This is a genomic window from Streptomyces sp. NPDC002680, from assembly GCF_042889145.1.
Classification (GTDB): Bacteria; Actinomycetota; Actinomycetes; order Streptomycetales; family Streptomycetaceae; genus Streptomyces; species Streptomyces adonidis.
Window position 1 is genome coordinate 400617 of the sequence record NZ_JBIAQP010000003.1, and the last position, 113007, is coordinate 513623.

100 protein-coding genes and 4 pseudogenes (1 of these 104 cut by a window edge) are annotated in these 113007 nt (G+C 70.1%); 53 read left to right on the forward strand and 51 right to left on the reverse strand.

The annotated features are described in order from the left end of the window. The first annotated feature begins 222 nt into the window (after nt 1-222). The 13 genes and pseudogenes from lanL (at nt 223) to ACFYXF_RS11525 (ending at nt 11778) form a co-directional block, all read left to right on the forward strand. Nucleotides 223-3111: a class IV lanthionine synthetase LanL gene (gene lanL / locus ACFYXF_RS11465; RefSeq protein ID WP_389349305.1), complete on the forward strand. Its 2889-nt coding sequence runs from the start codon at nt 223-225 to the stop codon at nt 3109-3111. Then, the gene (locus tag ACFYXF_RS11470) at nt 3108-4901 is read left to right on the forward strand and encodes an alpha/beta hydrolase family protein (RefSeq protein WP_389349306.1); all 1794 of its coding nucleotides are present in this window, start codon (nt 3108-3110) and stop codon (nt 4899-4901) included. The genes lanL and ACFYXF_RS11470 overlap by 4 nt, the downstream gene beginning before the upstream one ends. 30 nt (nt 4902-4931) lie before the next feature. Then, the gene (locus ACFYXF_RS11475; protein ID WP_389349307.1) at nt 4932-5090 is read left to right on the forward strand and encodes a hypothetical protein; all 159 of its coding nucleotides are present in this window, start codon (nt 4932-4934) and stop codon (nt 5088-5090) included. A gap of 62 nt (nt 5091-5152) precedes the next feature. Further along, nucleotides 5153-5320 (forward strand): hypothetical protein, encoded by a 168-nt coding sequence (locus tag ACFYXF_RS11480; protein ID WP_389349308.1) that lies wholly within the window; start codon nt 5153-5155, stop codon nt 5318-5320. Nucleotides 5321-5396: 76 nt separating this feature from the next. Continuing rightward, on the forward strand, nt 5397-5534 hold the full coding sequence (locus ACFYXF_RS11485) for a hypothetical protein (protein WP_389349309.1): 138 nt from the start codon (nt 5397-5399) through the stop codon (nt 5532-5534). Continuing rightward, nucleotides 5531-5725, forward strand: coding sequence for a hypothetical protein (locus ACFYXF_RS11490; protein ID WP_389349310.1), 195 nt, complete (start codon nt 5531-5533; stop codon nt 5723-5725). Before ACFYXF_RS11485 ends, ACFYXF_RS11490 begins: the two co-directional genes overlap by 4 nt. 76 nt (nt 5726-5801) lie before the next feature. Then, nucleotides 5802-5930 carry a hypothetical protein gene (locus ACFYXF_RS11495; RefSeq protein ID WP_389349311.1) on the forward strand — a complete coding sequence of 43 codons (129 nt, stop codon included), beginning with the start codon at nt 5802-5804 and terminating at the stop codon, nt 5928-5930. Nucleotides 5931-5974: 44 nt separating this feature from the next. Continuing rightward, nucleotides 5975-6103: a hypothetical protein gene (locus tag ACFYXF_RS11500; protein WP_389349312.1), complete on the forward strand. Its 129-nt coding sequence runs from the start codon at nt 5975-5977 to the stop codon at nt 6101-6103. A gap of 63 nt (nt 6104-6166) precedes the next feature. Further along, nucleotides 6167-7990 carry an ABC transporter ATP-binding protein gene (locus ACFYXF_RS11505; protein ID WP_389349313.1) on the forward strand — a complete coding sequence of 608 codons (1824 nt, stop codon included), beginning with the start codon at nt 6167-6169 and terminating at the stop codon, nt 7988-7990. Beyond that, on the forward strand, nt 7983-9719 hold the full coding sequence (locus ACFYXF_RS11510; RefSeq protein ID WP_389349314.1) for an ABC transporter ATP-binding protein: 1737 nt from the start codon (nt 7983-7985) through the stop codon (nt 9717-9719). The genes ACFYXF_RS11505 and ACFYXF_RS11510 overlap by 8 nt, the downstream gene beginning before the upstream one ends. A gap of 494 nt (nt 9720-10213) precedes the next feature. Next, complete coding sequence (locus ACFYXF_RS11515; RefSeq protein WP_389349315.1) at nt 10214-10645, forward strand: hypothetical protein; 432 nt, start codon at nt 10214-10216, stop codon at nt 10643-10645. A gap of 155 nt (nt 10646-10800) precedes the next feature. Next, a pseudogene (locus ACFYXF_RS11520) lies at nt 10801-10920 on the forward strand (IS5/IS1182 family transposase); the annotation flags it as partial. Between the two features lie 54 nt (nt 10921-10974). Beyond that, on the forward strand, nt 10975-11778 hold the full coding sequence (locus ACFYXF_RS11525; protein WP_389349316.1) for a hypothetical protein: 804 nt from the start codon (nt 10975-10977) through the stop codon (nt 11776-11778). A gap of 228 nt (nt 11779-12006) precedes the next feature. On the opposite strand, the gene ACFYXF_RS11530 is transcribed toward ACFYXF_RS11525, so the two are convergent. The 15 genes and pseudogenes from ACFYXF_RS11530 to ACFYXF_RS11600 all read right to left on the reverse strand — a co-directional run bounded on the left by ACFYXF_RS11530 (nt 12007) and on the right by ACFYXF_RS11600 (nt 26799). Next, nucleotides 12007-13194, reverse strand: a complete 1188-nt coding sequence (locus ACFYXF_RS11530) for a sensor histidine kinase (protein ID WP_389349317.1) — start codon at nt 13192-13194, stop codon at nt 12007-12009. A gap of 228 nt (nt 13195-13422) precedes the next feature. Further along, nucleotides 13423-14190, reverse strand: a complete 768-nt coding sequence (locus ACFYXF_RS11535) for an SDR family NAD(P)-dependent oxidoreductase (protein ID WP_389349318.1) — start codon at nt 14188-14190, stop codon at nt 13423-13425. A 253-nt stretch (nt 14191-14443) separates the two neighbouring features. After that, nucleotides 14444-15385 carry an SGNH/GDSL hydrolase family protein gene (locus ACFYXF_RS11540; RefSeq protein ID WP_389349319.1) on the reverse strand — a complete coding sequence of 314 codons (942 nt, stop codon included), beginning with the start codon at nt 15383-15385 and terminating at the stop codon, nt 14444-14446. Then, nucleotides 15385-15753 (reverse strand): annotated as a pseudogene (locus ACFYXF_RS11545) (MMPL family transporter); the annotation flags it as partial. The gene ACFYXF_RS11540 and the pseudogene ACFYXF_RS11545, both read right to left, overlap by 1 nt. A gap of 233 nt (nt 15754-15986) precedes the next feature. Beyond that, nucleotides 15987-17180, reverse strand: a complete 1194-nt coding sequence (locus ACFYXF_RS11550) for a pyridoxal phosphate-dependent aminotransferase (protein WP_389349320.1) — start codon at nt 17178-17180, stop codon at nt 15987-15989. 79 nt (nt 17181-17259) lie between these two features. Then, a complete protein-coding gene (locus ACFYXF_RS11555; protein WP_389349321.1) occupies nt 17260-18021 on the reverse strand; it encodes an amino acid ABC transporter ATP-binding protein in 762 nt (253 codons plus the stop codon). Further along, a complete protein-coding gene (locus ACFYXF_RS11560) occupies nt 18021-18938 on the reverse strand; it encodes an amino acid ABC transporter permease (protein ID WP_389349322.1) in 918 nt (305 codons plus the stop codon). Before ACFYXF_RS11560 ends, ACFYXF_RS11555 begins: the two co-directional genes overlap by 1 nt. Next, nucleotides 18935-19807, reverse strand: a complete 873-nt coding sequence (locus ACFYXF_RS11565; RefSeq protein ID WP_389349323.1) for an ABC transporter substrate-binding protein — start codon at nt 19805-19807, stop codon at nt 18935-18937. Before ACFYXF_RS11565 ends, ACFYXF_RS11560 begins: the two co-directional genes overlap by 4 nt. Before the next feature lie 89 nt (nt 19808-19896). Next, nucleotides 19897-20679 (reverse strand): SDR family oxidoreductase, encoded by a 783-nt coding sequence (locus tag ACFYXF_RS11570; RefSeq protein WP_389349324.1) that lies wholly within the window; start codon nt 20677-20679, stop codon nt 19897-19899. A 48-nt stretch (nt 20680-20727) separates the two neighbouring features. Then, nucleotides 20728-21594 (reverse strand): fumarylacetoacetate hydrolase family protein, encoded by an 867-nt coding sequence (locus ACFYXF_RS11575; RefSeq protein ID WP_389349325.1) that lies wholly within the window; start codon nt 21592-21594, stop codon nt 20728-20730. 341 nt (nt 21595-21935) lie between these two features. Further along, the gene (locus ACFYXF_RS11580; protein ID WP_389349326.1) at nt 21936-22640 is read right to left on the reverse strand and encodes a GntR family transcriptional regulator; all 705 of its coding nucleotides are present in this window, start codon (nt 22638-22640) and stop codon (nt 21936-21938) included. A gap of 465 nt (nt 22641-23105) precedes the next feature. Continuing rightward, complete coding sequence (locus tag ACFYXF_RS11585; RefSeq protein WP_389349327.1) at nt 23106-23933, reverse strand: pentapeptide repeat-containing protein; 828 nt, start codon at nt 23931-23933, stop codon at nt 23106-23108. A gap of 300 nt (nt 23934-24233) precedes the next feature. Continuing rightward, nucleotides 24234-25031, reverse strand: coding sequence for an SDR family NAD(P)-dependent oxidoreductase (locus ACFYXF_RS11590; RefSeq protein ID WP_389349328.1), 798 nt, complete (start codon nt 25029-25031; stop codon nt 24234-24236). Nucleotides 25032-25200: 169 nt separating this feature from the next. Continuing rightward, nucleotides 25201-25725, reverse strand: a complete 525-nt coding sequence (locus ACFYXF_RS11595) for a nuclear transport factor 2 family protein (protein ID WP_389349329.1) — start codon at nt 25723-25725, stop codon at nt 25201-25203. Nucleotides 25726-25728: 3 nt separating this feature from the next. Then, nucleotides 25729-26799, reverse strand: a complete 1071-nt coding sequence (locus ACFYXF_RS11600) for a zinc-binding dehydrogenase (protein ID WP_389349330.1) — start codon at nt 26797-26799, stop codon at nt 25729-25731. Between the two features lie 96 nt (nt 26800-26895). On the opposite strand from ACFYXF_RS11600, the gene ACFYXF_RS11605 reads away from it, so the two are divergent. Further along, nucleotides 26896-27489: a TetR/AcrR family transcriptional regulator gene (locus ACFYXF_RS11605; RefSeq protein ID WP_389349331.1), complete on the forward strand. Its 594-nt coding sequence runs from the start codon at nt 26896-26898 to the stop codon at nt 27487-27489. Nucleotides 27490-27699: 210 nt separating this feature from the next. Here the strand turns inward: ACFYXF_RS11605 and ACFYXF_RS11610 are convergent, their stop codons facing one another. Together ACFYXF_RS11610 and ACFYXF_RS11615 are read right to left on the reverse strand one after the other, a co-directional pair. Then, nucleotides 27700-28539: an enoyl-CoA hydratase/isomerase family protein gene (locus tag ACFYXF_RS11610; protein ID WP_389349332.1), complete on the reverse strand. Its 840-nt coding sequence runs from the start codon at nt 28537-28539 to the stop codon at nt 27700-27702. 399 nt (nt 28540-28938) lie between these two features. Continuing rightward, a complete protein-coding gene (locus tag ACFYXF_RS11615) occupies nt 28939-30747 on the reverse strand; it encodes a flavin-containing monooxygenase (RefSeq protein ID WP_389349333.1) in 1809 nt (602 codons plus the stop codon). A gap of 218 nt (nt 30748-30965) precedes the next feature. Here ACFYXF_RS11615 and ACFYXF_RS11620 point away from each other — a divergent pair, with 218 nt between their 5' ends. After that, complete coding sequence (locus tag ACFYXF_RS11620) at nt 30966-31985, forward strand: SMP-30/gluconolactonase/LRE family protein (protein ID WP_389349334.1); 1020 nt, start codon at nt 30966-30968, stop codon at nt 31983-31985. Nucleotides 31986-31999: 14 nt separating this feature from the next. Here ACFYXF_RS11620 and ACFYXF_RS11625 read toward each other — a convergent pair whose 3' ends face one another. The 4 genes from ACFYXF_RS11625 to ACFYXF_RS11640 all read right to left on the reverse strand — a co-directional run bounded on the left by ACFYXF_RS11625 (nt 32000) and on the right by ACFYXF_RS11640 (nt 34336). Further along, a complete protein-coding gene (locus ACFYXF_RS11625; RefSeq protein WP_389349335.1) occupies nt 32000-32590 on the reverse strand; it encodes a TetR/AcrR family transcriptional regulator in 591 nt (196 codons plus the stop codon). A gap of 288 nt (nt 32591-32878) precedes the next feature. Further along, the gene (locus ACFYXF_RS11630) at nt 32879-33271 is read right to left on the reverse strand and encodes a hypothetical protein (RefSeq protein WP_389349336.1); all 393 of its coding nucleotides are present in this window, start codon (nt 33269-33271) and stop codon (nt 32879-32881) included. Nucleotides 33272-33300: 29 nt separating this feature from the next. Further along, nucleotides 33301-34065, reverse strand: coding sequence for an IS5 family transposase (locus ACFYXF_RS11635; protein ID WP_389349337.1), 765 nt, complete (start codon nt 34063-34065; stop codon nt 33301-33303). A 55-nt stretch (nt 34066-34120) separates the two neighbouring features. Beyond that, nucleotides 34121-34336, reverse strand: coding sequence for a hypothetical protein (locus tag ACFYXF_RS11640; protein WP_389349338.1), 216 nt, complete (start codon nt 34334-34336; stop codon nt 34121-34123). Between the two features lie 194 nt (nt 34337-34530). On the opposite strand from ACFYXF_RS11640, the gene ACFYXF_RS11645 reads away from it, so the two are divergent. The 6 genes from ACFYXF_RS11645 (at nt 34531) to ACFYXF_RS11670 (ending at nt 39658) form a co-directional block, all read left to right on the forward strand. Next, the gene (locus ACFYXF_RS11645) at nt 34531-34671 is read left to right on the forward strand and encodes a hypothetical protein (RefSeq protein ID WP_389349339.1); all 141 of its coding nucleotides are present in this window, start codon (nt 34531-34533) and stop codon (nt 34669-34671) included. A 226-nt stretch (nt 34672-34897) separates the two neighbouring features. Next, complete coding sequence (locus ACFYXF_RS11650; protein ID WP_389349340.1) at nt 34898-35647, forward strand: SAVMC3_10250 family protein; 750 nt, start codon at nt 34898-34900, stop codon at nt 35645-35647. Nucleotides 35648-36138: 491 nt separating this feature from the next. Continuing rightward, nucleotides 36139-36339 (forward strand): hypothetical protein, encoded by a 201-nt coding sequence (locus ACFYXF_RS11655; RefSeq protein WP_389349341.1) that lies wholly within the window; start codon nt 36139-36141, stop codon nt 36337-36339. 502 nt (nt 36340-36841) lie between these two features. Further along, entirely contained in the window at nt 36842-38296 is a 1455-nt protein-coding gene (locus tag ACFYXF_RS11660) for a DUF2252 domain-containing protein (protein WP_389349465.1), read from the forward strand. 86 nt (nt 38297-38382) lie between these two features. Next, entirely contained in the window at nt 38383-39291 is a 909-nt protein-coding gene (locus ACFYXF_RS11665; protein WP_389349342.1) for a J domain-containing protein, read from the forward strand. Between the two features lie 37 nt (nt 39292-39328). Then, complete coding sequence (locus tag ACFYXF_RS11670) at nt 39329-39658, forward strand: rhodanese-like domain-containing protein (protein ID WP_389349466.1); 330 nt, start codon at nt 39329-39331, stop codon at nt 39656-39658. Nucleotides 39659-39695: 37 nt separating this feature from the next. Here the strand turns inward: ACFYXF_RS11670 and ACFYXF_RS11675 are convergent, their stop codons facing one another. Next, nucleotides 39696-40829 (reverse strand): acyl-CoA dehydrogenase family protein, encoded by a 1134-nt coding sequence (locus ACFYXF_RS11675; protein WP_389349343.1) that lies wholly within the window; start codon nt 40827-40829, stop codon nt 39696-39698. Between the two features lie 263 nt (nt 40830-41092). Between ACFYXF_RS11675 and ACFYXF_RS11680 the strand changes: the two genes are divergently transcribed. Genes ACFYXF_RS11680 through ACFYXF_RS11690 form a run of 3 tightly spaced genes read left to right on the forward strand, consistent with a single transcriptional unit; the run spans nt 41093 to nt 43979 of the window. Then, nucleotides 41093-41956, forward strand: a complete 864-nt coding sequence (locus ACFYXF_RS11680; RefSeq protein ID WP_389349344.1) for a DUF5819 family protein — start codon at nt 41093-41095, stop codon at nt 41954-41956. Beyond that, a complete protein-coding gene (locus ACFYXF_RS11685) occupies nt 41953-43218 on the forward strand; it encodes an HTTM domain-containing protein (protein ID WP_389349345.1) in 1266 nt (421 codons plus the stop codon). The genes ACFYXF_RS11680 and ACFYXF_RS11685 overlap by 4 nt, the downstream gene beginning before the upstream one ends. Then, nucleotides 43215-43979 (forward strand): TrmH family RNA methyltransferase, encoded by a 765-nt coding sequence (locus tag ACFYXF_RS11690; RefSeq protein ID WP_389349346.1) that lies wholly within the window; start codon nt 43215-43217, stop codon nt 43977-43979. The genes ACFYXF_RS11685 and ACFYXF_RS11690 overlap by 4 nt, the downstream gene beginning before the upstream one ends. 94 nt (nt 43980-44073) lie before the next feature. On the opposite strand, the gene paaN is transcribed toward ACFYXF_RS11690, so the two are convergent. Continuing rightward, on the reverse strand, nt 44074-45765 hold the full coding sequence (paaN, locus tag ACFYXF_RS11695; RefSeq protein WP_389349347.1) for a phenylacetic acid degradation protein PaaN: 1692 nt from the start codon (nt 45763-45765) through the stop codon (nt 44074-44076). Between the two features lie 172 nt (nt 45766-45937). Between paaN and ACFYXF_RS11700 the strand changes: the two genes are divergently transcribed. Then, nucleotides 45938-47452, forward strand: coding sequence for a 3-hydroxyacyl-CoA dehydrogenase (locus ACFYXF_RS11700; protein WP_389349348.1), 1515 nt, complete (start codon nt 45938-45940; stop codon nt 47450-47452). Continuing rightward, nucleotides 47449-48039 (forward strand): TetR/AcrR family transcriptional regulator, encoded by a 591-nt coding sequence (locus tag ACFYXF_RS11705; protein WP_389349349.1) that lies wholly within the window; start codon nt 47449-47451, stop codon nt 48037-48039. The genes ACFYXF_RS11700 and ACFYXF_RS11705 overlap by 4 nt, the downstream gene beginning before the upstream one ends. Nucleotides 48040-48059: 20 nt before the next feature. On the opposite strand, the gene ACFYXF_RS11710 is transcribed toward ACFYXF_RS11705, so the two are convergent. Continuing rightward, on the reverse strand, nt 48060-48545 hold the full coding sequence (locus tag ACFYXF_RS11710; RefSeq protein WP_235480016.1) for an Lrp/AsnC family transcriptional regulator: 486 nt from the start codon (nt 48543-48545) through the stop codon (nt 48060-48062). Nucleotides 48546-48735: 190 nt separating this feature from the next. Here ACFYXF_RS11710 and pdhA (ACFYXF_RS11715) point away from each other — a divergent pair, with 190 nt between their 5' ends. The 6 genes from pdhA (ACFYXF_RS11715) to ACFYXF_RS11740 are packed head-to-tail and all read left to right on the forward strand — an operon-like array spanning nt 48736 to nt 55733. After that, on the forward strand, nt 48736-49869 hold the full coding sequence (gene pdhA / locus ACFYXF_RS11715) for a pyruvate dehydrogenase (acetyl-transferring) E1 component subunit alpha (RefSeq protein ID WP_389349350.1): 1134 nt from the start codon (nt 48736-48738) through the stop codon (nt 49867-49869). Then, nucleotides 49869-50873 (forward strand): alpha-ketoacid dehydrogenase subunit beta, encoded by a 1005-nt coding sequence (locus tag ACFYXF_RS11720; RefSeq protein WP_389349351.1) that lies wholly within the window; start codon nt 49869-49871, stop codon nt 50871-50873. Before pdhA (ACFYXF_RS11715) ends, ACFYXF_RS11720 begins: the two co-directional genes overlap by 1 nt. Further along, a complete protein-coding gene (locus ACFYXF_RS11725) occupies nt 50873-52174 on the forward strand; it encodes a dihydrolipoamide acetyltransferase family protein (protein ID WP_389349352.1) in 1302 nt (433 codons plus the stop codon). Before ACFYXF_RS11720 ends, ACFYXF_RS11725 begins: the two co-directional genes overlap by 1 nt. A 55-nt stretch (nt 52175-52229) precedes the next feature. Continuing rightward, nucleotides 52230-53168 (forward strand): NTP transferase domain-containing protein, encoded by a 939-nt coding sequence (locus tag ACFYXF_RS11730; RefSeq protein ID WP_389349353.1) that lies wholly within the window; start codon nt 52230-52232, stop codon nt 53166-53168. Then, the gene (locus tag ACFYXF_RS11735) at nt 53165-54595 is read left to right on the forward strand and encodes a molybdopterin molybdotransferase MoeA (protein WP_389349354.1); all 1431 of its coding nucleotides are present in this window, start codon (nt 53165-53167) and stop codon (nt 54593-54595) included. The genes ACFYXF_RS11730 and ACFYXF_RS11735 overlap by 4 nt, the downstream gene beginning before the upstream one ends. Nucleotides 54596-54635: 40 nt before the next feature. After that, nucleotides 54636-55733, forward strand: a complete 1098-nt coding sequence (locus ACFYXF_RS11740; RefSeq protein ID WP_389349355.1) for a potassium channel family protein — start codon at nt 54636-54638, stop codon at nt 55731-55733. A gap of 14 nt (nt 55734-55747) precedes the next feature. On the opposite strand, the gene ACFYXF_RS11745 is transcribed toward ACFYXF_RS11740, so the two are convergent. After that, nucleotides 55748-56596, reverse strand: a complete 849-nt coding sequence (locus tag ACFYXF_RS11745) for an ABC transporter permease (RefSeq protein WP_389349356.1) — start codon at nt 56594-56596, stop codon at nt 55748-55750. Further along, nucleotides 56593-57645 (reverse strand): ATP-binding cassette domain-containing protein, encoded by a 1053-nt coding sequence (locus ACFYXF_RS11750; protein ID WP_389349357.1) that lies wholly within the window; start codon nt 57643-57645, stop codon nt 56593-56595. Before ACFYXF_RS11750 ends, ACFYXF_RS11745 begins: the two co-directional genes overlap by 4 nt. A gap of 165 nt (nt 57646-57810) precedes the next feature. On the opposite strand from ACFYXF_RS11750, the gene ACFYXF_RS11755 reads away from it, so the two are divergent. Next, a complete protein-coding gene (locus ACFYXF_RS11755) occupies nt 57811-58791 on the forward strand; it encodes an NAD(P)H-quinone oxidoreductase (protein ID WP_389349358.1) in 981 nt (326 codons plus the stop codon). A 17-nt stretch (nt 58792-58808) separates the two neighbouring features. Here the strand turns inward: ACFYXF_RS11755 and ACFYXF_RS11760 are convergent, their stop codons facing one another. Next, nucleotides 58809-59219, reverse strand: a complete 411-nt coding sequence (locus ACFYXF_RS11760; protein WP_389349359.1) for a hypothetical protein — start codon at nt 59217-59219, stop codon at nt 58809-58811. 148 nt (nt 59220-59367) lie between these two features. Between ACFYXF_RS11760 and ACFYXF_RS11765 the strand changes: the two genes are divergently transcribed. Beyond that, the gene (locus ACFYXF_RS11765) at nt 59368-59910 is read left to right on the forward strand and encodes a bacterial proteasome activator family protein (RefSeq protein ID WP_389349360.1); all 543 of its coding nucleotides are present in this window, start codon (nt 59368-59370) and stop codon (nt 59908-59910) included. A 66-nt stretch (nt 59911-59976) separates the two neighbouring features. Here ACFYXF_RS11765 and ACFYXF_RS11770 read toward each other — a convergent pair whose 3' ends face one another. After that, the gene (locus ACFYXF_RS11770; protein ID WP_389349361.1) at nt 59977-61572 is read right to left on the reverse strand and encodes a protein kinase; all 1596 of its coding nucleotides are present in this window, start codon (nt 61570-61572) and stop codon (nt 59977-59979) included. 348 nt (nt 61573-61920) lie between these two features. On the opposite strand from ACFYXF_RS11770, the gene ACFYXF_RS11775 reads away from it, so the two are divergent. After that, complete coding sequence (locus tag ACFYXF_RS11775) at nt 61921-63519, forward strand: protein kinase (RefSeq protein ID WP_389349467.1); 1599 nt, start codon at nt 61921-61923, stop codon at nt 63517-63519. Between the two features lie 72 nt (nt 63520-63591). Here ACFYXF_RS11775 and ACFYXF_RS11780 read toward each other — a convergent pair. From ACFYXF_RS11780 to ACFYXF_RS11795, 4 genes and pseudogenes are all read right to left on the reverse strand, one after another. Then, nucleotides 63592-64161: pseudogene (locus ACFYXF_RS11780) on the reverse strand (phosphotransferase); the annotation flags it as partial. A gap of 471 nt (nt 64162-64632) precedes the next feature. Continuing rightward, nucleotides 64633-65241 (reverse strand): annotated as a pseudogene (locus tag ACFYXF_RS11785) (phosphotransferase); the annotation flags it as partial. A gap of 16 nt (nt 65242-65257) precedes the next feature. Beyond that, nucleotides 65258-65674, reverse strand: coding sequence for a pyridoxamine 5'-phosphate oxidase family protein (locus tag ACFYXF_RS11790; RefSeq protein ID WP_389349362.1), 417 nt, complete (start codon nt 65672-65674; stop codon nt 65258-65260). 119 nt (nt 65675-65793) lie between these two features. Next, nucleotides 65794-66483, reverse strand: coding sequence for a response regulator (locus ACFYXF_RS11795; RefSeq protein WP_389349363.1), 690 nt, complete (start codon nt 66481-66483; stop codon nt 65794-65796). 320 nt (nt 66484-66803) lie between these two features. Between ACFYXF_RS11795 and pdhA (ACFYXF_RS11800) the strand changes: the two genes are divergently transcribed. The 3 genes from pdhA (ACFYXF_RS11800) to ACFYXF_RS11810 are packed head-to-tail and all read left to right on the forward strand — an operon-like array spanning nt 66804 to nt 70562. Continuing rightward, nucleotides 66804-68126 carry a pyruvate dehydrogenase (acetyl-transferring) E1 component subunit alpha gene (gene pdhA / locus ACFYXF_RS11800; RefSeq protein WP_389349364.1) on the forward strand — a complete coding sequence of 441 codons (1323 nt, stop codon included), beginning with the start codon at nt 66804-66806 and terminating at the stop codon, nt 68124-68126. 2 nt (nt 68127-68128) lie between these two features. After that, nucleotides 68129-69154: an alpha-ketoacid dehydrogenase subunit beta gene (locus ACFYXF_RS11805; RefSeq protein WP_389349365.1), complete on the forward strand. Its 1026-nt coding sequence runs from the start codon at nt 68129-68131 to the stop codon at nt 69152-69154. Nucleotides 69155-69164: 10 nt separating this feature from the next. After that, nucleotides 69165-70562, forward strand: coding sequence for a dihydrolipoamide acetyltransferase family protein (locus ACFYXF_RS11810; RefSeq protein WP_389349366.1), 1398 nt, complete (start codon nt 69165-69167; stop codon nt 70560-70562). Between the two features lie 68 nt (nt 70563-70630). Here the strand turns inward: ACFYXF_RS11810 and ACFYXF_RS11815 are convergent, their stop codons facing one another. After that, the gene (locus tag ACFYXF_RS11815) at nt 70631-71536 is read right to left on the reverse strand and encodes a D-alanyl-D-alanine carboxypeptidase family protein (protein WP_389349468.1); all 906 of its coding nucleotides are present in this window, start codon (nt 71534-71536) and stop codon (nt 70631-70633) included. A gap of 315 nt (nt 71537-71851) precedes the next feature. Here ACFYXF_RS11815 and ACFYXF_RS11820 point away from each other — a divergent pair, with 315 nt between their 5' ends. Together ACFYXF_RS11820 and ACFYXF_RS11825 are read left to right on the forward strand one after the other, a co-directional pair. Next, complete coding sequence (locus ACFYXF_RS11820; RefSeq protein ID WP_389349367.1) at nt 71852-72514, forward strand: GntR family transcriptional regulator; 663 nt, start codon at nt 71852-71854, stop codon at nt 72512-72514. Further along, nucleotides 72511-73848 carry a nitrate/nitrite transporter gene (locus ACFYXF_RS11825; protein WP_389349368.1) on the forward strand — a complete coding sequence of 446 codons (1338 nt, stop codon included), beginning with the start codon at nt 72511-72513 and terminating at the stop codon, nt 73846-73848. The genes ACFYXF_RS11820 and ACFYXF_RS11825 overlap by 4 nt, the downstream gene beginning before the upstream one ends. A 198-nt stretch (nt 73849-74046) precedes the next feature. Here the strand turns inward: ACFYXF_RS11825 and ACFYXF_RS11830 are convergent, their stop codons facing one another. After that, entirely contained in the window at nt 74047-74871 is an 825-nt protein-coding gene (locus ACFYXF_RS11830) for a maleylpyruvate isomerase family mycothiol-dependent enzyme (protein WP_369029198.1), read from the reverse strand. A gap of 144 nt (nt 74872-75015) precedes the next feature. On the opposite strand from ACFYXF_RS11830, the gene ACFYXF_RS11835 reads away from it, so the two are divergent. After that, nucleotides 75016-75813, forward strand: coding sequence for a carbon-nitrogen family hydrolase (locus ACFYXF_RS11835; RefSeq protein ID WP_389349369.1), 798 nt, complete (start codon nt 75016-75018; stop codon nt 75811-75813). A 162-nt stretch (nt 75814-75975) separates the two neighbouring features. Here the strand turns inward: ACFYXF_RS11835 and ACFYXF_RS11840 are convergent, their stop codons facing one another. Together ACFYXF_RS11840 and ACFYXF_RS11845 are read right to left on the reverse strand one after the other, a co-directional pair. Further along, entirely contained in the window at nt 75976-76470 is a 495-nt protein-coding gene (locus ACFYXF_RS11840; RefSeq protein WP_389349370.1) for an LURP-one-related/scramblase family protein, read from the reverse strand. Continuing rightward, entirely contained in the window at nt 76467-77480 is a 1014-nt protein-coding gene (locus ACFYXF_RS11845; RefSeq protein WP_389349371.1) for a helix-turn-helix domain-containing protein, read from the reverse strand. Before ACFYXF_RS11845 ends, ACFYXF_RS11840 begins: the two co-directional genes overlap by 4 nt. Before the next feature lie 51 nt (nt 77481-77531). On the opposite strand from ACFYXF_RS11845, the gene ACFYXF_RS11850 reads away from it, so the two are divergent. Beyond that, nucleotides 77532-77936 (forward strand): cupin domain-containing protein, encoded by a 405-nt coding sequence (locus ACFYXF_RS11850; protein ID WP_389349372.1) that lies wholly within the window; start codon nt 77532-77534, stop codon nt 77934-77936. Nucleotides 77937-77942: 6 nt separating this feature from the next. Here the strand turns inward: ACFYXF_RS11850 and ACFYXF_RS11855 are convergent, their stop codons facing one another. The 4 genes from ACFYXF_RS11855 to ACFYXF_RS11870 all read right to left on the reverse strand — a co-directional run bounded on the left by ACFYXF_RS11855 (nt 77943) and on the right by ACFYXF_RS11870 (nt 82631). Continuing rightward, entirely contained in the window at nt 77943-78158 is a 216-nt protein-coding gene (locus ACFYXF_RS11855; protein ID WP_369029203.1) for a DUF6458 family protein, read from the reverse strand. Nucleotides 78159-78241: 83 nt separating this feature from the next. Continuing rightward, entirely contained in the window at nt 78242-79564 is a 1323-nt protein-coding gene (locus tag ACFYXF_RS11860) for a M18 family aminopeptidase (protein ID WP_389349373.1), read from the reverse strand. Nucleotides 79565-79789: 225 nt separating this feature from the next. Then, on the reverse strand, nt 79790-81616 hold the full coding sequence (locus ACFYXF_RS11865; RefSeq protein ID WP_389349374.1) for an acyl-CoA dehydrogenase: 1827 nt from the start codon (nt 81614-81616) through the stop codon (nt 79790-79792). A 163-nt stretch (nt 81617-81779) separates the two neighbouring features. Beyond that, nucleotides 81780-82631 carry an intradiol ring-cleavage dioxygenase gene (locus ACFYXF_RS11870; RefSeq protein ID WP_389349375.1) on the reverse strand — a complete coding sequence of 284 codons (852 nt, stop codon included), beginning with the start codon at nt 82629-82631 and terminating at the stop codon, nt 81780-81782. 227 nt (nt 82632-82858) lie between these two features. Between ACFYXF_RS11870 and ACFYXF_RS11875 the strand changes: the two genes are divergently transcribed. The 3 genes from ACFYXF_RS11875 to ACFYXF_RS11885 all read left to right on the forward strand — a co-directional run bounded on the left by ACFYXF_RS11875 (nt 82859) and on the right by ACFYXF_RS11885 (nt 86810). Continuing rightward, entirely contained in the window at nt 82859-83323 is a 465-nt protein-coding gene (locus ACFYXF_RS11875; protein ID WP_235476750.1) for an SseB family protein, read from the forward strand. Between the two features lie 186 nt (nt 83324-83509). Continuing rightward, complete coding sequence (locus tag ACFYXF_RS11880; protein ID WP_389349376.1) at nt 83510-85726, forward strand: Ig-like domain repeat protein; 2217 nt, start codon at nt 83510-83512, stop codon at nt 85724-85726. 112 nt (nt 85727-85838) lie between these two features. Beyond that, entirely contained in the window at nt 85839-86810 is a 972-nt protein-coding gene (locus ACFYXF_RS11885) for a pirin family protein (RefSeq protein ID WP_389349377.1), read from the forward strand. An 85-nt stretch (nt 86811-86895) separates the two neighbouring features. On the opposite strand, the gene ACFYXF_RS11890 is transcribed toward ACFYXF_RS11885, so the two are convergent. Together ACFYXF_RS11890 and ACFYXF_RS11895 are read right to left on the reverse strand one after the other, a co-directional pair. Further along, a complete protein-coding gene (locus ACFYXF_RS11890; protein WP_389349378.1) occupies nt 86896-87834 on the reverse strand; it encodes a Bro-N domain-containing protein in 939 nt (312 codons plus the stop codon). A 73-nt stretch (nt 87835-87907) separates the two neighbouring features. Further along, on the reverse strand, nt 87908-90046 hold the full coding sequence (locus ACFYXF_RS11895; protein WP_389349379.1) for a SpoIIE family protein phosphatase: 2139 nt from the start codon (nt 90044-90046) through the stop codon (nt 87908-87910). A gap of 306 nt (nt 90047-90352) precedes the next feature. Between ACFYXF_RS11895 and aspS the strand changes: the two genes are divergently transcribed. From aspS to ACFYXF_RS11910, 3 genes are all read left to right on the forward strand, one after another. Beyond that, nucleotides 90353-92116: an aspartate--tRNA ligase gene (gene aspS, locus ACFYXF_RS11900; protein WP_389349380.1), complete on the forward strand. Its 1764-nt coding sequence runs from the start codon at nt 90353-90355 to the stop codon at nt 92114-92116. Nucleotides 92117-92236: 120 nt separating this feature from the next. Further along, the gene (locus ACFYXF_RS11905; RefSeq protein WP_389349381.1) at nt 92237-93151 is read left to right on the forward strand and encodes an intradiol ring-cleavage dioxygenase; all 915 of its coding nucleotides are present in this window, start codon (nt 92237-92239) and stop codon (nt 93149-93151) included. A gap of 165 nt (nt 93152-93316) precedes the next feature. Then, nucleotides 93317-94306, forward strand: a complete 990-nt coding sequence (locus ACFYXF_RS11910; protein ID WP_389349382.1) for an intradiol ring-cleavage dioxygenase — start codon at nt 93317-93319, stop codon at nt 94304-94306. Nucleotides 94307-94418: 112 nt separating this feature from the next. Here ACFYXF_RS11910 and ACFYXF_RS11915 read toward each other — a convergent pair whose 3' ends face one another. The 3 genes from ACFYXF_RS11915 to ACFYXF_RS11925 all read right to left on the reverse strand — a co-directional run bounded on the left by ACFYXF_RS11915 (nt 94419) and on the right by ACFYXF_RS11925 (nt 98315). Further along, a complete protein-coding gene (locus tag ACFYXF_RS11915; RefSeq protein ID WP_389349383.1) occupies nt 94419-94649 on the reverse strand; it encodes a hypothetical protein in 231 nt (76 codons plus the stop codon). A 62-nt stretch (nt 94650-94711) separates the two neighbouring features. Next, complete coding sequence (locus tag ACFYXF_RS11920; RefSeq protein WP_389349384.1) at nt 94712-97807, reverse strand: FG-GAP repeat domain-containing protein; 3096 nt, start codon at nt 97805-97807, stop codon at nt 94712-94714. Between the two features lie 142 nt (nt 97808-97949). After that, the gene (locus tag ACFYXF_RS11925; protein ID WP_389349385.1) at nt 97950-98315 is read right to left on the reverse strand and encodes a PH domain-containing protein; all 366 of its coding nucleotides are present in this window, start codon (nt 98313-98315) and stop codon (nt 97950-97952) included. A gap of 259 nt (nt 98316-98574) precedes the next feature. Between ACFYXF_RS11925 and ACFYXF_RS11930 the strand changes: the two genes are divergently transcribed. Beyond that, nucleotides 98575-99012 carry a hypothetical protein gene (locus ACFYXF_RS11930; RefSeq protein WP_389349386.1) on the forward strand — a complete coding sequence of 146 codons (438 nt, stop codon included), beginning with the start codon at nt 98575-98577 and terminating at the stop codon, nt 99010-99012. 9 nt (nt 99013-99021) lie between these two features. Here the strand turns inward: ACFYXF_RS11930 and metG are convergent, their stop codons facing one another. After that, nucleotides 99022-100746, reverse strand: coding sequence for a methionine--tRNA ligase (metG, locus tag ACFYXF_RS11935; RefSeq protein ID WP_389349387.1), 1725 nt, complete (start codon nt 100744-100746; stop codon nt 99022-99024). A gap of 365 nt (nt 100747-101111) precedes the next feature. On the opposite strand from metG, the gene ACFYXF_RS11940 reads away from it, so the two are divergent. Together ACFYXF_RS11940 and ACFYXF_RS11945 are read left to right on the forward strand one after the other, a co-directional pair. Beyond that, nucleotides 101112-102812, forward strand: a complete 1701-nt coding sequence (locus tag ACFYXF_RS11940; protein WP_389349388.1) for a hypothetical protein — start codon at nt 101112-101114, stop codon at nt 102810-102812. Next, the gene (locus ACFYXF_RS11945; RefSeq protein ID WP_389349389.1) at nt 102809-103216 is read left to right on the forward strand and encodes a hypothetical protein; all 408 of its coding nucleotides are present in this window, start codon (nt 102809-102811) and stop codon (nt 103214-103216) included. Before ACFYXF_RS11940 ends, ACFYXF_RS11945 begins: the two co-directional genes overlap by 4 nt. Before the next feature lie 62 nt (nt 103217-103278). Here ACFYXF_RS11945 and ACFYXF_RS11950 read toward each other — a convergent pair whose 3' ends face one another. Then, complete coding sequence (locus ACFYXF_RS11950) at nt 103279-104874, reverse strand: VWA domain-containing protein (protein ID WP_389349391.1); 1596 nt, start codon at nt 104872-104874, stop codon at nt 103279-103281. Nucleotides 104875-105196: 322 nt separating this feature from the next. Between ACFYXF_RS11950 and ACFYXF_RS11955 the strand changes: the two genes are divergently transcribed. After that, entirely contained in the window at nt 105197-107260 is a 2064-nt protein-coding gene (locus ACFYXF_RS11955; RefSeq protein ID WP_389349392.1) for a PhoX family protein, read from the forward strand. Between the two features lie 9 nt (nt 107261-107269). Here ACFYXF_RS11955 and ACFYXF_RS11960 read toward each other — a convergent pair whose 3' ends face one another. Next, on the reverse strand, nt 107270-108211 hold the full coding sequence (locus ACFYXF_RS11960) for a LysR family transcriptional regulator (protein ID WP_389349393.1): 942 nt from the start codon (nt 108209-108211) through the stop codon (nt 107270-107272). A 240-nt stretch (nt 108212-108451) separates the two neighbouring features. Between ACFYXF_RS11960 and snpA the strand changes: the two genes are divergently transcribed. After that, a complete protein-coding gene (gene snpA, locus ACFYXF_RS11965; RefSeq protein WP_389349394.1) occupies nt 108452-109096 on the forward strand; it encodes a snapalysin in 645 nt (214 codons plus the stop codon). A 91-nt stretch (nt 109097-109187) separates the two neighbouring features. On the opposite strand, the gene ACFYXF_RS11970 is transcribed toward snpA, so the two are convergent. The 3 genes from ACFYXF_RS11970 to ACFYXF_RS11980 all read right to left on the reverse strand — a co-directional run. Next, nucleotides 109188-111134, reverse strand: a complete 1947-nt coding sequence (locus ACFYXF_RS11970; protein ID WP_389349395.1) for an FUSC family protein — start codon at nt 111132-111134, stop codon at nt 109188-109190. A 30-nt stretch (nt 111135-111164) separates the two neighbouring features. Further along, complete coding sequence (locus ACFYXF_RS11975) at nt 111165-112100, reverse strand: endonuclease/exonuclease/phosphatase family protein (protein WP_389349396.1); 936 nt, start codon at nt 112098-112100, stop codon at nt 111165-111167. A 179-nt stretch (nt 112101-112279) separates the two neighbouring features. Next, a protein-coding gene (locus tag ACFYXF_RS11980) for an alpha/beta fold hydrolase (RefSeq protein WP_389349397.1) crosses the window boundary here: on the reverse strand, nt 112280-113007 show its 3' portion. The gene runs 55 nt beyond the window's last position; only the last 728 of its 783 coding nucleotides appear in the window; its start codon lies beyond the right edge, outside the window; the stop codon is at nt 112280-112282.

The following is a 113007-nucleotide window of genomic DNA, read 5'->3' on the forward strand; positions in this document are numbered from 1 at the left end:
CACCGTCCACCATGACTTGGCCCGGCCGTTCGGTCACGTCCGTCCGGCGGGCAGCAGGAGCAGCCACCCCAGCCGGGCGTCCCCGATCGGGGATAGGGATCTCCCCAATGCTGCGGGAGGCGCCAGTGCGAAGAATCGACCGTGTTCGCAGGAAGGGACGCCAGGGACGCATCCCCCGCCATTCCTGCGGCTTTCCCCGCACGCTCGATCTTGGAGTTCCTTGTGGCACTGGGCAACCCTGGGGCCGGCGACGCCGGTTTTCCTCTGCAGGCACTGGTGCGCTTCGTGCTCGACGACGAAGCGGGTACCCCGGACTGGGAGACGGCCGAGCGAGGCTTCTGGTGCCGGGTCGGGCCGGTGGAGCAGGAGCGCCGGGTGCAGGGCTGGAAGCTGCACGTGTCCGCGACCCCGCTCTCGGCGCCCGAGGTGCTGGTCCGGGCCGCGCGGGTGCTGGTACGTCACGGGTGCCCGTTCAAGTTCGCCGCGCGGGCCGCGTACGTCGAGGAACTGACGGGCATCCGGTACGACCGCGCCCAGTGCGGCAAGTTCATCACCGCCTACCCCAGCGACGACGACCAGTTCCGGGCCCTGGCCGAGGAACTGGACCGGGCCACCGCCGGACTGCCGGGCCCCCACATCCTGTCCGACCGCCCCTACCGCCCGGGCAGTCTGGTCCACTACCGCTACGGCGCGTTCCGCGGTGTCCCCCACCTGACCCACGAAGGCGTCCACCAGGCCAGGCTCCAGGCCCCCGACGGCAGTGCGGTCGAGGATCTGCGCACCCCCTGGTTCGCACCGCCGGCCTGGGCGGAGCTGCCGTTCCCCGGCCCGCCCGGCAGACCCGGAAAGGCGCCGAGCGCACCCCGGCAGGTGCTGCTGCGGGACCGTTACGCCGTCCACGACGCGATCCGGCACTCCGCGCGCGGCGGTGTCTACCGCGCGGTGGACCGGCAGACCGGCGACGAGGTCATCGTCAAGGAGGCCCGGGCGCACGTCGGAAGCTGGTACACGGGACTCGACGCACGGGACGCACTGCGCGCGGAGGCGACGGCGCTGACCGGACTGGCCGGGCTCGGACCCGACCTCGTCGAACTCTTCGACCACGAGGACCGCACGTTCCTCGTGGAGGCCGTGGTCCCCGGGACGACTCTGACGCGCTGGGTCGGCGAACGGTTCGACGCCCTGCCGGACCCCGTCACCGGGCCGCCCCTCGACGACATCCGCGACATCGCCCTCCGGCTCACCCGTCTGCTCGGCGAGATCCACGACCGGGGCCTGGTCTACCGGGACTTCACCCCCAACAACGTGATGGTGACCCCGGACGGGGAACTCCGGCTCATCGACCCCGAGTTCGTGGCCCGCCCGGGCGAGTGGGGGACCCGCGCGTACACCCCGGGCTACGGCGCACCCGAGTACGCCGACGGACCCCGGTACGGACCCGCCCCCGGGTTCACCGTGGACCTCTTCTCCCTGGGCGCCACCCTCTTCTTCATGGCCACCGGCGTCGGCCCGGCCTTCGCGGGCGACGAGCCCGCCGACCGCCGTACCGTCGTGGAACGACTCGACGCCGTCCTGGCACTCACCGTCGAGCACAACACGGCGGCCCGGACCCTGGCGCCGGCCGTGCGCGGCCTGTGCGCGCAAGATCCGGCGGACCGCTGGTCGCCGGAACGGCTCGTCGACTTCCTGGAGGACCAGGCGGGGGACCAGACGGAGGCGCACGCTGAGGATCCGCGTCCCGTCGGCTCCGGACCTCTGCCGCGCTCTGGCGATTCCGGCGGGGATCCGGTGGATCGGCCGGTCGGCTTCCTGGAGGGAGATGTGGAGCAGCCGCGTCCTGTCGGCTCCGGATCTCTGCCGCGCCCCCGCGACCCCGTCGACGACCCGGTGGACCGGCTCGTCGACGACGGTCTGGCCCACGTACTGGCGACCACGGCCGACGACGGCGCCGAACGACTCTGGCAGAGCACACCCTTCGGTGACACTACGGACCCGTGCAACGTGCAGCACGGTGCCGCCGGAGTCCTCGTCACGCTGGCTCAGGCCGACGCGGCGCTCGCACGCCCCGACCTCCGGGCCGCCATGGCCCGGACCGCCTCCTGGCTCACCGCCCGCCTCGACACGCCCGGCGCCCGACCGCCGCTGCCCGGTCTCTACTTCGGCCGCGCGGGCACCGCCTGGGCGCTCCACGACACGGCTCGCCGTCTCGACGACGCCGGTCTCGCCGAGCGCGCGGAACGGCTGGCGCTGGCACTGCCCCTGCGATGGGAGAACCCGGACCTGTTCCACGGCGCGGCCGGAGCCGGCCTTACACAGCTGCGGCTGTGGCGGGCGACCGGACGCGAGGAGTTCCTGGACCGCGCGGCGGTCTGTGCCGACGGCCTCGCGGAAGTGGCCGTGCGCGGTGACGACGGGGTGTTCTGGCCCATCCCGGCGGACTTCGACTCCGCGCTCGCCGGTATCACCCACCTCGGATACGCCCACGGGGTGGCGGGCGTGGGCGCCTTCCTCCTGGAGGCGGCGCTGGCCACCGGCCGCGAGGACCTCCTCGACCTGGCCCGGGAAGCGGGCGACACTCTGACGCGCTCCGCCGAACGCGGTGTCTGGGGGGCACGCTGGCGCACCGACCGCACGGCGGAGAACGGCACCGGCATGCTCTACCACCTGTGCAGCGGCGCCTCCGGGGTCGGCACCTTCCTGCTCCGGCTGTGGCGTGCCACCGGCGAGGACACCCTGAGGGAACTGGCCGAGGAAGCGGCGACCGCCGTCCATCGCGCCCGTACGCGTACCGGAACCGCCGTCTGCCACGGGCTGGCCGGCAACGGGGACTTCCTGCTCGACATGGACCAGTCCCTCGGCGGTCCGTACCGGGCCATGGCCGAGGATCTCGCCGCCACCCTCCACACCCGGCACGCCCTGCGCGACGGCCGTGCGCTGCTGCCCGACGAGAGCGGTACGCGCATCACCGTCGACTACGGTGTCGGCCTCGCCGGGACTGTCTCCTTCCTGCTGCGTCTGCGGCACGGCGGTCCGCGCCCCCTGCTCGACGACGCGGGGTGGCCCGGGCAGCGCGTCGTACGGGCCACCGCGTTCGATGAGGTGCCGGCATGACGCCCCGGACCCTCCACCGCGGCAGCAGGGCGTTCTCCCCGAGCGGGTTGCGGGCGGTCTGCGTCGCCGGCGACGAGGCCGGCGCCCGCCACCTGGAGACATGGGAACTCACCGAGGCCGGCCCGCGCAGAAGGCTGCGGATCACCCTCGACCAGGACCTGCCCCTGACCCAGTGCGTGGCGCTCGACGACGGCCGGGCCCTGCTCTCCTGGCACGAGCCGGGCGGTGTCCAGCACATCGACCTGTTCGACCTGACCGGCGGACGCCGATCGCTCGGCCCCTGTCCGACACCACTGCGCCTGCTGCCCGGCCTGGACCTGCCCGGCTGGATCGCCACGGCCGTCGCGTACGGAGCCGACGACCATTCCACGGTGTTCCGGGTAGGGGACGACGAGCCCTGGCTCACGCCCGTCGTCCGGCTGCCCGGACGACTGGGCGGCGCCGCGGCCGTCGGCCCCTGTCTGGCGGTCACCGCGGTCGTCGACGGGACACCGACCCCGCTCCGCATCGACCCCGCCGCCCTCGAGAGCGACCGGGTCACCCGGCTCACCGGCGACGGCAGCGGGGCCGGCGTCGGCCATGTCCTGCTGTCCCGCGCGGGCCGGGTGCTGCTGGCCCTGGACACCGGCGCCGGACTGCGCCTCGGGGTGACGACCGGTACGGTCGTACGTCTCCTGGACGGGCTGGGGACTCCGGACTCGACCGTCACCCCGCTGACACTGGACCCGACGGGAGGTCTCCTGGCCGCGTCGGTCAACAGGGGCGCGCGCTCCGAACTCGCCCTGTACGACGTGGAATCCGGCGCCATCCGCCAGGTGGCGACGCCCCCCGGTGTCGTCGGGCCCGAGGCCGCCTGGACCCACCGGGGGCTGTGGCTGGCGTACACAGGCCCGACCAGGCCCACCGTCTTCGGCTGGGTACGGCCCGGCGAGAGCGAACTGCGGTCGGCGCCCGCTCAGGCCGGCCGGCATCCCGCGCGGCTGGAGCGGCTGCCCGGCGCGAAGGGCTCCCTCGAAGCCGTGGTCTACGGGCCCGACTGGCGTGCCGGCGCCCCGGTGGTGATCGTGCTGCACGGCGGACCCGACCGGCACTGGACGCTCGCCTTCGACAGCCTGTTCCAGCTGTTCGCCGACGCCGGCCTCGCCGTGATCGCCCCCAACCAGCGCGGCAGCACGGGCTACGGCCGTGAACACGCGGACGCCATCCGGGGCGCGTGGGGCGGGCCCGACCTCGCGGACATCCGTGCTCTGCGCGCCTACGTCGACGAGACGCGCGGACCGGACGCACCCCGGCCGGCGGTGTACGGCAGCAGCTACGGCGCCTTCCTGGCCCTGCTGGCGGCTGCCGCCGACCCCGACGGATGGTCGGGCTGCGTGGCCGTGGCGCCGTTCAGCTCGGTACCGGCGCTGTACGCGGACGCGTACCGGCCGACCCGCAACCTCATCGACCGGCTGGTGGGCCACGGCGACGTGGACGACGTACTGGGACCGCGCGATCTGCTGCGGCTGGCGGGGCTCATCCGCACGAGGGTGTTCCTCCTCCACGGACGACTCGACGAGACCATCCCGGTCGCCCACGCACGGGCGTTGGCGCACCGGCTGATCGACGCGGGACACGGCCATGTCACCTACCGGGAGCCCGCCGACCGGGGCCACACGGCCCTCACCGCTCTCGCGGGCGCTCCGCAGCCGCGCGAGATCACCGACTTCCTGACCCGGCCGGATGCCCGTCGCGGGGCATCCGTGGGCCAGGAAAACCGGCCGCCTCTGGCGGCCATGGCACACAACTGAACGCAAGACATGAGGAAAGGAGGTGAATTCATGGACATGGAACTCGAAATCGAGGCGCTCCAGCTGCTCGGCCCCGCCGACGCGTCGCTGTACGACGGCGGCGGCCTGGACCCGGCGACGTGCGGCATCACCTGCGACGGCCCCACCTGCAAGGCCACCTGCGGCGCCACCTGCACCGTCACCGGCTGATCCGGTGACCGGGCAGGACAGGCACAACCGTAACGACACCCGAGAGGAGGTGACTTACGGACATGGACACCACCATCGACCTAGGCCTCGACGCTCTCCAGCTGATGACCAGCGAGGAGGCGCGGCTCTACACCGGTGACCGCGACAAGGACGAATGCGGCACGTTCACCTGCGCGGTGAGCTGCAACTACAGCTGCGACATCACCTGCAACCTCACCAGCGCTCTCTGACGAACCGGCCGGGCGCGCAACGCACGCGCGCCCGGCCGGTCACCCACCCTACCCAGAGAAGAAATGGAGACACAGCGTGATGGAGATCGAGACGGACGCCCTCCAGCTCCTCCTCGCCGAGGAGAGCCAGCTGTACGACGGCGACCTGGACCCGGATGCCTGTGGCGTCACCTGCATGTGCACACGTCCCTGCGAAAACAGCGTCTGCGTATGACGAGCCGGCTGATGCGGCCTCTGGAGATGCAGACCATCGAGCTGGGCCTGGACGTCCTCCAGCTGATGACCAGCGAGGAGGCGCGGCTCTACACCGGTGACCGCGACAAGGACGAATGCGGCACGTTCACCTGCGCGGTGAGCTGCAACTACAGCTGCGACATCACCTGCAACCTCACCAGCGCTCTCTGACGAACCGGCCGGGCGCGCAACGCACGCGCGCCCGGCCGGTCACCCACCCTACCCAGAGAAGAAATGGAGACACAGCGTGATGGAGATCGAGACGGACGCCCTCCAGCTCCTCCTCGCCGAGGAGAGCCGGCTGTACGACGGCGAACTGGACCCGGAACCCTGCGGCAGCACCTGCAAGATCACCTGCTGGTTCTCGGTCCAGTAGCCGGACGCGTTCCCACAGCCGGAGGAAAAGGAGAGGCCCGGAGCATGGCGGACACCGACACCGACATCGACGCCCTGCAACTGCTGAACGGTGAGGAGACGCACGTCCAAGCCGTCGACTGCGGCATCACCCTCGACGACATCGCCACCCGCACCTGCGCCACCACCTGGTAACGCGCGGGACAGCACGACACGGACAATTCGGCACAGGCGGTACGACACGAAGGAGAGAGCGACATGGCCCCGGACGGAAGCCGTGCACTGCTGCTGAGCACGGCGGCGCGTGTCCGCGGCCCGCTGACCGCCCTGGTGGCCCTCATGGTCACCAGGGCACTGCTCGGCCTGGCCACCCCCACACTGCTCGCGGCCTCGGTCAAGGCCGCGCTGGACGGCGGCAACGCCGTGCGCCCGGTGGCCCTGCTCGGCGCGGCGGTCGCGCTGTCCGGTCTGCTGGACGCCACGACCGCCCCGCTGGGCGCCTCGGTCGTGGGACGGGCGGGCGCCTGGCTCCAGACGCACACCGTGGGACATCTGCTGACGTTCGGTCACCGCTCGACACTGGCACCGGGCGATGCCACGGCCCGGGTGGTTCAGGCCGCGCCGGGCACGGCGGGGCTCATGGTGACGGTCGCCGGTTCGGTGATCTCCCTGGCCAGTTCCGTGGTCGCGCTCGGTCTGCTGTGGTGGATCGACCCGTGGGCGGGACTGGTCTTCACCCTCGCCGTGCCGGCGGTCGTGCTGGTCTCCCGGCGCTTCATCGGCGGCGCGACCACCGCGCAGGCCGGCTACCTGGAGGCCCAGTCCGCCATCTCCGCCCGCCTGATGTCGGCGCTCGCGGGCGCCCGTACCATCAGGGCCGCCGGCACGGTCGGCGCCGAGACCGACCGGGTGCTCGCCCCGCTGCCCGGGCTGTCGGCGGCCGGACAGGCCCTGTGGAACCTTCAGCGCGGCACCGTATGGCAGCTGAAGCTGCTGATCCCGCTGACCCAGGTCGTCGTCCTGGCGGTCGCGGGCCTCGGCGTGGCGTCGGGCCGGACCGGCCCGGCCGAACTCCTCGCGGTGACCGGGTACTTGGGCATGGCCTCCGGCGCGCTCGCCCAGATCGACGTACTGCTGGAGATAGCCCAGGTCCGCGCCGGCACCACCCGCCTCGCCGAGATCCTCGCCCGCCCTGGCCCCGTGGACGGCACCCGGCAGGGCCTCCCGGCCGGTCCGGGCGAGGTGGAGCTGCGCGAGGTGACGGTCACCAGGGACGGCGTGCCCGTACTGGACCGGCTGGACCTGCGACTGCCGGCCGGGCGCTCGATCGCGCTGGTGGGCCGCTCCGGCACCGGCAAGAGCGTGGTCGCCGGACTGATCGGCCGGCTGTCCGACCCCGACGGCGGCCAGGTGCTCCTGGACGGCGTGCCGGTCGACGAACTGCCCCTCACGGAACTGGGCCGCCAGGTCAGCTATGCCTTCGACCGTCCGGCGCTCACCGGCGCCACCGTCCACGAGGCCATCGCGTACGGCGGGCCGGGTCTGGACCACGCCGACGTCGTCGAGGCCGCCCGGACAGCGCACGCCGACGCATTCGTCCGCCGGCTGCCGCACGGGTACTACACCGCACTGGCGGACGCCCCCATGTCCGGCGGCGAACGCCAGAGGATCGGCCTGGCCCGCGCTCTGGTCCGCCCCGCGCGCGTGTACGTCCTCGACGACGCGACCTCCGGACTGGACACAGTCACCGAGGCCGAGGTGACCGAGGCGCTCACCACCCGGCTGCACGGCCGCACCCGCCTGATCGTGGCCCACCGGGCGGCCACCGCGGCCCGCTGCGACCTGGTGGCATGGCTGGACGGCGGACGGATCGCGGCCCTCGCCCCGCACGCGGAACTGTGGCGTGACGACGGATACCGCGCGGTCTTCGCGGAGACGGAGACGGGGATGGCGATGGGAACAGGGATGGAGACGGCGCCGGAGACGGAGACCGGCACCCCGATTCCGGCCCCGGCCCAGACTCCGAGTTTGACCTCGCCACCGACTCCGGCGCACGACGAACAGGAGACAGCCGATGTCTAGTGTGGTGAGCGGCGACGGCCTGCGGCTGCTGCGCTCGGGACTGCGTGGGAGCCGCCGCCCGCTGACCGGGCTGGCGGCCTGGTCGCTGGTCGAGGCGTCCCCCGCCCTCGCCTCCGGCTGGGTGACGGCCGCCGCGATCGACCGGGGCTTCCTCGCGGACCGCCCCCTCACGGGTCTGGCCTGGCTGGGCCTGCTGGCCGTCCTCTACGGGGCGCGGGCCGGCGCGGAGCGGGCGATGTTCCCGTACTTCGCCGCCGTCGTCGAACCGCTGCGGGACCATCTCGTACGCGTCCTGGTCCGCGCCACCGTGGAACAGGCCGCCCGACAGGGCCGGGCCGACTCCGCCGCGGTGGCCCGGCTGACCCGCCAGGTGGAGCTGGTGCGCAACCTGGTCGCCACCCTGCTGCGCACGGCCCGTCCGCTCGCGCTCACCCTGGTCGCGGCGGTGATCGGACTGCTGCTGCTCGACCCCGTCGCGGCGGCCGTCGTGGTGCCCCCCTTGCTGTCCGTCCTTCTGGTGTTCCCGCTGACGCTGCGCGCCATGATGCGCCGGCGCCGCGCGGTGGTCCTCGCCGAGGAGCAGGTGGCCGTACGGACCGGGGAGGTACTGGGCGCAGCCCGTGACATCTTCGCCCTCGGCGCGCGGGAGCACGCCCTCGGCCAGGTCGAGGCGGCGACGAACGCGTATGTCCGGGCGGGCGTGGCCGCGGCCCGGTTCGGGGCGGTGCGGGTGCTGCTCGTCTTCCTCGGTGGCCATCTGCCGCTGCTGGCGCTGCTGCTCACCGGACCCTGGCTGGTGAGCACGGGCCGGATCAGCCCCGGCGAACTGGTCGGCGCGATCACCTATGTGACGGGTTCCCTCATCGGCGCGCTCGCGTCCGTCACCGGATCCGTCGGCGGCTACTGGACCCAGCTGGGCAGCACGTTGACACGGCTGGCGGAAACGGCGTACATCGAGCCGGAGACGGCGCCGGGCACGGCCTCCGTCTCCGCACCGGACGGCTTCCGGCTGACCGCCGAACGCCTCACCTTCGGCTACGGCCCGCACGCCGAGCCCGTCCTGCGCGACCTCTCCCTCGACGTGCCCGAAGGCGGGCATCTGGCGATCGTCGGCGCCAGCGGCATCGGGAAGTCCACTCTGGCGGGCCTCCTGGCGGGCCTCGAAACGCCCAGCTCGGGCACGGTTCGGCTCGGAGGGAGCGACCTCGCACGGCTCGACCCGGGCAGCAGCGCCCGTACGGTCGCCCTGGTCCCGCAGGAGGCGTACGTCTACCACGGCAGCGTCCGCGAGAACCTCCGGTATCTGGCGAGTACCGCGACCGACGCCGAACTCGCCCGTGCGGCCGTGGAGGTGGGCGCCGACGCCGTGATCGAACGACTCGGCGGCCTGGACGCCGAACTCGTCGACCCGGCCACCCAGTTGTCCACCGGGGAGCGGCAACTGCTGGTCCTCGCACGGGCCTTCGTGTCACCGGCCCGCGTCGTCGTCCTTGACGAGGCCACCTGCCACCTCGACCCGGCGGCCGAGGCCCGCGCGGAGAGCGCCTTCGCCGCCAGACCGGGCACGCTGATCGTCATCGCCCACCGCATAGCCTCCGCCCGGCGCGCCCGGCACGTCCTGCTGCTCGACGGCGAGCACGCCTACCTGGGCACCCACAAGGATCTTCTCGCCGTCTCCGCCGGCTACGCGGACCTCGCCGGCCACTGGGCCGCCGAGGTGGCTCGGTGAAGCCCGCCCCTGCGGGGGCAAGTGGCTACCGGCGCCGACACCGACGATGGCGCGGTATACCCACTCCGGTCGAGTGCAGACGACGAAAGCGGGGACGCTCGAACCCCTCTGGGGAAGAGGTTCGGCGCGGAGACGCCGTCGAACCAATCGCCTCGAGCCGCGGCGGGTGGGACGCCGCCCGGTCCAATGCCCGCGACGGCCGGGTGGTTCGCCTGCCTTGACAGCGTCTGACCGCAGAGCGCGGGCGGCACCGGTCCCACACGGCCGGACCCCGAGCAACAGGAAAAGCAGGGAAGGCAGGACCAGATGATCCGCATCTCCTTCAACGCCGAACGCCGGCCGGCAGATGCGGACACGGGTGAGCTCGTTCGCCGAACTTCCGGGTCCCAAGGTCTCGTTCCGCCCGGTACTCCTGCTGTAGATCGTGATCATGTTGGCCAGCAGCCAGCTCGGTTGTAGTGGTTTGCTCGGGAGCGGTCCTGGTGGGAGTGGCTGTGCCGCTGCTTGTCAAGGCAGCCGGAGTCTGTTCGGAGGGGTGCAGGGTGACGGGGTCGGTTTCGAGGCCGTCGGCGGCAACGCCGGCCGATGTGAGGCGGGCGTGGGCCGAGACGGAGGTGAACCTGCCGGCTCCGCTGGTGGCACTGTGGAGCGTGAGGGACGGCCTTCTCACCGAGTCCGGTGTCGCCGTGTACTCGGCAGGGGACATCGGTGAACGCAATGCCACGTACGAAGTCGCGCAGTATGCACCGGGTTTCCTCCTCGTCGGTGATGACAGCGGTGGCCGCGGATTCCTCCTGCGTGCCGATGACCCGGACTCCGCCGTGTTCTCCTCCGGGCTGGGCGATCTGGATCCTGCGGACTTCGACGTCGTGTCCGCGGACTTCGTGTCCTGGATCGAATCGCTTGGTCCTGCTCCTTGCTGTTGACGAAGGGCACTCCCGGGTTCGCTTACCGCGGGGGTTGGACGGGGCCGATCGGACTGCGGGTCACGGCGTAGACCCTGCCTGTGGGCAGGAGGCGTTCGAGGTCCTGATGGGCCGGTTCGCGCGGGTTGAGCCCCGGCGCCGCATCGTCTCGGCTGCGGCCAACGGACTTCCGCCCCTACCTGTCCGCTGCGATCGTCACACTGCGTATGCTCATCCGCCGTGCGACCCCGCGCTACCGCTGGGACGGCCGCCCCACCAGCAGGCGACTGGAGTGATGCCTACCGCAGGGCGCTCTAAAAATCGATCGGCTGTGTGGCTACCCTGCGGGAATGCCGTACGAGCTCAACGCCGTCATTGGAAGCTTCGACCTGCTCAGGAGCCGGACTGCCGGGATTCGGGAAGCGGCTGTCGCCCCGCTCCGACAGCGCATGGGGCTGGTGCCAGTCACCAAACAGCTCCTCGAGGAGGCAACTGGTCTGCTTACCGGTCAGGATGGCGCCGGGCCTGGTCAACCATTCACGGTAATGTCCCCGGCCTTCGGGCAGACCTTGGGCTACTGGTCCCGGGGCGGGCCGATCGCCTACGTGCAGGCAGACTTCCACGGAGGAGACGGATACCAGACCGCTGCCGTGTGGCGAACCGGCGCGAAGGTGTGGGGCCCGGCCCATACCTGGGACTTCACCGGTCCACGGGAAGACTGGCCGATCAACGCCGCGCTCGCCCTGCTCGATGTCGTTCCGCGCAGCTCCGAAGAAGCGAACTACCACGACCTGTTCCGGGAGGTGGGGCTTGGCCGGGAACAGGACATGGACGGCTGGCAGTTGGCCGGCCGGACCGCTCGATGGGCGGCAACCTACGACGAGTGGCATCAGGAGCAGCTGGCGGAGCATGAGAGAACAGCGCGTGCCGCTGCGAAGGTCGAGAAATACAGAAGGCTCCCAAACGTTGCGGTGGCTCTGGACGGCAAGGCCATCATGGAGCTCCTCGGCATACCTCCAGGCCCACTGATCGGCGCGGCCACTCGCCATCTACAAGAGCTGCATCTCGAACGCGGCCCGCTGTCACGGGAAGAGGCCGTGACCCGGCTGCGGACCTGGGCCGCGGAGCAGGACACGGGATACCGAGGCCGGTGAGCGGTCAGGTATTCGTTTCATGAGGACTTCAATCATGCCGCCACCCGAACCGCGGGTCGGCGCGTTCCGAACAGAGATGACGCAACACGGGTAAGAGGTCCTTTGCGATCACAGAACGTCAACCCTCCCGTGATCATGTGAGCCTTTGCCCGCTTCGTCGCGACCAACTCGGTTTCCCAACAGTGCACGGCCTACTGCCGGTCGCTCCATGCCTTCGAACCTGACTTCTCACAAGGAGAGGGGGCACAGCGGCAGTTCGACGAAGACTTCGAAGCCGCCCTGAGGGCGATGGCCCACGCGCAGGCGGCCGCCGGCCGAGGCGGCGCGCTCGCGCATGCCGATGAGGCCGTATCCGCTGTCCGGCGCAGGAGGTGAAGGCGGTTTGCTGCCTCCCTCGTTGGTGACGGTGATGCCCAGCAGGCCATTGGCGTAGACGAGCCGCACGTCGGCCGAACCGGTGACGGCGTGCTTGGTGACGTTGGTGAGTGCCTCCTGCACGATGCGGTACGCCGTGAGTTCCGCTCCTGCGGAGAGCGGCCGGGGGTCCCCGTCGGTGGTGACGGTGACGATGAGTCCCGTGCTCTGGAACGAGGCGGTCAGTTCCGGGAGCTGAGCGAGCCCGGGAACGGGTTGCAGGGGCTCGTCCGTGTCGTCGGCGCGGCGCAACAGGCCGACGGTGGCCTTGAGTTCACGCAGGGCTGCGGAGGTTGTTCCGGCGAGTTCGGCGACAATTTTCGCGGCCTCGTCCGGTCGGCTGCGCATGAGGTGGGCGACGGTGCTGGCCTGCGCGTTGGCCAGGGCGAGGTGGTGGGCGGCGACGTCGTGCAGTTCGCGGGCGATGCGCACGCGCTCTTCGATGACGCGATGCCGCGCTTCGTCCTCCCGGGTTCGTTCCGCGTGCTCGGCGCGGGTCTGTACGGCTTCCAGGTAGGCCGCGCGCAGCCGGTGGGTGGTGCCGAGGACGGTGGACATGATCAGCCAGGCGGCGGGGCTGATGGTCCTGAGGGCCAGCGGTTCGTCGGTCGGGCCGTCGAAGACTGCCGTCCCCACCAGCATGGCGATGCAGGTGAAGGTAACGGCGTACGCGGTTCTTCGGTCGGTGCGGACGGCCAGTGAGTAGAGAGCGGCCATGAGCGGTCCCAGCATCAGGGCGGTGACCAGGTAGCCGAGCGCGGCGATGGCCATGGTGGAGACGGTGATTACTGCCACTGCGGTGCGGGGGTGACTGCGGCGCCACAGCAGGGCGGTGCAGGAGACGCCTGACAGCAGCACGCCGGGCCACCACGTGACCGGCAGCGCTGCGCCGGGGAGCGTGACGATACTGCCGAGGGACGAACAGGCGAAGGGCACGACGGCCACCGTCACATTGACGGCGCGCGGGTGATCGAGCACGAGTCGCCGCAAGCTTTTGATCATGGGGGGAGTTCCTGGCGGGAGCGGTACTGAGGAACGACGGTTCAACGGCGCCGAAAGGGACGCTGTGTTCGTTTGGGCGCCGCTTGGTCGGGTCGAACCGGACGGCCTGGCGATCGCGGCGGCCCGGGGGGTCCTTCGTGCCTGAGTGGGATTGCTGCTGTGGTTCCTGCGGCCGACCCTGGTCAGCCGCAGGAACCACCGAGCCTCAGACGTGGCGAGGGGTCCTCGTCAGATGGCGGACCAGCCGTTGTCGACGGGCAGGACGGCGCCGTTGATGTTGCTGGCGGCGTCGGAGGCGAGGAAGAGGATGGCGGCGGCCTGTTCGTCGGCGGCGGCCGGCCGTCCGGAGAGGCCGAGGTAGGGACGGAGCGTGGCCGGCCCATGGGCATCCGCCCGGGCGTCGACCTGGATGCTGGTCGCGGTCGCCCCGGGAACGATGGCGTTCGCCCGGATCCCCACCCCGCGGTACATGACGGAGAGGGACTTGACCAGCCCGACGATGCCGTGTTTGGAAGCGGTGTACGCGGCGCCGGCGGCGCTGCCCCGCAGGCTCGCCTCGGAGGCGGTGAAGACGATCGCGCCGCCGTCGGTGTTGGCCAGCATGTGCGGCAGGACCGCCCGGGCCAGCAGGAAGGGGGCGGTGAGATTGACCCGGATGACGCGCTCCCACTCGGCGTCGTCGGTCTCACCGAGAGCCGACATGCGGTCCATGATCCCGGCGTTGTTGACCAGGACGTTCACGCCGCCGAAGGTATCCACGGCGGTGGCGACGACCTCGTCCACGACGCTCTGGTCGCTCAGGTCGCCGACGACCGCGCGGGCGATGCCACCCTCGTTCTCGATGGCCTTGACGGTCTCCCCGGCGCCTTCCGGGTTCAGGTCGGCGACCAGGACCCGCGCTCCCTCAGCGGCGAACTTGAAGGCGGCGGCGCGGCCGATGCCCGATCCCGCTCCGGTGACGACGACGCTGCGTCCTTCAAAACCGTTACTGCTCATGGTGTGCTCTCTTTCATCGGTGTGCTGGGCGAACGGGCAGGTCTGTTCTTGCTCTGTTCGTCCTGCTCGGGCTTCAAAGAGGGGCTCCCGGACCTGGGGGGAATATCGGGTCCGGGAGCCCCGTGCCGTACCCCGTCCCCACGGGGTACGGCGTGGCGGGACCCCCTCCGCTCAAGGCGGTCCCGGTCGGTGAGGGCCATGGCGCGCGGTGCCGTGGCCCTGTGCGGGGAATGGACAATCGGCTCAATGGTGATCATTTCGAAGCGCTGGCGGCGCGCAACACGGCGTCGGCCATGCCACGGGCGCCGCGCTCGTTGGGGTGCATGGGCGCGGCGGGGGCGCTGGGCAGAAGCGGCTCGACCCAGCGGGTGTCCCTGTCCGAGCAGGCGTCGCGGCCGACGGAGGGCTGGTACGTGTCGACGTATCCCGCTCCGGCGTCCTGCGCCCGTTGGCGCAGCATGCTGTTGAGCTGCTGTTCCTTGGCGTTGAGGTACGTCGCGTCGCCGGGGGCGATGGTCATGTCGTCGCGGCAGCCGTCGCCTTTGGCCGGCAGGATCGCCGGGTATCCCACGACGTACACCCGGGCCTGCGGCGCACGGCGCTTCACCTCGGTCAGTGTCTCCGACAGCCGTTCACCCGCCGTACTGATCTTCTGCTGTACGTCGTCGGTGTCGCCGGAGACGTACTTTCCCCGGCACGGTGCGTCGTTCCCGGTGTACTTGCCGCGGCCGGTCGCGTCGTAGACCACGCCCGCCTTGACGCAGGTGGTGATCAGCGAGCTGAAGCCGATGTCGTTGCCGCCGATGCCGAGGGTGACCAGCCGTGTGTCGGCGGACAGCGCCGACAACTGGGCCGGATTGGTCCCGCCATCGGTGGACTGCGGCGCGGTCATGTCGGCGGTGGTGGCCCCGCTGCAGCTCACATCGCGGAAGTCGGCAGCCTTCAGCCCCAGCTCTTCGGCGACCAGCGCCGGGTAGTTGCGGTCGGAGCGGTCGCACCCGGCCGGGGATCCGGTCTGGTTGGGTATCTTCGGCCCGGCGGTGTAGGAGTCGCCGAGTGCCACATACGGGCCCCGCGGGGCCGTGGAACCGGCCGGGTCGGCGTCGTCGTCGTGCCGTGCGATGCCGAGCGCGGTGACCAGGGTGCCGCACGCGAGGAAGACCCCGACCAGCATCGTGCGTACGTGAGTCGTCATCAAAGCGTCCTGTCTTTTCCGGCGATGCCGGACCGGGGGGTGGAGGCGCGGCGGCTGAGGGCTTCTCCCTCTGTGCCGGCGGGGACGAGGGCCATGCGGACGACGAAGGCGTCGAAGAGGACGGCGACGGCCAGTCCGAAGCCGATCAGCTTGATGGCGGATTCGCCGGAGCCGATGAGTCCCGAGAACACGGCCGTCATGATCAGCGCGGCCGCCGCCACGACGCGGGCGGTGTACCGGAACCCGCTGATCATGGCCTGGGCCGGGCTGTCGCCGTGGACGTATGCCTCCCGCCGCATGCCGAAGATCGGCATCATGCTCATGATCGGTCGGGTCGGTTCGACGCTCGGGAGGCCGGCACCACCACCCACAGCGCGGCGACGGACCAGCGCCGCCGGAAGGCGGGCCGGCCCGGTCGATGAAGGAAAGCAGCCATGGCAGAGGACTCCACATCCTGGCCTCGGGGACCTTGCCAGGCTCCCGGAACGGGACTGCGTAGTCGTCGTGCGGCTGCCGACAATCTGTAGTGGTTCTTATGTATTACAAAGGTGGCTCACATACGACTGGCGTAGTAGCTCTCCGCCGTGAGCCGCCTGAGTGTTCAGCTGCTGTGCACGGTGGCGACGAGACGGCCCAGTCCTTCGCGGAGGTCGTCGATGCCGCAGGCGTAGGAGATGCGCAGGGCGTGCTTGCCGCCGTCGGCGTCGAAGGCGGTGCCGGGTACGACGGCGACGTGCTGTTCCTCCAGCAGGCGCCAGGCCAACTCGTCGGAGGGGCCCAGGCGTTCGGGGTAGCTCAGGTACATGTAGAACGCTCCGCCCGGCTCACCGAGCGACAGGACGTTCTGCTGGGCCAGCACTTCCAGTGCCGCGTTGCGGCGCCGTTCGAACTCCTGGCGCATCGCCTCCCGTTCGGCGCCGGCCTCGTCGAGCGCGGCCGCGCCGCCGAGTTGCGCGAACGTCGTCGGGCAGATGGTGGTGAACTGCCGGATCCGCAGTGCGGGCCGTACGAGTTCCTTGGGCCCGGCGAGCCAGCCCAGCCGCCAGCCGTCCATCGCGTACGCCTTGGCGAAGCCGCCGACGACCAGTGTCCGGTGGCGCAGGTCGGCGACCGAGGCGGGCGAGATGTGCCGGCGTCCGCCGTAGACCAGCTCGGCGTAGATCTCGTCGGACAGCACCAGCGCCCGGGTGTCCCGGACGACATCGGCGACCCCGGCCAGCCGCTTGGGGTCGGTCACCGCGCCGGTCGGATTGTGCGGAGTGCACAGGACCACCATGCGGGTGCGCTCGGTCATCACGGCCGCCAGGGCGTCGGGGTCGACCTGGTAACCGTCGTCGGCGCTGAGCGGCAGGATCACCGGGGTCGCGCCGGCCAGCCGTACGCAGGCCACGTACGCCGACCAGGCCGGCACCGGTATGACGACCTCGTCGCCCGGGCCGCAGAACGCCATGATGGCGAGGAATACCGCCTCGTTGGCGCCGATGGTCACGAGGACCTCGTCGTCCGGGCTGTATGTGAGGTTGTGCCGCCGGTCCAGGTAGCGCGAGATGGCGGCACGCAGTTCCGGCTGGCCGGCGTTGGGTCCGTAGTGCACCTTGCCGTCCGCGATCGCCTGGGTCGCGCGCTGCTTGGCCACTTCGGGGGTGTCGAAGTCCGGGCGTCCGATCTCCAGGTGGATGACACGCTCTCCGGCGCGTTCCAGCTCGCTCGCGCGGTCGAAGATGGCGCGGATCGGGGAGGGCTTGATGTCGGCCAGCCGGGCGGCGGGCTGGGCGAGGTCGAATGTGGAATTCACCGTGTTCAGTCTCCTCAGAGGGGGCCGAGGCGTGGTCGGTAGGGCCGGGAGCGGCCTGCGGGTGCCGGGAAGGGGGGTGTCAGCGCACGCGTGCCAGGAAGCTGCGGGTGCGTTCGGCCCGGGGATTGTCGAGCACGTCGCTCGGAGGGCCCTGTTCGACGATCACTCCGCCGTCCATGAAGATGACGCGGTCGGCGACGTCGCGGGCGAAGCCCATCTCGTGCGTGACGACGATCATGGTCATGCCGTCGCGGGCGAGGTCCTTCATGACGGCGAGTACCTCGCCGACCAGTTCCGGGTCGAGCGCGGAGGTGGGCTCGTCGAAGAGCATCAGCTTCGGCCGGAGCGCGAGGGCGCGGGCGATGGCGACGCGCTGCTGCTGGCCCCCGGAGAGGTGGTTGGGGTAGGCGTCGACCTTGCTCGCGAGGCCGACTCGGTCGAGGAGTTGGAGGGCGTGGGCGCGGGCCTGCTCGCGCGGTTCCTTCTTGACCACGCACGCACCCTCGATGACGTTGTCGAGGATCGTGCGGTGCGGGAAGAGGTTGAACCGCTGGAAGACCATGCCGATATGGCTTCGCTGGCGGGCCAGTTCCTTGCCGCGCAGTTCGCGGAGGTGGTCCCCGGACGCGCGGTAGCCGATGATCTCGCCGTCGACGCTGATCACTCCGGCGTCGGGACGCTCCAGATGGTTCACGCACCGCAGCAGGGTGGACTTGCCGGACCCGGACGGGCCGAGCATGCACACGACTTCGCCGCGTTCGACGTCGAAGTCGAGCCCGTCGAGGACGGTCAGCATGCCGTACGACTTCTTCAGGCCGCGGGCCTGCACCATGGCCGCCATCACTTGGCTCCCTTCACGGTCTTGGTGGCCTTGGCGGTCGCGTGCGCGTGGCCCTGGCCGAGCCGCTTCTCCAGGACGTGCTGGCCGAAGGTGGCCAGCGACACCAGGACCAGGTACCAGATGCTGGCCACGATCAGCAGCGGGATGACCTGGTAGTTGGTGGCGTAGATGTGGGTGACGGAGGAGAGCAGGTCCTGGCCGGAGATGAAGGCGACCAGGGAGGTGGCCTTGAACAGGTTGACGAACTGGTTGACCGACGGGGGCACGATGACCCGCAGGGCCTGCGGGAGCAGCACGCGCCGCAGGGTCTGGCCGCCGGTCATGCCGAGCGACTCGGCCGCCTCGGTCTGGCCCCGGTCGATGGCCAGGAAACCGCCGCGTACGACCTCGGACATATACGCGGCCTCGTGCAGGCCGAAGCCGAGCAGCGCCGCCATGAACCAGTTGATCGCCTGGTTGGTGTCGATGCCGCCCGCGCTCTCGCCGAAGAAGACGGCGGGGCCGAGCAGCGGGAACACCAGGGCCAGGTTGAACCAGAAGATCAGCTGCACCAGCAGCGGCGTACCGCGGAAGAACCACAGGTAGAGGGAGGCCGCCGCGGACAGGACCCGGTTGTCCGAGGTGCGCAGGACCGCGATGACGACGCCGAGGACGGTGGCCAGCACCATGCACAGGACGGTGAGCAGCACGGTCCAGCCGACCCCGCGCAGTATCTCGGCCTTGAACAGGTAGTCGCCGACGACCGACCAGCCCATGTTCTCGTTCGTCGCAACCGACGCGACCATCAGCCCGAACAGGACGACGAGGACCGCGGTCGCCGCCCACTGCCAGGGCTTGCGATTCGGGGCAATCCGCAGACCGACGAGCCGGTCCACGTCCAGGGCGCTGTCGGACGTCATCGCAGTGCCCGTGGTCATGACGTCGCCGCGTTCACGCTCGGGGCCGGCATGGCCAGGTCCTTCATGCCCCACTTCTCGAGGATCTTGCCGTAACTGCCGTTCTGGATGATCTCCTTGAAGCCGGCCTCCAGCGCGTCCCGCAGCTCGGTGTTGTCCTTGCGGACGGCCGCACCGTGGAACTGCGGGTAGAACGGCTCGCCGACCACCTCGCCGTACTGGCCGGTCTCGGCGACATGACGGCCGATGACGACGTCGATGAGCATGGCGTCGGCGCGCTTGGTCTTCACCTGCATCATCGCCGCGGATATGTCCTCCAGCTGCAGGACCTTCACGGCTTTCTTGCCCGCGTCCTTGCACGCGGCGCTCTGCTCCTCGGCGAGCCGGGCGGAGATGCTGCCGGTCGCGGCGGCCACCGAGGCGCCGCACAGGTCGTCCTTGCCGGTCAGCTTCTTCGGGTTCCCCTTCTGCACGAACAGCGACTGGTACGACTTCGTGTAGTCGACGAAGTCCACCGCCTGCTGGCGTTCCTTGGTGTCGGTGAAGTCGCCCATGGCGACGTCGAACTTCTTCGACTGCAGTCCGGGGACGAGCGCGGGGAAACCGGCGTCGGAGAACTGGACCTTGACGCCCAGCGCCGAGCCGAGGGCGTCCATCAGCTCCCGCTCGAAACCGGCGGCCTTGGAACCGTCCTTGTAGAGGTAGGGAGCGACCGTGGTGCTGCCCGCGATCTTCAGCGTGCCGGAGTCCCTGATGCTGTCGGGGAGCTTGGCGTTCAGGGGATTCGAGGAAGCAGCGGCGTTCTGCGACGACGACTCACCGGAGCCGCAGGCCGTGAGCGTGAGGGCGGCGACCGTACAGGACGCGGCGAGGAACAACGTTCTCTTCATGGTGTCCTCCACTGAAGTGGTGAGGAGGGAAAGGGAGATGAAGGAGATGAAGTTGTGCTGCCGGCGGCAGGGGATCCGCCGGCACGGACTCACACGGACGCGATCAGTCCGCCGTCGATCCGGATGGTGCTGCCGGTGATGTAGCCGGCCCGCGGGCTGGCGAGGAACGCGATCATGTCCGCGTACTCGGCGGGCCTTCCGTAGCGCCCGACCGGGATGGAGGCGACGCTCTCCGCGGAGACGTCGGCGACCGGCCGTCCCTCGCGCGCGGCCTTGGCCTCGTCGAGCTGGGTGATCCGCCCGGTCGCGATCCGGCCGGGGACGACAAGGTTGCTGGTGATGCCGTACGCGCCGACCTCGCGCGCCAGTGTCTTGTTCCAGCCGACGAGGCTGGAGCGCAGCGCGTTGGACAGGCCGAGGTTGGGGATGGGCGCGATGACGCCGCTGGAGGTGCTGGTGATGACGCGGCCCCAGCCGCGCTCGCGCATGCCGGGCAGTACGGCGTCGGTGATGCCGATGACGGAGAGCACCATCGAGTCGAAGTACCGCGACCAGGTCGTACGGTCCTGGCCGGCGACCGGGGTGGGCGGCGGGCCACCGGTCACGTTCACCAGGACATCCACCGGGCCCAACTGCTCCCCGATCGCGGCCACATGACCGGAGATCGAGTCGAGGTCGCCGAGGTCCCACTGGACAGCGGCCGTCGCCGTCCGGGCACCCACGCGCTCCTGGACCGCGTCCAGTGCCTCCTTGTTGATGTCGGCGAGGGCCACCTTGGCCCCTTCGGCGGCCAGCGCGTCGGCGATCGCACCGCCGAGACCGCCTCCGGCGCCGAGGACCAGCGCCACTTTGTCCTGCAGGTTGAGATCCACGAAACAACTCCTGATGACTCTTGGGAGACGGCGAAGCCGGAAACGGCGTCAGTCGGCCTGGGGGTGGCGGGACTCCGCCCGCACCGTCGACTTCAGGTGCCCGATCCCGGGGATGACGGCCTCGACCAGGTCGCCGTCGGCGACCACGATCGCCCCCGGGGTGCCGGTCGAGATGATGTCGCCGGGGTACAGCGGCATCATCTGGCTGTGGAAGCTGATCAGTGAGGCCGGCCGGTGGGTCATGTTGGCCACGGTGTTGGTCCGGCGCTGGTCACCGTTCACGACCGTGGAGACCTCGATGTCCTCCACCGCTCCGAACCGCTCCAGGACCTCGGCCAGCGGGACGAGTTCGGGGCCGAAGCAGAAGAACGTGGGGAAGTTCTTGGCCCGGGTCAGGAAGCGGGGGTTCTGCCGGAGGATGTCCTCGGCGGTCTGGTCCAGGATCGTCGTGACGCCCCAGACGTAGTCGAGGGCGTCCGCCTCGGAGACGTTGCGGCAGTACCGCCCGATCACGATCCCCAGTTCGGCCTCGACCGTCGTGCGCTCGCTCTGCCACGGAATCACGATCGGCTCGTCGGGGCCGACGATGGTGTGGTCGCCCTTGATGAACGACGCCGGCTGGTCCGGCGCGGTCTCGCTCAGATCGGCGGCGTGGTCGCGGTAGTTGAGCCCGATGCCCCAGATCTTGTGGGGCCGCCGGTACGGGGCGGTGAACACCACGTCGTCCGCCGGGGCGAAGACCTCCGCAGGAGCCGTCTCCGCTGACGCCGTCACCTCGCGCCAGGTCTTCTCGTCCAGCAACGCCATCGCGTCCGATGGCAGGTGAGGCCAGAAGTCCTCCACCGCCGCCACGCCGCGATCGCCGACGACAACGGGAACCGGGCGCCCGTCCCGGACAATGCTCGCCAGTCGCATACGGATCGATCCTCTCTACACCGAGATACGGTATCTCGTATCCTGCTCTGGCGAGATACGGTATCTCGTATCTGGTTCCTGTCAACGGATGAGAGAGCACCGTGGCGCGGGCGGAAAATGAGTCACGAAGGCATGGGCCCTACACGGGCACGAAAAGTTCCTGAGGGCGGCACCGTCAGCGCTGTGTCAGTGAAGCCGCTGGTCAGGGCCCTGTCGCCGCGAGGGAGGCAGATCTTTCACGCGTCAGGTGACTGTGCTGAGTGACCAGCGGGACGCCGGGGAACTCCGGGCATGCCGATGACCCGTCCCAGCGAGGCCGGGACGGGCTGGCGTTCGTACAGTCAGGCGCCCTGTGCGCCCTGCTGTCCCGCGAGGGCGGAGAGAACCTTCTCCATCACATAGTTGATGTGGGTGTACATCTCCCGGGACGCGGTCTCGGCATCACCCGAGTTGATCGCTTCGGCGACGGCGACGTGGGCCTGTCCGCACAGCTGTGAGTCCCAGCCGGTGAGCACGTCACGTCGACGCAGGGTCTGGCACAGCACCAGTGTTTCGTCGATGCGCTGCTGCGCCGTCGCGTTGTTCGACGCCAGTGCCACCGCGTGATGAAACTGCTGGTCGAGAGTGCGGAAGCGCTCGGCGTCGTTGGCCTGGGCGGCCTGCAGGGACTCCTCGGCCAGTGGCAGCAGCTGTGCCCGCCGGGCGGTGTCGGCCCGCTCGGCGGCGAGCCGCGCCGTCAACGCCTCCAGTCCTGCCCTGACCTCGTACGCCTCGCGGATCAGCCGCGCCGAAGGGACGACGACGTGCGCGTTGCCGTCGATCATCGAGACCAGCCCGATCATGCGGAGCTGGAGCAGTGCCTCGCGCACCGGGGTCTTGCTCACCCCGAGCATCGATGCGATCTTGGCTTCGCTCAGCCGCTCCCCGGGCGGCAGCCGCTTGCTGACGATCAGCTCGCGCACTTGGTCGAGCACGATGTCGCCCAGTTTCCTGGGCCTCTCCAGCGAGACCTCCACCGAGACGTCGCTCGCCGTGCCGTTGCCCATCGAAGTCCTCTGCCATGTCGGACGGAAACCCTGCGCAGCTCGCCCTTGCGCCGGCCGAGTCTGCTGATGTCGACCATAGATGCCTGTCATCCTGAGCCGACGCCACCTGGAATACAAGATATCGTATCTCGTCAAGCTTCGGTCAGGCCATGGGGGAGGCACCGTCGGGTCCGGCCGGAGTCCGGAGCGGCCGACCGTGGACCGCCGACACGAAGCCGGGTCTGCGCGAGTGGGGGACGGGCCAGGCGGCCGTGGGAGATGAGGGAGGCGGCCTGCTTGAGGCGGCGGGCCCTGATGCTGACCCTGTAGCCGTTTCCGGTGCGTTCCAGACGGGTTGGGGCGACGCGCAGTCAGAGGGTGGCATGGAGATGGCGGCCGAGGCATTCGGATCCAACCCCCTGCGACCATTCGCAGGGCTGGGGTCTCGTTCGAGTGCTCGTGCGCGGTGGGCGAGTCCACTTGGCGTCAGCTCTGTGGGGCCGGAGCGCGGTGGGGCGCGGGCGGTGTGCCGACGCCGGTGGCCCCGGTGAGGTCCGCGCCAGTGAGGTTTGCGTCGGTGAGCGTGGCGCCTGTCAGGTTGGCGTTCTTCAAGCTGGCGTCGGTGAACGTCGTGTACGAGAGGTCGCAGCCGCTGAGGTTGGCTCCGTCGAGGTTGGACCCGGCGAAGCAGAACCCGCTCAGGTCGTGGTCGACCAGCTCGGCGCCGCGCAGGTCGACCTTCTCCAGCTCGATGCTGTCTCCCGGCAGAACCATGCTGCGTCGGCTCAGCGCCGCAATGGCTCCGCCGACGTCGTCGCGGAGCCCACCGGTGTAGCGCGGCCGTTCGGCGTCCACCTCACCGGGCGGACGGGTCGGCGGCCAGGGGGCCTGTTGCCTGACGAAGGAGGCCAGCAGCGCGGCCACATGGCCGCGGTAGTGCGGTGCCGCGTCGGCGATCTGCTCCATGGCGTACACGCCGCCGTGCCGAACGGACACCTGCTCGCTCGACAACTGCTCGATGGCCCGCGTGAACAGGTCGATGAACTGCCCTTCCCTGCTCACGCGGATCTGGCGCAGGGTCAGTACCGAACCCAGCCCGATGCCTCCCAGCGCGACCAGACCCGCCGCACCCTGCAGAAGCACCACGCGTACGTCGTTCGCTGCTTTGAGACGGTCGGCAGCCGAAAGCTGGAACCCGCCGTGGACGCCGATGTCGTGCCGCACGATCCACGCGGGCGCGAACGCCACGCACCAGCCCAGCAGTACGCCAATCCCCACCGTGATCACCACTGCCGGCAACGCAGTTCGCCGCATGCCCGAAGCATGAAGGCCATCCCCAACTGCTGACAAGGACGGGACCGGTCGACAGCGTGCAGTATCGATCACTCGTCGTCACAATCGCGGTCCGATCTGGACACCAACACCGGTGCTTGACGACGCCCGCAGTCGGACCTTGATCCGGTCCATCCGCACATGGTGCTCATGGACGTACGGATGCTTGGGATGAACGGGCTGGAGGCCGCGAGGGACCTGTCGGAATCCGAGATCGCCGGAACACTCGCCACGGACTCAGAAGATCGTCCTGAAACGAGATCTTCAGTGCCGTTCGTCTCCCTAGCCGCGCGTGGACGCGCTCCGGCTCATCGCAAGTACCGCGTCGCGGCGGTTGAGTCCGCCGAACGGTGAGCCGCCGGTTGGGGCGTCGCTGCCGCAGATCCAGGTGGGGCCGTCGGCCAGGTGGTCCAGCGCCTCCTCGGCAACGTCCCTGGGGTCGGCCGCCTCGCCGCCGTACGCGCGGCCTTGTGCCTCTTCCGCACGGCGCAGCGATGGAGTGTCGGTCCTGCCGAGGACGAGCCCCAGGACGTCCACTCCGCTGTCGCGCCACTCCGCCCACAGGCTTTCCGCCAGGATGAGATCGAACGCCTTCGTCGCGCCGTACGTGGCGAGCGTGGCCCCGCCTGCCCAGGCCGCGCCGGACGTCACCAACACCACGGCACCCCGCTTCCGTTCCACCATCGGGGCGCCGAAGCGGTAGGCCGCTTCCAGTACGGCGGCGCAGTTGCGGTGGACCAGTCCCAGGTGGGTGTCGAGATCCTTGTCGAGGAACGCGACGCTTCGGTCGTCGCCACCGGCGTTGTAGACGAAGAGCCCGACCTCCAGGTCGGAGGTCGCGCGTGCGAGTGCCTCCAGGGCGCCCGTGGCGCTGAGGTCGAGCGCGACCGTGCGGGCCTCGACGCCGTGCTGCGCCCGGATGTCGTCGGCGCATGCCTCCAGCACAGCTGAGCGCCGTGCCACCAGTACGACGTTCATGCCACGGGAGGCCATCCCGTGGGCGAACGCGGCACCGACTCCGTCGGATCCGCCGGCGACGATCCCCCACGGCCCGTACGTGGTCGTGAGAATTTCAGGCATTCCGTACTCCTCATCTGGGTCTACCGGTCAACTGGAATGAGCAGAAGGGCAGTTCACGCGCTCGCCTCGGCGAGGAGTTGCGCGGTCAGGACGACGACGAACACGACGTTGGCCACCAGGCGGTTGAGGATCGGCCGACCCGTACGGCCCGGGCCGATGAATCCGATCTTCACTCGTCCTCCAGGTGGCCGCGGATGGGCGGCGCGAGCATCTCCCGGTGTTCGGCGCTCCCGTCGAGGTTGGCGTTGACGCGTTCGGCGATGCGCCAGCCCTGTTCGGTGCGGACCCAGCGCCAGGTGTTCGCGGAGACCTGGAAGACCCAGAAGCGGCCCGCGTCGGCGTCCCAGCGCAGATGCAGCGCGTGGCTGCGGCCGGTGGCCTCGTCGCCGTCGACGACGATGTGGGGCGCGGTCAGGACGTGACCGCAGCCCTTGTGGATCAGGCTCTGGTGGCCGGCGCCGTGCACCATGCCGACGATGTCGTCCTGTCCTTGCATCCGTAGATGGGGGATGGCATCGAAGACGCCGTCGTCGGTCCACAGTCCTGCGGCGGCCTCGCCCGAGCCGCTGTCGACCGCGGGCCCGTACTGGGCGACGAGTTGCATGATCTCGACCTGGTCCTCCAGGGCGCGCACCTTCGCCGCCAGCCTTTCCACCGTGGCGCGCAACTGGGTAAGTTCGTCGGTCTCGCTCATCCGTCACAGCTCCCCGGGTAGAACGACGATGCGGGCCGGCCCGTTCGCGTCGCGTGCGGCGTCGAGCGCTTCGGGCACCTCGTCGAGCCCGACCGTCCGGCCGAGCATCGGCGTGACGTCGAGGCCGCCCGAGCAGACCGCCTCGAACGCCTCGTCCCAGTGGTCCGGTGACGGGCCGCCGCCGAACTGGATGTTGATGCCCTTCCGTTTGGCGGTCAAGGTGTGCAGGTGGTCGCCCTCCGGCGGACCGCCCACGGAGAAGATCCGGGTGCCGCGCTCGCACCCCTTGATGATCGAGTCGAGGACGCCGGGAACCCCGACGCACTCGAAGACGACGCACCCCGGCAGTCGGCCGGCCATCGCCGTCATCAGGTCCTTCGTCGGTCCGTCCGGCCCGTACGCCACATCCCGCCAGGCCCGGTACGGCGACATCTCGGCGGGATCGACGACCAGGTCGGCCCCCATGGCCAGCGCGGTCCTGCGCCGTGAGGCCACGAAGTCGACCGCGACGACCGGTCCCACACCGAGCCGTCGCAACCGCGCGATCACCGACAGGGCGACGGCACCGCAGCCGATGACCAACGGGACTTCCCTGGCCGTGACTTGGGCCCGTGACGCCGTCGACCAGCCCACCGAGATCGCGTCGGCGACACACACGACCTCGCTGGGCAGGTCGGAGGCCACGACCCGGGTCATCGCTTCGGTGAGCAGGAAGTACTCGCCGAATCCGCCGGGCGAGTCCGGGTTCTGCCCGATGATGCGGCGCCCGGCGGGCGTGGACAGCACCGGCAGGGAACTCACCCGGGTCCCGACGGGGATACGGCGTTCGGTGCCGGGCCCGTGGCCGACGACCTCGGCGCAGTACTCGTGCCCCATGACGATGTCGACGTCCTGGTCGTACGTCGACATCCCGCTGTCGTCGTCGGCGCCCGCCTCCGGATGGTCCATGAAATGCAGGTCGGAGGCGCAGATCCCGCACGCGAGCGAGCGGACGAGGAGCTGGCCGGGGCCGGGAACCGGGTCGTCGACGACCCGTACCTCGACCGTTCCGCCCCGCAGCACCGCAGCGCGCATCAGGTTCTCCCACCCGAGAAGCCGGTTCTCGCCTACGTCAGGGGACTCTAGCGACGCCGGGCGGATTATAGAAGACCGTCTCCTATAATTGAGGGCATGACAGAGTCCCGCCGTCGCCCGGGGCGTCCACGCGACAAGAGCATCGACGAACGGGCCCTCGCGACGACCCGCGAACTGCTCGTCCGGCGCGGCTTCGACGCGACGACGATCCAGGCCGTCGCGGAGCACTCCGGCGTCCACGCCTCGGCCATCTACCGGCGCTGGCCGACCCGGATCGAGCTGATCGAGGAGGCCACGTTCCCCGGACTCAACCCGTTGAGCGTCCGGCCGACGGGCGACCTCCGGCGTGACCTGCGCCGCTTCGTCCGCGCCTACCTGGCGGCCTTCGGCGCACCCGCGGCACGCGCGGCGGCGGCCGGTCTCCTCGCCCACCACCAGACCTCGGGGCGCCCCCGCACGCCGGAGACGGACCTGCGGGTGTCGGCGCGGCCCCAGTTCCGGGACATCCTGCGCGCCGCACCGCCCGGCAGCGTCGACCCCGCCGTGGACCCGGACGACGCCTTCGACATGCTCCTCGGCGCGGTGCTCGCCCGCACCCTTCTGCTGCCGGTCACCACGCGACAACGCCCCCTGGAGCGCACTGTCGACATGCTGCTCCGGATGTTGCGGCCCCTCGACCGGCCGACGTGACCAGAATGGGGCCGCGGTCCTCCCCGGTGACGGCGCTTCTGCTGACGAGGGGTTCCTGACCTGCGTACGGATGCCGCTCTGGTGATGATCGTGAGGTTGTCAGGCACAACTACCGATACGGCGCCCGTGCCTTCCGGCTCCGTACTCGAACGACCGGCCCTGGCGCCAGGGCCGGCTCCCGGGCAGCATTCCGCCCTCGGACGGCGGATATCAGCCGCGAGAAGGCTGCGAGCGGAGGCCCTCGATGAGACCTTCCATGTCGAGTTCGCCCTGACGAGTCTGTGCCCCAGCGGCGACGGCAGCGTGAAAGAACTCGACGACCTGCGGGCTTACGACCTGCCGCAACAGCTTGTTCTCCTCCTGCAGTCCGTCGGGCACTGACAGACCGAAGCCCAAGTCGACCGCCTGCTTGGCCAGCGAGACCGCTTCGGGCGGGAAGGAGGCGATCCGCTGAGCGAGTCGCTCCACGAACCCGTCGAGTTCGTCCGCGGGCAGCGCCCGGTTGATCAGCCCGTACCGCTCGGCGAGTGCGGCGTCGAAGGCATCGGCGCCGATGATCATCTCGAGCGCACGCGACCGTCCCAGGAGACGTGGCAGGTACTGCGAGCCTCCGCCGCCCGGAAGGACGCCCAGACTCACCTCGTTCTGAGCGAACAGCGCCTTGTCGAGCGCCGCGAACCGGAGGTCGAGGGCCGAGATGAACTCGATGCCGCCACCGCGTGTCCGTCCGGCGATCTTCGCGATCGTGACCTGCGGCAGGGTCCGGTAACTCTCGTGCAGTTCCTCGACGAAATTCAGTGCGCCGTCCTGGAGTAGCTGCTCCAACACAGCCTTGTCCTCTATGTCCACGTGGGCGTAGAAGTAGTCAGGATCGGCGCTGTCGAACACGATGACGCCCACGGTGTCGTCGGTCCGGACCTCGGCGCTGAACCGGGCAAGGTCGGAGAGCAACACGTGATCGCCGAGATTCATCGGCGGATGGTCGATCGTGACGTGCGCGATGCGATCGCTCACCTGGATCCGCAGAGCCTTGTAACCGTCGTAAGTCATGCGTCAACTCCTGCACAGAGCACTTCGGGGTACCCGAGGCGTATCGCCGTCCCGCCTCCCTACGCTAAAACCTGACGTCGGTGTGAGGGGCAAGCCCGTTGAAGGCCCAGGCCAAGAGATGATTCGGAATCCGGGCCCAAGACCCGAAACCGGTCGAGTCGATGCCGTCGAAAGCAGCGGACGACCTGCTGATCGACGAGTTGGTGAGCCGTGCCCAAGGTGCGGCCATCAACTGACCGGCGAGGGCGGGCTGTTGCCGCTGCCGGGGCGCCCGCCGGCCGACGGCCACGGTGACTGCATCGCTGTATTCGCCCGTTCCGACGCACGGGGAGTATGGCGCCCTGCCCTGTGGGAGGTATCCGCCCCCCACAGGGATGCCCGCGGTCGGCGAGCGACGTTTTACCTGGGCTGGGGGGATGTCCTGGTCTGGAGGATCTCGGTCACGGCCCCTTCGCGCCATCGCTGGAGGAGTTCGTGGAAGGCGACTGCGCCGTGGGGGTAGGCGGTCGGGCCGTTGGGCCGGCCGCGTCCTTCCCGGTTGTAGTAGCCGGGAGTGCATTCGGCGTGGAACCACTCGTGGTCGGGGGCACCCTCGGCGAGGGCGGCGATCCAGGCGTCCTCTGATGCGCGGGACGGCTCGACGAGGGCGCTCTTGGCTTCGGCAGCCGCGACCAGCGCAGCGGCGTGAACGGCTTGCTCGTCAAGGATGTGCGTGAAGTTGACGCTGCTGGCGTTGTGCAGGGATCCCATCTGGATCAGGTTCGGGAAGCCGTTGCTGGTGAAGCCGTGCAGAGTACGCGGACCCTGTTGTGCCCGGGCGTGCAGCAGTTGGGTGCCGCCTCGGCCGTGGACGGGCAGGTTGCCGGAGCTGATGCCGGAGGTCCCGGCGGAGAATCCGGTGGCGAAGATCAGGCAGTCGAGCTCGTACGAGGTGCCTGCGACCACGACGCCGTGTTCGGTGATGCGCTCGATGCCGTGGGTGTCCGCGGTGTCGACCAGGGTGACGTTGGCGCGGTTGAAGGCCGGGTAGTACTTGTCGGAGAACGTGGGGCGCTTGCAGGCGTACCGGTACCAGGGTTTGAGCTTGGCGGCCGTGTCCGGGTCGGTGACGGTCTCCTCGACGCGGGCGCGGAGCTCGTTCATCTTGGCGGCGTCGGCGATCTCGTAGGCGGCTTCGAACGCCGTCCGGTCGCCGTGTCGGCGGAAGCTCGGCAGGAGCTTCTCCAGGAGGCCCGCCGACCTCGTCCACTGGTCCGCCACGAGGTCCTCCTCGACCGGCTCGCCGGAGACGATGCGGAGGTAGTTCTCGCGACGCTCGCGTGCCCAGCCGTCGCGGCCGGCGCCGACATCGTCCGCGGTGGTGCGTCGGTTGGCGCGCACGTCGACGGTGGAGGGGGTGCGCTGGAAGACGTAGACATGTCCGGCGTCCTCGGCCAGCATCGGAACGACCTGGATACCGGTGGCACCGGTGCCGACGATGCCCACCCGCTTGTGCGCGAGGCCGGTCATGCCGCCGTCCGGGGTGCCGCCGGTGTAGGCGTAGTCCCATCGCGACGTGTGGAACGTGTGCCCCTTGAAGTCCTCGATGCCAGGTATCCCGGGGAGCTTCGGTTCCGAGAGGGTGCCGGTCGCGGTGACGACGTACGTGGCTCGGAACACGTCGCCGCGGTCGGTGGCCACGATCCACGTCTCGGATGCCTCGTCCCAGGTCAATGAGGTGACCGAGGTGGAGAACAGGGCGTCTTCGTAGAGGTTGAACTTCCGTGCGATCCGTACCGCGTGGCGGCGGATCTCCTCGCCGGGGGAGTACTTCCACTCCGGTACGTACCCGGTTTCGTCGAGCATCGGCAGGTAGACGTGCGACTCGATGTCGCAGTGGATGCCCGGGTACCGGTTCCAGTACCAGGTGCCTCCGAAGTCGCCTCCCTTGTCGATGATGCGGATGCGCTCCACGCCTTCCTGCCGCATGCGGGCACCAGCGAGGATGCCGCCGAATCCACCGCCGATCACGGCGACGTCGACGGTGTCGTGCACCGGCTCCCGTTCGGCCACTTCTGTGTACGGGTCGGCCGCGTAGTAGCTGAACTCGGCGTCGGTGGCGCGGTATTGGCCGGCACCGTCGGGCTGTACGCGCCGCTCGCGTTCGAGGCGGTAACGCTGCCTCAGAGCGATGAGTTCGGCGCGGGTCGGGGCGTGAGGAATCGTCACGTGGGGGGCCTCGATCCTGTGGGCGTGCTGATGTGCAGGCCGCCCCGCAGTCGAGGCGAGGCGACTTGCCGTTACCGTAGCAACTACCGGACAGTGGTGTCCGGTTGGGGTCAGGGGGCGCACTGTCCGGCCGGAAGGCGTTGTCCCCGGCGCAGGAGCCTCCCCCACACCGGCCCCGCACCTGGCCCTCGTCCATCGACAGGAAGAGCGATCCCCCCATGCGACAACTCACGATCAGGCGCATTGCCGTACTCGCCACGATCGGCACCCTGACCCTGACCGGATGCGGTACAGAGACATCTGGCCCCGGCAGCAGCGAGGCTTCCCCCGGTACGGCCAGGACCATCACGGCCCAGAAGGTCATGCAGCTGACGACGGTGCACGAAGAGACCGGGATGACCCTGCTGGAGGGTCCGACCTTCGGCAAGGACGGCAGACTGCTCGTCGTCGACGTCACCGCGCCCGCGGGCGAGCCGAAGGTGATGAGCGTCGACCTCGCGAAGAAGACCTCGCGGGTGTTCCACACCGATGACCGGGGGGCCTACACCTCCGCGCAGTTCAGCCCGTACGACGGACGGCTCTATCTGACCGATTACGCCCACGGTGAGGTGGTGAGCCTGGCCCCGGACGGCAGCGATCCGCAGACCTTCTTCTCCGGCGATGTCGACGGAGCTCCGATGAACCCCGACGACATCGCCTTCGACAAGGAGGGCAACCTCTACCTCAGCGACTCACGTGGCCTGTCCGAGGGCGAGGAACAGGCCCGCGTGGTGCGGATCGACCGCGACGGCGAGAGGGCCACCGTCCTGGCCGGGCAGCTGGCCGCGACGAACGGAATCTCGTTCGACGTGGACTACCGCGGGCTGTGGATCAGCGAGCTCACCCAGAACCGGGTCTCCTACCTCCGCCTCGACGGAAACGGGAAGGTGACCTCCCGGCACACCGCCCTCCGCGTCGACGGTGGGATCGCCCAGACCGACTCCATCGCGGTGGACGCGGACGGCAATCTCTATCAGGCACTGCACGGTCGGCCCGCGATGATCGTGTACAGCAAGTTCGGTGAGCGCCTGGCGACCGTCGAGGTGCCCGGCCGCGCCGTGGGTCTCGAATCGGCGACGAACGTCGCGATCAGGCCCGGCTCACGGACGGCCTACATGACCGTCAGCGGACCGGCCGGAGGATACCTGTACACCTTCGACGCGCTGGCGAAGGGCGTCCGGCAGTCCAACGGCGGCTGAAACCCGTCGCCTGTTCACTCCTCGAAGGGGCGCACCGGCCCCACCGTGACGCCGAGCAGCCGCCAGGCCGCCAGCGCCCGGCGTTGCCGTTCCTCGCGGCTGTGGCCGGCGACGGCGCCGGAGACCATGGCGACGGCGAGCGTGAGGTCGCTCATCTCCCGCAGCAGGCCACCGTCCGGCAGGTGCCCGTCCAGGGCTCTTTCCACCCGCTCGGACAGGACCAGTGAGTGCGCGAGGTTCTTGGAGCTGCGGCCCGTCGCCTCAACGGACAAGAGGCCGATGAAAGCCGCCGACTCCGCCAGATGCCAGGTCAGCACACCGAGAACACTCGCGGAGGTCGCGTCCGGGGCCGCGGCCGCCTGCTCGATCTGCCGTACGTTCTCCTCCAGCACCGCACCGGCCACGGCGTCACGGTTGGGAAAGTGCCGGTAGAGGACGCCCTGCCCGACGCCTGCCTGGCGTGCTATCGCGGACAACGGAGCGTCCAGACCCTCCTGTGCGTAGATCTCTCGGGCAGCGGCGATCAGGGCGGCCCGGTTGCGGGCAGCGGCCTTGGACCCGCCGCTCGCGGGCCGCCGCTCGTCCGGTACGGGGGGCTGGGTCATCCCGGAAGGGTATCGGCGACGTCCCCCTGTGGTCGTTCCGGGAGGAAGGCCCGTCGGGCAGCTCGTCGCGTTCAAGCTGGGGGATGAGAGTCGCATGGCGGTCAGTGATCTGGTCGAGCGTGACATGCAGCCACTCAGCCTTTTCCAACCTGAGGTTGCAGGTCACGGGGCTGGCGTGGGACGGGGGTGGGGTTCTCGGGCTGGCCGGGTCCTTGATCGACAGCATGTGATGGTCCGCCGGCGGGAGGGTTGCGCCGACACATGGATCGTGCTGCTCTTTCGAGTGCCCTACCAGAGGGTGGCCGGTCCCGCGATGACCCAGCCGGCTTCGACGGGCTTGACCCAGAAGCTCAATGCCACCTCGATAATCTGCGCGCGGTAGGTGATCTCAACGTAGACACCGCTGCCGGTGTCGTCCCAGTGGAAGTCCGCAAGATTCAGTTCGCCGAGCCAGGACAGATCCTGCTCCCACTCGTCGGCAGCAGGACTTCTGCTCACCTCGTCCCCGTCGGCGCTTGCTTCGACAGACCCGGTCCACAGCGACTTGAGCACATGACGGACCGAGCTGTGATCGATGAGCTGTTCGACCTCAGGGATCCTCCCAGCTTGGAGCAGGCTGAAGTAGCGGCGAACGACAGCTTCGACGTCCGCCTTGGCAGGGTGCTCCGTCCAGATCCTCACCGCGAGATCATACGAGTTCCGTGACTGCCTCAGTTTGAGCTGACCAGTTGCAGGGTGAGGACGGCTTGGACGACGTTCGTCATCCGGGTCGTTGAACAGCGGAGTTTGCGGAGGAGCCACCAGGACTTGAGGGTGGCGATGGCTTGTTCGACCAGTGCCCGGATCTTGGCCTGAGACCGGTTGACGGCCTGCTGGCCGATGGACAATTTCTCCCAGCGGCTTCGGAAAGGGTGACGCACAGTCCCGCCTGCGCCCTGGTAGCCCTTGTCCGCCCAGCAGGTGATGCCGGCCTGGGCGAGAGCGTCGATGATGCCGTGCTCGCGTGCGGCCCGTACATCGTGGACCGCTCCGGCCAGAGCCGGTGAAGTCCACAGCAGTCGGCCCCTCGGATCGGCTATGACCTGAACGTTCATGCCGTGCTTCTTGTGTTTGCCCGAAAAGAAGGGCCGGTCGGCGGCGATCCTGTCGATCGGTAGAAGTGTCCCGTCCAGGATCGGGTATGCCTTCATCGACGCGGCCCGTACTGCTTCGGCGAGCGTGGGGGCAGGGGCGGCAAGGAGTTCGACGGCCTCGGTGATGTACCGGTAGACAGTGGTGGTGCCGATCCCGAAACCGGCCGCGAGCTGGGCGTAGGGCTGGCCGTTGCGGAGGTGGGCGAGGGCGAGCAGGGCCTGTCGGCCCGCGCTCAGGCGCCGCCACCGGGTCCCGAGAGCGCGCCGGCGTTCCTTCAGACGGGCGGCGAGGAAGCGCAGGACAGAGCTGGACACGTCGACGCCGGACGGGTAGATAGGCATGCGAAGCCTCTGGTGGAGACGGTTCTCTTGGTCGATAACCCATCTACCAGGGGCTTCATCCGTCTGTCAGGCCAACTGCCCAGCCCGCGCGGGATGTTGGAAGCTGAAGAGGAACCGGGGTGAGCGGGGTGTCCTTCAGAGCCTCGTTCGCGCTGGTGACGAGGCCGAGAAGGGCGCGATCCCGGTCGGATACGGCCATATATACGTGCAAGAGGGTGGCGCCCTCGGGCCAGCGGGCGTCAGCGAGCTTGAAGACGAAGGGCTTCAGCACGCGTCACAGTATCGCCCTCACACACGAACTTGGTTTTGGTCGAAAGAAGTTCGCCCGGTCGCCGGTCCCTGCCGGCCCCCTTCCAGAGAGCCAGCAGGTCAGGGCTGAGCAGGGCCGATGTGAAGGCGGGCGGAGGGCGGCGGTGACGCGGCTCGCCCCGCCCGCTGCTACTACCGCGCAGCGCAGCTGGCAGCGTGAGCGCCGCCGCCAGCTGCATCAGTGCCGCTCCGAACGTCATCGAAGAGCTCGAAGGCGCACTGTTCGTCCTGGTCAAGGACGGTGGTAACGGCATATTCTTCCACTTCCCCGCGGGTGTCCATCGCGCGAGCCGATGACATCAGCTTCGACCCCCAAGCCCTCGCCGGGCTTCCGGTGCGGGCCACGGTGCTCGGCATGTCCGGTCAGGACTGGTCCCAGCAGGTCAGCCCGTGTTTTCGCTGTCCGTCCCGCTGGGGTCCTGGTGAGCCCTGTGAGGGCTGTTCGCTGAGGCTGTCTGCCGCTCTTGACGATGTTCCCAGACAATGTGAGTAGCCGGACAAGAGATCCTCTGTGAGGAGTGCTGTGCGAGAACTTATATACCTCTCCGATAGCAAGTTACGCCAATTCTTGCCCGAGAAGCGAAAGCGCGCTCTCCGGGGGAATTGGCAGCTGAACTCGCCAATGGGCGGCGTCGGGTGGGAGCCCGAAGCTGCGGATGAGGAACGGCTGCGTAGCGATCGACTGCGTCAGGTTGTCAAGCACGTTTCTTCCTCGGCGCGGTGGTTTACCGAGCAAAATCTGTCGCCCGGCACTTGGGTTGAGTTCGAAGCGCCGTTGAACTATCGGACTCTGCGCGGTGTGGCATCGGGGATGGTGCTGTTCGTTGATCCCCCCTCCCCTGTCACGGGGTACGACTCGGGCGGCTCGGTTCGGCTGCTGCTGCACGGCTCGTCACGCCACCTGACCAGCGGTCAAGGGCTGGAAGAGGCCGATCCGCCATCCCTGTCCGGCGATATCATCGATGGCGGGGCTGGTAGCGCTCCTCCAGTGTGGGTCGAAACAGTGCGGTCTCCGGCGGGTCTACTGGTCGATTCCCTCACCGACCAGCCGGCCGCGACGAGTGACGAGCCGTTGCATAGCGGCGACCCTTGGACGCTTGCGGTGGGAACGCGACATCTACTGGATGCCCTTGATCGGCAGTTAATGCCGGAAACCGCACCATGGGTACGCGGTTTCGCTCGGATCACCGTCGCGCTTAATCCTGAATTCAGAGACAGAAATGTTCGGTACGTGGTGGGGACACCTCTATATGTGGAATATGCCATCCATTGATTCAATTTCCGCCTTGAGTAACCGGGCGGTGTGACCTTTTCGCGGACCGCCACACCGCCCGGCGCGCGGCCGCACCTTGTGTAAGCGTCCGCGTGAACTCCCAGGAGGTCCGCACCCATGGCTTGCGTGACCAGGCCGTTGATGCAGGGGCTGCGTGAGCTCGCGGTGGCCTCGTGTGCTGCTCCGAGGTCAGCTTCAGCACAACAAGGTGTGTGGTCGCGTTCGATGCCGTTCTCCGCCAGGAGGGCTACCGGCATGGGCGGTGGAGCAGCCCTCCGAAGGGGCGTAGGGGGAGCGGCCGCACCGGCCGCTCCCCTCTCTGTTCCCGTGACGGTGTCAGCGCGAGTTGAGGGGAGGCTTTCCATGAGTACGGCCCAGCCGGTCCCGTCGGCTCTCGCGGGCGGCAGGAGGCGGCGGTTCCGGAGTGCCGGAGGGCGTGAACACAATCAGGTAAGCCTCCAGGCCGGAGGCACTCTCGGTATCCGCGCCCGGTGCGGCTCGAACACCTGATGCACCGCACCGCGCCTGACCGGGAGGCGATGGCCGCAGCCAGCTGGGACGCCGTGTACGCGTCCGCGGTCGGGGTCGAGGTGAACGCGGAGCGACACGTGACGGTAGTTCCCTCACTGTCCGGGTGGGACTGCCCCAGCGTGCTGTGGCTGCGCCCGACCTACCGGCTGGCCACCCCGTAACCGCCGACTCCCTGGGGCAGATCCACGGGCCGTCCGCGGGCATGGCTACGGGGGTGGAATACGACCTCGTGGAGCGAGACATACAGGTCCGCGGGACTCTAAAATGTTCGTTCCCGGGGTCAAAGGGTTCAGGGCATAGCCGGACACCCCGACCTCGCGGGGACCCGCCAGCGTCCGTGGCTGTACCTCTGGCCTGGGACGCGGGAAATCCGACAGTACAGCGCGGGAAACGATCTCTATCGACCCCTGTATAAGTCCTGACCAGCGAGTTCCGTCGGTGCCCCACAAGTGAACGGCCCTCATCGTGGATCACGATGAGGGCCGTTTCGCGTTGTCCTCGCACGTCTCGCGGGTGTGAGGTCTCTCTCATATGAGGTGCGTCCCACGGGTCGGACCTGGGTCGAAGAGTTATCCACAGGCTCTGACGGGATTTGTCCGGTGGCGGTACGGTCGTCGCGAGTTGATGTTGACAGCGGTGAACGAAGCGGGGGAGGCGGTCGCGATGACCGAGGTCGGTACGGAGTCTGCGGGCACCGGAGCGGCGCCGAGCCGGGCACGGGAGCTTCCCCGGGTGCGTGGCTTCGCCCAGTGGCAGGCGGAGGGCTCCTCCCCCAAGGAGGCGGGGAAGGCGCTGCGGCGACAGGTCCCGCGGGCCGCGCACGCCTCCTTCGACTCCGGCACGGACGGTTCGCGGCCGGACGCGGAGGCGGCGGTCAGGGAGTCCAACCTCGGCCGTATCCCCGAGCTCACCCCGATAAGGGTGGGCAGGATGGCGGCCACCCCGTTCGCGTTCCTGCGCGGTTCGGCGGGCCTGATGGCGTACGACCTGGCCCGCACCCCGATGACCAGGATCCGCGCCCAGATCTGCGGTGACGCCCACGCGGGCAACTTCGGGCTGTACGGGGACGCGCGCGGCGGTCTGGTCATGGACCTCAACGACTTCGACGAGACGGTCCAGGGCCCCTGGGAGTGGGACCTCAAGCGGCTCGCCGCCTCGCTCGTGCTCGCGGGCCGGGAGGCGGGCGCCGACGAGGCCACCTGCCGCGGTGCGGCGCACGGCGCGGTCGGCGCGTACCGCCGCACGATGCGGCTCCTCGCGAAGCTGTCGGTGCTGGACGCGTGGAACGCCATCGCGGACGAGGAACTCGTCTCCTACACGGACGCCCACGATCTGATCGGCACGCTGGAGCGGGTCTCCGAGAAGGCCCGGGGCAACACCAGCGGGCGCTTCGCGGCCAGGTCGACGGAGGCCACCGAGGACGGCGGACGGCGCTTCGTGGCGGCTCCGCCGGTGCTGCGGCAGGTGCCGGACGCGGAGGCCGCGGTGGTGGCGGCGTCCCTGGAGGAGTACGTGGACACGCTCTCGGAGGACCGCCTCCCGCTGGTGGCCCGGCACTCGGTGCACGACGTGGCGTTCCGCATCGTCGGCACGGGGAGCGTGGGCACGCGGTCGTACGTCGTCCTGCTCCTTGACCACCGTGGTGAGTCGCTGGTGCTCCAGGTGAAGGAGGCCCGGCCCTCGGCGCTGGTTCCGCATCTGGCGACCGCCGGCTTCGACCCGGTGGAGGCCGCGGGCGCGGTGCACGAGGGGCGCCGGGTGGTGCTCGGGCAGAAGCGCATGCAGGTCGTCAGCGACATCCTCCTCGGCTGGACCACCGTCGACGGACTGCCTTTCCAGGTACGGCAGTTCCGCAACCGCAAGGGCAGCGTCGACCCGGCCGCCCTCTCCGCCGACCAGGTCGACGACTACGGCCGGATGACGGGCGCCCTGCTGGCCCGCGCCCACGCCCACAGCGCCGACCCGCGACTGATCGCCGGCTACTGCGGCAAGGGCGACGAGCTGGACGAGGCGATCGCGACGTTCGCCATGTCCTACGCCGACCGCACGGAGGCCGACCACGCGGATCTGGTGGAGGCGGTGCGGGCGGGGAGGATCGACGCGGAGATGGGGGTGTGACGGTTGTTACGGGGGACGGGGGCGGCTTCACGGGCGCTGTTCGGTGGCCTTGGAGGTACGGGTGAGCCGTGGCCTACGCTGGGCGGGTGACGACCCCGGAAGCTGAGCAGTCCTCGTCCGTGCCCGAAGCCGACGGGCCGCGGGAGCCCCTTGACGCGCAGGCGCCGTCCGGCGCGGCCGATCGGACCGGGGGCGCGGCCGAGGGCGTGGCTGAGGCGGATCGGCCCGAGGCGCGGCTGGAGCGGGCCGTACGGGCCGCCGAGCAGGCGCTCATCGAGTACGAGATCGCCGTCGAGACCTTCCGTATCGAGGTCGAGAACTTCTCCCGGCTGCACCACCAGAAGCTCGGCCCGATGTACGCCCGCCTCGACGAACTGGACGCGAGCATCGCCGAGGCGAAGGCCGCGCGGACCGGCGCCCCCGAGGACGTGCTCGCGGCGCAGGAGGCACGGGCGCGGGTCATGCCGATGCCCGGTGTCGAGGAGCTGTTCCACGGCTGGATGGACTCCGAGGGACTGTTCCCGGAGGCCGTCGCGATGCTCACCGACCAGCCGGTGCGGCCTCCGCAGCGGGTCCGCCCGAGCGACGAGGCCCGCAAGCTCTACCGTGAGCTGGTCCGCAAGGCCCACCCGGACCTCGCGCAGGACGAGGACGAGCGGGCGCGGCGCGACGAGTTCATCTCCCGGGTCAACGCCGCCTACGGGCGGGGCGACGAGGGGCTGCTGCGGGAGCTGGCCGAGGAGTGGGCGGCCGGTCCGGCGCCCGCCGAGTGGCAGCCGAGTCACAGCGAGGAGCTGTACGCCCGCCTCGAATGGCTTTCCCAGCGCAAGGAACTGCTCACGCTGGTCGCCAGTGAGCTGGAGGAGGGCGCGATCGGCGCGATGCTGAAGCTCGCCCCGGACGACCCCGACCGTCTCTTGGAGGAGATCGCCGAGCAGCTGCTGGCGCAGGTCGCGCAGCGCGAGAGGGAACTCGCGGAGTTGCTTGAGCAGTGACCTGGGTATCGTCGGGGACATGAGTTTCGGAGCTGGTGTGCCCACGGTCGAGGTCTCGGACCTCAAGGACGGCGACTTCCTGCTGGACGTCCGCGAGGACGACGAGTGGCAGGCGGGGCACGCCGAGGGGGCGTTGCACATCCCGATGAGCGAGTTCGTCGCCCGCTACGGCGAGTTGACCGAGGCGGCACCGCAGGACGGCCGGGTCAACGTGATCTGCCGCTCCGGCGGCCGTTCGGCCCAGGTCACCAACTACCTGGTCCAGCAGGGCATCGACGCGGTGAACGTCGGCGGCGGTATGCAGGTGTGGGAGGCGGCGGGCCGTCCGGTCGTGACCGACGAGGGTGCGCCGGGCTTCGTGGCCTGAACCCCGTTCCCCGGTATGTGACGGCCCGCCGCGGGGTTCAGCCCAGCTGGTGGGCCGCGAGCAGGTCGCCCAGGGCCTCCTCGTGTGCGGCGGCCGGGCCGAGCGACAGTTCCAGGTACTTGGCCCAGGCGTGGAACCGGTGCAGCGGATAGTCGGTGTCGGCGCCGAAGCCGCCGTGCAGATGCTGCGCGGTCTGCACGACCCGTCGTACGCCCTCCGAGGCCCAGATCTTGGCGACGGCGACGTCCCCGGACACGGGCAGCGCGCCCTCGGCCCCGGTGCTGATCCGCCATGCCGCCTGCCACAGCGTGACCTCCATCGCGCGCAGGTCGATGTACCGGTCGGCGGCCTGCACGGCGACGGCCTGGAACGTCGCCAGCGGATGTCCGAACTGCTCCCGCTTTCCGGTGTAGTCGCTGGTCATGCCCAGCACCGCCGTCCCCAGCCCGAGCGCCAGCGCGCACGTCCCGACGGTCAGCAGATCGCGCAGCCACGGCCAGCCGCCTTCGGCGTCGAGGACGTACCGGCCAGGCAACCGCACGGACTCCAGGCGCAGTTCGCCGAGCCGCTCACCGGCGGTGGATGTCTGCTCGCCGAGGGCGACGCCTTCGTGGACGCGGGGGACCAGGGCGAGGACGGTCCGGTCGGCGCTGGTGCGCGCGGGTACGAGGACGAAGTCGGCGTTGTGCGCCCAGGGCACCGCCGTCTGCGTGCCGTCGAGGACCCAGAGGTCACCGTCCCGCCCGGCGGTCACGGCGAGTTCGGCGGGGTCGTGGCCGGTACGGCCGTGCGCGGCGACGGTGAGGACGAGTTCGCCGGTCCCGGCGCGGCGCAGTATCTCGCCCCGCAACTCCTCGTCCCCGTACGCCTGTACGGCCGCCGTGGCCGCGCAGCTCTCCAGCAGGGGCACCCTGGCCAGCACCTTCGCGGACTCGCGCAGCACGAGACACAGGGCGATGGCGTCGAGACCGGCCCCGCCGAACTCCTCGTCGAGCAGCAGGCTCAGCAGATCCGCACCGGCGAGCTTCTCCCACAGGGCCCGGTCGAAGTCGTCCGCGACGGCGCCCGCGACGAGCGACGGACTGGGCACCGAGTCCGGCGCGACTCCGCTGAACACCGCCAGGGCCGCCTCGACCGCCGCCTGCTGCTCCTCGCTGAACCTGAAGTCCATGGTGCTGTCCTCTCGGGGCGGGGACGGTATCTGACGGGGCGTCAAGATAGAACAGGTTCTAGAAGAAGGGAACGGATGGTGGGGTCGGGGGTGCGGAGTCGGTTGGCCGACCGATCGTTCGGTTTGCTCGAAATCGATGATCCGGCGACGGGCCGTAGGGTGTCAACGGCTGTGGATAACTCCCGGAGGGGGCTGCGCGGGACGGGTGGGTCTGAGTACCGTGCCCGTGCGCAGTGGGACCGGGGATCGGGAGACGGGGCGGAATGGACGCGTACGAGGCAGGCTCGGACGCCCGGCACGGGCGGGACGAGCCCGGCGGGGCCGAGGGCGCTCCGCCCGACGGACCCGCGCCGACGCCCGGGTCCGGCCCGCCGGACGGTGACAGCGCGCCTGCCCTTGGCACCCTCGCCCCCCACGGCTCCCCCGATCCCCAGGAAGCCCCCCGCACGTCGCTGGCCGCCCTCTCGCTCCCGTACCAGATAGGCGCCGCCCTCGCCGTCGCGGTCGTCGCCGTCGCCGCGTTTGCGCACCTCGGGATGGTCTTCCTGCATGTCGCGCCCTCGAACACGGTCACCAAGGAGCACGCGCGGGCGATCGACGACTGGATCTACCCGGAGTTCGAGCAGAACTGGAAGCTGTTCGCCCCCAACCCGCTCCAGCAGAACATCGCCGTCGAGGTCCGCGCCGATGTCCGTACCGCCGACGGCGGGGCCCGTACGACCGCCTGGTACGACCTCTCCGCGCTGGACGGCGAGGCCATCCACGGCAACCCGGTCCCGAGTCACACCCAGCAGAACGAGCTGCGCCGGGCCTGGGACTTCCTCGTCGCCTCGCACGACGCCCAGAACCGCCCCTCGGGCCTGCGCGGGGTCCTCGCCGAGCAGTATCTGCGCCGCATCGTCGTCCTGCGCCTCGACCGCGAGGACGCGGCCGGCCCCGGCGGCACGATCGACCGCGTCCAGGTCCGCTCCCGCAGTACCAACGTCCGGCCGCCCGAGTGGAGCCAGGAACAGGTGCAGGTGCCCGAGAAGCCGACGTACCGCGTACTGCCCTGGTGGCCCGTCCCCGACGACGAGAAGGCCCAGGCGGCAGGCGCGACCGACGCGACGCGGGCGGACGCCTCATGAGCCGCCCCGCGCCGGCCGCTCCCCGCTCGCTGTCCCGTTCCGTCTCCCTCGGCATCGGGCGGGTCACCGAGAACGCCCTGGGGCCCTACCAGGCCGCCGTCGTCCGGATCGGCTTCTCGGCGACCTGGCTGCTGTTCCTGCTGCGCGAGTTCCCGCACCGGCAGGAGCTGTACGGGCCCGACGGCCCCTGGAGCTGGGATCTCGCCCAGCAGCTCACCGCGGACAACGGCGCCTTCACGGTTCTGATGTGGTCCGGCAGCCAGATCTGGTTCGAGCTCGTCTATGTGCTCGCCGTGCTCGCCAGTCTTCTGCTGCTGCTCGGCTGGCGGACCCGCGCTCTGTCCGTGGTCTTCATGGTCGGCGTGCTCTCGCTCCAGAACCGCAGCATCTTCGTGGGTGACGGCGGCGACAACGTCCTGCACCTGATGTCGCTCTACCTGGTGTTCACGCGCTGCGGCCAGGTGTGGTCCCTGGACGCCCGGCGCGCCCGCGAGGCACGCGCGCGCGTGTCCCTCGATCCCGCCCCCGACCGGGTGGGTCCGGCGCTCTGGACCGTCCTCGGGCTGCTCCTCGTCGCCGGTACCGCCGCCGGCAAGCTCGACGGCGACCCGCTCGTCCCGGTGATCCTCTGGGGCATGTGGCTGGCGCAGGCCGTGTGGTGGGCCGTATCGCGACCTGGGCGTGGCGGTGAGCCCCGGATGCTGCTCGACATCGTCGGCAACCTCGTGCACAACGCGGCGCTCTTCGTGATCATGGCCGAGGCCTGTCTGATCTACGCGACGGCCGGCTGGTACAAGATCCAGGGCTCGCGCTGGCAGGACGGCACCGCCGTCTACTACCCGCTCCACCTCGACTACTTCTCGCCGTGGCCCGCGCTCTCCGACCTGATGTCGTCGAGCGGCACGATGGTGATGCTGGTGACGTACGGGACGGTGATCGTGCAGGTCGCCTTCCCCTTCACCCTCTTCAACCGGCGGGTCAAGAACGTCCTGCTGGCCGTGATGATGACCGAGCACGCCGTGATCGCCGTCGTCCTCGGGCTGCCCTTCTTCTCGCTCGCGATGATCGCCGCGGACGCCGTGTTCCTGCCGACCTCCTTCCTGCGCCGCCTCGGCGATGGGGCGGCACGCGCGCGCGTGCGTCTTCTCGCCCGGCTGCGGGGCGGCTGGCGTGCGGTGCCGGACCCGCCCGCCTCCGGTGCGGCCGACGAGCCCGCCGCGGACGAGTCGGCGGAGCCCCCGCACGTAGGCTTCAAGGCATGACGGAAGCGGCGACAGGGCCCGTGGTGGCCGAGTGGCATCGGCTCGAAGGCTCCTCCGTCCTGCTCGACGGCTTCCACGCCCTCAAGCACGCCGTCCGCTTCGGCGCGCGGATTCCGGCGGCCGTGACCACGGACCGACGCGCGACGCTCGCTCTCGCCGACGAGCTGGCCCCGGACGTACGGGACACCCTGGACGCCCTGCTGACCGAGGTCCCGGAGACGACGTACACGTCCCTCGTGCCGCGCCCGCACCCCACCGCGGTGGCCGCCCTGGCCGTACGGCCCTCCCGCGCGGCTCATCTGGAGGCGCTCGCGCGCACCCCCCGGACCGCGCCCGTCGTCGTGCTCGACAACCCGCGCAACCTCGGCAACGCCGGGGCGGTGATCCGGCTCGCGGCCGGGTTCGGCGCGACCGGGGTCGTCACCACCGGGACGCTCGACCCCTGGCACCCCACCGTCGTCCGCGGTGGGGCGGGGCTGCACTTCGCGACCGCCGTGGAGCGGCTGACGGTGGCCGAGCTGCCGTACGGGCCGGTGTTCGCGCTCGACCCTGAGGGCGACGACATCCGGGGCCTGAAGCTCCCGGACGACGCCGTCCTCGCCTTCGGCTCCGAGCGCAGCGGACTGTCCCCCGACCTACGCGCGCGTGCCGACCACCTGGTGTCCCTCCCGATGCGCCCCCAGGTCTCCAGCTACAACCTGGCGACGAGCGTGGCGATGACGCTGTACCACTGGAGCGTCACGGGGAACGGGACCTTCTGAGCGGAGCGGAACCGCGCCCCGATAGGGGCGCGGGGAACTGCGCGACCAGCCCCCACCGGCCCGCGGTGAACGAACCGCGTACCCAGCGGAGCGCCTATGCAGGCCGACGCACCTCCACCACCCGGAACCGGTTCGCCACGAACGCCCCGTCGCACAGGGCCGCGTTCGCCGCCGGGTTGCCGCCCGAGCCGTGGAAGTCGGAGAAGGCGGCCGTCTGGTTGACGTACACCCCGCCGGTCAGGTTCAGCGACAGCTGCGCGCACTCCTCCAGACAGGCCTCCTCGACGGCCTGTTCGAACTCCGGGTCGGTCGTGTACGCGCCGACCGTCATCGCGCCCTTCTCCCGGACCGTCCGCCGCAGCAGCTCCACCGCGTCCGCCGACGAGTCGACCGAGACGGCGAAGGAGACCGGGCCGAAGCACTCGCTCATGTAGGCGGCCTCCGAGTCGGGCTTGGCACCGTCGAGCTTCACGATGACGGGGGTACGGACCACGGCGTCCGGGAAGTCCGGGTTCGCGATCTCCCGTGAGGCCAGGGCGACCTCGCCGAGCCCGGCCGCCGCCTCCAGGCGGGCCTTCACGTCGGGGTTGACGATCGCGCCCAGCAGACCGTTCGCGCGGGCGTCGTCGCCCAGGAGGCCGTCGACGGCGGTGGCGAGGCCGGTGACCACCTCGTCGTACGACTTGTGGCCCTCCTCCGTACGGATGCCGTCGCGGGGGATCAGGAGGTTCTGCGGGGTTGTGCACATCTGGCCGCTGTACAGGGAGAGGGCGAACGCGAGGTTCGACAGCATGCCCTTGTAGTTGTCGGTCGACTCCACGATCACCGTGTTGACGCCGGCCTTCTCCGTGTAGACCTGCGCCTGGCGGGCGTTGGCCTCCAGCCAGTCGCCGAACGCCGTCGAGCCCGTGTAGTCGACGATGCGGATCTCCGGGCGGGTCGCCAGGGTCTTCGCGATGCCCTCGCCGGGGCGCTCGGCCGCCAGGGCCACCAGGTTCGGGTCGAAGCCGGTCTCCGCCAGGACCTCGCGCGCCACCTGGACCGTCAGCGCGAGCGGCAGCACCGCGCGCGGGTGGGGCTTCACGAGGACCGCGTTGCCCGTGGCCAGGGACGCGAACAGGCCCGGGTAGCCGTTCCACGTCGGGAAGGTGTTGCAGCCGATCAGGAGGGCGATGCCGCGCGGGACGGGGGTGAACTCCTTGGTGAGGGAGAGCGGGTCGCGCTTGCCCTGGGGCTTGTTCCACTCCGCCGTGCCGGGGGTGCGGACCTGCTCCGCGTACGCGTACGCCACCGCCTCCAGGCCGCGGTCCTGGGCGTGCGGGCCGCCCGCCTGGAACGCCATCATGAAGGCCTGGCCGCTGGTGTGCATGACCGCGTGCGCGAACTCGTGCGTCCGCCCGCTGATCCGCTTGAGGATCTCCAGGCAGACCATCGCGCGCACCTCCGCCCCCGCGTCCCGCCAGGCGCGTTGGCCGGCCTTCATGGCGGGCAGCAGCACGTCGACGTCCGCGTGCGGGTAGGTGACACCCAGTGCGATGCCGTACGGGGACTCCTCGCCGCCGACCCAGTCGTCCGTGCCGGGCTGGCCGAGGTCGAGGCGGGTGTTCAGGACGGCGTCGAAGGCGGCCTTGCCCGCCGCCAGGTCGAGGCTGCCGTCCTCCCCGTACGCCTTGGGGTGTTCGGGGTGCGGGGACCAGTACGCGCGTGTGCGGATCGCTTCCAGCGCCTGGTCGAGGGTGGGCCGGTGCTGGGCGATCAGCTGATGCGCGGTGAGTTCGGCGGCCATCGGGGAACAACTCCTCGTCTCAAGAGCACTTCGTTGAGCTCATGGCCTCGGACATGACCTGGGCCATGACCTGGGCAGGAAAGGCACGACAGAGTTAGAGTAACCGAACGATCGGTCGGGACAAGGGGGTCCGCCGCATCTGTGGACAACCTCGTGCGGGAGGATCGCGCACATGACAGCACTCGACCTCAGCAGCCCCGTGGCCGTCGTCGGCACCGGCACCATGGGCCAGGGCATCGCCCAGGTCGCGCTGGTCGCCGGCCATCACGTACGGCTGTTCGATGCCGCTCCCGGGCGTGCCCAGGAGGCCGCCGACGCGATCGGCGCGCGGCTCGACCGGCTCGTCGAGAAGGACCGGATGACGGCGGCCGACCGGGACACCGCCCGGGGCCGGCTGCACGCCGCCGGGAACCTCGCCGAACTCGCCGACTGCTCCCTCGTCGTCGAGGCCGTCCTCGAACAGCTCGACGTCAAGCAGGAGTTGCTGCGCGCGCTGGAGAACGTGGTCGACGAGGACTGTCTGCTGGCCACCAACACCTCCTCGCTGTCCGTCACCGCCATCGGGGGCGTCCTGCGCAACCCGGGGCGGTTCGTCGGGCTGCACTTCTTCAACCCGGCGCCGCTGCTGCCCCTCGTGGAGGTCGTCTCCGGGTTCGCCACCGACGTCACGTCGGCCACGCGCGCGTACGAGATGGCCCGCGCCTGGGGCAAGACCCCGGTCGCCTGCGCCGACACCCCCGGCTTCATCGTCAACCGCCTCGCCCGGCCCTTCTACGCCGAGGCATTTGCGGCGTACGAGGCGCAGTCCGCCGATCCCGCCACCATCGACGCGGTGCTGCGCGAGTGCGGCGGGTTCAGGATGGGCGCCTTCGAGCTGACCGACCTCATCGGGCAGGACGTCAACGAGGCCGTCACCCACTCCGTGTGGCAGGCCTTCTTCCAGGACGTGCGGTTCACGCCCTCGCTGGCCCAGCGGCGCCTCGTCGAGTCGGGCCGGCTCGGCCGCAAGACCGGGCAGGGCTGGTACGAGTACGGGGACGACGCCGAGCGCGCCGAACCGCACACCGCTGAGAAGGCCCAGGCGCCCGCGTACGTCGTCGCGGAGGGTGACCTGGGCCCCGCGTCCGACCTGCTCGCGCTGATCCGCGAGGCGGGCATTCCCGTCCGCGAGGACGAGGAGGACCACGGCACCCGGCTGGTACTGCCCAGCGGCGGCCAGCTGGTCCTCGCCGACGGGCAGACCAGCGTCGAGTTCCGTGACGTCGTCTACTTCGACCTCGCCCTCGACTACCGTCGCGCGACCCGCATGGCGCTGTCCGCCTCCCAGGACACCCAGCCGCAGACCCTCACCGAGGCCATCGGCCTCTTCCAGGCCCTCGGCAAGGACGTCAGCGTCCTCGGGGACGCCCCCGGCATGATCGTCGCCCGTACGGTGGCCCGGATCGTCGACCTCGCGCACGACGCCGTCGCCAAGGGCGTCGCCACCGAGGAGGACGTCGACACGGCGATGCGCCTCGGTGTCAACTACCCGCTCGGGCCCTTCGAGTGGAGCCGCAGGCTCGGCCGGAGCTGGGCGCACGAGATCCTCGACGAACTCCACCAGCGCGACCCGAGCGGACGGTACGCGCCGTCCCTCGCGCTCTACCGCCACGCGTACGCCACCGACAAGCGGGAGGGCACCCCATGACCACCGCCAAGCGCGACACGTACACGCCGACGACCCTTCTCCAGGTCGCCGTCCAGGTGTTCATCGAGCGTGGCTACGACGGCACCTCCATGGAGCACCTCTCCAAGGCCGCGGGCATCTCCAAGTCGTCGATATACCACCACGTCACCGGCAAGGAGGAGCTGCTGCGCCTCGCCGTCAGCCGGGCGCTGGACGGGCTCTTCGGGATCCTCGACGAGGAGCACGCGCGCGTGGGGCCCGCCGCGGGGCGTCTGGAGTACGTCGTACGCCGCATGGTCGAGGTGCTCATGGTCGAACTGCCGTACGTCACGCTGCTGCTGCGCGTGCGCGGCAACACCGACACCGAGCGCTGGGCGCTGGAACGGCGCCGGGACTTCGACCACCGGGTCGCCGAGCTGCTCAGGGCCGCGGCGGCCGAGGGGGACGTACGCGGTGACGTGGAGGTGCGGCTCGCGACGCGGCTCGTCTTCGGGATGATCAACTCGGTCGTCGAGTGGTACCGGCCCGACGGGCGCGGCATGGGCGAGCGGGAGGTCTCCGACGCGGTGGTGCGGCTGGTCTTCGGGGGGCTGCGCAGCCCGGAGTGAGCGTCCTGTGGAGGGGCGTCTCAGCCCTCCAGGTCCAGGTCCTCCTCCTCGAACACCAGCAGGGTGCGCGTGCTGAGCACCTCCGGCATCGCCTGCAGGCGCATCAGGACCAGTTCGCGCAGTGCCTTGTTGTCCGGTGTGTGGACCAGGAGCAGAACGTCGAAGTCGCCGCCCACCAGGGCGATGTGGTCCGCCCCCGGGAGCTGCCGCAGCTGTTCGCGGACCGTGCGCCAGGAGTTCTGGACGATCTTCAGGGTGATGTACGCCGAGGTGCCCTGCCCTGCGCGTTCGTGGTCCACGCGGGCGCCGAAACCGCGGATCACGCCGTCCTCCATGAGGCGGTTGATGCGCGCGTAGGCGTTGGCCCGGGAAACGTGCACACGTTCGGCCACGGAGCGGATCGAGGCGCGGCCGTCCGCCTGGAGCATCTGCAGGATGTCCTGATCGATGGCGTCCAGCGGGCGCGCGGGCGGCAGGGTGTTGCCGCCCTCCGGGCGTTCGGCCATTTGTTCAGGTGCCATGTCCCCCCGCCTCCCTACCATGGACGTACTGCGTCCATCTCAGGCTGTGGAGAACCGTTTGTCCACAGCCTGACGGTGCCTGTAGCCAAAATGTGCCGACGACCGAACAATCGGTAGGTGAGGCGCCTCACATCCGTGGCGTGCCCGAAGCCGTCTCCCACGAGGAGGTGCCGTCATGACGGTCATGGAGCAGCGGGGCGCATACCGGCCTACGCCGCCGCCCGCCTGGCAGCCCCGTACCGACCCCGCGCCGCTGCTGCCCGACGCGGCTCCGTACCGCGTCCTCGGCACCGAGGCGGCGGCGCAGGCGGACCCGGGACTGCTGCGCAGGCTGTACGCGCAGCTGGTGCGCGGGCGGCGGTACAACGCGCAGGCCACCGCCCTCACCAAGCAGGGCCGGCTCGCCGTGTACCCCTCCAGCGTCGGCCAGGAGGCCTGCGAGGTGGCCGCCGCGCTCGCCCTGGAGGACCGCGACTGGCTCTTCCCCAGCTACCGGGACACGCTCGCCGTGGTCGCCCGGGGCGTCGACCCCGTACAGGCCCTGACGCTGCTGCGCGGCGACTGGCACACCGGGTACGACCCGCGCGAGCACCGGGTGGCGCCCCTGTGCACCCCGCTGGCGACGCAGCTGCCGCACGCCGTCGGGCTCGCGCACGCCGCCCGCCTCAAGGGTGACGACGTGGTCGCGCTGACCATGGTCGGCGACGGCGGCACCAGCGAGGGCGACTTCCACGAGGCGCTGAACTTCGCCGCCGTGTGGCAGGCGCCGGTGGTCTTCCTGGTCCAGAACAACGGCTTCGCGATCTCCGTACCGCTCGCCAAGCAGACAGCGGCCCCATCGCTGGCCCACAAGGCCGTCGGCTACGGGATGCCGGGCCGCCTGGTCGACGGCAACGACGCGGTCGCCATGCACGAGGTGCTGAGCGACGCCGTACGGCACGCGCGCGCGGGGGGTGGTCCCACGCTCGTCGAGGCGGTGACCTACCGCCTGGAGGCGCACACCAACGCCGACGACGACAAGCGCTACCGGACCGACTCCGAGGTCGCCGCCTGGCGCGACCACGACCCGATCGACCTCCTCGAACAGGAACTCACCGCGCGCGGGCTGCTCGACGAGGACGGCATCAAGGCCGCGCGCGACGACGCCGAGGCCCTCGCCGCCGACCTGCGCGCCCGGATGAACCAGGACCCGGCGCTCGACCCCATGGACCTGTTCTCCCAGGTCTACGCCGAACCCACCCCCCAACTGCGCGAGCAGCGGGCACAGTTGCGGGCCGAGCTCGACGCCGAGGCGGAAGGGGCGCACTGATGACCACCGTCGCCCTCAAACCCGCCACCATGGCGCAGGCCCTCACGCGTGCGATGCGCGACGCCATGGCCGCAGACCCGGCCGTGCACGTCATGGGCGAGGACGTCGGCACCCTCGGCGGGGTCTTCCGGGTCACCGACGGGCTCGCCAAGGAGTTCGGCGAGGACCGCTGCACGGACACCCCGCTCGCCGAGGCGGGCATCCTCGGGGCGGCGGTCGGCATGGCCATGTACGGTCTGCGCCCGGTCGTCGAGATGCAGTTCGACGCGTTCGCCTACCCCGCGTTCGAACAGCTGATCTCGCATGTCTCCCGGATGCGCAACCGCACGCGCGGCGCCATGCCCCTGCCGATCACCGTCCGGGTGCCCTACGGCGGCGGCATCGGCGGAGTCGAACACCACAGCGACTCCTCCGAGGCGTACTACATGGCGACCCCGGGCCTCCATGTCGTCACACCGGCCACGGTCGCCGACGCGTACGGCCTGCTGCGGGCCGCCATCGCCTCCGACGACCCCGTGGTGTTCCTGGAGCCCAAGCGCCTGTACTGGTCGAAGGACTCCTGGAACCCGGAGGAGCCGTCGGCCGTTGAACCGATCGGACGCGCGGTGGTGCGGCGCCCGGGCCGCAGCGCCACGCTCATCACGTACGGGCCGTCGCTGCCCGTCTGCCTGGAGGCGGCACAGGCGGCGGAGGCGGAGGGCTGGGACCTGGAGGTCGTCGACCTGCGTTCCCTGGTCCCGTTCGACGACGAGACGGTCTGTGCTTCGGTACGGCGGACCGGGCGGGCCCTCGTCGTCCACGAGTCGGGCGGTTTCGGCGGCCCGGGCGGGGAGATCGCGGCCCGCGTCACGGAGCGCTGCTTCCATCACCTGGAGGCGCCGGTGCTGCGCGTCGCCGGGTTCGACATCCCGTACCCGCCGCCGATGCTGGAACGGCACCACCTGCCCGGCGTCGACCGTGTCCTGGACGCCGTGGGGCGGTTGCAATGGGAGGCGGAACGCTGATGGCACAGGTACTGGAGTTCAGGCTCCCCGATCTCGGCGAGGGGCTCACCGAGGCGCTGATCGTGCGCTGGCTGGTCGAGGTCGGCGAGGTCGTCGCCGTCGACCAGCCGGTCGTCGAGGTCGAGACGGCCAAGGCGATGGTCGACGTGCCCTGTCCGTACGGCGGTGTCGTCACCGCCCGCTTCGGCGAGGAGGGCACCGAACTGCCCGTCGGGGCGCCCCTGGTGACGGTCGCGGTCGGCACCCCGGCCCACCCCGAACCGGCGGGCGACGCGGACCGGGGCTCCGGGAACGTGCTCGTCGGGTACGGCACCTCCGAGGCGCCCGCGCGACGGCGCAGGGTACGTCGGGAACCGGCGGCGCCCGCCGCTCCGGTGGCCGTCACGGACGTACAGACTCCCGCTGCCCCCGCCCGGGTCGACGGTCCCGTGCCGGTCATCTCGCCGCTCGTGCGCAGACTCGCCCGCGAGAACGGCCTGGATCTGCGGGAGTTGGCGGGCTCAGGGCCCGACGGACTGATCCTGCGCGCCGACGTGGAGCGCGCCCTGCGCGACGGTGTCGCACGCCCAGAGTCCCCGACTCCGGTGCCCGCCGCGCCCATTGCCTCCTCCGAGGGCACCCGTATCCCCCTCAAGGGCATCCGCGGTGTCGTCGCCGACAAGCTCTCCCGCAGTCGGCGCGAGATCCCGGACGCGACCTGCTGGGTGGACGCCGACGCGACGGAACTCATGCACGCGCGCGTGCGGATGAACGGGGCCGGGGGGCCGAAGATCTCCCTCCTCGCGCTGCTCGCCCGTATCTGCACCGCCGCCCTCGCCCGTTACCCCGAGCTGAACTCCACGGTCGACCTGGAGGCCAGGGAGATCGTCCGGCTCGACCGCGTCCACCTCGGCTTCGCCGCGCAGACCGACCGCGGGCTCGTCGTCCCCGTCGTCCGGGACGCGCACACCAGGAACGCCGAGTCGCTGAGCGCCGAGATCGCCCGGCTGACCGAGGCGGCCCGCACTGGCACCCTCACCCCGGCCGAACTCACCGGCGGGACCTTCACGTTGAACAACTACGGCGTCTTCGGCGTCGACGGCTCCACACCGATCCTCAACCACCCCGAGGCGGCCATGCTCGGCGTCGGCCGGATCGTCCCCAAGCCGTGGGTGCACGAGGGCGAACTGGCGGTGCGCCAGGTCGTCCAGCTGGGGCTCACCTTCGACCACCGGGTGTGCGACGGCGGCACGGCGGGCGGTTTCCTGCGCTATGTGGCTGACTGCGTCGAACAGCCGGCGGTGCTGCTGCGCACACTGTGATCAGGGTGGCGCGCGCCCGTTCCCTGTGATCAGCGGGGGCCCGCATACTCGGAGGGTGACCGCGCATGAGCCCCAGCCCTCAGGGACCCCCGGCGCCGACGGCTACGACGCCGTCGTGCTCGCGGGCGGGGCCGCCCGGCGCCTCGGCGGCGCCGACAAGCCCGGCGTCCGGGTGGGCGGGCGCGCGCTCCTCGACCGGGTGCTCGCCGCCTGCGCCGACGCCGGCACCACCGTGGTCGTGGCCGGCCCCCGGCCCACCGCACGGCCCGTGACCTGGGCCCACGAGGACCCGCCCGGCGGCGGACCCGTCGCCGCGCTCGACGCGGGCCTGCGACAGACCGGGGCCGCGCAGGTCGTCGTACTCTCCGCCGATCTCCCCTTCCTCGGACCGGCGACGGTACGGCGGCTCCTGGGCGCCCTGGAGACGAGCGGCGCCGAGGGCGCGCTGCTCACCGACCCGGACGGACGGGACCAGCCGCTCGTGGCCGCGTACCGGACGTCCGCGCTGCGCCGGGAGCTGGGCGCGCTCGCCCTCGAACACGGCGGCCTCACCGGCCTGCCGCTGCGCCGGCTGACCGGCGCGCTCGCACTCACCCGGGTCTCCGACCCCGTCGCGTCCTTCGACTGCGACACCTGGGACGACATCGCCGCCGCCAGAGCACGCATCAGGGAGCATGGGCACGTGTTGGACGAATGGATTTCCGCAGCCAAGGACGAACTGGGCATCGACCTGGACGTCGACACCGGCCTCCTCCTCGATCTCGCCCGCGATGCCGCGCACGGAGTGGCCAGGCCGGCCGCCCCGCTGACGACGTTCCTCGTCGGCTACGCGGCGGGCCGGGCCGGGGGAGGCCCGGAGGAGGTCGCCGAGGCCACTCGCAAGGCCGTCGCCCTCGCCCTGCGCTGGGCCGAGGAGGCCAAGGAGGACGCGAAGGCCGCCGACGCCGAGCCCGGTGCGGGCCAGGCCCCCGACAGCCGCCCGGACGCCGGATGACCGCCCGCAGCGACCTGGACGACCTCGGCGCCGAGGAGGCGCTCGCCCTCGTGAACGAAGGCAATGGCAGCGGAACCGGCGGCGGCAGCGGTAGGCAGGGTGACCGGCCGACCGCCGAGGGCGCCGCAGTACCTGCCTCCACCGGGGAAGGCGTCTACGACGTGGAGGCAGACCTCCCCGGCCCCGGCACCAAAGGGGATCTCAACCCCGCCCGCCCCCGGGCCACCCCCTGGCCCCAGGCCCGCGCCATCGCCGAGCGCGCCGCCCGCCAGGTCCCCCGTACCGCCATGGCCCCCGTCTCCGTCCCCCTCGACGCCGTTCTCGGCCTTGTCCTCGCCGCTCCCCTGACGGCCCTCACCGACCTCCCCTCCTTCGACACCTCTGCGATGGACGGCTGGGCGGTGGCCGGACCCGGCCCCTGGGACGTGCGCGAGGCCGGTGTCCTCGCCGGGCACGCACAGCCCGAGCCGCTCACCGACGGCAGCGCGGTACGGATCGCTACGGGCGCCCGTATCCCGTACGACACGACCGCCGTCCTGCGCAGTGAGCACGGCCGCACCGACGACAAGGGCCGGCTGCACGCCACCCGGGACATGAGCCACGGCCAGGACATCCGGCCGCGCGGCCAGGAGTGCCGCTCCGGCGACCAGCTGCTGCCCACCGGCACCTTCGTGACCCCGGCCGTGCTCGGACTCGCGGCGGCGGCCGGGTACGACACCCTCGCCGCGATCCCCCGCCCCCGGGCCGAAGTCCTCGTCCTGGGCGACGAGTTGCTCACCGAGGGACTCCCGCACGACGGTCTGATCCGGGACGCGCTCGGCCCGATGCTGCCGCCCTGGCTGCGCTCGCTCGGCGCCGATGTCATCGCCGTACGCAGGCTCGGCGACGACGCCGAATCGCTGTACGCGGCTCTGAAGAACTCCCCCGCCGAGCTGATCGTCACGACTGGTGGCACTGCCTCCGGCCCCGTCGACCACGTCCACCCCACCCTGCACCGCCTCGGCGCCGAACTGCTCGTGAACGGCGTGCAGGTCCGCCCCGGGCACCCCATGCTGCTGGCCCGGATCAAGGAGAACCAGCACCTCGTCGGGCTGCCCGGCAACCCGCTGGCCGCCGTCTCCGGGCTGCTCACCCTCGCCGAGCCCCTGCTGCGGACCCTCGCGGGACGGGCGGCGCCGGAGCCGTACACGCTGCCGCTCAAGGACGAGGTGCACGGGCACCCGCACGACACCCGGCTCATCCCCGTCGTCGTGCGCGGCGACCGGGCCGTACCGCTGCACTACAACGGGCCGGCGATGCTGCGCGGTATCGCGGCGGCCGAGGCCCTCGCGGTCGTACCGCCCGGCGGCGCACGCCCCGGTCAGGAACTCGAACTGCTCGATCTGCCCTGGGCGGCAGCCACCGAAGCCGGGGTGTGTTTCACGTGAAACATTCGATACAGCCGGGCCGCACAGGAGGATGTTTCACGTGAAACTGCCGGGCCATGACGCCATCGCCCGCCAGGCGGACGAGCATCTGGTGACCCATCGGGTGAAACTTCCCCGGACCGTGGTGGAACGGCCGATCCGTCAGGTCGGCAAACGCGTCGCCATGGCGCTGCTGGTGCTGGTCGGGACCGCGCTCATCGTCTACGCCGACCACGACGGCTACAACGACAACTCCGACGGTTCCGTCGACCTCCTCGACGCCTTCTACTACGCCACCGTCACCCTCTCCACCACGGGATACGGCGACATCACGCCCGTCAGTGACGCCGCCCGGTTCACCAACATCTTCGTCATCACACCGCTGCGCGTGCTCTTCCTGATCATCCTGGTCGGCACGACTCTCGAAGTCCTCACGGAGCGCACACGCGAGGAGTGGCGGCAGAACCGCTGGAGGGCGGCCTTGCGAGAGCACACCGTAGTCATCGGGTTCGGTACCAAGGGGCGGTCGGCCGTACAGACCGTCTGTGTCACCGGGCTGAAGAAGGAACAGGTCGTGGTCGTCGACCCCAGCGCGAAAGCCGTGGAGGCGGCCACCGCCGAGGGATACGCCGGAGTGATCGGGGATGCCACGCGCAGTGACGTCCTGCTGCGGGCCGAGGTGCAGAAGGCGCGGCAGATCATCATCGCCACCCAGCGCGACGACACGGCCGTCCTCGTCACGCTCACCGCCCGGCAGCTCAACCGCACGGCGAAGATCGTGGCCGCCGTGCGCGAGGAGGAGAACGCGCCGCTGCTCAAGCAGTCCGGTGCCGACGCCGTCATCACCAGCGCGAGCGCGGCCGGGCGGCTGCTCGGGCTGTCCGTGCTCAGTCCCGCCGCCGGCATGGTCATGGAGGACCTCATCCAGCAGGGCAGCGGGCTCGACATCGTCGAACGGCCGGTCATAAAGGCCGAGGTGGGCAAGGGGCCGCGCGAGACGGACGACCTGGTCGTGAGCGTCGTACGCGGGCATCGGGTGCTGGGCTACGACGATCCGTCCATCGGGGAGCTTCAGGTGGCCGACCGGCTCATCACCATCGTGCGGGCGACGCCGGGCGCCCATGTGGCGCCCGACGTCCGTCCGATCCGCGACAACTGACTCTCGCTTCTCGGTTACTTGCGGTTGTAGAGCCGCATCGTCACCGGGCCGAAGACCAGCACCAGCAGGCCCGCCCACCCCAGCGACCAGGCGATCTCGGCGGCCGGCCACTCGCCGGCCATCAGCTCCCGTACCGCCGACGACACATGGGTGATCGGGCTGTTGTTGACGAAGGCCTGGAGCCAGCCGGGCATGGTGCTCGGGTCGACGAAGACGTTCGACAGGAAGGTCAGCGGGAAGATCACCATCATGCTGACGCCCATCACCGACTTCTCCGTGCGCAGCAGCAGCCCGAACATGGTCCAGATCCAGGAGAAGGCGAAGGAGAAGACCAGGAGGAGGGCGATCCCGGCGGCCACGCCCACCACTCCGTCGGGGCGGTAGCCCAGGATGATGCCGACCGTCAGCATCACCACGGACGCCATGGTGTAGCGCAGGGCGTCGCCGAGGAGATAGCCGACCATCACCGCGGGCCGCCAGATCGGCAGCGTACGGAAGCGGTCGAAGACGCCCTTCTCGATGTCCGTGTTGACCGAGACGCCCGTGTACATCGTGATCATCACGACCGACATCACCAGGATGCCCGGCAGCAGGAACTGGATGTACTCGCGCGGTGAGCCTGCCAGGGCGCCCCCGAACAGGTACGTGTACATCAGCACCATCATGATCGGGAACGCGGTGACGTCGAAGAGCTGCTCCGGGACGTGCTTGATCTTGAGGATCGCGCGCCAGCCGAAGGTGAGGGACGCCGAGAGCGCGCTGGGGCGCGGCGGCCGGTCCTTGGCGACGAGCAGCGCGGCGAGCGATTCGGCGCTGACCGGGGCGAGTTCCCGGCCTTCGGTGGTCGTGGTCGCGGTACTCATGCCGCCACCTCTCCTTCGGAGGAGTCAGCTGCGGAGTCGGCGGTGGAGCCGTCCTCCGTGTCGTGTCCGGTGAGGGCGAGGAACACCTCGTCCAGGCTGGGCTGCCCCAGGGAGAAGTTGTCGACGGTGATGCCGCAGCGGGCCAGCTCGGCGAGCGCGCGGGCCGCCTGCTCGGTCGCCGTGTCGCTTACGGACGTACCGATACGGGCCGTCAGCGCGACCGGGTCGGGCTCGCGCTGCACGGTCGCGTCGAGGGCCAGCCGCAGCACCTCCTCCGCCTCGGGCCGCTGGGCCGGATCGCGCAGCCGCAGATGGACGGAGCCGGCGCCGACGGACGCCTTCAGCTCGCCCTTCGTGCCCTCCGCGATGACCTTGCCCTTGTCGATGACGGCGATCCGGGACGCCAGCTGGTCGGCCTCGTCCAGATACTGCGTGGTCAGCAGCACGGTCGTGCCCTGGGCGACCACCGCGCGCACGATGTCCCACACCTGGTTGCGGCTGCGCGGGTCGAGACCGGTCGTCGGCTCGTCGAGGAAGAGCAGGTCGGGGGTGTTGAGGATGGACGCGGCGATGTCGATGCGCCGCCGCATACCGCCCGAGTAGTGCTTGACCTGCTTCGCCGCCGCCTCCGTGAGCCCGAAGGCCTCCAGGAGCTGGGCGGCACGCTCGCGCGCGGTCCGCTTGTGGTGGCCGAGGAGCCGGCCGAGCAGCACCAGGTTCTCGGTGCCGGTGAGGTCCTCGTCCACGGACGCGTACTGGCCGGTGAGGCTCACCCTGCCGCGTACCGCGTCGGCCTCGCGCACCACGTCGTGGCCGAAGACGTGCGCCTCGCCGCCGTCCGGCCTGAGCAGCGTGGCCAGCATCTTCACGGTGGTCGTCTTGCCGGCGCCGTTCGGCCCGAGGACTCCGTAGACCGTGCCGGTGGGCACGGTGAGGTCGACGCCGTCGACGGCCCGGGTCTCGCCGAAGGTCTTCACCAGACTCGCGGTCTCGATCGCGAGGTCGGGCGCCTCGGCCGCCCTGCCCGCTCTGGCTGCCTGTGGGCTCATGTCTCGTGGTCCTTCCGGAGTCCTTGCGCGTACGGGGTTGACGCAAAGGGAGACCGTCGGCTGGCCGGAAACTCATCGGTCGCGCGACCGTACGTCCCTCCACGGTCTCTCCGCCAGACGCGGACCGCACATCGATTTCGCCGGAGCGGGGAGTAGCGTCCCCTCATGCATGCGATCACGATTCCCGAACCCGGAGGGCCCGAGGCGCTGGTGTGGGCCGAGGTCCCCGATCCCGTGCCCGGCGAGGGCGAGGTGCTGGTCGAGGTGGTGGCCGGCGCCGTCAACCGTGCCGACATCCTGCAACGCCAGGGCTTCTACAACCCGCCGCCAGGAGCTTCCCCGTACCCCGGCCTGGAGTGCTCGGGCCGGATCGCAGAGGTCGGGCCGGGAGTGTCCGGCTGGTCGGTCGGCGACGAGGTGTGCGCGCTGCTCTCGGGCGGCGGTTACGCGACGAAGGTGGCCGTGCCGGCCGGGCAGCTGCTGCCCGTGCCCGAGGGCGTCGACCTGAAGCGGGCGGCGGCGCTGCCCGAGGTGGTCTGCACGGTCTGGTCGAACGTCTTCATGATCTCCCACCTCCGCCCGGGCGAGACGTTCCTCGTGCACGGCGGCTCCAGCGGCATCGGCACCATGGCCATCCAGCTCGCCAAGGCGGTCGGCGCGAAGGTCGCCGTGACGGCCGGGACGAAGGAGAAGCTCGACCAGTGCGCCGAGCTGGGCGCCGACATCCTCGTCAACTACCGCGAGCAGGACTTCGTCGAGGAACTGACACAGGCCACCGGCGGCAGCGGCGCCGACGTGATCCTCGACAACATGGGCGCCAAGTACCTGGACCGTAACGTCCGCGCCCTCGCCGTCAACGGGCGGCTCGCGATCATCGGTATGCAGGGCGGCCTCAAGGCCGAACTGAACATCGGCGCCCTTCTCACCAAGCGGGCCGCGATCAGCGCGACCTCGCTGCGCGCCCGCCCGCTCGCCGAGAAGACGGCGATCGTGGCCGCCGTACGCGAACACGTCTGGCCGCTGATCGCCGCCGGTCAGGTCCGGCCGGTCGTCGACAGCGAGTTCCCGATGAGCGACGCGGCGGCGGCCCACCGGCTGGTGGAGGAGAGCGGCCACGTGGGAAAGGTGCTGCTGGTGGCCCCGTAAAGGGGATGTCCCTGGGGTCAAGTCCTCCGCACGCGCAGTCGCAGCGCGAGGAATGCGAGGCCCAGGCCGAGGCCGATCAGCACGAGCCCGCTGCCCAGCGGCAGTATCCGCAGCACCGGGTGCGTGACCGGGGCGGGCAGCGCGGCCGTGTCCCGTGCATTGCCCGGGTCCGGGACGGTGGTGGGTACGGGGACGGGCACAGTCTCCTCGTAGGCCACCTCCTCGGGCGGCTCGGACTCCCGCCGCCCGGGGCGCTCCCGTCCCTCGCCCGCCCGGCTGCCGGCCCGGGAGGCGTCGGGGGCGGGCCGGGCGACGTGCGCGGCGTTGTCGTACGAGGGTGTCGCGCCGTGCGGGGCGGCGGCGAGCGTGGGTGCCGCCAGGGCCAGCAGAGTGCCGCAGACGCGCAGTGTGTGGAGCCATGGAGTCATGTCGGGCACCTCCCGCCGCGGAGTCGCCAGTCACCAGGGTTCGACGGGACCAGCCTCACACGCACCCGCCCGTCCGGCATCCCGGACGGGACACCGCCGGGCCGGACCCACCGGCCGGAACCGCGGCCCGGTGCGACAGAATGGCGGTATGGAGATGCCGAGGAACGAAAGGTCGCCGGAGAACCCCCAGATCCTGGTCGTTGGCCAGGACGGGATGGCTCTTGGGGGCGGTGGTGACGAGGACTCCCGAGAGATCCCGGTGACGGACATGGTGGAGCAACCTGCCAAGGTCATGAGGATCGGCAGCATGATCAAGCAGCTGCTGGAGGAGGTGCGCGCGGCCCCTCTCGACGAGGCGAGCCGCGTCCGGCTCAAGGAGATCCACGCCAGCTCGGTCAAGGAGCTGGAGGACGGTCTGGCGCCGGAGCTGGTCGACGAACTGGAGCGACTGTCCCTGCCGTTCACGGACGAGGGCATTCCCAGCGACGCCGAGCTGCGGATCGCGCAGGCCCAGCTGGTGGGCTGGCTGGAGGGCCTCTTCCACGGGATCCAGACCACCCTGTTCGCCCAGCAGATGGCCGCGCGGGCCCAGCTGGAGCAGATGCGCCGCGCGCTGCCGCCGGGAGTCGGCGGCCACGAGGGCGACGACGATCCGCGTACGGGCGGACGCACGGGCGGGCCGTACCTGTAACTCCCAGTGCCTGCAACTGCCCTTCCCGGGGAGTTGCAGGCACTTCACTGTCCGCTCACCGTCCACTCAGGACGGGTTGCCCGACGACACGCTCAGCTCGATCACCGGCATGTCGTCGGGGTCGGCGTCCGTGCCGGCGGAGGGGAACTGGTCGGTGACCGTGTCCTTGCCGAAGGTGTTCTCGTCGATCCGGGTCACCTTCATCCGCCACCCGGCCGCCTGGAAACAGGACTTGACCGAGGTCAGGTTCTTGTAGCGGAAGTCGGGCAGCTGGATCTTGTCCGGGTCGGTGTACGACTCCGCCGCCTCCGAGCACTTCTCCGCGTCGATCCTCTTGCTCAGGTCCGGCCCCTTGTACCCCGTCGCCGCCCCCGCCCCCGTCCCCGACGTCTGCGAGGCAGAGGCGCTCGCACCGCTGCCGCCGCCGTTGTCGGTGTCGTCCCCGCCCAGGTTCAGCGCCAGCAGCAGCCCGCCGACGGCGACGAGCGAGACGACGATCGAACCCACGACCACCGGGGTGCTGCTCTTCCGTCCCCCTCCGGGGGCGGGCGTCGGCGCGTACTGCGGTGCGTACGCGGCGGGCGCCTGGTACGAGGGCTGCTGCGGATAGCCGTACGCCGGAGCGGCGCTGTACGGATGCGGGGTCGGGGCCGGCTGGTACGGGGTCTGTACGGGACCCGGCGGGGGCGGAGTCGCCTGGTCCACCGGCGGGAACACCGCCGAGGCGACACCCGCGCCGCTCTGGGACGGGGCGCCCGGGACGATGTTCGGGGCGGCCGGATGGAGCGAGGCGGCCACGCGCAGACACTCGTCGCGCATGGCGACGGCGCTCGGAAAACGCTCGTTCGGGTTCTTCTTCAGCGCGCGGGCGACGAGCGCGTCCACCGCCGGGGGCAGCGCGCGGTTGACCGAGGAGGGAACGACCGGCTCCTCCTGGACATGCGCGTACGCGATCGCAAGCGCCGAGTCGGCGTTGAACGGCAGCTGCCCCGTGACCAGTTGGAACAGCATGATGCCGACCGAGTAGAGGTCGGAGCGCGCGTCCACGCCCCGGCCCAGCGCCTGCTCCGGGGAGAGGTACTGCGGGGTCCCGACGACCATGCCGGTCTGCGTCATCGACGTGACACCCGACTGCATGGCGCGGGCGATGCCGAAGTCCATGACCTTCACGACCCCGCGCTTGGTCATCATGACGTTGCCCGGCTTGATGTCCCGGTGGACCAGGCCCATCTCGTGACTGATCTCCAGCGCCGCCAGCACGTCCGCGGTGACCTTCAGCGCCTTGTCGGCGGGCATCGCCCCGAACTGCCGTACGTCCGCGTCGAGAACGGAACCGAGGGGCTGCCCCTCGACGTACTCCATGACGATGTACGGGGTCATCGTCCCCGCCACCTCGTCCTCACCGGTGTCGAAGACCGAGACGATGTTGGTGTGCGTGAGCTTGGCCACGGCCTGGGCCTCGCGGCGGAAACGCTCGCGGAAGGCCTGTTCCCGGCCCAGTTCGGTGTGCAGTGTCTTGATCGCGACCTGCCGGTCAAGAACCGAGTCGTACGCGAGGTGCACCGAGGCCATGCCGCCCTCGCCGAGCAGATCGCGCAGCTGGTAGCGACCGCCGGCGAGCGCGTGCCCCGTGTACCGGCCGTGTGCGCCGTCGTGGCTCATGTCTCAGCGTCCCCCGAGCTTTCTCACAGCCGCACGTGATCGATTGGCTCATACCGGGCCAAGTCTGCCGGAGGGCACTGACACGTCAAGCGAGGTGCCCGTTCCGTGACCGTACGAGAAGGAAGCGTCGCGGAAGCGTTACAGGTGCCGACCGGACGGGGCACGGAATTTGCACGACGATACCGGCAACGGGTTTGATGTCCGGTCTGCCCGGGACTCGTACCGGGGCTCCTTCCGGAGCTGCTCCCGAGCCGCCTCCCGGACCGGAGCCTTGCGTGGAGGCTGTAGCGTGGCCGACGGAGACCGTAACAACACCGCGCGCACCGCGGGCAGAAACGACGGCGAGGACTGATGGCACAGCAGCGCGCTCAGGGCCCGTCCGACCCCGAGGCGGCAGGCGGCGGTATGTCAGACGCGCCTGAGTTGTGGGGCAACGGCGGACTGGTGGGGGACGGCCGGTACCGGCTCACCCACAGACTCGGCCGGGGCGGCATGGCGGAGGTGTTCGCCGCCGAGGACGTACGCCTCGGGCGCACGGTCGCGGTCAAACTGCTGCGCGCCGATCTCGCCGAGGACCCGATCTCCAAGGCCCGCTTCACGCGTGAGGCCCAGTCGGTGGCCGGGCTCAACCACCACGCGATCGTCGCCGTGTACGACTCCGGCGAGGACACGGTGCCCAACGGCGGCTTCACCGCGGGCGGCGCCCAGTCCGTCCCGTACATCGTGATGGAGATCGTCGAGGGGCGCACCATCCGTGACCTCCTCATCAACGCCGAGGCGCCGGGACCCGAGCAGGCCCTGATCATCGTCTCCGGGGTGCTGGAGGCGCTTGCCTATTCGCACCAGCACGGGATCGTGCACCGTGACATCAAGCCCGCCAACGTGATCATCACGCACAACGGCGCCGTGAAGGTCATGGACTTCGGCATCGCCCGCGCCCTGCACGGGGCGTCCACGACGATGACGCAGACCGGCATGGTCATGGGTACGCCCCAGTACCTCTCCCCCGAGCAGGCCCTCGGCAAGGCCGTGGACCACCGTTCGGACCTGTACGCGACGGGCTGCCTCCTCTACGAACTCCTCGCGCTGCGGCCCCCGTTCACGGGCGAGACCCCTCTCTCCGTGGTCTACCAGCATGTCCAGGACATTCCGGTGCCCCCGTCCGAGGTCTCGGACGCGGCGCCGCCGGAACTCGACGGGCTCGTCATGCGTTCCTTGGCCAAGGAACCCGACGACCGCTTTCAGACCGCCGAGGAGATGCGCGGGCTGATCCAGTACGGCCTGCAGATGTTGTACGACCAGGGCAGCCACACCGGCACCTGGAACACCGGGCCCGTCGACATGCACGAGGGCCGGCACACCCCCTCGGGCGGCTTCGCCGGCACCGCGGTGATGAACCAGCACCCGGGCGACAACTCCGGGACCACCCAGATCCCCCAGCCGATCCTGCCCTCCGGGTACGGCGGCAGGGACGACGGCGGTTTCGAGGGGCACGGCAACCGGGGCGGCGGCCGGGGCAAGCTGTGGATACTGGCGTTCTTCGCGGTGATCGCCATCGCGGCGGGCGTCGCCCTCGCCCTGCAGGGCGGCAACGGCGACGGCGGCAGCACCGGCACCACCCCGTCACCGACCACCTCGCAGACGGCGACGAACGACGACTCCACGGCGAGTCCGAGCGACGAGGTCTCCGAGGAGACGTCGAGCGTCGAGACGGACGACGGCAGCGGCTCGGACGGAGGGTCCCAGTGGACGCCGTCGCCCACACCGTCGTACTCGCAGTCCGAGACCGCCTCCTCCGAGCCGTCGCCCACACCGTCGGACCCGGAGACGAGCGCGCAGCCGACGAACACGGCGACGCAGGCGACGAACACGGCGACTCCCTCTGAGGAGGAGACCGGCGACACGGGTGAGGAAGACGGCGGTACCGAGGGCGGCACCACCCCGTAGTCAGCCCCCACGCGCGCGTGCGGCCCCGAAGAGGGGCTCCACGCGCGCGTGCCTTTTCGTACTCCGCGGGCGTCAGTCCGTGAACGCCCCGCACACCGCGTCGTACTCGCGCGTCCACCACACCGCGAGCGCCGAGGCGGCCGGGAACTGGGAGTCGGCGCGGGTGTCGCCCCGCTCGTAGTGCCAGCGCAGCATCCAGAAGTCGTTGAGCCGCTCCCACCACACCCGGTGCACGGCGGCGGCCAGCTCGGAGGGTGTCGCCCCGGCCGTACGCCGGTACGCGCGCGCGTACGCCCGTGTCTTGGGCAGGTCGAGCGTGCCGGCGGGCCGTACGAAGAAGATCGCGGCGGCGCGTACGGCCTCCTCCGCGCGAGGCTGCACACCGAGCCGGTCCCAGTCGACGATCGCGGCGGGCGCGTCCCCCTTGTAGAGCAGGTTGAACGGGTGGAAGTCCCCGTGCACCCACCCCACCGAGCCACCCGGCGGCGGCCGCCGGTCCGCGTGCTGCTCCAACAGCGCCCGCCGCTCCAGCAGCCGGTACCGGGCCAACTCGTCGAAGGCGTCGGTGGGGCGGTGACGTCGGACCTGGGCCAGCAGGTCGTCGATGAGCGCGAAGGTGTCGACGGGGTCGGCCGAGGGGGCGTGCACAGGCTCGGCGGAGCCGCAGGTGGGAGCGGGGCCCGGGGCTGCTGGGGACGGGTACTGGGAGGGGCGCTTCGCGGAGGCTTCGGTGGCTGCGGAGGTTTCGGCAGCGGTGGCGGTGGCGGCCCGGTACCTGCCGGCCACCGAGGGCCGGCCTGTGGGGCGGTCCGCGTACCGGCCGCCGGATCCAGCTGGGTTCGGGTCGGTGAGGGGGCCTTGGTTTTGGCCGGTGGCTGCGTCCCAGCGCGGGGCGGCGGGTCCCCTTCGGTCCCGGTCGGCGACGATGCCTTGGTACCGGTCGCCAGTTCCCTCCCGCTCCCGGTCGGCGGATCCGTCCCCGTCCCGACGGGCGGATCCGTCCCGGTCCCGATCGCCCGGGCCGCCCTGGTTCCGGTCGGCGGCGCCGCCCTGTCGGGGTGCGGTTCTCCGTCGGGCGGGTTCGGCGCGCCTAGCGGTTCCCTCCCGTTGGCCTGCCTCCGCCTGCGGGGAGAGGCTGCTCCGTCCGGCAGCCTGCTCGCGGTCGGCGGTCGCCCTCGGCGCCGGGACGCCCCGGTTCCGTTCGGTGCCCTCGGTTCCGTCCCGTGTCGGCATCACGTGTTCCAGGCTTGCGTGGACCACGCCCAGTAGCGCGCCCAGGCGGCCGCACTGGACGGTGGTCAGCTGGCCGCCGTGGCGGTGGCGGCCGTCGATCCAGGGGTGCAGGGCGTAGGCGTGGCCGCCGACGACGGCGACCGTACGGCCGTCGCGGCCGGGCAGCGGTGGGGCCACCGGGACGCCGAGATCCGCGAGGCGCTGGGTCGCCCGGTGCTGGCGGGCGATCGCGGCGGGGTCGGCGGTCTCGGGGTCGAAGTGGTGCTTCAGGAAGTAGTCGCCGCGCGTGGTGGCGAGCCGGTAGCCGCGGTTCAGCAGCCCCTGGTCGACGGGGTCGCAGGTCAGCGCGGACCCGGCGGAGTACTGGCGGAGGAGGGCGCCCAGAGGGGGAGCGTGGGGCACAAGGGGTGGTACAGATGAGCGCGGCACGCGCCAGATGCTAGGGCACGAGCCGGGCGCGTGAGCGGGGCGCTTGTCGCAGGCAGTCACAGGTGACCGCGGGCTGTCATGGGCAGTCGGTTTCGATCACAGAGTGGACGGTGGCGAACTGGGGTTCGACTCGTAGGTAGACGGGATCGAAGGGCACGCCGTCCACCGAGCGCGGTGCGGGGCCGAACCGGTCGAGTTCGGCGGGGGTCGGCTCCACGGCCGCGCACTCCCCGACGACCTGCACGGACCACGACCCCCGGTTGCGTGCCGAGGGGACGTCCGCGCCGTACGCGACGACACCGCCCACGCACGCCCGGTGGTACCCGTGCCCCTTGTGCAGCCGCAGCAGGACCCGGCCGTCCACGACGATGTGCCGGGCGGACGCCAGGAAGGGCAGCGCGCGCATGCTGGTCGCGACCCGGCCGTGCTCGACGCGGCCGAGGAGGTCGGCGGCGCGCTGGTCGTCCTGCTCGTTCTGTTCCTCGGTCGGCATGCACTCACTGTGTGCGACGGACAAACGGGCACACCAGGGGCGCTCGCCCCGAGAAGAGAGGCCTTAGGTCCCGATTCGGGCGCCCCGGAGGGCTCTGAAGCCTTGGGAGCCTTGGAGCCTTAGAAACCCCGGCCCTGGCCCTGCTGTTCCGCCTGCATCCGTGCCACGTACGCCGCCGCCTGCGCCCGCCGCTGCATGCCCAGCTTGGACAGCAGCCCCGACACATAGTTCTTGATCGTCTTCTCGGCGAGGTGCAGCCGCTCGCCGATCGCCCGGTTGGTGAGCCCCTCGCCGATCAGGTCGAGGATCCTGCGCTCCTGGTCGGTCAGGTTCGCGAGCCGCTCGTCCCCCTGCGCCCCCGTTGCCGCGCTGCCGCCGCTCCGCAGCCGCTCCAGGACGCGGGCGGTCGCGACCGGGTCGAGCAGGGACTTGCCGGCCGCCACGTCCCGTACGGCCGCCAGCAGTTCATGGCCGCGGATGGCCTTCAGGACGTACCCGGAGGCGCCTGCCATGATCGCGTCGAAGAGGGCCTCGTCGTCGGCGTACGACGTCAGCATCAGGCATTTGACGCCCGCGTCCCGGGAGCGGATCTCACGGCACACCTCGACCCCGCTGCCGTCCGGGAGCCGTACGTCCAGCACCGCCACGTCCGGACGGGTGGCCGGAATCCGTACCAGCGCGTCGGCCGCCGTGCCGGCCTCGCCGACCACCTCGATGTCGCCCTCGACCGAGAGCAGTTCATGGACCCCCCGGCGGACGACTTCATGGTCGTCGAGGAGAAATACAGTGATTTTTCCGTCTTCGGACACGCGGACAGTCTCACATACCGACTCTTCCCGTGGCCTGGGTGCGCGGGATAACGTGCCGTTGTTCCGGCCCCCTGCAAGGCTGTGACCAGGGCCCCTTCCCGACTTGTTCAATTTACTTGGATTTCCAAGCAAAATCGCAGGTCAGGGGGGTTTCATAGAAATATGGCGCACTGGGTAACGTGATGCTTGCGGACGCTCGCCGGGACACCTGTCACGCCTGTTCCCGGCCGAGCGGCACCCACCCCGTGCACGGGTATCGGGAACAGGTGACCGCACTGGTTACCCGGCAACCCCGGGGCCGGACCGACGGAGGAGTACACGTGACCGTGGAGAGCACTGCCGCGCGCAAACCGCGACGCAGCGCCGGAAGCAAGACCGGTACCACCCGCACCACCGCGCAGAGCGCCGACGCACCGGCCGCCGACGCCCAAGCCACGGCCGCGCAGCCCGCCACTGCCACCGCGTCCAAGGCCACGGCCGCGAAGCGAGCCACCACCAAACGCGCCCCCGCCAAACGAGCCGTCCCCAAGAAGCCGACCGCCGAGCCGGCCGCGACGGGCGCCGATCCGGATCTCGTCCAGCTGCTCACCCCCGAGGGCCGACGGGTCGAGAACGCCGCCTACGACCCGTATGTCGCCGCCCTCACTCCCGACGACCTGCGCGGTCTGTACCGCGACATGGTGCTGACCCGCCGCTTCGACGCCGAGGCGACCGCCCTCCAGCGCCAGGGCGAGCTGGGCCTGTGGGCCTCGCTGCTCGGCCAGGAGGCCGCCCAGATCGGTTCCGGCCGGGCCACCCGCACCGACGACTACGTCTTCCCGACCTACCGCGAGCACGGCGTCGCCTGGTGCCGGGACATCGACCCGATCAACCTGCTCGGCATGTTCCGCGGGGTGAACCACGGCGGCTGGGACCCCAACAGCAACAACTTCCACCTCTATACGATCGTCATCGGCTCCCAGACCCTGCACGCCACCGGCTACGCCATGGGTGTGGCCAAGGACGGCGCCGACTCCGCGGTCGTCGCGTACTTCGGGGACGGCGCCTCCAGCCAGGGCGACGTCGCCGAGTCCTTCACCTTCGCCTCGGTCTACAACGCCCCCGTGGTGTTCTTCTGCCAGAACAACCAGTGGGCGATCTCCGAGCCGACCGAGCGCCAGACCCGCGTACCGCTCTACCAGCGCGCGCAGGGCTACGGCTTCCCGGGCGTACGGGTGGACGGCAACGACGTCCTGGCCGTCCTCGCGGTGACGAAGTGGGCCCTGGAGCGGGCCCGAAGCGGCGAGGGCCCGACGCTGGTCGAGGCGTACACGTACCGCATGGGCGCCCACACCACCTCCGACGACCCGACCCGTTACCGCCACGACGACGAGCGGGCGGCCTGGGAGGCGAAGGACCCGATCGCCCGCCTTCGCACATACCTGGAGGCCTCAAACCACGCGGAAGAGGGATTTTTCGCGGAACTGGAGGCCGAGAGCGAGTCGTTGGGCAGGCGAGTGCGTGAAGCGGTCCGTGCCATGCCGGACCCGGACCACTTCGCGATCTTCGAGCACACCTACGCCGACGGGCACGCGCTCGTGGACGAGGAACGGGCCCAGTTCGCCGCCTACCAGGCGTCGTTCGCAGATGTGGAGGGGGCGTGATCATGGCGGCAGAGACAGTGGCTTCGACGAACGCGGCGGCGAAGACCATGACGTCCAAGAGCATGGCCCTGGCCAAGGCGATCAACGAATCGCTGCGCAAGGCCCTGGAGTCGGACCCCAAGGTCCTGATCATGGGTGAGGACGTCGGCAAGCTCGGCGGGGTCTTCCGGGTCACCGACGGGCTGCAGAAGGACTTCGGCGAGGAGCGGGTCATCGACACCCCGCTCGCCGAGTCGGGCATCGTCGGCACGGCCATCGGCCTCGCCCTGCGCGGCTACCGCCCGGTCGTGGAGATCCAGTTCGACGGCTTCGTCTTCCCGGCGTACGACCAGATCGTCACCCAGCTCGCGAAGATGCACGCGCGCGCGTTGGGCAAGATCAAGCTTCCCGTCGTCATCCGCATCCCGTACGGCGGCGGCATCGGCGCGGTCGAGCACCACTCGGAGTCCCCGGAGGCGCTCTTCGCGCATGTGGCCGGCCTCAAGGTGGTGTCCCCGTCCAACGCGTCGGACGCCTACTGGATGATGCAGCAGGCCATCCAGAGCGACGACCCGGTGATCTTCTTCGAGCCGAAGCGGCGCTACTGGGACAAGGCCGAGGTCAGTGTCGAGGCCATCCCGGGCCCGCTGCACAAGGCCCAGGTGGTCCGCGAGGGCGCCGACCTCACCCTCGCCGCCTACGGCCCGATGGTGAAGCTGTGCCTGGAGGTCGCCAACGCGGCGGCCGAGGAGGGGCGGTCCCTGGAGGTCCTCGACCTGCGGTCGGTCTCCCCGCTCGACTTCGACTCCGTCCAGGCCTCGGTCGAGAAGACCCGCCGTCTGGTCGTGGTGCACGAGGCACCGGTGTTCTTCGGCTCGGGCGCGGAGATCGCCGCCCGGATCACGGAACGCTGCTTCTACCACCTGGAGGCACCGGTGCTCAGGGTCGGCGGCTATCACGCCCCGTACCCGCCGGCGCGCCTGGAGGAGGAGTACCTACCGAGCCTGGACCGGGTGCTCGACGCCGTCGACCGCTCGCTGGCGTACTGAGGAGAGGGACGTGACGACGATGACTGACGCGTCCGTTCGCGAGTTCAAGATGCCCGACGTGGGCGAGGGACTCACCGAGGCCGAGATCCTCAAGTGGTATGTCCAGCCGGGCGACACGGTCGCCGACGGCCAGGTGGTGTGCGAGGTCGAGACCGCCAAGGCGGCCGTCGAACTGCCCATCCCGTACGACGGGGTGGTCCGCGCACTCCACTTCCCCGAGGGCACGACGGTCGACGTGGGTACGTCGATCATCGCGGTGGACGTCGGGGGTGGTGGCGGCGGGGCCGCGGCGGAGATCGGGACTCCGGTTGTCGCCGAAGCACCCGAGGAGGCGAAGCCCCCGGCCCGGCAGCCGGTGCTCGTCGGCTACGGCGTGGCTGTGTCCTCGACCAAGCGCCGCCCCCGCAAGGGCGCCGAGGTTCCCGCCCAGGAGGTCGCGGCGGCGGTCCAGCAGGAGCTGAACGGCCACAGCACCGTCAACGGCCTGGCCGCAGGAGCCGCCCGTCCGCTGGCGAAGCCGCCGGTGCGCAAGCTCGCCAAGGATCTCGGGGTCGACCTGACGACGGTGACCCCGTCGGGCCCCGACGGCATCATCACGCGCGAGGACGTCCACGCGGCGGTGGCCCCGCCGGCCCCCGAGCCGGTGCCGGTGCGCACCACGCCGGTCGCCCCCGCGGCCCCGGCTCCGGTGGCCACGTACGACGGCACACGGGAGACACGCGTCCCGGTCAGGGGCGTACGGAAGGCGACCGCGCTGGCGATGGTCGGTTCGGCGTTCACGGCACCGCATGTCACGGAGTTCGTGACGGTGGACGTGACGCGCACACTCAAGCTGGTCGAGGAGCTGAAGCAGGACAAGGAGATGGAAGGGGTGCGGGTCAACCCGCTGCTCCTGATCGCCAAGGCCCTGCTGGTCGCGATCAGGCGCAACCCGGACGTCAACGCGTCCTGGGACGAGGCGAACCAGGAGATCGTGCTCAAGCACTACGTCAACCTGGGCATCGCGGCGGCCACCCCGCGCGGTCTGATCGTCCCGAACATCAAGGACGCCCACGAGAAGACGCTCCCGCAACTGGCGGCGGCGCTCGGCGAGTTGGTGTCCACGGCGCGGGACGGCAAGACCTCACCGGCGGCGATGCAGGGCGGCACGGTGACGATCACCAACGTCGGCGTCTTCGGCGTCGACACGGGCACGCCGATCCTCCCGCCCGGCGAGTCCGCGATCCTCGCGGTCGGCGCGATCCGGCTCCAGCCGTGGGTCCACAAGGGCAAGGTCAAGCCGCGCCAGGTCACCACACTGGCGTTGAGCTTCGACCACCGCCTGGTGGACGGGGAGTTGGGGTCCAAGGTGCTGGCGGACGTGGCGGCGATCCTGGAACAGCCGAAGAAGCTCATCACCTGGGCGTGACCCGGGCACAGCAGAGGGGGCCTGCCGCGCTCAGCGCGGCAGGCCCCCTTTTTCTCACCTGCTGAACGTCAGCCCAGGCGTGCGAAGCCGTAGTTCATCAGCTTCTTCGCGTCCGCCGTGCGGGTGGCGACCGACGTGGAGGCGAGGACCGTGCCGATGACCGTCTTGCCGTTGCGGGTCGCGGCGAAGACCAGGCAGTACTTGGCCTGCGGGCCGGAGCCGGTCTTGATGCCGATGGTGCCGGAGTAGCCCGACAGCAGCGGCTTGTTGGTGTTCTCCCAGGCCATCCAGCGGGTGCCACCGGTCTTGGTGGTGACCTTCTCCTTGAAGTTCTGCGTCTTCACTATCGTGCGGAAGGCGCCGCTCTTCATGGCGTTGCTGGCGAGCTTGGTCAGGTCGCGCGGCGTCGAGTAGTTCGCGCCGTTGCCGATGCCGTCGAAGCTGTCGAACTTGGTGTTCGTCATGCCCAGGCTCCGGGCGGTGCTGTTCATCTTGCCGATGAACGACTTGACCCGGGCGGCACGCGTCGAGCCGGTGCCGAACTTGTCCGCGAGCGCGTACGCGGCGTCGCAGCCCGAGGGCAGCATCAGCCCGTACAGCAGCTGGCGGACAGTGACCTTGTCGCCGACGATCAGCCGGGCCGAGGAGGCGTTGTTGGCGACGATGTAGTCGCTGTACGCCTTCTGGATCGTGACCTTGGCGTTGAGGTTCAGGTTCGCCTGTGCCAGCACGACCTTCGCCGTCATTATCTTCGTGGTGGAGCCGGTGGACAGCTTGGTGTCAGCGGCCTTCCCGTACAGGGTGGAGCCGTTGGCGTTGTTCATCAGGTAGCCGCCCTTGGCGGCGATGGTCGGAACGGCTACAGCGGCCTGCGCGGGCGCCGCGGTGAGCGCTCCGGTCGCGAGCACGGCGCCGGTGGTGACCACGACGGCTGCGGCTCTGCGGAAACGGATGCCCTGGATGCCGGTTATCAACTTCAATACCCCGATTACGTCTGAATCGTCCGAATGCCCCTGGAGAGCGGCCGAGTTGGCCGAGTCGTCGGCGGAACGCCGCTCTCGTGTGACTCGTAACTAGCACAGTTGGTTGTGCGCGTGCTGAGGCGGGTTCCCCGATTTTCCCTTTCTGGGGGACGCCGTATGGCTCTTCGTGGTTCCCGCGACCCTTCCGGAGATTGAACTGCTCTCCGTGCGGCGACGTCACGCCCCGACCGGGGATCGGCCTGAAGGATCGGTCCATATGGCGGACGGCCGCCCCTCATGCGTACGTGTTGTATCTATGCTGTCGGCATGAGCAGCCTGGCCGTGCAGCACGTGAAGCAACCTCCCGCCGCCGACCGCGTGTACACCCACGTCAAAGAGGGTGTCCTGGACCGCCGTTACGAAGGCGGGACCCTGCTCACCGAGGGCGAGCTGGCCGAGGCCGTCGGGGTCTCGCGCACACCGGTGCGCGAGGCGCTGCTGCGTCTTGAGGCCGAGGGGCTGATCAAGCTCTACCCGAAGAAGGGCGCGCTCGTCCTGCCCGTCTCCGCGCAGGAGATCGCGGACGTCGTCGAGACCAGGCAGCTGGTCGAGGAGCACGCGATCCGCAAGGCGGTGCCCGCCTCGCCCCGGCTGATCGCCCGCCTCACCGAACTCCTCGAACGGCAGCGCGAACAGGCCGCCGCGGGCGACCTCGCGGGCGCGGCCGTGACCGACCGCTGCTTCCACGCCGAGATCGTCCGCAGCGGCGGCAACGAGATCCTCTCCCGCCTCTACGACCAACTGCGCGACCGGCAGCTGAGGATGGGCGTCGCCGTCATGCACGCCCACCCCGACCGCATCACCAAGACGCTCGTCGAGCACCAGGAGATCCTCGACGCGCTGCGCTCGGGCGATCCGGAGGCGGCGGTCGCGATCGTGCACCGGCACGTCAGCTGGTTCTCCAACCTGGCGCGGGGCGAGGTCCGATGAGCCGCGGGGGTGAAGTGAAGAGCAGTTCCGGTTCCGGTTCGCTGCCCGGTGATCCGCCCGGTGGGCGCCGTGCCGTCCTCGTCTGGTCCGTCGGCGTCTCCGTGTACTTCGTCGCCGTCATCTTCCGTACGTCCCTGGGGGTGGCCGGGCTCGACGCCGCCGACCGCTTCCACGTGGGCGCGTCCGCCCTGTCGACCTTCTCGATCCTCCAGCTGCTCGTCTACGCGGGCATGCAGATACCCGTCGGTCTGCTCGTCGACCGGCTCGGTACGAAGAAGGTGCTGGCCATCGGGGCGGTGCTGTTCACGGCCGGGCAGCTCGGGTTCGCCTTCTCGCCCTCGTACGGCACGGCTCTCGCGTCGCGTGCGCTGCTCGGCTGCGGTGACGCGATGACGTTCATCAGCGTGCTGCGGCTCGGGTCCCGGTGGTTCCCGGCGCGGCGCGGGCCGCTCGTCGCGCAGCTCGCGGGGCTGGCCGGGATGACGGGCAACCTCGTCTCGACGCTCGTCATCGCCCGGCTGCTGCACGGCATCGGGTGGACTGCGGCCTTCGCGGGCAGTGCGCTCGCGGGTGTGGTGGTGCTGGTGCTGATGCTCGTGTTCCTCAAGGACCACCCGGAGGGGCACGAGCCGGAGCCGTTCCCGCATCAGGGGGCCGCTTACGTGCGCCGGCAGATCGCCGCCTCGTGGCGTGAGCCCGGGACCCGGCTCGGTCTGTGGGTGCACTTCACCACCCAGTTCCCGGCGATGGTGTTCCTGCTGCTGTGGGGCCTGCCGTTCCTCGTCGAGGCGCAGGGGCTGTCGCGGGCGACGGCGGGTGAGCTGTTGACGCTGGTCGTGCTGTCCAACATGGTGATCGGCCTGGTGTACGGGCAGATCGTCGCCCGGCACCACACGGCGCGGCTGCCGCTGGCGCTCGGTACGGTCGGCGTGACCGCGGTGACGTGGGCGGTGACGCTCGCCTACCCGGCGGTGTCCGGCGCCGAGCACGTTCCGATGTGGCTGCTGGTGGTGCTGTGCACGGTGCTCGGGGCTTGTGGGCCCGCGTCCATGCTCGGGTTCGACTTCGCGCGGCCCGCGAATCCGCCCGAGCGTCAGGGGACGGCGTCCGGGATCACCAACATGGGTGGTTTCGTCGCCTCGATGACGACGCTGTTCGCGGTCGGTGTGCTGCTCGATGCGACCGGGGACGACTACACGGTCGCGTTCTCGTTCGTGTTCCTGTTGCAGGGGGTTGGCGTCAGCCAGATTCTGCGGTTGCGGAAGCGGGCCGCTCTGCGGGAGTCGGAGCGGTTGGTTGCGAGTCGGGTGTCTACAGTGCACGTTCCGGTGTAGGTGGGCGGTGTTGGTGTGGGCGTCTCTGGGGGCTGCCGCCCCCAGGCCCCCGCTTCGGCCTGAACGGCCTCGTCCTCAAACGCCGGACGGGCTGAAGGTGCGGGCCGGCGCTGAGAAGTGGCCGTCACGCTTGATGAGTGGCCGCCCTGCTCGTCGAGTGACCGCCGGGCTCGATGGGTGGTCGCCAGCCCGACAGGCTCAGGGCGTCACCGCGAAGTGGCGCAGGATTGCTGCCGTCAGGCCCGGGTCGCCCTCTGCCTTGATGCGGTCGGCTACCGATTCCGGGGTCACCCGGCCGCAGGCCAGGCGGAAGTAGGTCTCCCAGTCGAGGGCGAAGGTGGCGGCGGGGCCGAGGGCCGGGGACGTTTCGAGGGTGCCGCGGCCGTTGATGTCGACGCGGATCGTGCGCAGGAACTCGATGGGACCGTGCACGTCGAAGACGATCGCCGAACTGCGCGGCGCCCCCGCGTCCTTGGCGACGACCTTCGGCAGCGCGCTGAGCAGCATGTCCCGCGCGATGTGCGCGCCGGGGGAGTCGATGTTGCCGGGCACACCGAGGGCGGTCCGCAGATCCTGCTCGTGCACCCACACGTCGAACGCCCGGTTGCGCATGGCGACTTCGAGGGCGGTCTCGCGGCCGTAGAGGCCGCGGATCTTCGCGCCCGGTTCCCGTGACTCGTTGCGCAGCTGGCGGTTGCGGCGAATGATCGTGTACTCCAGCTCCGACGTCATCTCGGGCGCCGTGTGGTGCCGCCGTACGTCGACCTGCATCTCCATGTAGCGCTGCTGCTCGTTGGTGACGTGGTACAGGTCGCGCGGGAGCGTGTGGATGGGCCGCGGGTCGCCCAGCATCTCGCACTCCAGGCCGATGACATGCGAGACGATGTCACGGACCGACCAGCCTGGGCACGGGGTCCGGCGGTTCCACTCGCCCTCCACGAGCGGCGTCACCAGCTCGGATATCGCTTCGATGGAGTGGGTCCAGGCGTCGGCGTAGGGCTGGAGAGTGGGATGCAGACTCACGGAACGGGACCCCTCGGGCGGTCGGTGCGCGGGCAGTGGGTGTCTTGGAACGTTAAGTTACGCTGCTGTGAGGCACCCCGGCAGTGCTTTCGTGTGACGATCGTAGGCCCGTGTGAACGGCTCGAATGTCAGGACGGTGGTAGTGTGCGCGCCTCGCTCATCCAGATCGGTGTAGAAGCGGGCGAATCGGTCGAATCGCGTCGGCGGCGTGTGGCGTCGCTGGTACGGGACGAGGCCGGTGCCGATCTCGTCGTACTGCCCGAGCTGTGGACGACGGGGGCCTTCGCGTACGAGCTGTTCGCGAGCGAGGCCGAGCCGTTGGACGGGCCGACGTACGAGGCGATGGCCAAGGCCGCGAGTGACGCGGGTGTGTGGCTGCACGCCGGCTCGATCCCGGAGCGGGATCCTGAGGGGCCGCTCTACAACACCTCCCTTGTGTTCTCGCCCGATGGAGAGCTGGCCGCCTCCTATCGCAAGATCCATCGGTTCGGTTTCGACAAGGGTGAGGCCGTGCTGATGGGGGCCGGCGCGGAGCTGGTGACCGTCCGGCTGCCCGAGACGACGGTTGGTGTCGCCACCTGTTACGACCTCCGTTTTCCTGAGTTGTTCCGTGGGCTTGTCGATGCGGGGGCCGAGACCGTCGTGATCTCGGCGGGGTGGCCGGAGCGGAGGCGTTCGCACTGGACGTTGCTGGCTCAGGCTCGGGCGGTCGAGAACCAGGCGTTCGTTCTTGCGTGTGGAACGGCTGGGGAGCATGCGGGGGTTCCGCAGGCCGGTCACTCGATCGTGGTTGATCCGTGGGGTGAGGTGTTGGGGGAGGCGGGGTCCGGCGAGGAGGTTCTGCGGGTTGAGTTCGATCCCGCAAAGGTGGGGGAGACTCGGGAGGTGTTTCCGGCGCTGAAGGATCGGGTGCTGGGGCTGGGGGTTCCGGGGCGGGGCTGAGTTTTCTCGCCCCCGCCGCCCTTACCCGTTCCCATCCCCTGGGGGCTGCGCCCCCAGACCCCCCTGTCGCGCTGACGCGCTCGTCCTCAAACGCCGGACGGGCTGAAGTGCCCGGCCGGGCTGAAAAGTGAGACCTCTCAGTCTCCCCCCCGTGAGACCCTCTCAGTCTTCCCCCCGTTCCTTCTCCGCCAGGTGGATCACGCATACCGCCACCGCGATCAGGAGTGCCGGGTCCGCGTCGTCGCGTACCACGTCCACTCCGTAGGTCTCCCGGATGTGCAGCCAGCGGCGGGAGATCTGGGCCAGCAGTTCGCCGTCGTAGTCGACTGCGAACTCTCGGTCCAGGATTTTTCCGCTGACGTCCAGTTCTGTGCCGTCCGCCAAGGACACCCGGTAGTGGTTGCGGAGCAGGGACAGGCGTTTGCGTTTGATGGTGGCCAGTGGGTCGCCGTCCCGTTCGATCACCATCGTGTCCCGCAGGGCGAACATCTTCTGGTGGATGTCGATCAGGACCTGGCCACGTGTGTCCTTCAGCTCGAAGGTGTCGCGCAGCCGCATCGCCTTGCCGTCCACCAGATAGACCTTGTTCCCGTGCTGGTCCTCGATCCAGTAGTCGTCGCCGATGCCGAGCAGCCGGTCGCGTACGAGGAATCTCATGTACTCACCGGTTCCCCGTCACCGCGGCCGAAACGCCGTCGGTACGCCGATGGGCTGAGCCCGGTCTCGCGGCGGAGCCGGGCGCGCAGGTTCGCCGCCGTGCCCAGGCCGCTGCGTGCCGCCACGACGTCGAGGCGTTGCTCGCCGCGTTCGATCAGGCGGCGGGCGAGGGTGACTCTCTCTCCTGTCAGCCAGGTCAAGGGTGTTGTGCCGAGTTGGGAGCGGAAGCGGCGGTGGAGGGTTGCCGGTGAGACCGACGCCCTGGACGCCAGGCCCGCCACCGTCAGGGGGTCCGCCAGGCGTTCCTGGGCCCAGGCGAGCAGAGGGCCGAGGGATTCGTCCGGTGTCGTCGGCACCGGGCGCTCCACGAACTGGCGTTGCCCGCCGTCCCGGTGGGCGGCGAACACCAGACGCCGGGAGACCGCGTTGGCGATCTCGGCGCCGTGGTCCGTACGCCAGATGTGCAGCCCTAGGTCCAGTGCGGCGGCGCTGCCTGCGGCTGTCAGGATGTCGCCGTCGTCCGTGAACAGGACGTCCGGTTCCAGGAGGACCCCCGGGTGTAGCTGTTTGAACGTGTCTGCCCACAGCCAGTGCGTTGTCGCCCGGCGGCCGTCCAGCAGGCCCGCCTCCGCGAGGGCGAAGCTTCCCGTGCACAGGCTCATCACGCGTGCCCCGCGCGCGTGGGTGCGTCGTACGGCGTCCAGCACGGCCTCACCACGCGGTACGACGTTGTCCGGGCGGCCCGGTACGACGAGGGTGTCGGCCTCGTCCGCCGCCTCCAGGCCCGGCACCCCGGTGAGGGTGAAGAAGCCGTGGTTCAGGCGTACGTCGGGGGTCGGGGCGCACACCGTGACCTCGTACAGCGGGCCCGGCAGACCGAGTTCGGGGCGGGGCAGTCCGAACAGCTCGGTCGCGACACCCACCTCGAACGGGTTCGTGCCCTCGTCGACGATCACGGCGACGCGGTGCGGGTGCCGTCCGGCAGCGGAATGAGAGGATCCTTGCGGCATGTGCGATTTCTAGCACTCGTACACGGGATGGTCACGCCTCACGATGGGGTCATGACATCCACCGAGCCCGTCTCCCTGCCCGCCGCCCTCGACTCCTTCTCCGCCCTGTGGAGCCCCCGCATCCTCACCACCGTCAACGACTACGACGTACGCGTCGCCAAGGTCGAGGGCGAGCATGTCTGGCATGTGCACGAGGGGACCGACGAGTTCTTTCTCGTCCTGGACGGGGAACTGCACATCGCCCTGCGGGAGTCGGAGTCGGGCAGTGAGCGCACGGTCGTGCTGCCCAAGGGCTCGGCCTTCACGGTTCCGCGCGGCACGGAGCACAAGCCGTACGCCCCGGTCCGTACCGAGATCCTCGTCATCGAACCCACCGGCACCCTGAGCGTGGGCGATCGCCATGACGACGTACCCGGTCATGTGGACGTCACGACGGGGCACGTTCTCTCGTCCTAGGGCGGTTCAGTACCGGCGGTCCTCGTCGATCACCGTCGTCGAGTTCGGCAGCAGGACCCGCCTGCGCCGGGCGACGCTGCGGAACACCAGGGCGCCGATCACCCCGACGATCATCAGGATGACGCCCACCAGGTCGAGGTTGACCCCTTCCATCTCCCAGTCGGTCGCGAAGGTGAGGATGGCTCCTACGGCGATGAGGATGATGCATCCGCCGAGACTCATGACTGTCGCCTCCCTGCCCGGTCCGGTAGTTCCGGATGGTCCGGTCGGTTCCGGGTGCCCGGACCCGGGGCAGGTATGCGCGACTACCCTTCCAGGAACGCCACCAGCGCGTTCGCCAGCAGATGCGGGTCGTCCGCGCCGCACAACTCCCGTGCGCTGTGCATCGACAGGATCGCCACCCCGATGTCGACCGTCTTGATGCCGTGCCGTGCCGCGGTGATCGGGCCGATCGTCGTGCCGCACGGCATGGAGTTGTTGGAGACGAAGTTCTGGAACGGGACCCCGGCCTTGTCGCAGGCCGCGGCCCAGACCGCGCGGCCCGAACCGTCCGTGGCGTAGCGGTTGTTGACGTTGACCTTGAGGATGGGGCCGCCGTTGACGCGCGGGTGGTGCGTCGGGTCGTGCCGCTCCGCGTAGTTGGGGTGGACTGCGTGACCCGTGTCGGAGGACAGGCATACGGTGCCGGCGAAGGCACGGGCCCGGTCCTCGTACGAGCCGCCGCGCGCGAACACCGAACGTTCCAGCACGCTGCCGAGGAGCGGGCCGTCCGCGCCCGTGTCGCTCTGCGAGCCGTTCTCCTCGTGGTCGAAGGCCGCGAGGACCGGGATGCACGGGACCTCGCGGCCGCTCGTCGCCACGGACGTCAGGGCCGCTGTCGCCGCGTGCACGGAAAGGAGGTTGTCCATGCGCGGGCCGGCCACCAGTTCGCGGTCGCGGCCCAGGTAGGCGGGTGCCTCGACGGAGTGGGTCATCAGGTCCCAGCCGGTGACCTCGCCCGGTGCGAGTCCGGACTCCTCTTCGAGGAAGGCGATCAGGTCGCCCTCGCGGACGTCGTCCGACATGCCCCAAATGGGTTGCAGGTGGCGCTGCTTGTCGAGCTTCAGGCCGTCCGTGTTCACGGCGCGGTCGAGGTGGATGGCGAGCTGGGGGACTCGCAGCAGGGGCCGGTCGATGTTCACCAGGCGCGTGCTGCCGTCCCGGAGGGAGAGGCGGCCGGCCAGGCCGAGGTCGCGGTCGAGCCAGGAGTTGAGCAGCGGTCCGCCGTAGATCTCGACGGCGACCTGGCGCCAGCCGTGTCCGCCGAGGTCGGGCACCGGCTTGACCCGCAGGTTCGGGGAGTCGGTGTGGGCGCCGACGATCCGGAAGGGGGTGTGCGGCGCGGCGCCCTCGGGGACGTACCAGGCCACGATCGCGCCGCCGCGCACCACGTACTTGCCGCCGCTGCCCGTTGCGGAGGCCGCCGATGTCTCCGCGTCCCAGGCGTCCGTCTCCGCGACCTGGCGGAAGCCGGCCTTCTCCAGCCGCTCGGCGGTGTTCGCCACGGCGTGGTACGGCGACGGACTCGCCGCCAGGAAGGACATGAGGTCGTCGGTGTGGCCGCGGTCGAAGCGGTGGGGTGCGCTCATGGGTTCACCTTAACGACGTAATAGGGCCCGCTCCCTGGGATGGTGAGCGGGCTCTCGTAACGGGGGTGTGAAGGCCGGACAACTGGCTGGTCATTCAGTTTTCGGACACCGGGTGGACCGTGGGGGTGTGTCCCGGTTCAGCAGGACGGCGGCCCGCCCCGGGGGTGAACCCGGGTGCGGGCCGCCGTACTTGGCCTGCTGTACGTACGTACGAGAAGGGTGTGGCTAGAAGGCCGCCTCGTCCAGTTCCATCACGTCGAGGTCGACGCCGGCCGCGAGCCTGCGGGCGCCGGTGACGCCCGGCAGGACGTTGGCCGCGAAGAACTTCGCCGCCGCGATCTTGCCGGTGTAGAAGGGGACGTCCTTCGCGGACGCCGTCGGGAGCTTCTCGGCGGCCACGGCGGCGCCCTTGAGGAGCAGGTAGCCGACGACGACGTCGCCCGAGGCCATCAGCAGGCGGGTGGTGTTGAGGCCCACCTTGTAGATGTTCTTGACGTCCTGCTCGGTTGCCGCGAGGTCCGTCAGCATCAGGCCGACGATCGCCTCCAGCTCGACGGCCGCCTTGGCGAGCTGCTCGCGCGCCGCCGCCAGCTCCTCGCCGCCCGTGCCCGGCGCGAGGAACTTCTTGATGTCCTCGGCGAGGGAGTTGAGGGCCGCGCCCTGGTTGCGGACGATCTTCCGGAAGAAGAAGTCCTGACCCTGGATCGCGGTCGTGCCCTCGTACAGGGTGTCGATCTTGGCGTCGCGGATGTACTGCTCGATCGGGTACTCCTGGAGGAACCCGGAGCCGCCGAAGGTCTGCAGCGACTGGGCGAGCTGCTCGTAGCCCTTCTCGGAGCCGTAGCCCTTGACGATCGGGAGGAGCAGGTCGTTCAGGGCCTCCAGTGCGGCGGTGTCCTCGCCGGCCGCCTCCTTGACCTGGATGTCGTCCTGGATCGAGGCGGTGTGGAGGACCAGCGCGCGCATGCCCTCCGCGTACGCCTTCTGCGTCATCAGCGAGCGGCGGACGTCCGGGTGGTGCGTGATGGTGACCTTGGGCGCCGACTTGTCCATGAAGTTGGCGAGATCCGGACCCTGGACACGCTCCTTGGCGTACTCCAGCGCGTTGAGGTAGCCCGTCGACAGCGTCGAGATGGCCTTCGTGCCGACCATCATGCGGGCGAACTCGATGATCCGGAACATCTGGCGGATGCCGTCGTGCTTGTCACCGATCAGCCAGCCCTTGGCCGGGTGCCGGTCGCCGAAGGTCATCTCGCAGGTGTTGGACGCCTTGAGGCCCATCTTGTGCTCGACGTTCGTCGCGTACACGCCGTTGCGCTCGCCCAGCTCGCCGGTCTCGAAGTCGAAGAGGAACTTCGGTACGAGGAAGAGGGACAGCCCCTTGGTGCCGGGGCCGTGGCCCTCGGGACGGGCCAGCACGTAGTGGAGGATGTTCTCCTCCATGTCGTGCTCACCGGAGGTGATGAACCGCTTCACACCCTCGATGTGCCAGGAGCCGTCCTCCTGCTGGACCGCCTTGGTGCGCCCGGCGCCCACGTCCGAGCCGGCGTCCGGCTCGGTGAGCACCATGGTGGAGCCCCAGGTCTTGTCGACCGCGATCTGGGCGATCTTCTTCTGTACGTCGTTGCCCTCGTCGTAGAGGATGCCCGCGAACGCCGGCCCGGAGGCGTACATCCACACGGCCGGGTTCGCGCCGAGCAGCAGCTCCGCGTACGACCAGATCAGGGAGCGCGGGGCGGTGGTGCCGCCGATCTCCTCGGGCAGGCCGAGGCGCCAGTACTCCGAGTCCATGAAGGCCTTGTAGCTCTTCTTGAAGGACGCCGGGACGGGCGCGGTGTTCGTCTCGGGGTCGAAGACCGGCGGGGTGCGGTCGCCGTCCGTGAACGACTCGGCCAGCTCGTTCTCCGCGAGGCGCGTCAGCTCTTCCAGGATGCTCTTGGCGGTGTCGGTGTCCATCTCCGCGAACGGACCCGTCCCGTACAGCTTGTCGCGCCCGAGGACCTCGAAGAGGTTGAACTCGATGTCGCGGAGATTCGACTTGTAGTGCCCCATGGCGACTGCTCCGTAGAGAGATCGGCGAGGCACTGACTCCTCGCGCCTAATACGCATACCAACTAGTAGCTTCTTCCCTACGATGATGCTACCCGCCGGTAATAAGGCGCAACCCCAGTCGGTCGTTTGTGACGCGTTACGCGCACTCGGGTCCGTGAATGGTCTAGACCGGGACGGTGAGGGTGGCCGTGTAGCCCTTGTCCACGCTGCCTTCCACGGTCGCCAGCTGCTGGTCGTAGCCGTCGCTGAAGATGTTGTCCGTCTCCAGGGAGAGCTGGCCGAGGTTCTCCACGCTCCGGCTGTAGCCGTCCGTCGCGTACACCGTGTCGCAGACGTCCTTCGGGAACGCCAGCTGCGAGGTGTTCGTTATCGACGTGGCCGCGGTCGCGTCCTCCAGGTTGCCGTAGACCTCGAAGTGGATGTGCGGCCAGCGGCCCGTGTAGCAGGCCGGGAAGATGCTGGTGAAGGTGACCTGGCCCTTGTCGTCCGTCTCCTGGACGCCCCGGAGGTAGTTCTCGTCGGTGACGCCCTCCGAGTAGAGGGAGTAGTTGCCCTCGCGGTCGCAGTGCCACAGATAGACGGCCGCGCCCACCTTGGGGGTCTCGCAGCCCGAGGCCGCGTCGACGACCGTGAGCGTGATGGTGAGCGGCACGCCCTCGGCCTTGCCGCCCGCCGAGTTCCCGAAACTGGATGTGATGTCGCTGCGGACGACTCCGCTCTCCTTGAGCACGTTCACCCCGTTCGAACCGTCGCCCGGGTAGGGGCCGGCGGTCTCGTTCGGGATGGTCGCGCACTCGCCGGAGGAGGCGGTCGTCCCGCTGGAGCTGGACGAGGTGTCGGTGGCGGCCGAGGACGACGAGTCGTCGTCGGCGGCGCAGCCGACCAGCGGCACCAGGCTCGCTCCGGCCAGCAGCCGGATCATCCGGCGGCGGGCGAGGACGGGGAGGTCGTAGGAGAGGCCTCTGTCGTGCTCGTGGTCCTCGTGGTCGTGGTGCCCGTGTCCGTGTCCGCTCATGGCCGTCTCCCTTTACCTGTACCCGGCCGGTGATTGCCCGGCCTTTGCCGCCGCCTGATGGTTTCTTTGTCCAGGCTGACGGTATGAGCGCCCACTGTGCGAAACCAGAGTCGCACCTGTGGACTCCCCATGGGACGTACCGGGCGGGGCGGGCGGAAGCGTCCCGGCGGCAGAACCAGGGGACCGGGCCGCCCCGGCTTCGCCGCGCTCTCGGTACTCTTGCGCGCATGTACGGCTATGACCAGAACGCTGGTGCGCAGCAGCAGTACGCCCAGCCGCAGCAGCAGATGCCGGGCGGGTACGGCCAGCAGCCGCCGCTGTACCCCGAGCCGTCCCCGCCGTCCCTCGCGGACGCGGTGCGCGCCTTCACGACGGGCTCGATGTCGGCGGAGGACTTCCAGCAGGTCTTCGCCACGTCGAAGGTGTACTGCCCGCGCGGCGACAACCCCGGGTTCCTGGCCCTGCACAACACCCAGCAGCCGGTGATCCCCATGTTCACCTCCCTGAAGGAGCTGCGCCGCTACGCCGGCAAGGAGTCCAAGTACTTCGTGATCACCGGCGCCGAGGTCATCGACCTGCTGCCGACCGGCTACGGCTTCGTCGTGGACATGGAGGGCGAGCACCGCATGGTGTTCGACGCGAAGGCGGTCGAGCAGATGGTGGAGTTCGCGATGCGCAGGATGTACGGCTGACGGCCTTCTCGCGTGTGGGAAACGTGGAGGAAATCCCCTCCACGTTTGTCACAGGCATGCCATAGGGTTCCTCCTGGCAGCCGCGCCCCGTCCGCCACCGCTTCCCGCGGTCGCGTTCGGATGTCGCGCGGCGCTCTCAGCTCCCGGTGATCCCGGGTTCCTTGTGGGGGGTTCATTACTGTGCGCATGCGCAGCACTTCGACCGCGACGGCACTCGCCGTCCTCTTCAGTTCGGTGGCGCTGAGCGTCGTCACCACGGGTCCCGCCTCGGCGGCGGTCGCCACCGTGCAGTCACCCGGCGGCATCGTCGCGGACGCGGCCCTGAAGCGGGTCTTCGTCGGCGACAACCTCAACGGCCGGGTACTGGCGGCCAACTACTCGGGCACCGTCGTCGACTCGGCCGGCGGTTTCGGCTCGGTCGCCGACCTGGCGCTCTCCGACGACGGACGCACGCTGTACGCGTCCCTGCCCGCGCGGAACCAGATCGTGGCCCTCGACCCGGCCACCCTGAACGTCAGGACCCGGTACGCGGTGCCCACCGACACCGGCCCGCGCTACCTCGCCTTCACCGGCGGCAAGCTCTGGTTCAGCTACGGCGACCAGTGGGACGGCAACCTGGGCTCGGTCGACCCGAACTGGACCGGGACCCCGGACCCGGTGCCGGACCCGACCCCGACGGACGTCCCGACGTCCGATGCCCCGTCCGTACCGCCGTCCGAGCCGCCGACATCGCCCGACCCGTCCACCGAGCCGAGCGCCGAGCCGTCCACCGAGCCGAGCGCCGACCCCGACCCGAGCGCCGAGCCCTCGACGGAGCCGCTGCCCGACCCGAGTGCCGAGCCCTCTTCGCCCGAGCCCTCCCCGGAGACCTCCGCCGACTCCCCCGCTCCCGACGCACCCTCCACCACGACCCTCGCGGCCGGGGCCGAGGCCGCGGACAGCCCGGTGGCGATGGACCAGCTCCCCGCGGGCCAGATGCTGTGGAACCCGGCGCTGCTCGACGCGAGCACGGCCGCGCCCGGTCTGCTGGCCCTGGGTGAGACCGGCAAGTCCTCGTCGGCCGTCGGTGTCGTGGACGTATCCGGAGCGACGCCGATGACGGTCGCCTGGAACAGCAACAGCTACGAGCTGAACTACGGCATCGGTGACCTCGATCTCGTCCCCGGAGCCCCCGAGGTGCTGGCCGACGGCACGGACCGGGACGCCTACGCGAACGGCACGCTCAAGAAGGTCGGCGCCTACCCGGCCGGCCAGCGCGCCGACATCGCCCCGAACGGCCTGGTCGCCCAGGTCAACGGCACCAAGGTGGCCGTCTACCGGCCGAACGCGACGAGGCCGCTGCGCACGTACACGAACGGCGCGTACGGCATCGGCGACCTGGCCTGGGCCCCGGACTCCTCCCGGATCTTCGCCCTGGTCGGCACCGGCACCGGCTACGCCCTCAAGGCGCTGACCGACCCGACGAAGAACGTCCCGACCCTGACTGTGAACGCCCCGTCGAAGGCCACCCGCGCCAAGAAGCTCACGGTCTCCGGCAAGCTGTCGGCGACGGTCGCGCTCCCCGCCGGGACCAAGCTGAGCGTCACCCGTACCGACCTGGAGACCCCGAACGGCAGGGCGCTGCCGTCGGTCGCCGTGAAGGCGGACGGCACGTACTCCTTCACGAACACCCCGCCGGTCGGCGGCACGGTCACCTACAAGGTGTCGTACGCGGGCGACGCGGCGCACACTCCGGTGTCCGCCTCCGACAAGGTCGCGGTGTCCCGGGCGACGACCGCGCTGACCCTGAACAACAACAAGAAGCTGTACGCCTACGGCACCGACGTCAGGTTCACCGCGCACCTGGGACGGACGTACAAGAACCGCACGGTCGAGATCTGGGTCGACCCGCACGGCAACGACAAGCCGAAGCGGCTGGTCAAGACGGGCAGGGTCAACGCGGCCGGGAATCTCTCCGCGGTCGTGGACATGACCCGCGACACGAACGTCACCGCGGTCTTCAAGGGCGACGCCCGCTTCGCGCCGAGGACGGTCAAGGTCACGGCGTACGCGAAGGTGCGGATCTCCATGGCCGTGTCGCGGCACTACAAGACGGCCAAGATCGGCTCGACGACGTACTACTGGTTCCACAAGAACACCGACCCGGTGCTGACGACCTCGATGCCCTACTACCCCGGCCGTCAGCAGCGCTTCGACCTGGAGGTCTACTTCCAGGGCACGTGGTACCCCGACTCCGAGTACTTCCCGATCGGTACGAGCGGCAAGTCGGCGGTGCAGCTCATCGCGCCTGGTGAGTCGGGCATTCGGGCCCGCGTGCGGTCGGTCTACGTCGACGGCGCCTCCGGCGACAACGTGAACTCGACGACGTACGGAACGTGGAAGTACCTGTACTTCAGCAACTGACCGACCTCGGTCGGCTGGCGAGGCCCGGAGGGAATGCCCTCCGGGCTTTCGCCGTTAGGGGTAGCAGAAAGTTCAATGCTCAACTAAACTGGCCGCACAAGGAGGTACCGACATGCCTGCAGTGACCGTCGAGAACCCGCTGACCCTGCCCCGTGTGGCCGCGCCGGCCGACGCCGTGGCGCGTCCCGTGATCGGTGTGACGACCGCGCCGAGCGGTTTCGAGGGCGAGGGCTTCCCGGTGCGCCGGGCGTTCGCCGGGATCAACTACCGGCACCTCGACCCGTTCATCATGATGGACCAGATGGGTGAGGTGGAGTACGCACCGGGCGAGCCGAAAGGCACCCCCTGGCACCCGCACCGGGGCTTCGAGACCGTCACCTACATCATCGACGGTGTCTTCGACCACCAGGACTCGCAGGGCGGCGGCGGCACCATCACCAACGGGGACACCCAGTGGATGACGGCGGGCTCGGGCCTCCTGCACATCGAGGCGCCCCCGGAGTCGCTCGTGGTCTCCGGCGGTCTCTTCCACGGCATCCAGCTGTGGGTGAACCTCCCGGCCAAGGACAAGATGATGGCCCCGCGCTACCAGGACATCCGCGGCGGCCAGGTCCAGCTCCTCACGTCCCACGACGGCGGCGCGCTGCTGCGCGTCATCGCCGGTGAGCTGGACGGTCACCAGGGTCCCGGTATCACCCACACCCCGATCAGTCTGGTCCACGCGACGCTGGCTCCGGGCGCGGAGGTCACTCTTCCGTGGCGGGAGGACTTCAACGGCCTGGCGTACGTCCTCGCGGGCCGCGGCAGCGTGGGTGCGGACCGTCGCCCGATCCACAAGGGCCAGACGGCGGTCTTCGGTGCGGGCTCGTCCCTGACGGTCCGCGCGGACGAACAGCAGGACGGGAACACGCCGGACCTGGAGGTCGTCCTGCTCGGCGGCCAGCCGATCCGCGAGCCGATGGCGCACTACGGCCCGTTCGTGATGAACACGAGGGCGGAGCTTGAGCAGGCGTTCGAGGACTTCCAGAAGGGCCGGCTGGGAACTGTGCCGGCGGTGCATGGAATGTCCGAGGGCGGTCTGTAGACCGTAGAAAAGTTCAGTACTGTACGAACGGGCCCGAAGCCGCAACTTTGGTTTGCGGCTTCGGGCCCGTTCCATGGGTGTCCGGCTACGGCAGGACGTACATGGGTGCTCCGTCAGGGGCGCAGCCCGTCTGCCGCATGCAGCCGCGCTTGAGCAGTGTGCGCAGACAGTCGTGGACGCGGGCGAGGGTGAGCCCGGTACGCGTGGCGATCTCCTCCAGACGGTAACTGGCCTCGCCTTGAACGAGCGCCGGCGCCAGGTAGGCCGCCACCGCATGGATGTCCTCGGTGAAGACGAGGTTCTTCGCCCTCCAGGTGGCCAGGAGCTCCTGGGGCGTCAACTTCGGTTCCCGACGACGGCCCCTGAGTGCCTGGGCGATCTCCTGAAGCGCGTCGGCGATCATGACTTGGCTGCGGATGATCGCGCTCTGGCTGTGAGCGATGGTGTGCTGGCTGTGGCTGATCTTCTCCAGAAGAACGGTCTGCTCTCTCTGGAAGGCCACCATCACCTCGTCGGCCTGGATGTTCCTCACTTCGAGCCGCACGATCGCGTCGGCGACCTCTCGGGGCATCAGATACGCGGTGCCACCGGTGGGGGCGGGTTGCACCGAGGCCGGTTCGAGAGAGTAGGAGCCCTCCCGCTGGATGGTGACGAGGACCTCGGAGACCCAAGCCCTGAAGGGCTGGGACTCTGGCTTCGTGCAGCTGTTCACCAGCTCGACAAGCCCCTGGAGGTTCACCAGCTTCATCGTTGTACGGAACCCGTGACCTGTGGGTTTGCGCCTTGCGTCGCTCAGGGCGACGCAACGTGCAAACTCGCCGAACGTTGTTGTGTGCTGTTGTGAGACCGCGCTCTGTACAGCGTCCCGTGTGTTCGCGTAGCCAAGATGCTTCGCCACATCCATGGCCGGAAACCAGTGCTCCCCGGCCGGCGTCGTCAGCCTCCGCACTCGCGCGCCCGTGGCCGCGAACACGAAGTCGTTGATGTCGATCGCGTCTTTGTGCGTGTTGTTCTGCTCGTTCATCGAGCATCACCTCCGCCTCGGAAGGTAGGCAGGTGGAGGCGTGGCCCTTGCTCATAGCAAGGATGTTCACCCGTTAGCGGGGCTTCTTTTCATACAACTCGAACCAGATGCTCTTCCCCTCGCCCCGAGGGTCCACCCCCCACGCGTCCGCCAGCATCTCGATCAGCATCAACCCCCGGCCCGACGACGCCAGTTCGCCCGGGCGGCGTTTGTGCGGGAGGTCGTCGCTGACGTCCGTGACCTCGACGCGGATGCGGCGTTCGCCGGGGTCGCCCGTGACCTCGGCGACCACCAGGGCGTCGGCGTCCGTGTGGACGAGGACGTTGGTGGTCGTCTCGGAGATCAGGAGGACCGCCGAGTCGACCTGGTCGGGGCTGGGCCAGTCGTGGAGCTGTTCGCGGAGCTGCTGGCGGGCCACGGCGACGCGCTCGGGTTCCGCCTGGGCGATCGTGAGCATCGTGCGGCGGACCGTGGGGCGTTCCCTCGGCGGTGCGGTGCCGTCCGTCACGCACTCCTCCGGGCGGCTCAGGAGCAGCAGCGCGATGTCGTCCTCGCGGCGGTCGGCCAGCGGGCCCGTGGTGTGGTGGGAGGAGGGGCCGTGTACGGCCTGGACCAGGGCGTCGGCCAGGGACTCCAGGTCGGTGTCCGCATCCGCCTTGTCCCCCTTGTGCTCCTCCAGCGTCTCGCGGATGCGCTGCCAGCCCGTCTCCAGGTCGTGGCCGCCCGTCTCGATCAGGCCGTCCGTGCACAGGAGCATCGTCTCGCCGGGTTCGAGGGCGAGGAGGGTGGTGGGGTAGTCGGCGTCCGGGTCGATGCCCAGGGGCAGGCCGCCAGCGGTCGGGCGGGTCAGTACCGTGCCGTCCGCCATCCGGATCGCCGGGTCCGGGTGGCCGGCGCGGGCGATCTCCAGGACCCCGGTCGAGGGGTCGACCTCGACGTACAGGCAGGTGGCGAAGCGCAGGTCGCCGCTGCCCTGGTCGTGGGTGATGCCGTGCAGGAAGCGGGAGGCGCGGGAGAGGACCGCGTCGGGGCGGTGGCCCTCGGAGGCGTAGGCGCGCAGCGCTATGCGGAGCTGGCCCATCAGACCGGCGGCGCGGACGTCGTGGCCCTGGACGTCGCCGATGACCAGGGCGAACCGGCCACGGCCGGGCAGCGGGATCATGTCGTACCAGTCGCCGCCGACCTGGAGGCCGCCGCCGGTCGGTATGTAGCGGGCGGCGACGTCCATGCCGGGTATCTCGGGGCCGAGGGTGGGCAGCATGGAGCGTTGCAGGCCGTCGGTCAGCTCCCGTTCCGATTCCGCGACTCCCGCCCTCGACAGGGCCTGGGCGAGCATGCGGGCGACCGTTGTCAGGACCGAGCGCTCGTCGGGGGTGAAGCTGACCGGGTAGGCGAAGCCCGCCATCCAGGCGCCCATCGTGCGGCCCGCGACGGTCAGCGGCAGGAACGCCCAGGACTGGCGGTCGAAGACCTGGGCGAGGGGCCAGGCCGTGGGGTAGCGCGATTTGTAGGCCTCGGGGGACGAGAGATAGACGGCCCGGCCCGTGCGGACCACCTCGGCGGCCGGGTAGTCGGTCTCCAGCGGCATGTGGGAGAAGGGGCGCTCGTCGCCGGGGCGCTGGCCGTGATGGCCGATCACGGTGAGGCGGTCGCCCTGGACGCCGAAGACCGCGAGTCCGTCCGGTGAGAAGCCCGGCATCGAAAGGCCCGCCGCGACCCGCAGCACCTCCTCCGTGGACCGTGCCTCGGCCAGTGCCCGGCCCGCGTCCAGCAGGAAGGCCTCGCGGGAGCGGCGCCAGTCACCGGTGACGGGGGTGCGCGCGGCGGTGCCCGGCGGGGGCTCGGTCACCTCCTGGAGGGTGCCGAGTACGTCGTACGCCTTGCGGTCGGCCGCGAAGTGCGGCTTCGCGCGGCTGCGGACGGTACGGATCACCCGGCCCCGGTCGTCCATGACCCGGGCCCGGGTCTCGGCGATGGTGCCCTCGGCGACGGCGAGCTGCATGACCCCGCCGATCTCGTTCCAGTCGACCGGGTGGAGCCGGGCCCGGGCCGCGGCCTCCGTGAGGGTGGTCGGCTCGGCGGGCAGGCCGAGCAGGCGGGCCGCCTCGGCGTCGAGCGTGACCAGGTTCGTTGTTGTGTCCCAATGCCACATGCCGGTTGCGAGGGCGACCAGGACGTCCCCCACGGCGGGCAGGGGCTCACCAGTGCGCATTGACCCACTTTATGGAGAGGTGATCGCAGCGTGCCACCCAAGCTGTACAGGCCAAGCTGTGTGAAGGCTGTGCCGGCCGGGTCGTACGGGCAGGGGCGAGCTGCGCGGAAGCGGTACAGGGTACGCGTGCGAACAATTGCGGGGAAGCGGTATCGGGGCGGCCGGTACCCTGGGGCTGAGCTTTTCAAGGTTTCGAGGTTCCGGCGTTCCGGTGTGTCGGTGTTTCACGTGAAACACCGACTCCGACCCCGGCCCCGACCCTGCCCCTGATCCCATCCCCGATCCGCGAAGGCTGGATGAACGACGATGCATCGGTACAGGTCCCACACCTGCGGCGAGCTACGCGCCTCTGACGTCGGCAGTGACGTCCGGCTGAGCGGCTGGCTGCACAATCGGCGCGACCTGGGCGGCATCCTCTTCATCGATCTCCGCGATCACTACGGCATCACGCAGCTCGTCGCCCGCCCCGGCACGCCCGCCTACGAGGCCCTCGACAAGGTCTCCAAGGAGTCGACGGTCCGGATCGACGGCAAGGTCGTCTCGCGCGGCGCGGAGAACATCAACTCCGAGCTGCCCACCGGTGAGGTCGAGGTCGAGGTCGGCGAGGTGGAGCTGCTCGGCGCCGCCCAGCCGCTGCCCTTCACGATCAACACCGAGGACGGGGTCAACGAGGAGCGGCGCCTGGAGTACCGCTTCCTGGACCTGCGCCGCGAGCGCATGCACCGCAACATCATGCTGCGTACGGCCGTCATCTCCGCGATTCGGCACAAGATGACCGCGCTCGGCTTCAACGAGATGGCCACGCCGATCCTGACGGCGACCTCCCCGGAAGGCGCCCGCGACTTCGTCGTGCCGTCGCGCCTCAACCCGGGCCGGTTCTACGCGCTGCCGCAGGCCCCGCAGCAGTTCAAGCAGCTGCTGATGATCTCGGGCTTCGACCGCTACTTCCAGATCGCGCCCTGTTTCCGTGACGAGGACGCGCGCGCGGACCGTTCGCCGGGCGAGTTCTACCAGCTCGACGTCGAGATGAGCTTCGTGGAGCAGGAGGACGTCTTCCAGCCCATCGAGAAGCTGATGACCGAGCTGTTCACGGAGTTCGGCAACGGCCGTGAGGTCACCTCGCCGTTCCCGCGCATCCCGTTCCGCGAGTCGATGCTGAAGTACGGCTCCGACAAGCCGGACCTGCGCGCCCAGCTGGAGCTGGTCGACATCACCGACGTCTTCGCGGGCTCGGAGTTCAAGGCGTTCGCCGGCAAGCACGTACGCGCCCTGCCGGTGCCGGACGTGTCCGCGCAGCCCCGGAAGTTCTTCGACCAGCTCGGCGACTTCGCCGTCACGCTGGGCGCGAAGGGCCTGGCCTGGGTGCGGGTCACCGAGGACGGTTCGCTGTCCGGGCCGATCGCGAAGTTCCTCACCGAGGAGAACGTCGCCGAGCTGACCAAGCGGCTGTCGCTGTCGGCGGGTCACGCCGTGTTCTTCGGCGCGGGCGAGTACGACGAGGTCTCGAAGATCATGGGCGCGGTGCGGGTCGAGGCCGCCAAGCGTGCCGGGCACTTCGAGGAGAACGTGTTCCGGTTCTGCTGGATCGTGGACTTCCCGATGTTCGAGAAGGACGAGGACACCGGGAAGATCGACTTCTCGCACAACCCGTTCTCGATGCCCCAGGGCGGTATGGAGGCCCTGGAGACCCAGGACCCGCTGGACATCCTGGCCTGGCAGTACGACATCGTCTGCAACGGCACGGAGCTGTCCTCCGGCGCGATCCGCAACCACGAGCCCGACATCATGCTGAAGGCGTTCGGCCTCGCGGGCTACGACGAGGAGACCGTCGAGCGCGAGTTCGCCGGCATGCTCCGCGCGTTCCGCTTCGGCGCCCCTCCGCACGGCGGGATCGCGCCCGGCGTCGACCGTATCGTCATGCTCCTCGCGGACGAGCCGAACATCCGCGAGACGATCGCGTTCCCGCTGAACGGCAACGCCCAGGACCTGATGATGGGCGCGCCGACGGAGCTGGAGGAGACGCGGCTGAGGGAGCTGCACATTTCGGTGCGGAAGCCGCAGCCCAAGTAAAGGGACGGTTTTTGTGGGTGGCTCGGAATCGGCGGCGATTCCGAGCCATTCTCATGCGGTGCTCAGGAAACCCCGGAAATCACAGCTCTTTGACAGGTCCCATTCATAATCTCCGGGCCCATGACTGACACCCCCCAGCAGGAATTACGGGAATTGACGCGCCGCAGAGTCGTTGTCGCCGGTGGCGCGACGGCGGTCACCGCCACGGCGGTGGCGGCCCTGGGCGCAGGGCTCGCCTCCGCACAGGGAGCGCCGGAGGCGAACGGCGTGCCGGAGGCGAAGGGCGCGCACGGCTCCGGCACCCCCTCGGGCACCCCCGAGGCGTGCTACGTACTGACCACGGAGACCACCGAGGGCCCGTACTACATCGACGCGGACAAGCTCCGCCAGGACGTCACCGAGGACGAGGAGGGCATCCCCCTCACCCTCCGCCTGAAGGTGATCGACGCCGAGACGTGCAGGCCGGTGCGGAACGCGGCCGTCGACATCTGGCACTGCTCGGCGCTCGGTATCTACTCCGGCTACGAGGCCATGGGCAACGGTGGTGGCGGTGGTGGCGGAACCCCGCCCACCGACGCGCCCACGGGCCCGCCTCCCACGGACGGTCCTGGTGGTGGCGGCCCCGGCCACCAGGAGCCGACCGACGACGAGCGCTATCTGCGCGGTACGTGGAAGACGGACCGGCGCGGGTTCGTCACCTTCCGGACGGTGTTCCCGGGCTGGTACCGGGGTCGCTGCGTGCACATCCACGTCAAGGTGCACGTGGACGGCACCTGGACCGACGCCGGCTACGAGGGCGGGCACACCTGTCACACGGGCCAGCTGTTCTTCGACGAGGAGTCGGTGCTGCTCTCGGCGGCGGTGGAGCCGTACTCGACGAACACGGCGACGCGCACGACCCTCGACGAGGACACGATCTATCCGGACAACGGGGCCGAGGGTGGGCTACTGCGGCTGCGGTACAAGAAGACGGACATCGGGCGCGGAGTTCTCGCCGAGCTGACGATGGGCGTGGCGCCTGAGGAGGAGAATTAATTAGGTAAGCCTTGCCTAATTAATGCCCAATCAATGCAGGGGGGCGGGAAATCGACGGCTATTTCTCGCCCCTTTTGCTGATTCTCCGAAGATCCATGAGAAGGCAAAGCAAAGCACAGTCCTTTCCCATGGTCCTGACAGGCGTCTTACCTAAGTTCCAGACCCATGACAGAGAACCAAGGGCCGAAGCACAAACGAGATCTGACGCGCAGGAAGGTCGTCGTCACCGGCGCCGGAGCGGTCGCCGCGGTGGGCGTCGCGGGCGGAGTCGCGGCGGGCGCGTTCGCGGGTGGGACGGGGAAGAAGACCCCCACCCCCAAGGCCTCCAGCACCAGCTCGGAGGTCTGCTACACGCTCACCTCGGAGACCACCGAGGGCCCCTACTACATCGACGCGGACAAGCTCCGCCAGGACATCACCGAGGACAAGGAAGGCATCCCGCTGACCCTGAGCCTGCGGGTGATCGACTCCGAGACCTGCAAGCCGATCGTCAACGCGGCCGTCGACGTCTGGCACTGCGACGCGCTGGGCCTGTACTCCGGCTACGAGAGCCTCTCCAGCGGCGGCGGCAGCGCCCCGACCGACGCCCCCTCGGGCACCCCGACGGGTGAGCCGCCCACCGACGCGCCGTCCGGCGCCCCCTCCGGCGGTACGGGCGGTGGCGGTGGCCACGAGGAGCCCACCGACGACAAGCGCTATCTGCGCGGCACCTGGAAGACGGACCGGCAGGGCCGGGTCACCTTCAAGACGATCTTCCCGGGCTGGTACCGGGGCCGCTGCGTCCACATCCACACGAAGGTGCACGTGGACGGCACCTGGACGGACGCCGGCTACGAGGGCGGCACCACCTGCCACACCGGCCAGTTCTTCTTCGACGAGGAGTCGGTGCTCGCCTCCGCCGAGGTCGACCCGTACTCGACGTCGACGACCGAGCGCACGACGCTCACCGAGGACACGATCTACGACCAGAGCGGGACCACGGGCGGTCTGCTCAAGCTGAAGTACAACAAGAAGGACATCGCCAAGGGTGTGATCGGCTCCATCACGATGGGCGTCGACCCCGAGGCGACCCACACCGGCACGGACGACGCGGTGCAGCCGGGCGCGTCCGCGACGGCGACGGACACGGCGTCACCCTCCGCCTCCGCGAGCTGACGGACGTACGGCCCGCGAAGGACGGCCCGGAACCCTCCCCCAGGTTCCGGGCCTTTCGCCGTCTCCGCCGGTTCACGGAGACCGACGGGCGGCGCGGCCGGGGCGGACGGGTTCAGCCCTGGGAGAGTTCGGCCAGGGCGTCGAGCCGGGTGGGCGTCCAGCCGAGCTCGCGCCGGGCCCGGGCGCCGGTGAGCTGCTGGTCGAGGGCGAACGCCTCGGCGATCGGACCCATCCGCCGCAGGGCCTCGTCCAGGGACAGCGAGTCGATCCGGCCCGGGCATCCGGCGGCGTGGCTGAGGGCCAGGGTGATGTCCGAAGTAGCGCAGCTTGCGCAGGTCGACATCCACGGCATCTCCCACGGTACGAACAGCGATCCCTGAGCCTGGCCCCGCCCGGGCTACGCGATCAGGAGACGGACTTGTACGTCCCCCAGCCGCTCCCGATCTTCGTACGCGCCCCGAACGACCCCTTCCCGTCCCCGCTCTGGCGGTACAGGTTGCCGGCGGTGTCGCGGGCGACGAGGTCCGCCTTGCCGTCGTTGGTGATGTCGCCGACGCCGACGACCGCGTTGTACGAGGCTCCCCATGACCCGAACAGCTTCGTACGGGCCGTGAAGGTGCCCCGGCCCGTGCCGTTGAACCGGTACAGGTTGTCGGCCTTGTCCTGGGCGAGCAGATCGCCGATGCCGTCGCCGTCGAGGTCCCCGGCGCCGACGATCTTCTTGTAGCCCTTCCAGTCGGCGTACAGCGCGACCGCCCCGGAGAGCTTGCCGGCGCTGGTGCCCTTGTAGAGGTAGACGGCCCCGGTGGACGCCTTGCGGGCGATCAGGTCGGGGCGGCCGTCGCCGGTGAGGTCACCGGGGGAGGTGAGGATGTCGTGCTGGGTCCAGCCGGAGGTGGCGAGGGTGGTGTGCGAAGTGTTCGGCAGAACAGGTGAGTTGCAGCTCGGGGTGTAGAGGCGCAGGGCCCCGTTGGCCATCCGGACGAGGACGTCGTTGCATTTGCTGCCGCCGAGGTGTCCGAAGGGGATGGCTTTGATGCCAGTGGGCCAGCCGCCTCCGGTGGTTCTGTTGCCGCTGAACCCGCCCGTTCCGGTGCCCGGGTGGAAGGTCAGTGCGCCGGAGGAGGTGAGGGTGAGAAGGTCACCCGCGCCGGCCCGGCCCACCTTGCTGATGAAGTCGTGGTGTACCGGCGCCCCGCCCATCACGTAGCCCGTTCCCGTGGCCGCCGTGTTCGAGGTCGAGGTGCCGAGACCGGTGGCCCGGAGCGTCCACGTGAAGTCGCCGTTGGGGAAGTAACCTCCGTTCGCCGTCAGGCCGTTCCAGGTCGCGGAGATCCAGGCCGTGGCCGCGCCGCCGGTGACCGTGCGGGTGGTCCGGCCCGTCGGACCGCTCTGCTTCGAGGTGAAGGTGAGGGACCAGGAGGTGACAGGGCGGGAGAGCAGCCAGTCACCGGACCAGAGGGGTGAGGTCTTCGGCACCGACTCGGCATCCGCCCTTGAGGAGAATGTGCCGGGGTTGGACGGGGCGACCCCGGTGGAGGCGACGTGCGTCTGCTCGTACGAGTCGGACCACGCCACCAGGCCCGTGTACTCGTCCACCGTCCAGCGGTAGCGCCGGTCCGCCGCGAGGCCGGTGTCCGGGACGCGGGAGGCGAGCACGCGGGTGGTGCCGGTGCGGGTCTCGGTCAGTACCAGTTCGTCGGTGGTGTGGTCGTGGCGGACGGTGAACCCGTCGCCGAGCAGTACGTCACCGGGCTGCACGGCGGTCGACGTACGGGACGCGGTGTCGTACACGCCCGCCGAGTCCGTACCGCAGGCCCAGTACACCCAGCGGCCCGCCGCCTGCAGCTCGCTCGGTACGCAACCGAGGCCCGGCACGGTCACCGTGGCCAGTGTCTTGTTCCCGGTGAGGCTGTACGAGGTGAGCCGGCCGGAGGTGGCGGTGGCGCTCCAGAGCATGGGGCCGTTCAGGGCGGCGGCGACGATCGCGCGCTTCAGCTTCTGACCCCGGCCGAACTCGCCGACGTACTGCGTGGGCGTGGTGCCGCCGGAGTTGTAGAGGACGTAGCCGTCGGAGGCGTCGACGATCGCGCCGCCCGCGGTGCCGAACGACAGGGTGTCGTTGCCCTGCCCGTCGTTCATGGCGATCAGCAGATCCCTGCCGGAGACCTTCTGGAGGTAGACGTCCTCACCGCTGTTTCCGAACATGGCCGCGCAGGTGGTGGCCGGGTACGGGCAGGCGGGCAGAGCGCCGTTGCCCTTCGTGGCCGCCGAGGCGGTCAGCGTCGTGCCGTTGTCCGTGGTCAGGGTGCGCACGGACGTCGTGTCCGTGGTGCTCTCGGGGTTGTCCGCCACCACACGCAGACTGCCCCGGCTGAGGGCCAGCCCGGTCTTGGGGTTCTCCATCGCCGGAATCCGGTACGTCCTCGTCAGCTGGAGCGAGCCGTCCTCGCCCTGGCTCACGCGCTGGACCCACCAGTCGGCGGGGCCGGTGCCGCCGGTGACGAAGGCGTCGTTCCCGGATGCCTGGATCGAGTGGTCGCCGGCGGAGGTGAGCAGGGTCCGCGTGGAGCCGTCGGTGAGCGAGGCGGCTTCGAGGGTCGCGCCACCGGTTCGCTTCGTCGCGGGCAGCAGCAGCCAGTCGCCGACCAGGACCGGATCACCGGCGATGGGCTGGAAGAGGTCCGGCACGGCGAGGTACGGCAGGGTGAAGGTCTCTTCCGGGGCGGCCAGGTCCGCGCGGGACCTGAGGTGCAGTCCGGTGGCGTCGGCGGTGGACCAGCCGATCCGGTCGTCGGTCTGCACGAAGTGCGCGGTCGACGGGACGTCCGTGAACACCTGGGTGTTCACCGCCGTCGCCAGGTCGATGTAGTAGACGTCGCCGTCACGCGCCCAGAGCACGCCGGAGGAGTCCGCGCCCACGATCTGGTAGTTCTGGATGTTCGTCGCGTCGCCGGTGACGGTGCGCTCGTACCGCTTGCCGTCCACGACGTCGATCAGCGTGGAGTCGGTGACGATCGTGTCCCCGGCGAGGCCCCGGTACTTCGCGCCCGTGCCGGACGACACGACCAGCCGCTTGCGCGTCCCGGGGTCCCAGAGGGTGACGGAAGAGGTGTTCAGGGATGTCGGCAGCGCGACCAGGTCGCTGTCCGAGCCGTACCAGGAGGCGTGGCAGGCGGAGCCGAGGGACGTGCAGCCCGAGACCGGTGTGTAGACGCCGCTCGCGTTCTCGACGGTGACCGTGCCGCCGTCCGCGTAGTCCGTCCACAGCAGTCCGTCGACCGCCCACTGGCGTTGCAGGAAGCCGGTCCCGCCGGCGACGAGCGGACGCGTGGCACGCGGGGTGTCCGAGTTCGGCTCGCTGAGCGTGATCTCCGTGGTGGTGGCCGCCGCCGTGGCGGACGCCTGGGGCACGGCCGCCTCGGCGGCGCCGGCCACCGGTCCGGAGAACGCGTACAGGGCCCCGGCCAGCAGGGCCAGTGCGGTGGTGGAGACAAGCACGGTAGGCCCGCCCCGTCCCAGGGCGTGTCTGCCCACTTGAGGTTCCCTCCCCACGAGGGCTCCCCAGCCCTCGCACAAGTGAGCGGACTTTACCAGGGCTTGGGACGGGCCGTGATCTTGCGTCCCGCTCTGGCTGCTGTGCCTACTTGGCCACGAACTGCGTCAGGATCGCCTGCACCTCGTAGATGTCGACGCCCTTGGTGAACGTCTTCTGGACCGGGCTCGGGGAGCCGGAGATCCAGATCTTGAGTTCGGCGTCGAGGTCGAAGGTGCCCGCGGTCTCCACCGCGAAGTGGGTGATGCTGCGGTACGGGACCGAGTGGTACTCGACCTTCTTGCCGGTGATGCCCTGCTTGTCGACCAGGAGGAGCCGGCGGTCGGTGAACAGGATGGTGTCGCGGATCAGCTGGTACGCGGCGTGCACCTGCTCGTTCTGGCCGAGCAGCCGGGCGTAGTCCTGCTGGGCGGCCGTCGGGTCGACGGTGTGCGCGTTGCCGAAGAGTGCCATGGTTGTGCCCCCCCTGTGGACAGACGCAAATCTCTGCCCATGTCTCGGTAATTGACTGGCTTCACATGATCTTCGGCCTGTATATCGGCCGAAACAGTGGCCTGCCTAGAGGAGCGGGAGATTCCGTACATGCGGAGATCGACGGGGATCGGAAGCGTCCACGGGAGGTTCGCAGGCGGCGCACAGACTTCTCGTCGGGAGCGCACAGAGGGGGGACGTTCCATGGGGACTGCCGCACTCGCGCTCGCTGGAGGAAGTCATGGGAATCGTCGTTCCGCTCACGCTGCTGCTGATAGTGGGAGCGGTGGCCTCCGTCGTGCTGCTGCGCAGGCAGGCAGGGGTGTACGCGGTTCCGTCCGGGCTGGACGCGGAGGTCGAGGCGAATCGGTGGGTCGTGCGGCTCGGGGGGAGTCTCGCCGGGCTTCGGCCGGGGGCCGACGAAGCCGCCGCGGAGGCGTTGGCGGAGGCGGCCGGACGGCACCACGCCGCCCGGGGACAGCTGGCCGCCGCCCGCACTCCCGCCGAGTACGCGCTCGCGAGGAAGACCGCCGTGGAGGGGCTTCAGTACGTCAGCGCCGCCCGTACCGCACTCGGGCTGGAGTCCGGTCCGCCGGGTGCCGATGCCGATGACGAGGCGGAAGACAGAACCGCCCGTCGACTCCGGGGAGTCCACGGGCGGTTCGGGGTCACCGCGTGACCTGTGCGGCTACTCGGGGGCGCCGCCGAAGCGCTCCTTGTACGTCTCCAGGTCCTCGTCCGTCAGCTTCGCGAACAGGACCGGCGGGACCGTGAAGGCGGTGCCGGCCGGGACGGTGGACAGGGACCTGGCCTCCTCGGCCGTGAACCACGTCCGGGTGTCGTCCTGGAGCCCGAACGCCGCGCGCATCGTCGCCGACGACGCCGGGATGAAGGGCTCCGAGACCACCGAGTAGAGGTGGATGAGGTTCATCGCCGTACGCAGGGTCAGAGCCGCGCCGTCCTGGTCGGTCTTGATCTCCAGCCAGGGGGCCTTCTCCTCCAGGTAGGAGTTGCCCGCCGACCAGAGCGCGCGCAGGGCCGCGGCCGCCTTGCGGAACTGGAGCGCCTCCAGCTGGGTCTCGTACTCCGCGAGCAGCTCGGCGATCTGCTCGCCCAGCTTCGTCTCCGCCTCGCCGGCCGCCGCGCCCGCCGGGACCTCGTCGCCGAAGCGCTTCTTCGAGAAGGAGAGGACACGGTTGACGAAGTTGCCGAGGGTGTCCGCCAGGTCCTTGTTCACCGTGGCGGTGAAGTGCTCCCAGGTGAACGAGGAGTCGTCGGACTCGGGGGCGTTGGCGATCAGGAAGTAGCGCCAGTAGTCGGCCGGGAGGATGGCCAGGGCCTGGTCGGTGAAGACGCCCCGCTTCTGGGACGTGGAGAACTTTCCGCCGTAGTACGTCAGCCAGTTGAAGGCCTTGACGACGTCGACCTTCTTCCACGGCTCGCGGACGCCGAGTTCCGTGGCCGGGAACATGACGGTGTGGAAGGGGACGTTGTCCTTGGCCATGAACTCGGTGTACCGGACGGGGTTGTCGCCGCCGTCCGCCTCGTACCACCAGGACTTCCAGTCCCGGTTGGCCGGGTCAAGATCCGACCACTCCTTCGTCGCCCCGATGTACTCGATCGGGGCGTCGAACCAGACGTAGAAGACCTTGCCCTCCGCCGCCAGCTCCGGCCAGGTGTCCGCCGGGACCGGGACGCCCCAGTCGAGGTCACGGGTGATCGCGCGGTCGTGCAGGCCCTCGGTCAGCCACTTGCGGGCGATCGAGGAGGCGAGGTGGGGCCACTGGCCCTCGTGGGCGGCCACCCATTCCTCGACCTCGTGCTGGAGCTTCGACTGGAGGAGGAAGAGGTGCTTGGTCTCGCGGACCTCCAGGTCGGTGGAGCCGGAGATGGCGCTTCGCGGGTTGATCAGGTCGGTCGGGTCGAGAACCCGCGTGCAGTTCTCGCACTGGTCGCCGCGCGCCTTGTCGTAGCCGCAGTGGGGGCAGGTGCCCTCGACGTAACGGTCCGGGAGGAAGCGGCCGTCGGCGGGGCTGTACACCTGACGGATCGCGCGTTCCTCGATGAACCCGTTCTCGTTGAGCCGACGCGCGAAGTGCTGCGTGATCTCGACGTTCTGCGGGGAGGAACTCCGCCCGAAGTAGTCGAAGGCCAGCGCGAACCCGTCGTACACCGCCTTCTGCGCGTCGTGCGCCTGCGCACAGAAGTCCGCTACGGGGATGCCCTGCTCCTTCGCCGCCAGCTCGGCCGGGGTGCCGTGCTCGTCGGTCGCGCAGATGTAGAGGACGTCGTGACCACGCTGACGCAGATACCGGGAGTAGACGTCCGCCGGGAGCATGGACCCCACCATGTTGCCCAGGTGCTTGATCCCGTTGATGTACGGAAGGGCGCTGGTGATGAGGTGTCGAGCCATCGCGGGCTGCTCCCAAGTCGCTACATGGAGTGACGGTTTTGGTGTGTTTGGACCGTCTACGAACCTTGAAATCGTAGCCGACTGGTATGGGGCGCCCGCCTCCCGTTTTCAGGGGTGAGCAGTGGCCGAAACGGCTCCGTCGAAGCCCATGCCCCCTTCTCGACCGCGGTCCGCATCAGCACCCTGTCACCACCACTTGGAGTGGAGGGGGACGGGGTATGGGGCTGGGGACGGACTTCGAGCGCGTCGACGAGGGTGCCGAGGGCCTCGATCGAGACGGTTCACGGGGAACTCAGGCAGGGCCGACGTCGCCGAAACGGCGTCTTTTCACCCTGCGTCTTTTCACCTTGCGCAGAGAGCCCGTCATGCCGCTTCCCGGGGACGGGACGGCAGGGCGTGGCCCGGGCAGTGCGGCGGTACATGGTGAGGAACCCCCTAAGAAAGTCCGCCGTGCCGGTCTCTCGGACACCACGAACTGGCTCTGCGCGGCCGCGTATCTGCGCGACGACCATGCCGGCGCGCTGGCGAAACTGGCCTCCACACACGCGGTCGTCGTACCGCGGGTCGCGTGGATACTGCTCACCCGCCGCGATCGCGACAAGCGCGACAAGGCGCTGCGGGCGGTCTCCCAGAATCTCCCCCCGAAGGACACTCAGTGGCCTGTGCATCTCGGTCACGCGTACGTTCGCTGGGTGCGTCGGCGGGTCGGTCACGGGCGTCCCGTTCCGCCTCACGGCTTCCATCTGACACCTGTCCTGCAGAGCGCCGCATCGGCCGAGAAGCTCACCATCTTGCGCAGAACGCTGTTGCTGGGTGTGCTCGCCACGGCCGTCGTCACCGGCGTGGCCGCCGGCTTCGGCCCGGCCCTGTTGGTGCTGCTCGGTGGAACCTGGGCCGTCTGCTACGCGGACCGTCTCCTCGCCTACGTCGCCTTTCGCCGGGCCCGCTGGACCGAGGGGCGGGGAGAGCGCGACCTGCGCTGGTGGATAGGCCCCTGGCGGCGCCGCATGCTGCGCCGGGACCCTCGTGAGCGGGACGGGCTGGTGGTGCCGTACACACTGCGTCTGCGGGACGAGGGCCAGGCCGTGCACCATCTGGTGGGGGCGGGGACCGTGTGGTTCGAGGAGGCCATCGGTATCGACGTCACCTCGGCCGCCGGGAAGGAGGCGCTCAAGGACGAGACGGAGGAGGAGAAAATCGTACGGCAGGCGTTCCGGAGCGTCGACGAGATCCTGAGCGACACCGCAGGCCAGGGTGTCGTCGCCTTCACGCCCGACGAACTCCACCGCCATGTGGCCGACGAGATGCAGCGGCTGATCGACCATCGCCCCTCCCACCATCCGGCGAACCGGCTCGATGTCTTCGACGTCGCCGCCGTCGCGGCCGAGCGCTGGGACGACATCACCGACAAGGAATGGGACTCCCTGCTCGTGCTCGCACGGCGGGGCACCGGAGCGGCGGGTGCCAGTTCCACCACGAAGGAGTCCCGCCGATTGCTGTGCACGCGCATCGTCTCCTGGGACGGTGAACTGGTCGCCGCGCTGTATGTGAGCTTCGCGTACGAGCACCACTTTCTGCGCATCACGATCCGTGCGCAGGTCCTCCATCCGATGCACCCCACTCTGCGCACCGGGGTGAAGGCCGCGGAGCGCGGTGGGGCCGGCTGGCACGCGCGTACCTCGCTGAACGCCCTACTGGACGTCTTCGCACTCCTCAACCGTCTGCGTGCTCCGCTGCGTTCGAGCCGTGCGCCGATGGACCCCGGTCACGGGCCCGTGAGCCTGCGCGAGGTCTACTCCTCGCGCTACATGGACGACATGCTCCAGTACGACGACGCGCGCAGGCACGTGGACTGGATGCAGCGCTGCGTCTTCCGTGCCGCACTGGGGTTTCTCCAGGAGCACAACGTCGACATCAGCGCGTTCCTTCAGCAGGCCACGTACATCCTGCAGAACACGGGCGTCATCAACTCGGGCGTGATGGGGGACGTCCAGAACCAGTCCTTCACCCGGAACTCGACGGCCACGATGAACAAGGCACCTTCCTCCGGAGGAGACGGCTCATGACGAACTTCAATCCCCGCGGGGCGCGGAACCAAGGGCCCGGCATGTCCAACAAGGGCGTGATCAACCTTCACGGCACCATGGGCGACGTCCAGAACACGGTGGATTCGGTCGGTACGGTCCAGAAGCAGGTGCGTTTTGTCTCCGACGCGGGGACCGCCGACGACTGGACGCGGATACTCGGTGAGCTCGACACGGCGCTGGCCGGTGAGCCGGAGGGGGTCACGGACCCCGAGGGCTGTCGGGCCCTGCTCGGGCTGATCCGCAACCAGAACGTCGGTGAGGACGCGGAGCGGGACACGGCGCGTTCGCGGCTCCAGACGATTCGGACGTTGTGCGGGGACGCTTCCGTGGTCCTCTCGTTGATCACCTCTGCGCTGGCCCTGCTGGGTTCGCCGACGGGCTGAGGCGGCACGGGAACGGGGCCCGGCGGTCTGCCGGGCCCCGTCGTTGTGCGTCGTCCTGATGGCTACGGGCGCCAGTTCGCCAGTACGCCCTCGTACAGTTCCGTGTCCGTCAGTTCGCGCGGGGTCGGGCCCGCGTGGAAGAAGGACGTGTTGTCCGTCTTCAGCTTGCGGAGGTAGTCGAAGGCCTTGTTGTCCTGCTCCCCGAAGGCGACGAAGGAGAAGAAGACCGCCGGGTGGCTCTTCGCGGCGTCCGTGAGGGACTGGGTCGCGGGGGTCTTGGCGTCCGGGGCGCCGTCCGTCTGGAAGACGACCAGGGCGGGGTCGGTGGTGCCGGACTTCTGGTAGTGCGTGAGGACTTCCTCGACGGCCACGTGGTAGCTCGTACGTCCCATGCGGCCGAGGCCGGCGTGGAGTTCGTCGATCTTGTTCTCGTGGTCGGGGAGGGTCAGCTCGCCGGTGCCGTCCAGTTCGGTGGAGAAGAAGACGACGTGGACCTGGGCGTTGGGGTCGAGGTGGGCGGCGAGGGCGAGGGTCTGCTCGCCGAGGGCCTGGGCGGAGCCGTCCTTGTAGTACGGGCGCATTGACGCGCTGCGGTCCAGGACGAGGTAGATCTTGGCGGGGGTGTTGGTGAGGTTGAGGGTGGTGAGGGTTTCGGTGGCGGCGTTGTAGGCGGTGAGGAGGGTTGCGGGGACGGGGGTCTCGGCCTCGGCTTCGCCGTCGGCCGTGTCTGTGTTCCCACCCGCACCGCCCGTGGCGGTTTCGTTCTCGGGTGCGGGTGGCCCCTGTGGGGCTTCCTCCGCGTCGGCGGCTGCCGGTTCCAGGTCGTCAGCAGGCTCGGGCACGGACTCCGGTTCCGTTTCCGGCTCCGCCGTCACTTCGGGAGCGGACTCCTCCGCGACGGGCTCGACGACGGCTTCGGGCGCCGGCTCCTCGGCCACCGCTTCGACCTCGACCTCGACCTCCGGCTCCGGGGCGACCTCGGTCACCGGGGTCTGCTCCTCGGCGGCAGGCTCGACCTCGGGCTCGGGAGCTACCTCGGCCACCGGCTCCGGGGTCGGTTCCTCGGCGACGGCCTCGGGCTCGACCTCAGGCTCGGGGGTCACCTCGGCGACCGGCTCCAGCTCAGACTTCGTCTCAGCCACCGGCTCAGGCTCCGCCTCGACGACCGGCTCCGCCTCCACCTTTGCCTCGGGCTCAACCGCAGGCTCTGCCTCAGCGACCGGCTCCGGCTTCGCCTCGACGACTGGCTCAGGCTCCGCCTCGACGGCCACCGACTCCGGCTCGACGGCCACCGGCTCCGCCTCCACGGCCACCGGCTTCGGCTTCGCCTCGATCTCCACCTCGTCCACCGGCTTCGACGGCTTCGGGACCGTCACGTTGTCGAAGGCTGCCGACACCAGGTCGTCAACCACCGAGGACGGGGCGGGGTCCGCGACCGGGGCCGGAGTGGGCTCCGGGGCCGGAGCAGGTGCCGGAATGGAGGCTTCCGGGGTCTTCGGGGGTTCCGTCAGGGTCGGTTCCGGGGACGGTGCCGGAATCTTCGGCTCGGTGGCCTCCTGCTGAGGAGCCGACTCCGCCTCCCGCGCGGGCGCCGCCTCGGCGTCCCGCCCCTTGCGTGACTTGCCGAACGCGTTCCGCAGGAGAGTGAGAATGCCCATGTGCGCAACCCTTCACGTGAGTTGTAGCCCGTCAATCCCTGGCCAGGACGGACACGTAAGGTTAGCGGGCCGCGCTGGCGATCTTGGGCAGGGTCTTTCACGGAACCCGACGGACGTCAAGGGTGCCACTCCGCCAACCTCGAAGTCCCCTCCCCGTCCCCCTCCCCACCAGGCCGCGAGCACGTCATTCGCGGCCCCAACACCCTTACCGCTCCCACAGGTTCACTGTCCGTTCACCCGGCGGCCCCGCCCCTGCACCCCCGCCCCCCTAGCGTCACGCTCACACCAAGGGCACGTATGGGGACACCAAGGGGAGAGTAAAGTGCGCAAGCTGCTGCCGTTGATCGGATCGCCGTCCGAATCGCATCCTGGCGGCCGGTCCGCGATGACCTGCCGTTTCCGGTGTGGTGACGCCTGCTTCCACGAGGTTCCCAACACCAGCACCAACGAATACGTCGGCGATGTGATCGCCGGCGCCCTCAGCCGCCGTTCCGTGATGCGGGCCGCCGCCGTCGTCACCGTGGCCACCGCGGCCGGTACCGCCGTGAACGTCGCCGGCGCCCAGGGTGCGGAAGCGGCCACTTCCACCTCCCGCCACCCCTCCCACTCCTCCGTGCCGCGCGGGCTCCGCTTCACCGCCGTCGAGCCCAACACCGTCGACGCCGTGACGATCCCCGGCGACTACAACCAGAACGTCGTCATCCGCTGGGGTGAGCCCATAGTCAAGGGTGCTCCCGCCTTCGACCCCGAGAACCAGACCGCCGCCGCGCAGGCCGGTCAGTTCGGGTACAACAACGACTTCCTCGCCCTGCTCCCCCTGCACGGCAACCAGAAGCTCCTGGTCGCGAACCACGAGTACACCGACGAGATCCTGATGTTCCGCGGCTACGACGCCGCCAACCCCACCCGCGAGCAGGTCGAGATCGCCTGGGCCGCGCACGGGCTCTCCGCCGTGGTGGTGGAGGGGGACCGGAGGACCGGGAAGCTCACGCCCGTACCCCGCCACCCGCTCAACCGGCGCGTCACCGCCACCACCGAGTTCCGGATCACCGGGCCCGCCGCCGGGTCGGATCTCCTCAAGACCTCCACCGACCCGACCGGGCGGAAGGCCTACGGCACGCTCAACAACTGCTCCGGCGGTACGACGCCCTGGGGGACCACCCTCCACGGCGAGGAGAACTTCAACCAGTACTTCGCCAACGCCTCCAGCGCCACCGACAAGCGGTACGGCATCGGCACCGGCGCCAGCGAGCGCAAGTGGGAGCGGTTCGACAAGCGGTTCGACGTCGCCCAGGAGCCCAACGAGGTCCACCGCTTCGGGTATGTCGTGGAGTTCGACCCGTACGACCCCTCCTCCACGCCCCGCAAGCACACCGCCCTCGGCCGCTTCAAGCACGAGGCCGCCACCATCCGGCTGACCTCCGACGGGCGTCCCGTCGTCTACACCGGCGACGACGAGCGCTTCGACTACTTCTACAAGTTCGTCAGCAGCAAGCGGATGCGGCACGGGGACTCGCGGTCCGTCCGTGAGCACAATCTCTCTCTGCTCGACGAGGGCACTCTCTACGTCGCCAAGCTCACCGGTGACTCCCCCGCCATCGAGATCGACGGCACCGGCAAGCTGCCCGCCGACGGTGAGTTCGACGGCAGCGGTACGTGGATCCCGCTGGCGACCGCCACCGCCAAGGGCGCCGTCTCGCACGTCGACGGTATGACCGCTGAAGAGGTTTTTGTCTTCACGCGGCTCGCCGGTGACAAGGTCGGCGCCACCAAGATGGACCGGCCCGAGGACATCGAGCCCAACCCGAAGAGCGGCAAGGTCTACGTCGCGCTCACCAACAACACCAACCGCGGTGTCGGTTCGAACGCCAAGGCCGACGAGGCCAACCCGCGCAACGCCAACAAGCACGGCCACATCCTGGAGCTGACCGAGCGCTGGAACCGGCCGGAGAGCACCTCGTTCGCCTGGCTGCTCTTCCTCGTCGCGGGCGACCCGAACGACCCGGCGACCTACTTCGCGGGCTTCCCGAAGGACGACGTCAGCCCGATCTCCTGCCCGGACAACGTGGCCTTCGACCCGCACGGCAACCTGTGGATCTCCACCGACGGTGCCCAACTCGGTTCGCACGACGGCCTGTTCGGCGTGGCGACCCAGGGTGCCAGGCGCGGTGAGCTGAAGCAGTTCCTGACCGTGCCGAAGGGCGCCGAGACCTGCGGTCCGGTCATCGGGGAGCGCCAGGTGCTCGTCGCCGTGCAGCACCCGGGCGAGATCACCGGCGCGACCGTCGAGGCACCGGCCAGCACCTGGCCCGACGGACCGGGCACGTACGTCCGCCCGGCGGTCGTCGCGGTCTGGCGCAAGGACGGCTGCGACATCGGCAGCTGATCGGCCTACCTAGGGGAGGGCTGGGGTCGGGGCCTTCGCGGCACTCTGCTCCAGCCACTCCCTGTACGCCGGTGCCTGCCGCGCCACCTCCTCGTACGCCTCCGCCAGCGCCGGGTGCACTCCGTCGAGGTCCGTCTCCGTACGGGCCGCCAGCAGCAGCCGTACGCCGAGCGGGTCGCCGTGGAGCCGGCGTACCGCCATCTCGGGGCGTGGCAGGCAGGTCGCCTGGCAGACGGTGACGACCTCGCCGGTCGCCACCAGCGAGGCCGTGGTGTGGTAGTCGCCGTGCAGGACACGGGGGTTGAGGCCGGCGGTGCGCAGCATGCGCAGTACGGCGTCGAACTCGCCGTCGACCGTCTCGTCCACCATCCAGCGGTCGCCGGCCAGCTCGGAGAGGTGGACCACCGGTCTCGCGGTGGCCGGATGGTCGGCGGGCAGGGACACGAACTGGGGTTCCCTGTCGACCAGTACGCGCAGGCACAGGCCGTCGGGGACCCGGAGCGGACAGCCCTCGACCTCGTGCACGAACGCCACGTCCAGCTGGCCGTCGGCGACCATGCGCAGCAGCGCGTTCGCGGAGACGTCCATGCGGAGGGTGGGTTCCTGCTGGCGTTGGCGCAGTCGGCGGAGCCAGCCGGAGAGGGCGCGACTTGCCGTCGAACCTATGCGTAGTTGGGGGCCTCCTGCCGCTGCCGCCCTCGCCTCCGTGACCAGGGAGCGCATCTCCGCCACCAGGGGGCGGGCCCGGCTCAGGACCACCCGGCCGAGCGGTGTCGGACGGCAGCCGGCCCGGGTGCGGGTGAACAGCTCGCCGCCCAGCTCGTGTTCGATGCGGCGCAGCTGGGTGCTCAACGAGGGTTGGGCCACGCCTAGTTGGCGGGCGGCGCGGTGGAGGCTGCCTGTGTCGGCTATGGCGCACAGCGCCCTGAGGTGCCGTATTTCTAGTTCCATGCGGGGGGCTCCGCCCGGGGTGCGCGCATGTTCGTGTCCATGTCATCCGACGGTACACAGGGTGCGGGCCGGTGGGGGCTGGTTGCGCCCCGCGGCGGAGCCGCAAATCGAAACAGCCCCGCGCCTCTTTGGGGCGCGATAGCGCCGGGCTATCGCCACTTGCCATCATCACAGCCGCCGTACAGGGACCGACACTCACGATACGACCGATCGACTCACCCCCCACTCAAGGAGTCATCGATGCGCAAGTCCACCTCTGGTGTCGTGGCGGCGGCGTTAGGCCTCAGTCTGGCAACTCTCGCGCTGGGTACGGCGGTTCCCGCCACGGCCAGTCCCAGTCCCGCCGTGCGGGCCTCGTACGCCGGGTCGGCCGAGGAGGCCGCCGCCAACAAGGCGTTCTTCGAGGCCGTACTGAAGTCCGTCGCCGAGAAGCGCGCGGCCAACCCGCGTTCGGCGGCCGCCGTCACCGTCGTCTACAACGCGTCCCGTGCGCCCTCCTTCAGCGCCGAGATAGCCCGCTCGACTTCGATCTGGAACAGCTCGGTGACGAACGTGAAGCTCCAGTCGGGCACCGCGTCCGCCGCCGACTTCACCTACCGCGAGGGCAACAGCTCCAACGGCTCGTACGCCTCCACGGACGGTCACGGCAGCGGCTACATCTTCATCGACTACGCGCAGAGCGAGCAGTACGACCCGACCCGGATCACCGCCCACGAGACGGGCCACGTCCTCGGTCTGCCCGACCACTACTCGGGTCCGTGCAGCGAGTTGATGTCCGGCGGCGGCCCGGGCACGTCCTGCACCAACGCCACCCCGAACGCGGCCGAGCGCTCCCGAGTGAACCAGCTGTGGATCAACGGACTTGCGGCGGCCCTGCGCCAGTAGCACCCCAGTACTGCACACCCCAGTAGCCCCCACCCCCCACAGGCGCGGGCCGTCCCTCTGCACAGGGACGGCCCGCGCCCCCCTTCGCCCGCTACTTCTGCGGTGACGTGATCGCCCGCGCCGCCGCCACCTCCTGCCGCAGCGGCTCCAGCACACTGTCCGCCGGTCCGCTGAGGTCCGTACGCACCGCGTAGAGCGTCTCCACGCGGCGCAGTCCGTCCGACAACTCCCTTAGCTGTACCGAGACTTGGGCGATCTCGGCGTCGGACGGTGGTTTCGCGCCCTGCTTGATGTGGACGCGGGCCGCGGTCGTCGCGTCGACGATGCGTTCGACCGCGACGACCAGGGGCCACCAGGCCGCCGCCCGTCGTCCGGTGGGCGGCGGTTCGGTCAGGGCGCGCTGGAACTCCGTACGGACGACGGAGAGATCGCGGTAGAGGCGGCGCCGCATACGGGCGCGGGCCGCGCCCTCGGTGTCGGCGCGGAACGCCGATTCGACGTAGCGGGCCGTGTCCGCGACCGCGTCGGCGAGGCGGTCGCCGACGCGGGTGTGCCAGCTCTCCGGCCAGAGGAGATAGCCCGCGACCAGGGCGATCGCGCAGCCCATGAGCGAGTCGAGCAGCCGGGGCAGCAGCAGCCCTGTGCCCTGGTGGTTGAGGACGTCGGAGAGCAGGATGATCACCGGGGTGATGGCGGCCGTCTGGTAGCCGTATCCGCGCGGGGTGAGCGCCGGGATGAGCGGGGCGAGAAGCAGGATCACCAGTACGTCCCACCAGCCGCGCGGGACCTGTACGAGCACCGCCGCCGCGACGACCAGCCCCGCGACCGTGCCCAGGGCACGCAGCAGCGCCCGGGAGAAGACGGAGCCGAAGTCGGGCTTCATGACGAAGGTGATCGTCAGGGCCACCCAGTAGGAGCGCGGCACGGGGACGATCGAGACCAGTGCCTGCGCGAGGCCGATGCACAGCGCGAGGCGGATCCCGTAGCGCCAGGAGTCGGCGGACAGGACGACGTCCCGGGCGGCGCGCACGGCCCGTACGCGCAGGTCGGCCGGGCGCCCGAGACGATCGTCTGTGGCCGCGGTGCGCAGGTCGGGGGAGCGGCTGCCGACCACCTCGGCTGCGTGGCGCAGCGCCTGTTCGACGGCGCGGCCGGTGTGGTCGGTCGGGGCGGGGACGCTCAGCCCTATCGGGCCGCCGTAGCCCGTGTCGACGGCGTCGGCGAGGTGGCGGACCGCCTCCGGGACCTCGGGCGGCAGTGGGCGGCCGGCCTGGTGGGCGGCGGGGGCGGCCTCGACGACCGGGGTGATGGCGTTCAACTGGGCGAGCAGGCGCACGAGTTCGGGGCTGCGGCCGTGGTGGCGGGCGCGCCGGGCGAGGACGAGGTCGTACGACTGGTTGAGGGACTGGGTGACGGCGTACCGGGCGTCCTCGTAGCCGTCGGTGGCGCAGGCGGCGAGCAGGTCGGCGACCGTACGGTAGGTCTGTGCGACCGCCGCCCGCTCCGGCACCCCCGATCGCAGTGGCCAGGCGAGCAGGGCGAGGGCCAGGACGAGCAGGCCGCCGCCGGACATCAGTACCGGCGCCAGCCACCACTCCCCCGGCAGCGGGAGACCCGCCCCGATCACGGAGTTGAGGAGCAGCAGCAGTCCGGACACGGAGGCCACCGCGCCGATCGTCGAGATCATCCCGGAGACGAGGGCCACGCAGGTGACGGCGACGACGGCGGTCCAGCCCTGGCCGTAGACGAGCGAGCCGAGCGTGACGCCGAGGGCGCCGAAGAGCTGGGGGATCGCGATGTTGAGGATGCGCATCCGGTACGCGTCGGCGGTGTCCCCGATGACGCCGGAGAGGGCGCCCATGGAGGCGAGGGCGCCGTAGGAGGCGTGGTCGGTGGCGAGGCCGATGGCGAGGGGGAGCGACATGGCGATGGCGGCGCGGGCCACGGCGGGGCGGTTGACGGGCGGGGCCGGCTGGGGCCTGAGGTTCCGCACCAGCCAGTCGGGAGGTGTGAGGCCGATGGGGAACTCGCGGGGCATGGCCCCATTATCGCCGTAGGCGCCCCGCTCTCACCGGGCGCGTTCGCGCTGGTGGAGGGCCAGGTCGACGACCAGCGCGCGGTGATCGCTGTCGGCGATGCCGAGGAAACGGGCGCCGCTCGCCGAGAACTCCCCCGAGACGAGCACATGGTCGATCTGCGCGCCGGCCGTCGGCGCGGTACGGGCGGGCCAGCTCGGCGTACGGGCGGCCCCGGCCAGCCGGGCGGCGTCGCGCAGTCCCGTGTCGAGCAGGCGGCGGAAGGCGGCGTGGTCCTGGGAGGCGTTGAAGTCACCGGCGAGGATGGTGGGCGTACGGGACGGGTTCTCGGCGGCGAAGTCGCGCAGGGCGCCCAACTCCTTCCGCCAGAGGCCGACTTGGCCGGGGACCGGCGGCATCGGGTGGGCGAGCTGGACCCGTACGGAGTGACCGCCGGCCAGTTCGGCGACCGCACCGGGCATGCCCATCGTGCTGCCCGGGATGCCCTCCGTACCCTCCAGCGGAAAGCGGCTGAGGATGACGGAACCATCGGAACCGGCCCCGGGGACCGTCTCCCGGTAGGGATAGACACCGTCGAAGGCGGTCGCGAGGGCGTTCTCGCAGCGGTACTCGCACTCCTCGACGAACACGAGGTCGGGCCGCTCCCGCCGCACGACCGGGATCAGCGCGCCGGTGCCCTCCCCGAACTCCACGTTGGCGGTCAGCACCCGCACCTCGGCGACGACCGCACCGCCGGGCTCGCTCCCCGTCCCGTACGGCTGGGTGAACCACCCGGTGACCGCCAGCAGCACCGCGCCCCACACCATCCCGGCCCGCCACCGCGCGAACAGCGCGAGGAGCAGACCGGCGGCGGTCGGGGCGAGCAGCCAGGGCAGGAAGGCGAGCAGTTGGGGTACGGGCGTCACGGCATCGGCGTCGACGGCCCGGCAGGCGACGACGACACTGACCGCACCGAACCCGGCGCCCACGCACCGGACCGTCGCCGTCAACCATCGGCCCCGTAGTCCTCCCACGGCTCGACCATACGGGGGTCACGGGGAAGGGAAACGCGGTAGTAAAGGTGCGGGCCGTCCGTGGCTGGTCGCGCGGTTCCCCGCGCCCCTTTGGGGCGCTTTCGTCGATTCCCCGCATAGTGCTGTACGAGGTTTCAGGCGGCCGTGTCGATCCGCGCCGCCAGGAAGTCGGCCAGGGCCCTGTTGAACTTCGTCGGGCGTTCCAGGTTGGGCATGTGGGCCGAGCGTTCGATGACCTGGAGCGTGGAGTCGGGGAGCGCCGCGTGCATGGCCTCGGCGTCGGCGACCGGGGTGAACTCGTCGTCGGCGCCCACGACGACCAGGGCCGGGACGGTGAGGCGGGTCAGCAGGGGGCGGTAGTCGGGGCGCAGGGCCCGGCCCCGGAGTGCCGCCGCCGCGCCCCGGGGGTCCGTGGCCGTCATCATGCGGTGGACGTGGGCCTTGACGCCCGCGTCGGCGTACGGCGCCACCATCTTCTCCAGCACCTCGTCGGCGTACCCGCCCATGCCCTCGTCGAGCAGCCGGTCCGCCATCGTGTTGCGGGCCACGTGTCCCTCCGGGGTCTCGGGCGCGGGGAAGGTGTCGGCGAGGACCACACCCCGGACGCGCTCCGGGAACCGGGCACAGCACTCCATGACGATCTGGCCGCCCATCGACAGCCCGCCCAGTACACACGACTCGACCTTCGACTCGTCGAGCAGCGCCTCGATGTCCTGCGCGAACCGCGAGAGCGGGGTGACGGTGTCGGGGGCGAGCGGGGAGGTGCCGTAGCCGCGCAGGTCGGGGGCGATGACCTGGCGGGTGGCCGAGAACTCCTCGATCTGCGGGGTCCACATCGTGCGGTCGAAGGGATGGCCGTGAA

Excerpts from the sequence above, each read along its gene's own strand:
- ACFYXF_RS11470 (WP_389349306.1), top strand. The coding sequence starts at position 3,108 with ATGACGCCCCGGACCCTCCACCGCGGCAGCAGGGCGTTCTCCCCGAGC.
- ACFYXF_RS11475 (WP_389349307.1), top strand. The coding sequence starts at position 4,932 with ATGGACATGGAACTCGAAATCGAGGCGCTCCAGCTGCTCGGCCCCGCC.
- ACFYXF_RS11480 (WP_389349308.1), top strand. The coding sequence starts at position 5,153 with ATGGACACCACCATCGACCTAGGCCTCGACGCTCTCCAGCTGATGACC.
- ACFYXF_RS11490 (WP_389349310.1), top strand. The coding sequence starts at position 5,531 with ATGACGAGCCGGCTGATGCGGCCTCTGGAGATGCAGACCATCGAGCTG.
- ACFYXF_RS11500 (WP_389349312.1), top strand. The coding sequence starts at position 5,975 with ATGGCGGACACCGACACCGACATCGACGCCCTGCAACTGCTGAACGGT.
- ACFYXF_RS11505 (WP_389349313.1), top strand. The coding sequence starts at position 6,167 with ATGGCCCCGGACGGAAGCCGTGCACTGCTGCTGAGCACGGCGGCGCGT.
- ACFYXF_RS11510 (WP_389349314.1), top strand. The coding sequence starts at position 7,983 with ATGTCTAGTGTGGTGAGCGGCGACGGCCTGCGGCTGCTGCGCTCGGGA.
- ACFYXF_RS11525 (WP_389349316.1), top strand. The coding sequence starts at position 10,975 with ATGCCGTACGAGCTCAACGCCGTCATTGGAAGCTTCGACCTGCTCAGG.
- ACFYXF_RS11530 (WP_389349317.1), bottom strand. The coding sequence starts at position 13,194 with ATGATCAAAAGCTTGCGGCGACTCGTGCTCGATCACCCGCGCGCCGTC.
- ACFYXF_RS11535 (WP_389349318.1), bottom strand. The coding sequence starts at position 14,190 with ATGAGCAGTAACGGTTTTGAAGGACGCAGCGTCGTCGTCACCGGAGCG.
- ACFYXF_RS11540 (WP_389349319.1), bottom strand. The coding sequence starts at position 15,385 with ATGACGACTCACGTACGCACGATGCTGGTCGGGGTCTTCCTCGCGTGC.
- ACFYXF_RS11555 (WP_389349321.1), bottom strand. The coding sequence starts at position 18,021 with ATGGCGGCCATGGTGCAGGCCCGCGGCCTGAAGAAGTCGTACGGCATG.
- ACFYXF_RS11560 (WP_389349322.1), bottom strand. The coding sequence starts at position 18,938 with ATGACCACGGGCACTGCGATGACGTCCGACAGCGCCCTGGACGTGGAC.
- ACFYXF_RS11565 (WP_389349323.1), bottom strand. The coding sequence starts at position 19,807 with ATGAAGAGAACGTTGTTCCTCGCCGCGTCCTGTACGGTCGCCGCCCTC.
- ACFYXF_RS11575 (WP_389349325.1), bottom strand. The coding sequence starts at position 21,594 with ATGCGACTGGCGAGCATTGTCCGGGACGGGCGCCCGGTTCCCGTTGTC.
- ACFYXF_RS11580 (WP_389349326.1), bottom strand. The coding sequence starts at position 22,640 with ATGGGCAACGGCACGGCGAGCGACGTCTCGGTGGAGGTCTCGCTGGAG.
- ACFYXF_RS11585 (WP_389349327.1), bottom strand. The coding sequence starts at position 23,933 with ATGCGGCGAACTGCGTTGCCGGCAGTGGTGATCACGGTGGGGATTGGC.
- ACFYXF_RS11590 (WP_389349328.1), bottom strand. The coding sequence starts at position 25,031 with ATGCCTGAAATTCTCACGACCACGTACGGGCCGTGGGGGATCGTCGCC.
- ACFYXF_RS11595 (WP_389349329.1), bottom strand. The coding sequence starts at position 25,725 with ATGAGCGAGACCGACGAACTTACCCAGTTGCGCGCCACGGTGGAAAGG.
- ACFYXF_RS11600 (WP_389349330.1), bottom strand. The coding sequence starts at position 26,799 with ATGCGCGCTGCGGTGCTGCGGGGCGGAACGGTCGAGGTACGGGTCGTC.
- ACFYXF_RS11605 (WP_389349331.1), top strand. The coding sequence starts at position 26,896 with ATGACAGAGTCCCGCCGTCGCCCGGGGCGTCCACGCGACAAGAGCATC.
- ACFYXF_RS11610 (WP_389349332.1), bottom strand. The coding sequence starts at position 28,539 with ATGACTTACGACGGTTACAAGGCTCTGCGGATCCAGGTGAGCGATCGC.
- ACFYXF_RS11620 (WP_389349334.1), top strand. The coding sequence starts at position 30,966 with ATGCGACAACTCACGATCAGGCGCATTGCCGTACTCGCCACGATCGGC.
- ACFYXF_RS11625 (WP_389349335.1), bottom strand. The coding sequence starts at position 32,590 with ATGACCCAGCCCCCCGTACCGGACGAGCGGCGGCCCGCGAGCGGCGGG.
- ACFYXF_RS11635 (WP_389349337.1), bottom strand. The coding sequence starts at position 34,065 with ATGCCTATCTACCCGTCCGGCGTCGACGTGTCCAGCTCTGTCCTGCGC.
- ACFYXF_RS11660 (WP_389349465.1), top strand. The coding sequence starts at position 36,842 with ATGACCGAGGTCGGTACGGAGTCTGCGGGCACCGGAGCGGCGCCGAGC.
- ACFYXF_RS11675 (WP_389349343.1), bottom strand. The coding sequence starts at position 40,829 with ATGGACTTCAGGTTCAGCGAGGAGCAGCAGGCGGCGGTCGAGGCGGCC.
- ACFYXF_RS11680 (WP_389349344.1), top strand. The coding sequence starts at position 41,093 with ATGGACGCGTACGAGGCAGGCTCGGACGCCCGGCACGGGCGGGACGAG.
- ACFYXF_RS11685 (WP_389349345.1), top strand. The coding sequence starts at position 41,953 with ATGAGCCGCCCCGCGCCGGCCGCTCCCCGCTCGCTGTCCCGTTCCGTC.
- ACFYXF_RS11690 (WP_389349346.1), top strand. The coding sequence starts at position 43,215 with ATGACGGAAGCGGCGACAGGGCCCGTGGTGGCCGAGTGGCATCGGCTC.
- paaN (WP_389349347.1), bottom strand. The coding sequence starts at position 45,765 with ATGGCCGCCGAACTCACCGCGCATCAGCTGATCGCCCAGCACCGGCCC.
- ACFYXF_RS11700 (WP_389349348.1), top strand. The coding sequence starts at position 45,938 with ATGACAGCACTCGACCTCAGCAGCCCCGTGGCCGTCGTCGGCACCGGC.
- ACFYXF_RS11705 (WP_389349349.1), top strand. The coding sequence starts at position 47,449 with ATGACCACCGCCAAGCGCGACACGTACACGCCGACGACCCTTCTCCAG.
- ACFYXF_RS11710 (WP_235480016.1), bottom strand. The coding sequence starts at position 48,545 with ATGGCCGAACGCCCGGAGGGCGGCAACACCCTGCCGCCCGCGCGCCCG.
- pdhA (WP_389349350.1), top strand. The coding sequence starts at position 48,736 with ATGACGGTCATGGAGCAGCGGGGCGCATACCGGCCTACGCCGCCGCCC.
- ACFYXF_RS11720 (WP_389349351.1), top strand. The coding sequence starts at position 49,869 with ATGACCACCGTCGCCCTCAAACCCGCCACCATGGCGCAGGCCCTCACG.
- ACFYXF_RS11725 (WP_389349352.1), top strand. The coding sequence starts at position 50,873 with ATGGCACAGGTACTGGAGTTCAGGCTCCCCGATCTCGGCGAGGGGCTC.
- ACFYXF_RS11735 (WP_389349354.1), top strand. The coding sequence starts at position 53,165 with ATGACCGCCCGCAGCGACCTGGACGACCTCGGCGCCGAGGAGGCGCTC.
- ACFYXF_RS11745 (WP_389349356.1), bottom strand. The coding sequence starts at position 56,596 with ATGAGTACCGCGACCACGACCACCGAAGGCCGGGAACTCGCCCCGGTC.
- ACFYXF_RS11750 (WP_389349357.1), bottom strand. The coding sequence starts at position 57,645 with ATGAGCCCACAGGCAGCCAGAGCGGGCAGGGCGGCCGAGGCGCCCGAC.
- ACFYXF_RS11755 (WP_389349358.1), top strand. The coding sequence starts at position 57,811 with ATGCATGCGATCACGATTCCCGAACCCGGAGGGCCCGAGGCGCTGGTG.
- ACFYXF_RS11760 (WP_389349359.1), bottom strand. The coding sequence starts at position 59,219 with ATGACTCCATGGCTCCACACACTGCGCGTCTGCGGCACTCTGCTGGCC.
- ACFYXF_RS11765 (WP_389349360.1), top strand. The coding sequence starts at position 59,368 with ATGGAGATGCCGAGGAACGAAAGGTCGCCGGAGAACCCCCAGATCCTG.
- ACFYXF_RS11770 (WP_389349361.1), bottom strand. The coding sequence starts at position 61,572 with ATGAGCCACGACGGCGCACACGGCCGGTACACGGGGCACGCGCTCGCC.
- ACFYXF_RS11790 (WP_389349362.1), bottom strand. The coding sequence starts at position 65,674 with ATGCCGACCGAGGAACAGAACGAGCAGGACGACCAGCGCGCCGCCGAC.
- ACFYXF_RS11805 (WP_389349365.1), top strand. The coding sequence starts at position 68,129 with ATGGCGGCAGAGACAGTGGCTTCGACGAACGCGGCGGCGAAGACCATG.
- ACFYXF_RS11820 (WP_389349367.1), top strand. The coding sequence starts at position 71,852 with ATGAGCAGCCTGGCCGTGCAGCACGTGAAGCAACCTCCCGCCGCCGAC.
- ACFYXF_RS11825 (WP_389349368.1), top strand. The coding sequence starts at position 72,511 with ATGAGCCGCGGGGGTGAAGTGAAGAGCAGTTCCGGTTCCGGTTCGCTG.
- ACFYXF_RS11840 (WP_389349370.1), bottom strand. The coding sequence starts at position 76,470 with ATGAGATTCCTCGTACGCGACCGGCTGCTCGGCATCGGCGACGACTAC.
- ACFYXF_RS11845 (WP_389349371.1), bottom strand. The coding sequence starts at position 77,480 with ATGCCGCAAGGATCCTCTCATTCCGCTGCCGGACGGCACCCGCACCGC.
- ACFYXF_RS11850 (WP_389349372.1), top strand. The coding sequence starts at position 77,532 with ATGACATCCACCGAGCCCGTCTCCCTGCCCGCCGCCCTCGACTCCTTC.
- ACFYXF_RS11855 (WP_369029203.1), bottom strand. The coding sequence starts at position 78,158 with ATGAGTCTCGGCGGATGCATCATCCTCATCGCCGTAGGAGCCATCCTC.
- ACFYXF_RS11860 (WP_389349373.1), bottom strand. The coding sequence starts at position 79,564 with ATGAGCGCACCCCACCGCTTCGACCGCGGCCACACCGACGACCTCATG.
- ACFYXF_RS11865 (WP_389349374.1), bottom strand. The coding sequence starts at position 81,616 with ATGGGGCACTACAAGTCGAATCTCCGCGACATCGAGTTCAACCTCTTC.
- ACFYXF_RS11870 (WP_389349375.1), bottom strand. The coding sequence starts at position 82,631 with ATGAGCGGACACGGACACGGGCACCACGACCACGAGGACCACGAGCAC.
- ACFYXF_RS11875 (WP_235476750.1), top strand. The coding sequence starts at position 82,859 with ATGTACGGCTATGACCAGAACGCTGGTGCGCAGCAGCAGTACGCCCAG.
- ACFYXF_RS11880 (WP_389349376.1), top strand. The coding sequence starts at position 83,510 with ATGCGCAGCACTTCGACCGCGACGGCACTCGCCGTCCTCTTCAGTTCG.
- ACFYXF_RS11885 (WP_389349377.1), top strand. The coding sequence starts at position 85,839 with ATGCCTGCAGTGACCGTCGAGAACCCGCTGACCCTGCCCCGTGTGGCC.
- ACFYXF_RS11890 (WP_389349378.1), bottom strand. The coding sequence starts at position 87,834 with ATGAACGAGCAGAACAACACGCACAAAGACGCGATCGACATCAACGAC.
- ACFYXF_RS11895 (WP_389349379.1), bottom strand. The coding sequence starts at position 90,046 with ATGCGCACTGGTGAGCCCCTGCCCGCCGTGGGGGACGTCCTGGTCGCC.
- aspS (WP_389349380.1), top strand. The coding sequence starts at position 90,353 with ATGCATCGGTACAGGTCCCACACCTGCGGCGAGCTACGCGCCTCTGAC.
- ACFYXF_RS11905 (WP_389349381.1), top strand. The coding sequence starts at position 92,237 with ATGACTGACACCCCCCAGCAGGAATTACGGGAATTGACGCGCCGCAGA.
- ACFYXF_RS11910 (WP_389349382.1), top strand. The coding sequence starts at position 93,317 with ATGACAGAGAACCAAGGGCCGAAGCACAAACGAGATCTGACGCGCAGG.
- ACFYXF_RS11915 (WP_389349383.1), bottom strand. The coding sequence starts at position 94,649 with ATGTCGACCTGCGCAAGCTGCGCTACTTCGGACATCACCCTGGCCCTC.
- ACFYXF_RS11925 (WP_389349385.1), bottom strand. The coding sequence starts at position 98,315 with ATGGCACTCTTCGGCAACGCGCACACCGTCGACCCGACGGCCGCCCAG.
- ACFYXF_RS11930 (WP_389349386.1), top strand. The coding sequence starts at position 98,575 with ATGGGAATCGTCGTTCCGCTCACGCTGCTGCTGATAGTGGGAGCGGTG.
- metG (WP_389349387.1), bottom strand. The coding sequence starts at position 100,746 with ATGGCTCGACACCTCATCACCAGCGCCCTTCCGTACATCAACGGGATC.
- ACFYXF_RS11940 (WP_389349388.1), top strand. The coding sequence starts at position 101,112 with ATGCCGCTTCCCGGGGACGGGACGGCAGGGCGTGGCCCGGGCAGTGCG.
- ACFYXF_RS11945 (WP_389349389.1), top strand. The coding sequence starts at position 102,809 with ATGACGAACTTCAATCCCCGCGGGGCGCGGAACCAAGGGCCCGGCATG.
- ACFYXF_RS11950 (WP_389349391.1), bottom strand. The coding sequence starts at position 104,874 with ATGGGCATTCTCACTCTCCTGCGGAACGCGTTCGGCAAGTCACGCAAG.
- ACFYXF_RS11960 (WP_389349393.1), bottom strand. The coding sequence starts at position 108,211 with ATGGAACTAGAAATACGGCACCTCAGGGCGCTGTGCGCCATAGCCGAC.
- snpA (WP_389349394.1), top strand. The coding sequence starts at position 108,452 with ATGCGCAAGTCCACCTCTGGTGTCGTGGCGGCGGCGTTAGGCCTCAGT.
- ACFYXF_RS11970 (WP_389349395.1), bottom strand. The coding sequence starts at position 111,134 with ATGCCCCGCGAGTTCCCCATCGGCCTCACACCTCCCGACTGGCTGGTG.